We start from the raw sequence: 115,343 nt of genomic DNA on the forward strand, positions 1-115,343 counted from the left end.
GCCCAATGGCTTTTTCAAAAAACGAAATCGCTTTTTCAGGTTCTCCCACAGCTGCAAGCAGATTTCCGAAATTCACGTAGCAAACAGCATCATTCGGATTTTCTTCAATGGCTTCAGAAAAAAATCCTGCCGCCTTTTCAAAGTCGCCTTTTTGCATCGCTTCAATGCCCATTTTGTTTTTATCACTCATCTTTGGCACTTCCTTTCCCTTTAAAAGAAAAACCTCAACCGTTGCTGTTGAGGTTTTCATAAGTCTGCATTATCCGACATACCAGATTTTATCATCTTTTTTAAACACTTCGTCTATGGTTCCGCCGCCAAGACACTCGTCTCCGTTATAAAAAACGACCGCCTGTCCTGGTGTAATGGCTCTTACCGGCTTATCAAAGATAACCTGTGCTGTTTCAGCATCCGTCATTTTAACTTGAACGGCATGATCTTCCTGACGGTATCTGAATTTCGCCGTGCATGTAACCGTGCCCTCAGGCATCTTTCCCGACACCCAGCTGATGCTTGTGGCAGTCAGAGAATCAGAATAAAGCAGATCATTGTCAAAGCCCTGATCAACGTAAAGAACATTTTTTTCGAGGTCTTTGCCGATGACAAACCACGGATCTCCGCTTCCGCCGATTCCAAGGCCGTGGCGCTGGCCGATTGTATAATACATCAGCCCGTCATGCTTGCCTTTTACCTCTCCTGAAAGAGTCTGCATCAGGCCTGGCTGTGCAGGAAGGTATCCGCTCAGGAATTCCTTGAAGTTCCGTTCGCCGATAAAGCAGATTCCTGTGCTGTCTTTTTTGGACGCTGTCGCAAGGCCCGCTTCTTTTGCAATCTCGCGGACTTTGGATTTTGGAATATTTCCGATCGGGAACATCACTTTGGAAAGCTGATCCTGCGATAGCTGATTGAGGAAATACGTTTGATCTTTGTTTGCATCCGCGCCTCTCAGCATTTTATATTCGCCGTCCCGGAATTCAACCTGTGCGTAGTGTCCTGTTGCAAGATAATCTGCTCCAAGAGAGATCGCATGCTCAAGAAACGCTTTGAATTTGATTTCCTTGTTGCACATGACATCAGGATTTGGCGTTCTTCCCGCTTTGTATTCATCGAGGAAATAGGTAAATACTTTGTCCCAATATTGCTTTTCAAAATTGACGGCATAATACGGAATACCGATCTGATTGCAGACCTGAATGACATCATCATAGTCTTCAGTTGCCGTGCAGACGCCGTTTTCATCCGTATCATCCCAGTTTTTCATAAAGATGCCGATCACATCGTATCCCTGTTGTTTTAAAAGCAATGCCGCAACGGAGGAATCAACTCCGCCTGACATCCCGACAACGACACGTGTGTCTTTAGGTGCTTTTTGCATCTTTTTCACCTCCATAGTTCCTTCTAAGCTGTAAGCCGCTTCACAATTCCTGCTGTAACGCGGGCCGTTTTTTCGATTTGATCAAGCGTATTCCCGTAACCGAAGCTGAACCTGATCGATGCTTTCGTCCGCTCATGATCGCCGTACATCGCAGTCAGCACATGAGAGGGTTCAATGGATCCTGCTGTGCAGGCAGAGCCGCTGGAAACGGCGATACCCGCAAGATCCATATTTACAAGCATTGCCTCTACATTTGTTCCCGGGAAATAAAGGTTCAGCACATGAGGAAGACTGCCTTCAAGTGTTCCGTTCACTTCAAACGAAACCTCTTCTTCCTTCAGTACTTCCATTAATTTCATTTTAAACTCTCTATATTGGGCAACTTTTTCCTCTTTTGTTTTCAGAGCAAGTTCAGCTGCTGCCTTTAGTCCGTAAATGCCTGGAACATTTTCTGTTCCTGCGCGTCTTTTCAGTTCCTGCTCACCGCCGTAAGACTGCTGTTTAAGGGATATTCCTTCCCTCAGGTACAGAAATCCCGTGCCTTTCGGGCCGTTGATTTTGTGGCCGGAAGCAGAGAGCATATCAATTCCGCACTCTTTCACATCGAGGTCAAGAAGACCGTAAGCCTGAACAGCATCTGTGTGGAAAAGAGCAGGATGGTTTTTTAAAGCCATGCCAATCTCCTGAACCGGCTGAACCGATCCTGTCTCATTGTTTCCGTACATGATCGTCACTAGGATGGTTTCAGGCTTCAGTGCTTTTTTCAGTGCTTCGACAGATATGCTGCCGTCTGTGTCAACAGGCAGATAGGTAACCTCAAACCCCTGCTTCTCAAGGTTCTTGCATGTATTTAAAACGGCATGATGCTCAATCTGTGTCGTAATAATATGATTCCCTTTATGGCGGTAAGCTGATGCAGTACCGAGGATTGCCATATTATCAGCTTCCGTGCCGCCGCTTGTGAAAATGATTTCTTTCGGTCTGGCATGAATACTTGCTGCAATAACCGATCTTGCTTCATCAAGCAGCCTTCTGCTTTCACGCCCGAACCCGTGGATGCTTGATGGATTTCCAAATACATTCTGCATATGCGGAATCATTTGCTCAATCACAGCGGGATGCATGGGTGATGTTGCAGCATGATCCAAATAAATTCTATCCACAGTAAACCCACCTTTTAAATATAAAACATGTAAGATTCCTGCTCATCATCCGTATAATTTGCAAGATCTTCAAGTGTTGTGCTGTCCAGTACATCTTTGACGGCATCTCGTATCCTGACCCACAGATGACGCTTGGCAGGTTCTTCATCTTCAAGAACTTCAACAGGGCTTATAGGCCCTTCAAGCACGCGGATAATATCCCCTGACGTAATGGCTGCCGGTTCATTGCCGAGCACATATCCCCCGTAGGCACCGCGGATGCTTTTAACCAGTCCCGCATTGCGCAGTGGTGCAATCAGCTGCTCAAGATAGTGCTCAGACAAATCATGCGTCTGGGCAATGCTCTTTAATGAAGTCGGCCCTTCGCCGTGTTTTTTCGCAAGCTCAATCATAATAGTAAGACCGTAGCGGCCTTTCGTTGAAATCTTCATTCTTCCACCCCTATTTATCTAACTGACTTGTTGAACCCTTTGTCTTTTTTCTTCTGTTCTCAAAAGCAGGGCATCGGTTGCCTTCTGGCAATACGGCAGAGTAAAGCCGATAATATAGCCGATTGACAGCGTACAGACGATTGTGCCGAAAAAGACAGGACCCCCAAGTGACCAGCCTATAAGCAAAACAATCACTTCAATGCCGCTTCTGATCCTTGATACCTTCATTCCCGTTTTTTCAACCAGGGCAAGCATGAGTGTATCACGCGGCCCCGCCCCGCAGCCTGCTGATATATATAACCCGATGCCATACCCCATGACCAGAATGCCGAGAAGCAGCATTCCGATTTTCCCTGCATAGCCGGCAGGCGTCTGCAAAAACGGAATCATCATATATAAATCGATAAAAAGGCCAACTGTAAGCATATTCACAAACGCACCGGCCTGCGGCATCTTCTTTGTAAAGATGGATGCCAGAAGAAGAATGCCTCCTCCTACAATAATTGCCCAAGATCCGATCGTTAAACCAAGCTGATAATACAATCCTATATGAAGTACATCCCACGGCGATGTGCCGAGGTCTGCTTTAATGGTCAGCACAATGCCGAAAGCCATGATGAGGAGTCCCGTAAAATAAATACTCCATCTCACTCTCAGCTCAGCAAGTGATTTCCCTGGACGCATACGTTCCAACGCCGCCTTTCAGTCAACACCTTTTTCATTAAAATGAACCTAAGCCATTATAGCATATTTCCTATTACCCAAGCATTCAAATTGACTTATTAAGCATTTGGGAAGACAAATTGGTATACTGGGAGTGAAAGAGCTTGAACCACCCGGGAGTGATGGAAATGAAACCACTGGCATTCAGAATGAGGCCGGAATCAATTGATGAAATCATCGGACAGGAGCACCTGGTCGGAAAAGGCAAAATGATTGAGCGGATGGTTAAAGCACGGCACCTGAGCTCCATGATTTTGTACGGACCGCCCGGAATCGGCAAAACGTCCATAGCAACAGCCATAGCAGGAAGCACAAATACAGCTTTCAGAAAACTGAATGCTGTTGTAAACAATAAAAAAGACATGGAAATCGTTGCAGAAGAAGCCAAAATGTCAGGCAAAGTCATTTTGATTCTTGACGAGGTCCACCGCCTCGACAAAGCCAAACAGGATTTTCTCCTTCCCTATCTTGAGGACGGAAAAATCATTCTAATAGGAGCAACAACGAGCAACCCTTATCACGCCATTAATCCAGCAATCAGAAGCAGATGCCAAATCTTTGAGCTGAAGCCGCTTGAAGCGGACGACATCAAAAAAGCGCTGAACCGGGCCCTGCAGGATGATAAAAAGGGACTTGCCAAGTACAGGGCAGAAGTGGCAGACGACGCGCTCGATCATTTCGCCTCAAGCTGTGCAGGCGATGTAAGATCGGCATTGAATGCACTTGAACTGGCCGTCATTTCATCTGAACCGGACGATGAGGGCATCATCCGCATTGACCTGCAAACCGCTGAAGAATGCCTTCAGAAAAAGAGCTTTGTGCACGACAAGGACGGAGATGCCCACTACGACGTGCTCTCTGCTTTTCAAAAATCGATCAGAGGGTCTGATGTGAATGCAGCTCTTCATTATCTCGGAAGACTGATTGAAGCGGGCGACCTGATCAGCATTAACCGAAGACTGCTCGTCATTGCCTATGAAGATATCGGCCTTGCAAGCCCACAGGCCGGAGCAAGGACACTTGCAGCCATTGAAGCAACAGAGCGCCTGGGACTGCCTGAAGCAAGAATACCTCTTGCGAACGCCGTCATTGAACTGTGTCTGTCGCCAAAGTCAAACTCTGCCTATAAAGCGCTCGATGCAGCCCTTGCAGATATCAGGGCAGGCAAAAGCGGAGAAGTGCCTGACCATTTAAAAGATGCACACTATAAAGGTGCCGGTAAGCTGGGCCGGGGCATCGACTACAAATATCCGCATGACTATGAAAACGGGTGGGTCAAACAGCAGTATCTCCCCGACTCCTTAAAAAAGAAAAAATACTACGAGCCTAAACAGACAGGGAAATTTGAACTGTCACTTGCCCAGATTTACGAAAAGCTGATGAGGAACTAAAAAAGCAGGCAGGAAAACAATGGTTTTCCTGCCTGCTTTCTTTTTGTCTATTTATCGTTTACACGAGAAATTTTAATATCTTTCAGAAGGTCCATGATGACATGACCGCCCATGATCAATCCTGCTACGGATGGTACCCATGCATTGGATGAAGGCGGCATTTTAGCCTTGCGGATCTCCGCAGCGTCATTTCCTACCTTTACCCGTACATCTTCGCGGATCACAATCGGACTTTCATCAGAAAACACCACTTTAATTCCTTTTCGGATGCCTTCTTTGCGGAGACGGGTGCGGATGACCTTCGCAATCGGGTCTGTGTGGGTTTTTGAAATGTCTTCAATTTTAAACCTTGTTGGATCGGTCTTATTTGCAGCGCCCATGCTTGAGATAATCGGAATCTCTCTTCTCAGGCACTCTTTCATTAGATGGATCTTGTACGAAATCGTATCAGAAGCATCAATCACATAATCCAGTCCGTGGCTGAAAAACTCTTCATACGTTTCTTCCGTATAAAACATCTTCAGTGCGATGACGTCACAATCAGGATTGATTTCTTTAATTCTGTCTCTCATCAGATCCGCTTTTGGCTTCCCTACAGTCGACACAAGCGCATGGATCTGGCGGTTTACATTCGTGATATCCACATCATCTTTATCAACAAGCACAATACGTCCCACTCCCGAACGCGCAAGAGCCTCTGCCGAAAACGATCCGACTCCGCCGATCCCAAGAACAGCAACTGTGCTGTTTTTTAAAATTTCAATACCTTCTTTTCCAATCGCAAGTTCATTGCGTGAAAATTGATTCAGCAATCCTCTCAACTCCATTTATAGAATCCATGTCAGTATTTTTCCTGAAAATGAATATATCATACTTTCGGTGAAAAACAAGAGGGAATTCTTGATTGGGCAATGATCAGCAGCAGCTCGCACATGGATATTGGTGTCATTAATGCACCGATCTCCTATTTGGATGACACTATCATGTTTTTCAGTGCCACCAATACGATCTTTTCCTTCCTTGGTGGTACTTATCTCGTTTTTGAGTTCCACCAAGTCGCTCTCTTCCTTCTTTGATGGCACTTATCTCGTTTTTCATTACCACTAATTCGGTCTTCTCCTTCGTTGGTGGCACTTATCTCGTTTTTCAGTACCACCAATTCATTCTTCCCCTTCCTTGATGGCACTTATCTCGTTTTTCAGTACCACCAATTCGGTCTTCCCCTTCCTTGATGGCACTTATCTCGTTTTTCAGTACCACCAATTCGGTCTTCCCCTTCCTTGATGGCACTTATCTCGTTTTTCAGTACCACCAATTCGTTCTCCCCCTACCTTGATGGCACTTATCTCGATTTTCAGTACCACCAAATCGGTCTTCTCCTTCGTTGGTGGCATTTATCTCGTCTATAAGTTCCACCAAATCGACCTTCCCCATCCTTGGTGGCACTTATCTCGTTTTTCAAGTGCTACAGTGCCCTCAAGTCCTTCGCAGAAAAATAAAAAGCCCCCACAAGCAAAAGCTCATGAAGGCTGTATGTTCTTATTCGGCAGAAGTCCCAATTGTGCCGTCGCGGCTATCTTGGTTTTGAACCCGCTCACAGCAGGTGGGTGTCCTGTTCCACGGGTGATAAGTCCTCTGATCGAATGATGAGGCATTTACACCGCAATGGAAACTTGAACTCCCGGATCAAGTAATGTTGGATCAAAACTAAGTGTACGACGTACACATCAGGACTTCTTTTTATCTTGTAAAAAGATTACCACATTGGAACGGCCTTTTCAAGCAATTCCAAGTAGGCATTATTCACCCTTTTTAAGCTTCAGGGCAAGGTTAAGGTCGTTCAGCTGGGCTGTGCTGACTTCACTTGGCGCATGTGTGAGAAGGTCGCTTGCGCTTGCTGTTTTAGGGAATGCAATGGTGTCGCGAAGGTTCGTTCTGCCTGCAAGCAGCATGACGAGACGGTCAAGGCCAAGCGCGATTCCGCCATGCGGCGGCGTTCCGTATTCAAATGCTTCAAGCAGGAATCCGAATTGCTCCGTCGCTTCCTCTTCTGAGAAGCCGAGCATTTTGAACATTTTCTGCTGAACATCTCTTTCAAAAATACGGATGCTTCCTCCGCCAAGCTCATAGCCGTTTAGTACAAGGTCATAAGCCTGTGCTTTCATTGCGGCCGGATTCGTTTCAAACAGCTCCAGATCCTCGCGTGCAGGCATTGTGAACGGATGATGGGCTGCGAAATAGCGCTGTGCTTCCTCGTCGTACTCAAGCAGCGGCCAGTCAATGACCCACAGGAAGTTATATTTGCTTTCATCAATCAGGCCAAGTTCTTTTCCAAGTTTGAGGCGGAGGGCGCCAAGCGCATCTGCCACAACTGATTTTTTGTCGGCAACAAACAGCAGCAAATCTCCAGCTTCAGCTTCTGTTACCGTTCTAAGTGCAGCCTGCTCTTCTTCCCCGAAGAATTTTGAAATCGGGCCTTTCAGCTCCTGTTCCTCTGCTTTCAGCCATGCAAGTCCTTTTGCTCCGTACTGGGAAACGAACTCTGTTAAAGCATCAATGTCTTTGCGGGAATAAGAAGCTGCCGCGCCTTTTACATTGATGACCTTCACTTCTCCGCCGTTTTCGACAGCGCCGCTGAACACTTTAAAGCCGCTGTCTTTTACAAGCTCAGAAACATTTATGAGTTCAAGGCCGAAACGCGTATCCGGTTTATCTGAACCATAGCGGCCCATCGCCTCGTCGTATGTCATGCGTGGCAGAGGAAGTTCAAGTTCCACGCCCTTTGTTTCTTTCATGATGCGGGACATCATTTTTTCCATCAGACCCATGATCTCATCCTGGCTCATAAAGGACATTTCAATATCCACCTGAGTGAATTCAGGCTGGCGGTCTGCACGCAGGTCTTCATCGCGGAAGCAGCGGGCAATCTGATAATAACGGTCGAAGCCGGATACCATCAACAGCTGTTTGAAAATCTGCGGTGACTGTGGAAGTGCGTAAAACTCTCCTTCATGTACACGGCTTGGAACAAGATAGTCACGCGCTCCTTCAGGCGTGCTCTTAGTCAGAATCGGTGTTTCAACGTCAAGGAAGCCGTTCTCATCCAGGAAATTGCGGATTGATTTGGACACATTGTGGCGCATTTTAAACGTATCAAGCAAGGCCGGTCTTCTAAGGTCCAGATAACGGTATTTCAAACGCACATCCTCTGAAACCTCTTCAGACTTATCTTCAATCAGGAATGGCGGGTTTTTTGCTGCATTGATGATTGCCGCTTTCTCAACCATAATTTCGATTTTGCCTGTAGCAAGGTTTGGATTAACCGTTCCTTCAGAACGCGCTGCGACAGTTCCTTCGATGTCAAGGACGTATTCGCTGCGGGCTTTTTCTGCAATTTTCAGCGCTTCCTCTGATACTTCAGGATTCACGACAATCTGCACGATACCCGTTCTGTCTCTCAGATCAATAAAGATCAGGCCGCCAAGGTCGCGTCGTTTTTGCACCCAGCCTTTAAGTGTTACTTTTTCTCCGATTGCTGCTTCTGTTACTTCGCCGCAATAATATGTTCGTCCAAACATTATTTCTCTCTCCTTTTGACTATCCTTTTATATACGCTGCAAGGTCCTGCAGGGAAATTTCTTTCTGTTCGCCTGATTCCATGTTTTTAACAGAAATCATGTTCTTTTCAAGCTCATCTTCGCCAAGAACGGCAACATACCTTGCATTAAACCGGTCTGCCGCTTTAAATTGAGCCTTCATTTTTTTATCATCATAATCCTTTTCAGCTGTCAGTCCCGCTTTGCGCAGCTCATAAACAAGAGATACAGAACGGTCTTTCGGCTTGTCGCCAAGCGTTACGACATAGCAGTCGATCGACTGGTCTACAGGCAGTTCTACGCCTTCTGCATCAAGAGCAGCGAGCAGGCGTTCAATACTTAGTGCAAAGCCGATGCCGGGGGTTTCCGGTCCGCCGATTTCCTGAACGAGGCCGTTGTATCGTCCGCCGCCGCAAAGGGTCGTAATGGCGCCGAACCCTTCTGCATCGCTCATGATTTCAAACGCAGTGTGATTATAATAATCAAGGCCGCGCACAAGATTCGGATCGACTGTAAAATCGATTCCAAGGTCTGTTAAGTATGCCTGAACCTTTTCAAAATAAGCGCGGGACTCATCGTTCAGATAATCCATAATGGATGGAGCAGTTTTCATCAGTTCATGATCACGGTCTGTTTTGCAGTCAAGGATGCGAAGCGGATTTTGCCTCAGTCTTTTTTGGCAGTCTGAGCAAAACTCCCCGATTCTAGGCTCAAAGTGGGCAATTAATGCTTCCTTATGAGCTTTTCTGCTGTCTGCATCTCCAAGGCTGTTGATGATGAGCTTCAGTTTCTTCAGTCCAACAGAGCGGTAAAGCTCCATTGCAAGGGAAATGACTTCTGCATCCATTGCGGGATTGCTGCTGCCGAGAGCCTCCACCCCGAATTGCACAAACTGGCGGAAACGGCCTGTCTGAGGACGTTCGTATCTGAACATTGGTCCAATATAATAGAGCTTTGTCGGCTGTGCAGGCTGTGCATACAGCTTTTTCTCAACGAATGCACGGACTGTTGAAGCCGTTCCTTCAGGACGAAGCGTGATGTTTCTTCCTTTGCGGTCCTGGAACGTATACATCTCCTTTTGAACGATGTCCGTTGATTCGCCTACCCCCCTCTGGAACAGCTCAGTGTGTTCAAAAACGGGTGTGCGGATTTCCTTATATTGATACAATTTGCATATTTCACGTGCTGTATTTTCAATATACTGCCAGCGTTCAACTTCTCCAGGCAGAATATCCTGCGTGCCTCTCGGTATTTGAAATGCCATGTTAGATTCCTCCGATTTTTTCAAAAAATAAAAAAACTCCCGCCCCTACATAAAAATGTAGGGACGAGAGTTTGTATCCCGTGGTGCCACCCTAGTTGAAGCAAAAAGACTGCTCCCGCTCAAAGACAGTTAACGCCTGTCACGTTCTCCTCCTACTAGATGCAAGTCCGTTCAGAGGGAAACCTAGAGAGTGTTCTCTTCATCAAGTCATCATGGGAAAGCTTACAGCCAAGGCTTTCCTTCTCTGGTCATGTGTCATCCTGATTACTCTTCTCCGTCATCGGTTCTGATTATGTAATTCCAGTTAAGATTTATATACTATCATACGAATGTTCCGTGACTTGTGTCAAGAGCGATTTACCCGTTTTTTCAATTTCTTTGCTTCTTTTGCGTTCATTCCGTACTCTCCAGCAAGTTCATACAGGTTGGAATGCTGATCCTTCGTCAGTTCCCGTGAATTCACTCCGAAAATATCAAGATTATTATAATGCGATCCTTCGCTTTTTTCACTGTGCCTCATTTTTTTCTCCTTTACAGCAACTGTCTTTTCTCTAGTCTTTCCTGTTTAGCGAAAAAATATATCAAATGTCACAAGGGATATCCGATATAATAAAAGAATCTTTATAAGGTTAATCAAAAAAAGGAGGACCGGTCATTGTTTCGAAAAATTCTATATCCCGTCATTTGTGCACTGCTGCTTTTCAGCCAGCTGCCAATGATGCCGGGAACTGCGTCAGCTGAGCCGCAAAAAGCTGTAATCGCAGCGGACGGCCTCAACATCAGGAGCGGTCCGGGTTTAAGCTATCCGGTCATCGCAAGTGTAAAAAAAGGGACTGTCTACAGCATTACGGACGAGAGCAAAGGCTGGTATGAACTGCAATTATCAGGCGGAAACAAAGGATGGGTTGCCTCATGGCTTGTTACCCTTCAGAATAAATCCGCAGCTTCAAAAGAAAGCAATTCAGACGGCACGGTCACATCGAATGCTGAGGATCTCAGAATCAGAAGCGGCCCCGGGACAAGCTTTCAAGTGACCGGCACCTTCGACAAAGGAAAAAAAGCATCATTCGTTCAGCAAAACGCCAATTGGGTTGAAATTTCCTTTAATGGAAAGCGCGGCTGGGTTTCAAGCCAGTTTGTCACCATCAGCAAGAAAACACAAACAGCTTCCCCGTCTCCATCAGGAACAAAATCAGGCAAGGTAAAGGCCACCTCACTCAACGTGCGGAATAAACCATCCACCTCAGCTTCTACTATTGGAAGCCTGAAGAAACATGCATCTGTTTCGATAACGGGAAATGATGGCGAGTGGCTGGAAATCCGTTTTAATGGCCAAAGAGGATGGGTACATAGCGATTTCATTTCAACTGAAACAGAAAAACAGACAGAAAAAACCGGACAGACAGGAAAAGTTACGGCAAGCTCCCTGAATGTCAGAAGCAGCGGGAGCCTGAACGGAAAAGTGATCGGGTCTGTTGCAAAAAACACACAGGTCACCATTCTTGAATCAGCAAACAGCTGGCTTCATATTCAATATTCAGGCAGTAAAAAAGGATGGGTTTCAAGCTCCTACGTTTCCCTCTCGTCAAAGGGAAAAACGGAAGAGAACAAAAGCGGCACATCAAAAGTCAGCATTCTGCAAAACGGCACAAACATCCGCAAAGGACCATCCACAAATGAAAAAATTGTAAGACGGGCAAATGCAGGCGAGCAATTTACTGTTGTCAGTAAAGTTGGCGACTGGTACAAAATCCAGCTTTCCGGCAGCACAACAGGATATGTAGCAGGCTGGGTGGTGTCTTCATCAGGAAGCTCCGTATCAAGGCCTGGCGGAGATGTAACGTCTTATCTGAAAAACAAAACAGTCGTTCTTGACCCGGGTCACGGCGGACGTGATGGCGGGGCTATCGGAACGAGGGGTACCCTTGAGAAAGATTTAACAATGTCTACTGCAAAACTTGTGTACGATAAACTGAAAGCATCAGGTGCCGATGTTCATCTGACACGCAGCAGCGACAGCTACATCAGCCTCAGCTCACGGGTCAGCACCGCTCACTACCGGGATGCAGATGCATTCATCAGCCTTCATTTTGACAGCATCGAAAACCGGAGCGTACACGGAATGACAACTTATTATTACAGCTCATCAAAAGACAAGCCTCTTGCCTCTCCCGTTCATGATGAACTGCTGAAGCAGGCCCGGCTTAAAGACCGCGGCACCAAATTCGGAGACTATCACGTCATCCGTGAAAACAGACAGCCGGCAGTCCTGCTTGAACTTGGCTATGTGAGCAACAGCGCTGAAGAACTCACAGTCAGCTCAGGCTCCTACCAGGAACGGGTTGCACAGGGCATCTATTACGGATTGGCCCAGTACTTCAAATAACAGCAAAACACCACCCAGGCGTCCTGGGTGGTGTTTTTTTTATTAGCAAATAAAATGCCGGGTCTCCCCGGCGTTCAGCTTTTTGATTCTAATATTAGCGTGACCGGACCGACATTTGTAAATGCCACGTCCATCATGGCGCCAAACTCTCCGGTTTGAACGCTGATGCCCTTGTCGCGCAGCTTCTGGTTGAAATAATCATAGAGCGGCTGTGCGTGATCGGGTTTTGCTGCAGCCATAAAGTTCGGCCTTCTCCCTTTTCTGCAGTCACCGTAAAGCGTAAACTGCGAAATCGACAGGACCTCTCCGCCAACGTCAAGCAAAGAAAGATTCATTTTATCATCGTCATCTTCAAACACTCTGAGATTGGCTACTTTTTCTGCAAGGTAATCTGCATCCTGCTCATCATCGTCGTGTGTGACGCCGACAAGAAGCATAAACCCCTGTCCAATTTTTCCCACTGTTTCATTTTTGACTTTCACTTCTGCATCTTTAGCACGCTGTAAAACAATTTTCAAACCGAACGAACCCTTTCTAGTTCATGATTCTTCTTACAGAATAGATATCTGAGATCTGCTTGATTCTCTCAACCACTTTATGAAGGTGGCTGATATTGGAGATGGCAATCGCCATATTGATCGTCGCCACTTTGTTGCGGTCAGACTTTCCTGCAACAGATGAAATGTTTGTTTTCGTTTCGTTGACAGCCTGGAGCACCTCGTTCAACAGGCCTCTTCTGTCGTAGCCGAGTATTTCGATTTCCACGTTGTACTCTTTCCGTGCATCAAGCTGTGTTTCCCATTCGACCGGAATTAAACGTGCCTGTGCCTCGTCCGTGTGTACATTCGGACAATCATCCCTGTGAACGGAAACTCCCCGGCCCTTCGTGATGAAGCCGACAATTTCGTCACCCGGAACCGGGTTGCAGCACTTGGAAAGACGGATCAGAAGGTTGTCAATTCCTTTGACTCTTACCCCGCTGTCCCGCTTTTTGGACGGATATGGACGCACCTCGGAAATAACCTCTGAGATATCTTTTTCCTGTTCCATATCCCGCTTTTTGCGGAGCTTTTCCGTCAGTCTGTTCGCTACCTGGGCTGCAGTAATGCCGTTGTATCCAACAGCAGCATACATATCTTCCTCATTTGAGAAATTGAATTTCTCAGAAACGCGCTTAAGATTCTCCGTTGTCAGGATGTCCTTCAGTTCAAAGTCGAGATTTTTAATCTCTTTTTCAACCATTTCTTTTCCCTTATCAACGTTCTCTTCGCGGCGCTGCTTTTTGAAAAACTGGCGGATTTTATTTTTAGCCTGTGACGTCTGAGCAAGCTTGAGCCAGTCCTGGCTTGGGCCATATGAATGCTTGGACGTCATAATCTCGATAATATCGCCTGTTTTGAGTTTATAATCAAGGGTTACAATCTTTCCGTTCACTTTTGCCCCAATTGTTTTATTGCCTATTTCTGAGTGAATGCGGTAGGCAAAATCGATCGGCACTGAGCCTGAAGGCATTTCAATAACATCACCTTTTGGCGTAAAAATGAACACCATATCAGAGAACAGATCGATTTTAAGAGATTCCATAAACTCCTCGGCATTTGTCGTATCATCCTGAAACTCCAGAATTTCACGGAACCAGGTCAGCTTCTGCTCAAGTGTAGATTGCTCCTCTGTCTCTTTGCCTTCTTTATACGCCCAGTGTGCAGCAATCCCGTATTCTGCAATCGTGTGCATATCCTTTGTGCGGATCTGCACTTCAAGAGGATCGCCTTTTGGACCCATGACAGTCGTATGAAGGGACTGATACATATTTGCCTTCGGCATGGCAATATAATCCTTAAATCTGCCGGGCATCGGCTTCCAGCACGTATGGATAATTCCAAGAACGGCATAGCAGTCTTTAATGCTGTTTACGATGATTCTGACGGCTAATAAATCATAAATTTCATTAAACTGCTTGTTCTGCAGGGCCATTTTGCGGTAAATGCTGTAAATGTGTTTCGGACGTCCCGAAAAATCCGCCTTAATGTTGACTTCCCCAACGCGGTTTTTCACTTCATCAATGACTTCGTCCAAGTAGGCCTCGCGTTCTGCCCGCTTTTTCTTCATCAGATTGACAATCCTGTAGTACTGCTGCGGATTCAAATAGCGCAGAGCCGTGTCTTCAAGCTCCCACTTAATTTTTGAAATCCCCAGACGATGAGCGAGCGGCGCAAAAATTTCCAGTGTTTCATTTGAGATCCTGCGCTGCTTTTCCTGCGGCAGATGCTTCAGTGTGCGCATGTTGTGGAGGCGGTCGGCGAGTTTAATCAAGATCACACGAATGTCCTGTGCCATTGCGACAAACATTTTACGATGATTTTCAGCCTGCTGTTCTTCGTGTGATTTATATTTAATTTTTCCGAGCTTTGTCACTCCATCCACGAGCATGGCGACTTCATCATTAAATGTTTGTTTCAAGTCATCAAGTGTTACATCTGTATCTTCTACGACATCATGTAAAAATCCACCCGCGATTGTTGACGGATCCATGTCCAGGTCAACCAGTATCCCTGCGACCTGTATTGGATGAATGATATATGGTTCACCCGATTTCCGGTATTGTTCACGATGCGCCTCTTCTGCATAATCATAGGCTTTCTGGATAAAGACGAGGTCTTCTCCGGTTAAATAGCGCTTCGCCTTTTCTATGACCTGCTCGGCAGTCAGTACTTGTTCATTAGCCATGGAATCACCTTTACAATGAGAACTTTATTGTACCTATTATCAATAAAAACACAGAAGATGTAAAGAGGGAGACCGTCTTTTCTGTGCCAAGCTTTTGGCCGGTACTTTGCCTGCAGTTAAATAAGAGAAAAAGCACCCATTCCCGAGTGCTTTTTTCTATGTGATTAAAACGTCATTAATGTTAAGATATCGTATTTATCGAGCTTGCTGCGACCGTCAAGATAGCTGAGCTCAATCAGGAAAGCAATCCCTGCAACAACTCCGCCAAGCTCCTCAACCAATTGGATCGTAGCTTCGATTGTGCCGCCTGTAGCAAGAAGATCATCTGTGATGAGTACTCGCTGACCCGGCTTGATTGCATCCTTGTGCATAGTCAGTACGTCTTTTCCGTACTCAAGTCCGTATTCAACACGGACTACTTCGCGCGGAAGCTTGCCTTCTTTGCGGACTGGTGCAAAACCTACTCCAAGAGAATAAGCAACCGGACATCCGATAATAAATCCGCGTGCTTCCGGTCCTACAATTATATCAACGTTTTGTTTGCGTGCATAGTCAACAATTTGATCTGTTGCATAGCGGTATGCATCACCATTGTCCATCAACGTTGTAATATCTTTAAACTGGATTCCCGGCTTCGGGTAATCCGGAACGACTGTCACGTATTTCTTTAAATCCATATTAAGTTTGTCCTCCTCATGCATTGACAAGCGCCTTCGATTGTTTCATCCGATCATCAAACCACTTCTTCAAGTCCTGGTACGACGAATACAGCAGCGTATTCTCAAGCTCCAGCTGACTGAGTTTGGCAGAATACGATGAAGATTCGGAGAGGTCTCTTTTAGGCGGCTGATGATTGACAGAAATAATGCCATTGTCTATTGTAGCAAATTCTAAGTCAAAAAACACCTGTGACATGAAATTGATTGTTTCACTTGACCATCCTTTGTGGCGTGCAAGGGCTTCTGCGTGCTTTTTCAAGTCGAAATTTTCTTTTTGCTTCAGGAAGCCATAGTACCATTTAAAGTGGTCTCTTGTCGGGATGGTAGCAAAAAAATGATCGGTATGCTGATGAAAAACCGCATAGATGCGTTCAGGAAACACGTTCTCAAAGAGAGCGTCAAGACGTTCGATAGATGTTGGAGTATCAACAAAGGTGATGTACTTGCCTTGGATTTTTTCAGCCGAACCCTCATCTTCGAGATAGACGATATCCTGTCCAGAATCCTTCAGCATAGACAATGTCTCTTTTTGAAAAACAACATAAACGTTTTCTTTATCCTTCATCTTATCTAGCGTTTTATTCAAATCACGCGATCCTCTTGCATCAAACAGCTGCCACTCATTTACAGCAAGATCCTGAATCATCAGCTGCGGTTTTCTGAAATTGTTCCATTCATTTATGGACAATTCCCCGACAAGTGACACTTTTGCGAGCGGCGCCATGTGATCATGCAAATGCCCGAACCCGAACCCGATGCAGTCAAGCTGCTTTTGATCCTGCTCCACCGCAAGCTTTAAGTGGGTCTGGTCAGAACCGATTTTTCTCATGGACCCCACTTGTACAGACTCCAGCAAAAACAGCGGTTTTGGATTTCCCATGCCAAACGGGGCGAGCTTCGCTATTTTCTCAATCGACTCCACAGAAACGTCAGCAAGACTGCATGCGGCATCAATGGTTTTTATCGGAATAAAATCCTCTTCTTTCAGCGTAGCGGAGGCAAGATTATTCAATCTGTCTCTCAGCTGATCGACATGCTGGAGCTCAAGCGTCATGCCTGCTGCCATTGGGTGACCGCCAAAGTGCGGTAGAATATCACGGCATTCTGAAAGATTGGCAAACAGATCAAACCCTGCGATGCTTCGGGCAGAACCTTTTGCCGTTCCTTTTTCAGGATCAATGCACAGAATAATGGTCGGTCTGTAGTATTTTTCCACTATTCTTGACGCTACAATTCCTACGACACCCGGATTCCAGCCCTCTTTCGCAAGAACAAGCACAGAATGCTGATCTGCTGGGTACAGGGTCTCAACCTGTTCGATCGCTTCGTCTGTAATCTGCGAAACAATTTTCTGTCTCTCTTTGTTTAAGCCGTCGATGTAAACGGCAAGCTCTGCCGCTTCCTCACTGTCCGCAGACATCAGGAGGCGGACAGCGGGATCTGCTGTTTCAAGGCGTCCGACTGCATTGATGCGGGGTCCGACCGCAAAACCGATGGTCTCCTCATTGACTTCTTTCCCGTCAGCCCCTGCTGCTTTTAGAAGTGCCTTTAATCCTGTCCGTTCTGTCCGATTCATCTGCTGGATACCCAATCTTGCAATAAGACGGTTTTCCCCGTGAAGGGGCACAAGGTCAGCAATTGTACCGATGGCTGCTATCTCAAGCAGGTGTTCCGGAACAGTTCCTGAAAGCGCATGGGCAAGCTTAAAAGCAACCCCTACACCAGCAAGCTCCTTAAATGCATACGTGCAGCCAGGCTGCTTCGGATGGATGATGGCATACGCATCCGGAAGTACCGGCCCTGGTTCGTGATGATCGGTAATAATCAGATCGACTCCAAGCTCTTTTGCAAAAGCCGCTTCGTTAACAGCAGAAATTCCTGTATCTACCGTAATAATCAGCCCGTAGCCATTTTCACGGGCTTTGCGGAAAGCAGGTTCATTCGGACCGTAGCCCTCGGTGAACCGGTTTGGAATATAAAAATCGGCATTGGCTCCAAGTGAATGAAGCGTCTCAAGCATGACGACCGTCGAGCTTACGCCGTCCGCGTCATAATCTCCGAAAATCAGAATTTTTTCCCCATGCTCAATGGCGCTGTGAATACGCTGCACAGCTTTATCCATGCCGAGCAGTGTAAATGGATCGTGAAAGCCGTGCTTTTCTATGTGAAGAAACTGATCGGCCGCATCAGCCGATTCAATTCCCCGGTTAAGCAAAAGTGAAGCTACCAGAGGCGTAAGATTCAATGTACTCATCAATTCGTTCATTTTTTCGGGATGGTGTTCGTGAACATCCCATCTGTTCTTTGCTTTCAGCAAAAAAATCACCCCTCAACCACCCTATTATACTAGAGGCGGCATGGGGTGACAAACGAATATAAATGCCAGGTGCCGTGATTGGATTCTAATGAAGGATGCAGCTTTGCCGTGAAAGAGGAAGGGAGTTTTTTTATTTGCTTACCCTTCGGTTCCTGTTTTTCGGCTTTGCTGGGTAGAATTCAGTGCTTTGCTTACCCTCCACCACCTGGTTTTCGGCTTTGCTGGGTACGATTCGCTCCTTTGCTTACCCTACAACTCCTGTTTTCCTGCTTTGCCGGGTACGATTTTACCACTTAATTTGTTACGGCGTTCTGCACAAAAAAACAGGCCCATCCGCCATAATAGCGAACAAGCCTGCCGTTTTCCCTAAGGTTTATGAACAGCTCTACATCTCATCAGATGTCTGGCCAATTTGTTTTGCGCCATGAGAACTGCTTTTTGTTTCATCTGGAATGTGTTCCATTTTGAGCTTTTCATTTTCACTCAGCAGCTCGGCATTCTCTTTTTCAAGAGCCTTCACTCTCCGCTGCAGGGAAAAAATTCTGGTCAGTCCGGCAGAAGCAATCATCAGGCCGCCAAGCAGAACAGAGCCTAAAATAATCAGAATCAGAGGCCATCTGGCTTCTCCGAACAGATAATCCACTTCAACCGAATCCACGTTGATGACTGCAAAAACCGCTACAATAAGTGCAAATAGGATGGCAAAAAGAAAACTCCACTGTCTTTTCATCCTGTACTCCCCCTTTCTTTCGATTCTCTTTTATACCCGGATTTTCCAAACCGCAAAACATGGGGGCATAGAGAATCATTTTCCCATTCTACTATGATGTCCTTTTGTATGGAAAGCATGAATGTGTTCATCGGGTAAGGGGGAGCCTTCTGAAACTTGCAGCTTCAGCATCAATAACTGCTGTAAGCTTTAGTAAACACTCGCACATGTTCCTGCTTTAGGTTCATAATAACAATGTTTTTTGAATTGCCCGGAATGAGGCTGGCCGTACCACGTCGGCGGGCATGGCGCATATGGATTGAAATACCACAGAGCATATTTCGCCGGATGATCTCTCCAGGATTCCAAAGTTCTTCTGGCAAGCTTCTGTTCGGAGGATCTTGCTCTGTTGTAAAAGAGATTGCCTTTTTGAACCGCTTCAAACGAATAATTACCGCCCTGAACCTGGTAAATGACCTGCCTGATCGTTCTGACATCTTTAAAATCCAGACAATCCGCCACCGCCCGGTTGACAATGACATTGCCTACATACAGCATTCCCTGCTTTCCTTCCCCCTCTGCTTCTGCTCTCATCATTCTCGCCACTAAATCAACGTCTGCACTTGTGTATTTCACCCTTGGCATTTATATCACCCCATAATTAGTGTATGAGCAGGAGCCGCATTGATGCTATTTGGGGCCTTTTCTGAAGCTGCCGCATAAAACAAAAACCGCGGAATAGTTTCCGCGGTTCCCGTTAAACAATCGGTTCTTCCTGATCCTGTACTTTTTTCGCTTTGCTTTTCTTTTGGATCTCTCTCCACTTCCACATCATCCACAGCTGTGATGCGATGAACAGGGACGAATAGGTTCCTGAAATCAAGCCGATCAGAAGAGCAATGGAGAAGTTCCGGATTGAATCGCTTCCGAAAACAAGTAATGCGATGACACAGAAAACAACGGTCAGGACCGTGTTGACGGATCGCGTAAACGTCTGCTGAAGGCTTCGGTTTACAATGCTTTTCAAATCATCGTATGTTTTAACCTTGGTTTTCTTATAAAGCTCTCTGATCCGGTCAAATGTAACAATTGTATCGTTAATGGAATACCCCACGATCGTGAGTACAGCCGCGATAAACGTGATGTCCACTTCAAGCCTTGTAATGCTGAAAACTGCAATGATAAAGAAGGCATCATACAGCAGGGCAAGAACAGCAGCCACGGCCATTTTGTATTCGAATCTCAAGGATACATAGATAATGATTCCCAAAGAGGCGATAAGCACGCCGTACATCGCGTTTCTCGCCAGTTCTTTTCCTACTTCAGGAGATACCGTGCTGATGCTCGGTTCTTTGCCGTACTTTTCATTAAAGAAGTCTTTAACTTCAGCAATTTCCCCTTTATCAAGCACGCCTACGAACCTCGCAACCGCCGTCTGATTCTGACTGCCTGCAAACACGATATCTTTTGCTTCCAGATCAAGTGTTTCAAGATCTTTCTCTACTTCCTCGGCTGTCAGTGTCTTATCGGCTCCGATTTCAATGCGGGTACCGCTTGAAAAATCGATGCCAAGGTTCAGCCTGAAGATGATCAGCAGGACAAGACCCGCTGCAAGCAGGATGCCTGAAGCAGCAAAGAATTTTTTGCGGTGCTTAACAAAATCGACTTTATCAAATTTAGTCGGAGCATCCACATCTTCTGTTGATTTGCTCAGATCGATAATATCTTTTTTGTTCACGCCGAAATATCCTGGTTTTTTATCAAGCCATCTGCTTTCCACCAACAATCCAAGCAGCAGTCTGCTCAGGAAAACGGACGTCAGGAAACTCATTAAGATACTGAGAATAAGACTTGTTGCGAAGCCCTTGACAGCACTTGTTCCGAAGAAGAACAGCACACCGCCTGCAAGCATCGTCGTAATGTTGGCATCGAAGATTGTCGCAAACGATCTTCTGCTGCCCGCTCTGTAGGCTGACCGGATTGATTTTCCGAGTTTGATTTCTTCTTTTATCCGTTCATATGTAATGATGTTGGCATCAACAGCCATACCTACCCCAAGTATTAAAGCCGCAATACCCGGCAGTGTTAGAACAGCATTCATCCAGTCAAATACCTGCAGGACAAAAAACAGATAGGTTGAAAGAGTGACTACTGCGATAATCCCCGGCAAACGGTAGAAATACATCATGAACAGGAAAATAAACCCGATTCCAATGATGCCTGCAAGAACCGTTGTCTGAAGCGCTTCTTCTCCGAACTGTGCCCCTACTGAAGTCGAGTAGGTTTCAACCAGTTTAACCGGCAGTGATCCCGCATTAAGAAGGTTGGCAAGGTCTTTTGCCTCTTCAACAGAAAATTGCCCGGTAATCGTTACATCTGTCGTATCAAATACTTTATTGACGTTCGGATTTGAAATGAACTTCGGCGACTCTTTTGATACTTCCTCTTTATAGGAATCCCCTTCAGCATAATCAAGCCAGATAACAAGCTGATTTTCAGGGGCCATCGCAGATATTTGTTCTGTGACTTTCTTGAATTTATCAGCGTCTTTCAGCTTTACAGCTACAATCGGCTCCTGTGTATCGGGGTCAAACGTCTGTTTAGACGCTCCCTCTACAAGGTCAGATCCATTCATCATCACCTTGTCATTCACGTCACGGAACGTCAGCTCAGCCTGTGTCGACAGAATCTCCCTCGCCTGATTCTGATCCTTTACACCCGCAAGCTGCACCCGGATCCGGTTTTCGCCTTCAATTTGAATGTTAGGCTCGCTTACACCCAGAACATTCGCTCTTTTTTGGAGGGCATTGACCGTACTGACAAGCGCGCTCCGGTCTATTTTATCCCCGTCATTAGCAGGCTCTACGTCATACAGGATTTCAAAGCCTCCCTGCAGATCAAGACCAAGGAGTATGTTCCCTGTTGCCTTGTTTCCAAAAGCACCAATTAAGCTTCCTACGCAAAGGACGAGTAAGAAAAAAACAATGATGCGTCCCTTTTTAACCATGTTGCATCCTCCTTAGAAAAAAACCGTTCAATATGTATTATTCTTTTGCCGTGCCTAGTTGTCTGCCTTCTTCACTGTCAAACCAGCTGCCCGATTTAAACGACTCGATCGTTGCAAACGTCATGAATTCGCTTGGTTTTACAGCCATAATATCAGCCACCATTTCGTGAACCATCAGCTCGGTCTTCTTTTTCCACTTTTTATTTCTCAGGTAGTTCCATATCTCTGATTCTGTCACATCACCGTAGTCAAGAATTTTAAACTCTTCTGCTTTGCTGACAAGAGCCGGTTTCACGTGATGGCGGTATTTTTCAATTTCATCCTTTTGGGTCATGGCACGCTCCTCCATTCATTATGTATGCGTGATCGGGATTTTTACAGCGGCCATGCGCGAACATCTTGTCATGCTTGGCCAATCATAGCGCATATAGTTAATTGTATATGATTAGATGCTATTTGAGAAGGCGGGGAACGTGATGTCAAAGCAAACATTTTTACAGGGGACGCTCATTTTAATAGCCGCCGGCCTGATTACGCGTGTTCTAGGATTTATGAACCGGATTGTAGTCGCCCGATTTATAGGAGAAGAAGGCGTCGGACTTTATATGATGGCTATGCCGACACTTGTGCTGATCATCACCATTACTCAGTTTGGCCTGCCAGTGGCCATTTCCAAGCTTGTGGCAGAAGCAGAAGCGGAAGGAAATCAGAGGAAAATAAAAAAAATCCTGATTGTTTCTCTTGCAGTTACAGGCACTTTAAGCCTTTTATTTACGCCGGCCATCCTTTTTCTGGCCCCGTATTTATCAAATTCGCTGCTGACCGATCCTAGAACGCTCTACCCGCTGCTTGCCATTACACCGGTTGTCCCGATCATTGCAGTATCTTCTGTCCTCAGAGGATATTTTCAGGGCAAGCAGAATATGCGGCCGGCTGCGATTTCACAAGTGCTTGAGCAGGTTGTGCGGATTTCTTTAATTGCCGTCTGCACGAAAACCTTTTTGCCTTACGGAATTGAATATGCTGCTGCAGGGGCGATGGCATCTGCTGTGGCAGGAGAGCTCATTTCCCTCTTGTATATGTTCTCCATGTTTAAAATGAAAAAGAAGTTCCGGGTACGCCGCAAGTTTTTCACTTCCCTGAAAGAAGGGAAAACAACCTTTCAGAACTTAATGAGCATCGCCCTTCCGACTACAGGAAGCCGCATGATCGGTTCGATTGCCTGGTTTTTCGAGCCGATCGTTGTGGCGCAGAGCCTTGCCATTGCAGGATTTACCGCCACAATGGCAACAAAGCAGTACGGAGAGCTGACAGGATATGCCCTGCCCCTTTTGATGCTCCCGTCATTTATTACGTATTCTCTCTCAACGGCTTTAGTTCCCGCGATAAGCGAAGCAATGGCCAAAAAAAAGCTGCACGTCGTTCAGCACAGGCTCCAGCAGGCCTTCAGGCTCTCTCTAGTAACCGGAGGATTTGCCGTCGTCATTCTGTACATCTATGCAGAACCGCTCATGAAAGCTATGTACGGGAGCAGCCATGCCGCTATTTTTGTTCAGGTCATGGCCCCGTTTTTTATCTTTTACTATTTCCAGGGTCCTCTCCAGGCAGTCCTGCAGGCGCTTAACCTGGCAAAGGCGGCCATGATCAACAGCTTCGTCGGCTCTGCGGTGAAAACCGCCCTGATCTTTCTGCTGGCGACAAGACCGTCTCTCGGCATTATGGGAGCAGCGCTTGCCATTGTGGCAGGCATCATGCTTGTCACGCTTCTTCATTTGGCAACAGTGATGAAAGTGATTTCCCTGACCATTAAAGTGAGTGAATATATCAGATGCTTTTTAACGATGATCTTATCCGGCATTGCAGGCTATTTCTTTTTCAAGATTCTGCCGCTCGGTTTGGGAATGAACCTGATTTTATCGGTTTGCTTCACTTTTTCGGTATACTGCATCCTGCTTGTTGCCTTCAGGCTTGTAATGAAAGACGATGTCGGCAGACTGCCGTTTATCGGCGGTCATCTTTCAAAATTTGTGCCGCGGTAATGCCTACTTGTCATCAATCAGATCTATAAAAAAAGTTTGTTTGTTGTGGGTGCAAAGTGAGATATTCTTCACATCAAAGTACCCGAGCTTTCTCAGCTGCTGTCTCAGCCATAAGTTCGTTTTTCCGATCCGGTACAGGTTTTCCTCCTGAATCAGTCCGTCCACAATAAGCGGCAGCTGCAGCTCCTGATGCTCGCTGCCATTCTCTTTTTTTATTACAGAGAGCTTGCCGGACGGTTCAAGAATGGCAAAATCAACCTCGCTTATATCATTCACGTCCTTTTCTCTAAGCTGGGTCATGAGGTCATCGAAATTATAGCGCTGGGTTTTCATGGCATGCTCATTGATTTTCCCTCTGTCAATGATGATGGTCGGCTTGCCGTCGATCCATGCACGCACCTTTTGATTTTTCAGCGAAAAGTAGGCAAGGCTGATTTGAATGCCGAGAAGAAGAAACATTGGAATGATGGTATGTATCAGCGGATCATTCGTGTCTTCTATCGCCATGACCGCCATTTCTGCAATCATTAGAAAGACCACAAGATCCAATATACTGAGTTCCCCGATCTCCCGTTTGCCCATCAGTCTGAAAATAATCAGAATGAGCACGTACAGGAAAATGGTGCGTCCGATGATAATGAAATGCACTTCCATTTTTAAAGTCCTCCTTGCTGCATCGATACCTTTATTTTGAACGGATAAACCTTTTTCATGTAGAACAATTTCGATTCTATTTTTGCTTCATGTGAATAGGATGGTAGTAAGACGAGCGAAAACAAGCTAAGGAACAGAGGGGGAGATTAAAATGAATACACGCAGATGGGGAAAAGCCATCATGTATGGCTTATCAAGTATTTTAATCGCAGCGCTGGCTGTAAGCTTATTATTTTCTCTGCTGCTTAAATTCACTTCATTAACAGAGGATTCCATTAAGTGGGTTATTTTAGGCCTCTCATTTCTGGCTGTCTTTATAGGAGGATTTATAGCGGGCGGAAAAGGGAAAGAACGGGGATGGCTCGTTGGAGGCACAACAGCGCTTCTTTACACGCTGATCATTTTTTTCTTTCAGTTTTTGGGCTACGGCAAGACGTTTACAATGGAGCAGACGATGTACCACGGGGGATTTCTTGCGATCGCCATGCTTGGCGGCGTGATGGGAGTCAACTTGTCAGGTTCCAAATAGGCATAAAAAAAGAAGCGCCCGCGGGCGCTTCTTTTCTTTTTGCCGTATGTATTAGGCTTTTTCCATTGAGATGCCTTTTTGTTCAACAACGTCGCGGACTGCGCGGCGGTCAAATGTCAGACGGGATCCGTCTCCTGCTTTGATGACAACTTTCTCTTCATCGATTGAATCAACGATGCCATGCATTCCGCCGATTGTAACGACTTTGTCGCCTTTAGACAGACTGTCCTGCATTTCACGCACTTTTTTCTGCTGCTTCTGCTGAGGACGAATCAGCAAAAAGTAAAAAATCGCAAACATCAGTATCAGCGGTCCAACTGTAGTCAATAGTTCCATTTTTTTCACCCCTTTCAAGTCTCTCATCTGCAGTGCAGACACCGTATCTATGAAGCCGCCTGCATAGCAGGCAGCCGAACTAACTAGAAGTTTTTCGCGTTTGGTTTATTAAACCCGTACTGCTCGAAGAATTCATCTCTGAAATCCCCGAGGCGGTCTTCGCGGATTGCCTGTCTCACCTGCTCCATTAAGTTTAACAGAAAATGAAGGTTATGGTAAGAAGTTAATCGGATGCCGAATGTTTCATCACATTTCATGAGATGGCGGATATAGGCGCGGCTGTAATTGCGGCATGTATAGCAATCGCAATTCTCGTCAATCGGACCGTAGTCACGGGCAAATGCTGCGTTTTTGACGACCAGGCGGCCTTTGCTTGTCATAAGGGTTCCATTGCGCGCAATGCGTGTAGGAAGCACACAGTCAAACATATCAATGCCTCTTACCGCCCCGTCAATCAGTGAATCAGGCGAACCTACGCCCATCAAATAGCGCGGCTTATCAGAAGGCAATAGCGGTGTTGTAAACTCAAGCACGCGGTTCATCACATCTTTCGGCTCTCCGACTGACAGCCCTCCGACTGCGTAACCAGGGAAATCCATCGAAATCAGGTCTCTTGCGCTCTGTTTTCTGAGCTCCTCATATTCTCCGCCCTGAACGATTCCGAAAAGACCCTGATCGTTTGGACGTTCATGTGCAGTCAGACAGCGCTCTGCCCATCTGCTTGTCCGCTCAACAGATTTTTTCATGTAATCATACTCAGCCGGGAACGGAGGGCATTCATCAAATGCCATCATTATATCTGATCCCAGGTCATTTTGGATCTGCATCGCCTTTTCAGGAGACAGGAAAAGCTTGTCTCCATTCAGATGGTTTCTGAAGTGGACGCCCTCTTCTTCGATCTTTCGGAATTCACTTAAACTGAAGACCTGGAAACCGCCTGAATCTGTCAAAATGGCGCGGTCCCAGTTCATAAACTTATGAAGGCCGCCCGCTTCTTTGACAATTTCATTTCCTGGACGAAGCCATAAATGATACGTATTGCTTAAAATAATGCCTGCTCCCATTTGAACAAGCTCTTCCGGAGACATCGTTTTAACCGTCGCAAGCGTTCCCACCGGCATAAAAACAGGCGTTTCAAATGACCCGTGCGGTGTATGGACCCGTCCGAGCCTAGCTCCTGTCTGCTTGCACGTTTTAATTAATTCATAGCGAATTGGTGGATATGACACCTTTTTTCCTCCTTCAAGGCAGTATTTCTAGATGATCAGCATGGCATCGCCAAAGCTGAAGAAGCGGTATTTTTCCTTAACAGCCGTTTCGTAGGCATGCATGACGTGCTCTCTTGTTGCAAGAGCGCTGACGAGCATAATCAGGGATGACTTCGGCAAGTGGAAATTGGTCACCATGCCGTCGATTGCCTTGAATTCATAGCCGGGATAAATGAAAATGCTGGTCCAGCCGCTGTCTTCCTTAAATGTACCGTTATTTGCCGACGCGATTGTTTCAAGAGTGCGGGTCGACGTCGTTCCGACAGAGATGATCCGGCCGCCTTTTTCCCTGACCTGATTTAGCAGCTGGGCAGTGCCTGCGCTCATCTGATAGAACTCGGCATGCATTTCGTGCTCTTCCACAACGTCAGCACTAACCGGACGGAATGTACCGAGGCCGACATGCAGCGTAATAAACGCAAGATGGACTCCTTTTTCTTTCAGAGCTTCAAGAATCTCTTCGGTAAAATGAAGACCGGCCGTAGGGGCTGCAGCAGACCCGACCTCTCTTGAGAATACCGTCTGATAACGTTCCTGATCATCAAGCTGTTCTTTAATGTACGGCGGCAATGGCATTTTACCGAGAGAGTCAAGCGCCTCATAAAAAATACCCTCGTACTTGAATTCAAGCATTCTGCCTCCGTGATCAGCCTCTCCTGTGCAGACCGCACGCAAAATGCCGTCGCCAAATACGATTTCAGTTCCGACTTTCACGCGTTTGGCAGGCTTTGCAAGAACTTCCCATACATCTCCCTGTTCCTGTTTTAACAAGAGCAGTTCAATTTTGGCGCCTGTATCTTTTTTCTCGCCAATGAGTCTTGCAGGCAGAACACGTGTATTGTTTAAAACAAGACAGTCGCCTTCATGAAAATAATCAATAATCGACTTAAACTTGCCATGTTCCACCGATCCGGATTCTTTATCAAGCACCATCAGTCTTGACGCGTCCCGCTCGAGCAGCGGAACCTGCGCGATCAATTCTTCAGGCAAATCAAAATCAAACAAATCTACTTTCATTATTTCTCACCTTTTCCGTTATGCAAATCTCTAGTGTTTTGGAACTTCCATTTGAAAGTGATGATAAACTGCATCTGTTACCATTCTTCCCCTAGGAGTCCGCTGTATAAAACCAATCTGCAAAAGATATGGTTCATATACATCTTCAATCGTGTGCGATTCTTCGCCTATTGTAGCAGAAATCGTGTCGAGTCCCACGGGTCCGCCTTTAAATTTTTCAATAATGCCCATCAGCAGCTTGTGATCGATATGATCAAGGCCAAGTCTGTCCACCTGCAGCCTTTCAAGCGCTTCATTTGCGAGGCTGCCTGTAATCGCCGGTTTTCCGAGAACCTGTGCAAAGTCTCTTACCCTCCTGAGCAGCCTGTTGGCTATCCTCGGAGTCCCGCGTGACCGGCGCGCCAGTTCAAGAGATGCTTCTTTTTCGAGGCCAATGCCAAGAATATCCCCTGTCCGTTCGGCAATCAGGGAGAGCTGCTCTTCATTGTAGTACTCAAGACGGCTCAATACACCGAAACGGTCCCTGAGGGGGGCAGTCAGCAGGCCGACTCTTGTTGTAGCTCCAATGAGCGTAAACGGGGGCAGATCAAGACGCACGGACCGGGCTTGCGGTCCTTTTCCAATGACAATATCAAGACAGAAATCTTCCATTGCAGGATACAGCACTTCTTCAATGGAACGCTGAAGGCGGTGAATTTCATCAATAAATAAAACATCACCGGGTTCAAGGGCGGTCAGAATGGCGGCAAGGTCGCCCGGCCTTTCAATGGCCGGTCCTGAAGTCGTTCTGATATTTACGCCCATTTCATTTGCTATGATGGTGGCAAGGGTCGTTTTGCCAAGCCCGGGAGGCCCGTAAAGAAGCACGTGATCCAGTGTTTCGCTTCTCATCTTTGCTGCTTCAATAAAAACCTTAAGATTATCCTTTACTTTATCCTGCCCAATGTACTGTGATAAAGTCCTCGGTCTCAGGGAGAGCTCAAGAGCTCCTTCATCAAGCTCCGCTTCGCCGGAAACAAGACGTTCGTCCATAAATGATCACCTTACTTTAATAGCTTTTGCAACGCTTTTTTCACATACTGGTCTGTGGAAAGCTCCTCTTCCATCAGAGCAGGAACAACTTTGCTGATTTCCCGTTCTGCATAACCTAGAACCTTCAGGGCTTCAAGTGCTTCACTCAGTGATTTGGAGGCTGTTTCTGTTGCAGCATGCTCTTCGTGGGTAAATAAGTCAGGAGCAAGCCCGCCTGCTATGTCTCCAAGCTTTCCTTTAAGATCGAGAATGATTTGTCTCGCCGTTTTTTTGCCTACGCCGGGAAATTTCACAAGGAATTTTTCATCCTCATTCTCTATGGCTCCGACTACTTGTGACGGATTCCCGGAAGCAAGTATCGCAAGAGCTCCTTTAGGACCAATGCCTGTCACATTTAAAAGCTTCATAAATAAGGCTTTTTCTTCTCTTGTATGAAAACCGTACAGCGCGAGGATATCTTCTCTGACATGCTGATACGTATAGATCGTCACTTCCGAGGAACGGCTGCGCTGGTAGCTGAATGGGTTAGGAGTGTGAACCTGATAGCCAATGCCCCCGCGGTCAATCACCACATACTCGGGAGTCACCAGATCAATGGTTCCTTTTATAAATTCGATCAAACTTTTCACCTCTTTATAACTGTACCTCATTGTAACATACTTTTTTTCTCTGACTGTAGTATTAAACAGCGGATTTTGACTAAAGAAAACAAAAAAATGCACCCGTTCAAAAGATCGGGCACACAAGACAGCTTCAGTTCACCTCTGCGGGTGACGAATAGGCTTTATAGGATTGTATGACTTTTAAGTAATGGTCTTTCGACTGGATGCGAATGCCGTGTCTCAGCTCGTCATGTTTCCGGGTCTCGAGCTTCCCTACATCAATCTGGAAGAAGGAATGGATGATCTCTGACGCATCATCAGGCTTGCCGTTGAAAATAGAAAATACCCCTTCTGATGAAAGGCCGAAATACCCGTTTGCTTTTAACAATGGGGAGATATCATCAACTTCTTTTTGAAAAATGATCTGATTATCATCCTGATCGACAAGCTGCCAGCCTTCATACTTAGCCCAGAAATCTTCCATCGCGAGGATGGTTTCTGTTTTAACCTCTTCGCTGATCTCCCCGTCCAGGTAGATCCGTTCAAGAACCACTGTCACAGTCAGGGGACCGCTGACTTCATAGGCCTGATTGTCATTGCCGGCTGCATCGTACGGTTCATGAACAGCAGGAAAAGAAAGAAAAAAGATTCCAATGAACGCAACTGCAGCTGTAAACAGGAAACGATGAGATGACATCATCTCTTACCCCCCCCAATCCATTTACCGTTCTGGTAAAGAAATATTGATTCATTAATAGTTTGACCATAAATAGAAGGATTAACCATAGAAAAAGCCGAATCGCAGAGGTATAAAATCGGACAAATTAAAAAGAGGCGCACTGAGGCACCTCTTTTAAGGTTATCGGGCTTGCTGAACGGGCTTATTCATCATGTTCCCGATATCATCAAACAAATCGCGGATATCGGCATCGATGGACTTTTTATCCTGCCCATTTTCGATATTGTCGTTGATTGTTCTCACACGGGAAAATGTTCCTTCATCTGTGACAACCTGTACGTCTTTTCCTTTGGCTGCAGGTTTGACGGCATCCATTACGGCATTTTTCACGTTTTTGTCATTCTTGTCGTCTGTGTCAACAGCAACAAGGACCTGGTCTCCATTTACAAGGGTGCGGACGTCGTCAACGTTTTTCACATCTGCAGCCCGCTCAGAAACCTTTTTAGCCATAGCTTTCTCATTGTCATTGTAATAGCTGATCTGCTTTACCTGACCATGATAATTTTCATCGTTGCGGCTGAAACGATTATCTCTCTCGAGCATGCCGTCTTCATTTGAAAGCGGCGCAGTGGGATTATCCATTCTTCCATTATGAAAAGCAGTATCCCGATTGTTTACTTTTGTAAAGTAATTATCGTTCATATCGCCTTCCATCATTTCAGTCAGAGGTCCATCATTATCTACGTTGTCTGCATTGCCATTATTGCCTCGGTGCTCATTTGAATAATAGCCGATCGGTCTGGCATTATCATTGTAGCGCGTATCGAGCGCGCCTTCGTTGTTGTTGTTACATGCAGCGAGACCTGATGCAGCGACAGCAATTGCAGCAAAAGCAGTAAGTTTATGCCTCAATATAAAAACCCCCTGATTTTTCTGATGCGAGCAAATCCGCTCTTGTATAGGTTGCTCGTTCAGGAGGGGATTAACCTGTTAGTTAAAGGTAAGTTCTTTAAATAATGGAGAGGAATTTTCACTTGTACCAGCTGCTGATTTTATTTTATATACGCAGTTAAAAAGCATAAAAAAAAGAGACGAACAGATCCGTCTCTTCAGGCGACATTAGTCTTCTTCTTCTTCGTCAAATCTTGGCATGGCAAACTGATCACTCTGCCCGAACTGGCCAGGCATCCCGCCAAATTGCCCCTGACCGCCCGGCATTCCTCCGAATTGGCCCGGCATTCCGCCAAATTGTCCTTGACCAAACTGACCTGGCATTCCGCCAAATTGACCCGGCATGCCCATTCCGTACCCCGGCTGGCCTCCGAACCCCGGTCCAGGTCCTCCGCATCCGCAATCCTCTTTATCCATTGCAGGACTGACTTGAGGCGGCTGGTTGTTATCCGGCGCTCCGCCGTATGCCCCCATCACTTGACCAGGCATGTTTGGCGCTCCGCCATATGCACCCATTACTTGACCAGGCATGTTTGGCGCTCCGCCATATGCACCCATTACTTGACCAGGCATGTTTGGCGCTCCGCCGTATGCCCCCATTACCTGACCAGGCATAGGTCCGCCGCCATATCCTCCCTGTTGAGGATATCCGAAACCCGGTCCAGGCATGACTGGGGATACTGGTACACATCCAGGCGGATATCCATAGCCCGGTCCGCCGAATCCAGGTCCGCCAAATCCTGGTCCGCCTCCATACCCTGGGGCTCCTCCAAATCCTGGACCCCCAAATCCTGGTCCTCCGAATCCAGGTCCGCCAAATCCAGGCTGCTGCGGGCTGTATGCACCCATTACATCATCATCGTCATCGTCATCAAACGGCATTTGCTGCGGCATTCCCTGAGGCATTCCCTGCATTCCGCCATAAGGCTGCATTTGCGGGTATCCTCCAAATCCAGGGCCGCCGCCGAAACCAGGTCCGCCGAATCCCGGTCCGCCGAATCCCGGTCCGCCACCGAATCCCGGACCTCCAAACCCTGGTCCGCCAAATCCAGGTCCAGGCATGACCGGTGATACTGGATAACAGTCATCTCCTCCTGGGCCCTGATCCATCGCTCCGGCAACCATGCCCGGATTCTGGAACGGCGCTCCCTGCTGGCCGGGAAATCCTTGACCCTGACCCGGGAATCCCTGAGGGCTTTGCTGGCCGGGACCGCCCTGATAGGCACCCATTACCCCTTGCTGAGGCATGCTTGGTTTGTTTTCCATGTCTTTATCAGCCTCCTCTTTGCTTGCCGGCGATACATATTTCGGTTTTTCTTTTTCGGCAGGTTTCTCAGCCGGTTTTTCAGCCGGCTTCATCATTTCCGGCATGACATTTGACGGCTTAGGCGGCAGCTGTGGCTGAGGCGCCTGAGGCATCATCGCCATATTCAGCATGTAATAGTTGTTAATATCAAGCTCCGGATAAGCCGGCTGCTTCATATTAGGTACTGGCGGTACATAAGGGACAGATGGTTTTTCTTTAGGAACTTCTTTTGGTTTCGTATCTGCCTCACCCATGACTTGCTTCGGTTTTTCCTTTGAAAAAGGATGTTCTGATTTCGGCATTTCTTTTTTGCCTGAAAAATTAAGCTTCGTTTCGTTTTTCACAGGCACGCCGCCGGTTGGAACCTTTATTTTCATTCCCGGCATAATTAAATCAGGATTGCTGAGCTGAGAATTCATTTTTTTCACTTCTTCAAAGTCTACACCATATTTTTTGGCAATCTTCCAAAGGGTATCGCCTTTTTGAACAATGTGGATTTTCAACCTTTCCCCCTCCTATGCTTGAAACTTTATCGCATATGATTAGCAGGCAATGATGCCATTCTTCTTCATCACAACTTATGCTTGTGAAGACAAATATATGTTCAGGGGAAAAGAAAAAACTGACAAACACTGGGCCTGGGCAAGCATGTCGCTTACACGGCCGAGTGTCTGCCAGTTATGGATTAAACGTGCTCGAGCATCCTTTCAAGAGCAAGGACCGCATCCTTTGATGTCTGTTCATCAACGCGAATCTGATTGACCGGTTTCCCTTCATCAATTCCCTCAAGAGACCAAAGCAGGTGCGGCAGATCAATTCGGTTCATTGTCAAACAAGGACACATGAACGGATTCAGCGAAACAATCTCTTTGTCAGGATGCTGATCAATGATCCTCTTAACAAGGTTCATCTCTGTTCCGACTGCCCATTTGCTTCCAGGCTCTGATGCCTCGATGACATCGATAATGTACTTGGTAGAGCCTGCAAGATCGCTTGCCGCCACAACTTCCCTGCTGCATTCAGGGTGAACAATAATGTTCATATCGGGCTTCGTACTTCTGATATGCTCAATGTTCTGCACGGTGAATTTCTCATGGACAGAGCAGTGGCCCTTCCATAGAATCACAATAACATCTTCGGGATTGCCGTCACATTCAAGCTCATTTGTATGAGGGTTCCAGACAGCCATTTTCTCAAGAGGAATGCCAAGGTTATAAGCTGTGTTTCTTCCAAGATGCTGATCAGGCAAAAAGAGAATCCTTTCCTTCTGACCAAAAGCCCAGCTCAGCATTTTTTCCGCATTTGAGGATGTGACCGTTGCACCGCCATTTCGTCCGACAAACGCTTTAATGGCAGCCGTTGAATTCACATATGTCAGCGGAAGGATGGTGTCGCCAAACAATTCCTGAAGCTTGATCCATGCCTGCTCTGTCTGGCTGATATCCGCCATATCGGCCATCGAGCAGCCGGCCCTCATATCCGGCAAAAAGACCTTCTGCTGTTCAGTTGTCAGCATATCGGCTGTTTCAGCCATAAAATGCACGCCGCAAAAGACGATGTACTCTGCTTCTTTGTTGGCAGCTGCCGCCTGTGCAAGCTGCAGGGAATCACCCGTTATATCCGCAAACTGAATCACTTCATCTTTTTGATAATGATGGCCGGGAATCAGCAGTTTTTTCCCGTACCTTTCTTTAATTGCTTTCACTCGTTCAATCATTTCGTTTTCGCTTAGCTCTTTATAGTGCGGCGGCATTTTTTCATTTGTTTCAAATTGAAGCATATCCAAAACGTTCATGTCACGTTCCCCCTTCTATTCTACATTCATGCTCAAATCAAGCGCTTTTGCGGAATGAGTCAGCATACCGAGTGAAACATAATCCACTCCTGTGCGCCCGTAATCTGCTAAATTTTCAAGCGTTATGCCCCCTGATGCTTCTGTAATGATGGATTCAGGTGTGATGGCTGCAAATGCTGCCGCTTCATCCGGGGTCCGGTTATCAAACATAATGATATCTGCGCGTGCCGAGATGGCCTCGTGCAGCTGCTGTTCCGTTTCAATCTCAACCTCAATTTTGATCATATGACCGGCATGCGCTCTTGCTTTTTGAACCGCTTCAGCTATTGAACCCGCGCTTGCAATATGGTTATCTTTCAGCATGATGCCGTCATACAGTCCAAATCTGTGGTTGTACCCTCCTCCGCACCTGACTGCATATTTTTCAATCATTCTGAGGCCCGGGGTCGTTTTTCTTGTATCGCAGATTTTCGTATGATCTGAATTCAGCAGCTTTACCGCCTGATTGGTCAGCGTCGCAATTCCGCTCATCCGCTGCAGGAGATTCAGCACGACTCGCTCTCCTGTCAATATGGATGCAATCGGTCCGGTCAGGACAGCCGCCTTTTCGCCCCTGGAAATGGCCTCTCCGTCCCGCTTCAGAACCTGGACTGTAACCCGCGGGTCTAACACGGCATATCCGGCTTTCACCACGTCTGCACCGGCGAAAATGCCATCTTCCTTCGCACGGATAACGGCAGAACCTGTCTGGCCTTCCGAAAAAATAAACGTGCTCGTTGCATCAAAATCTCCGATGTCTTCTGCAAAAAAACCTTCCAGCTGCTTTTTTAATTTAAGTAAATTCAATGATCTTCACCTCTGAATGTTGTTGATAGCTGCACCCTTTTTTCGAAAGAAGAATTTGTTTTTTCAGCCAGAATGCATCATTTGAATCTGGAAAATCCAATCTGCAGTGACCCCCTCTGCTTTCGGTCCTCTGCAGAGCAGCCGATACAATCAGCCAGCCTGATGTCATCATGTTAAGACGTTCTGCACTATCATTTGTGAGGTCTTTCACATTAATAGCCCAATACGGCCTCAGCCATTTTTCAAACCAGTGCAAAGCTTTTGCAAGTTCTTCCTCCGTCCGTTCAATTCCCGCATATGCGGTCATAACCTGCTGAATGTCTTCCCGTTCCGGCAATTCGATGTCTGCAGGATGTGAGATTGCTTGTGTATCCGTTTTTAGATCAACTGTTTCCTGGATGCTCTGAATCTTGTTTGCGAGACGCTTTCCGAAGACCAGACCTTCAAGCAGGGAGTTGCTCGCCAGCCTGTTTGCCCCATGAACCCCCGTGCACGCCGTTTCTCCTGCAGCATAAAGCCTGCTGACAGATGTCCGGCCATGCAGATCGGTCTTGATGCCGCCCATTAAAAAATGCATGCCCGGCGCCACCGGGAGCAGTCCGTTTTCAATTACTATGTTATATTTCCGGCACATCGCCGTAATGGTCGGAAACCGTTCTTCAAAGTTTAAAACCGGCAGGATGTTCAGATAAACGCTGCGCCCTTTTTTGATCTGCGAAAAGATAACGCGTGCAACGATGTCTCTCGGCGCAAGGTCTTTAAGAGGATGGATGCCTTCCATGATCCGTTCGCCCAAATCATTTTGAAGAAAGGCCCCTTCCCCTCTTACTGCTTCAGAGATCAGTCCGGCACACCCTCCGCCTGCAAGCAGCATCGTCGGGTGAAACTGGGTAAATTCCATATCCGCAAGCACCGCGCCTGCTCTATATCCAAGCGCTAAACCGTCTCCTGTTATGCCGTCCGCATTGGACGAGTGCAGATACAGCTTTCCGCATCCGCCTGTCGCAAGAATTGTATGCTGTGCGGTGTGCCTGTTTACAAGTCCGTTCTGAGATCTTGAAACAGCACCGAGACATACTCCGTTTTCCACAATCAATTCAAGCACCATTTCATTTTCATGGATGACCGTGTTTTCATTCAGGCAAGACAAAAGAAACCGCATCATCGCTCTTCCTGTGGCATCTCCTCCTGCATGGAGAATTCGGCTGAAGCTGTGAGCGCCTTCCATGCCGAGAAGGAGCTCGCCTCTGCTGTCCCTGTCAAAAGGAAGCCCTTTTTCCGCCAGTGAAAGAACGTCTTTTGCTCCCTCCCTGACAAGCAGCTCAACTGCCTCTTCATCATTATGAAAATGGCCGGCATTAAGCGTATCCTCGGAATGGCTCTTGTAACTGTCATTCGCACGAATGGCTGCAGCAATCCCGCCTTGAGCAAGCATTGAATTGCTGCTGACTTTCGCCCCTTTGGTCAGGATGGTCACATGTTTCGTTTTTTGCAGCTGACAGGCTGCAGATATAGCTGCGATGCCGCTTCCAATGATTAATACGTCCGTTTGAGGCAAAAAAATAACCCCCATTCTTTACAAGTGTCTTGACACCTATATTTACACAAAACTAAACTAATGACAAGAGATTTTTTTGGAGGAGAGAATGGGATGATCTATCTTGATTACGCAGCAGCAGCTCCGCTCAGCGAAGAGGCTCTTCATGTTTTTTCTGAAGCGTCCAGGAAGGCGTTTGCCAACAGCAACAGTCTTCATGATGAGGGAGATCTGGCCGGTTCATTGCTTGAGGCATGCCGCAGCAAGCTCGCAGGACTTATCGGCGGTACGGCTAAGGGAATTTGCTTTACATCAGGCGGCAGCGAGTCAAATGTCCTTGCTGTTGACACTCTTTTAGCGAATGCGGAGGGAAAAAATCACATCATTGCATCCGCATTAGAGCATTCGTCGATCTATAACTATTTGATGTTTTTACAGGGGAAAGGCTATGAGGTAACATTTTTAATGCCGGACAATCATGGTAAACTACATGTGGACAGCATTAGAGAAGCACTGCGCGAGAACACCGCCCTAGTGACCGTTCAGCACGTAAATTCGGAAATAGGATGTATTCAGAATCTGCAGGAGATTGGTGAGTGGCTTTTAAAACAGCCGGTTTATTTTCACAGTGACTGTGTTCAGTCTTTCGGGAAGGTCTCTCTTAAGGCTGATGAATGGGGGCTTGATGCAGTGTCCCTTTCAAGCCATAAAATATACGGGCCAAAAGGGGTCGGCTGTTTATATTTAAATCCGAAACATGTTTTAAAACCGTACATTCACGGGGGAACACACGAAAATGGGTTCAGGGCAGGCACCGTAAACGTTCCCGGTATCGCAGCTTTTGCAGCTGCAGCTGAACAGGCATGTTCGGGTATGGAATCTGAATCTTTAAGGCTCAGCGAATTGCGGGACGTTTTTTTCGAGATGCTGAAGCCCTTTAGAGATCATGTGCACATCATCAATGAGCACAGCCCAGATCAGGTGCCGTCGATTATCGGCCTTCACATAAAAGGAATCGAAGGGCAGTACATGCTGCTTGAGAGCAACCGGAGAGGCGTGGCCATTTCAACAGGAACGGCCTGTCAAATCGGCATGCAGGAGCCTTCCAGAGCTCTTCTTTCCACCGGCTTGCCGCCTCAGGCTGCCCTGCAGTACATCAGGATCTCAACAGGTAAATACACCACGGCTGATGATCTGAAAAAAATGGCCGGCATTATCGGCCGGACGCTCAGTGAAAGACAGGCAGAAAGGACGTAAGAAAGAATGAAAATTCCGGGTAATGAAAGAAGAAATGTGATCCTTAACTGGCTGAAGGAAGCGGATGAACCGCTGAAGGGGAGTGAGATTGCGCAGCGGACCAATGTGAGCAGACAGGTCATTGTGCAGGATATCTCTCTTCTGAAAGCTCAAAATGAACCGATTCTTGCCACAAGTCAGGGCTATGTGTATGTCATGCAGGACAAAGAAGAGCTGCCTGTTTACAAGCGGATCATCGCAAGCAGCCACGGCCCTGAAGCAACAGAAGAAGAGCTGAACCTGATTGTGGACCACGGGGTAACAGTCAGGGATGTGATCATTGAACATCCTGTCTACGGGGAACTGACGGCCTCGATCATGGTCAGCAACCGCAAGGAAGTCAAAGATTTCATCAAAAAAATTGAAGACCGCAACGCCGCCTATTTGTCACAGCTGACAGAAGGTCTCCACCTTCACACCCTGGCAGCGGACAGGCAGGAAAAAATAGATGAAGCGTGCGCTGCACTGAAAGTGGAAGGATTTTTAGTGGATGAAGACGATTAAAAGTAAAAAACCGGCCTGAAGCACAGGCCGGTTTTTTAAATGGCATAAGCCGAATATGTCCCTAAAATCCTGACTCCGCAGCCAAGGGCTTCAAGCTCTGCCGTTGCACCCGGGATAAGGACTTCATCTAATTGCATATCAATGTCCACGATAAAAAAGTAATTGCCTAGGCCTGTTTTCATCGGCCGTGACTCAATCTTTGAGAGATTGAGCTTTCTCCATGAAAAGGCTGAGAGCACCTGATGCAGGGCTCCTGACTGATCGGACGGAAGGGTGATCATCAGGGTTGTTCGGTCAGTTACTTTCCTTAAATTTGTTCTGAAGGATGCTGCCTTGTCGGGATGAAGCACGGCAAAGCGCGTATGGTTATGAGGATAATCGTGTATATCCTTCCTGACCATTTTCAGTCCGTATTCCTCTGCTGCCAGCTCATTTGCAATGGCCGCAACTTTTTCTTCAGGATGTTCCTGTATGTATTTTGCAGCAGCACCTGTAGAGGTCGCATTTTCGTAGGCTGCATCCGGAAGCTCCCGGTGCAGGAATTTATGGCACTGGGCAATGGCGTGGGAGTGGGAGTATACTTTCTCCGTCTCTTCCCAGCAATGTTCTCTTTCAGGATGCACCAATAAATGCTGCTGGATCGGGGCAACAATCTCCCCTACAATCGGCAGCGGCTGTTCGTGCACGAGGTAATCCACTGTTAAATTAACAGATCCTTCAAGAGCATTCTCAAGCGGAACTACCGCCACATCGATTTCACCAGCCGCAACGGCATCTATGCATTTTGGTATATTCAAAAACGGAATCTGCTCTGCTTCATCTTCAAAATATTTCGTCACTGCAAGATGAGTAAACGTAGCTGCAGGCCCTAAATAGCCAACCTTAAAAGACATACTTGTAATCCTCTCCTCTAAGCTCCAGATCCTAATATCTCTACTTTCTCAACAAATTCAAGCCGTTTAAGCTTTGCCATGACACTGTTTATATCTTCTCTCATTCCATTTGTGTTCAGGGACAGCGTGACGTTAGCCCTCCCCTGAAGAGGAATGGTCTGGTGAATCGTCAGAACATTGCACCCTGCCGATGCGACAACTGCAAGCAGCTGGGACAATGTGCCGGAACGGTCCTCAAGATGGAAGAAAAGGGTAATAATCCGTTCATTCACCATGGTGTGAAACGGAAAAACGGCATCACGGTATTTATAATAGGCGCTTCTGCTCATATCCACACGCTGAACAGCTTCTGCAACCGATTCCGCTTTTTTCCGCTCAATGAGCTGCTTCACTTCTAGTGTTTTTCTCATGGCTTCCGGCAGAACATCTTCTCTTACTAAAAAAAAGGTTTCTTCTTTCATGACCTTCTCCTTTATGAAAACTGCACTTTTTTTCTTTTGAAAAAAGAAGAGCAGGCAATCGCTCTTCTTTCATGACTATTCAACAAATTCAAATTCAAAATCAAGCAGGCGCACAATATCGCCGTCTTTCGCTCCGCGCTGACGCAGGGCTTCATCGACACCAAGTCCGCGAAGCTGTCTTGCAAAGCGGCGGATGGATTCCTCGCGCTGGAAGTTTGTCATTTTGAAGAGATATTCAACTTTCTCCCCTGTAACATTAAACGTGCCGTCGCTGTCACGATTAATTTCAAACTCCGCTGCCTCTTTATCAAATTTATAAAGGACACGGTGATCAGACAGATCCTCTTCCTCATAAAGAGGGAACTCAGGCGTCTTCTCAATCGTATTCATCACTTCATAAAGCAGTTCGCGAACACCTTCGCGGGTAATGGCTGAAACAGGGAAAATCGGAAGGTCGTCCTCGAGCTTCTCTTTGAAGATCTTCAGATTTTCTTCTGACTCAGGCATGTCCATTTTGTTGGCGACAATAATCTGCGGTCTTTCAGTCAGGCGCAGGTTGTATTCTTTCAGCTCCGCATTGATCGTCAGATAATCCTCATAAGGATCACGGCCTTCGCCGCTCGACATGTCAATCACATGCACAATGACGCGTGTGCGCTCAATGTGGCGGAGGAACTGGTGACCAAGTCCAACACCTTCATGCGCCCCTTCGATCAGACCAGGAAGATCTGCCATAACGAAGCTGCGGCCATCGCCCGTTTCCACCACTCCAAGGTTTGGAACTAGCGTTGTAAAGTGGTATTCTGCAATTTTCGGCTTTGCCGAACTAACAACAGAAAGAAGCGTTGATTTTCCTACGCTCGGAAAACCGACCAGACCTACATCTGCAAGAAGCTTAAGCTCCATGATGATGTTGCGCTCCTGACCAGGCTCACCGTTTTCAGAAAGCTCCGGTGCCGGGTTGGCAGGAGTGGCAAAACGGCTGTTTCCGCGTCCTCCGCGTCCGCCTTTTGCAATAACAGCCTGCTGGCCGTGCTCTGTTAAATCAGCAATAACCGTTCTTGTTTCTTCTTCCATCACAACGGTGCCAGGCGGAACTTTGACAATCATCGCCTCCGCATTTCGCCCGTGCTGGTTTTTGGACATGCCGTGCTGTCCGCGGTCTGCTTTAAAGTGGCGCTGATAGCGGAAATCCATCAGTGTGCGCAGTCCTTCTTCCACCTGGAAAATGACATCTGCGCCTTTACCGCCGTCTCCGCCTGCAGGTCCGCCTTTCGGCACGTATTTTTCTCTGCGGAACGCGACAAGGCCATTGCCCCCGTCTCCGCCTTTCACATATATTTTCACCTGATCTATAAACATGGTAATCCTCCGTCCAAGCCAATTATGCAAGTTCAACCGCAACGGTCAATTCATTCGGGGAAAGCTCATAGTGCTTCACTTCAACCCCGCTTTGCTCATTTGCTTTCAGCCAGTTTAATAACAGTGCTTTATCTGTTATTATGCCGTTAAAGTCAAAAAAGAACCGGGCTTGTCTTTGATTGGCTTCTGTTTCTATTGTAATGCTCATATGATTTTCAGCGCAGCGGTCCGCAGCATCATCAAGAATCTGAAAGAAATGTCCGCACCAATCTGTAGCTGTCTGATCGAGTTCAGACAGATCACACGCAGTGCCGAGCACCTCGTATTCGAGGGCATACTGATGCCTGTGCCAGTTGAACGTCATCAGCATACTCGCAAACGAAAGCATCTTCAGATTGCAGAGCTTTGATTCATTCTGGGATTCAATCACAATTTCTTCGATAATCTGCTGTACGCGGTCATATTTATTCAGCGTTATGTTTCCTTTTAGTAACTGAAGTTTATTCATCCAGTCGTGGCGGGAATGACTCAGCACCTCGACAATATTCCACTCTTCATTTGTTTTTTTCATGTCGGCACTCCTGCTCCCTTATCTTTCTCTATTCATTTCTCTAGGAGTTTCAACTTGGAAACTGAATGTCGTACTAAATTATAACAAACAATCCAGGGGAAAATAAGGGCAATTTGAAAAAAGCAGAAGGAATCAGCTAGATGGGGGGTATTGAATGAGGCTGCCATCGTTTGCATTTAATAAACAAAAGAAAAACTCTAACCAGGGGCTAGAGTTTTCCTAAAGAAATTATGCTTCTTGTGCTACAGGATATACGCTAACTTTTTTGCGGTCACGTCCGAAACGCTCGAAACGCACAACTCCGTCCACTTTCGCGAAAAGAGTGTCGTCGCCGCCGCGGCCAACGTTTTCACCTGGATAAATTTTCGTACCGCGCTGACGGAAAAGGATAGAACCACCGCTTACGAATTCGCCATCTGCACTCTTAGCGCCAAGACGCTTAGAGATTGAATCACGTCCGTTCTTAGTAGAACCTACTCCTTTTTTAGAAGCGAAGAACTGAAGATCTAAAGTTAAAAACATTCTAGTCCACCTCCTGCTGGTTGTTATTTATAACAATGTGTATGAAATGCCCGTAGCTAAGTTCAATTGACTGCAGAGAAACAAGCATTCCCTCAAGCAGAAGCTGTGCCTTGCCGGCTGCTTCCTGCTCAAGTTCCTGCGGCAGCTGAAACGAAAGATATCCTCCGTCGCCGCCCTGATCGACAATCGGCGTTATGCCTGTTAATTTATGTACTGCATTAACAGCGCCGAATACGACAGCAGATGCTCCAGCACAGACAATGTCCTTGCCGTGAACATCGAAATCGGCATGTCCAGATAATGTAAACGATTCAATTAAGCCGCTGCTGGAGCGGTTAATGACTGCTTTTATCATCTTAAAAAGCCTTATGCGTTGATTGCATCAATAACAAGTTTCGTGTATGGCTGACGATGACCTTGCTTTTTGCGGTAGTTTTTCTTAGCCTTGTATTTGAATACAGTGATCTTTTTAGCGCGGCCCTGTTTTTCAACTTTCGCTGTAACAGTCGCACCAGCAACGATCGGGCTTCCAACTTTCACGTCATCTCCGCCGATGAATAATACTCGGTCAAAAGTAACAGTGTCGCCTTGCTCACCAGCAAGCTTTTCAACGTAGATCGCCTGACCAGCTTCTACCTTGATTTGTTTGCCACCAGTTTCAATAATTGCGTACATTCCTATGCACCTCCTAATTAGACTCAGACTCGCCAGCAGACAGGTGTTCCGGATGAACCGAAAGGCTTAAAACCTGCATCTGAGCGGTTGTAGCACGGGTGCTACAATCAATAACATAACAATACTATCAAAAGCAGGCTATCTGTGTCAATCACATTTTCTCTTTCTTTTTCAGCAGGCGGATAATTTCTTCCGCGTCTCCCTGGTGAATAATTCTGTATGTGCGTGATTCAGATGAAGGATTTAGGAAGATGCGAAAGCGCAAAACGCTCTCAAGGCGCTTAATATGTTCGTCCTGTTCTCCCCTGAAAATCCGCGCCGCGTCTGCCGGAAGCTCGACTAAAACAGCTTCATGCTCCATATACTGACGCTCCCACAGCTCCCGCTCAAGCCTGAACGCTGTCGTTTCCGCTGAAACGACCGTACCGGTGCCGCTGCAGTGCGGGCAGGGGCTCATCAGCAGGGAGGCAAGATCCGGCCGCACTCTTTTTCTTGTCATCTGAAAGATATTCATCTGGGTAAACCCGATAATCCTTGACTGCACCTTATCACGCTTAGCCTCTTTCAGCATTTGTGAGAGCACAGCCTGCCTGTCCTCCTGCCTGTCCATATCAATAAAATCAATGATGATCATTCCGCTCAGATTGCGGAGCCTGATCTGGCGGGCGGCTTCCTTTGCAGCTGCAAGATTTGTCTTCAGCACTGTATCCTGAAGAGAGCTCTTGCCGGAAAATTTCCCTGTATTAACATCAATGACTGCCATGGCTTCAGTCTTGTCGATCACAAGGTACGAGCCATTAGACAGCCAAACAATCCTCTTGAGAGCTTTCTCTATTTCCTGTTCAACATCATACGCTTCAAAAATCGGCTGCTTAGACTGGTGAAAGATAACCTCCGTCCCGCTGCACCACGCTTTAAGATCCAGAGCAAGCTCACTCTCATCACAGACGATCCGGTCAATTTCCCCAAGGTCATACTCCCGCAGCATCCGGTCAAAAAACGGCGTGCCCTCGGCAAGCAGACATGGCACTTTATCCGGTTTCTTACTATTTGCTTCTTCGTATTTCCCTTTCAAATAATCAAATTCACGCCTGAGTTCCTCTTTCTCTCTTCCGTTTGCCGCGGTTCTGAATACAAGGCCTTCACCTTCCTTGCAAAGAGAGGCTCCGATGGCAAGCAGCCTCTCTCTTTCAGCGGAGTCTTCAATTTTTTTCGAGACGGCTGTATATCCAGAATCAGGCATATAAACAAGATACTGTCCGCCAAACTCCAATTTTGCTGTTAGTTTTGGCCCCTTATGATCTGTCGCCTCTTTTACCACCTGAACGATGATCTGCTGTCCTTCTCTTATTCTTTTTTCCATAGAGGAAGGAAGGTCGTGGACAGACAGATAGCCGTTTTTCTCGGACCCAATATCAACAAACGCAGCCGCCATTCCCTTCAGAACATTTAAAACACGGCCCGCGTAAATGGCGCCGGCCGTTTCATGTATATGATGAATGTGTATCTCCTGGATCTGGCTGTCTTCAAGCAGCGCGCAGCGGTTCTCGCTGCCCTTTGCATTGAAAAGTAACGTACGCAATGAAACATCCTCATTTCTATAAGTGCTTTCTCTTATTTACTCATTTTATGAGGCCAGCGTCAATAGAGGTAGTTCAGCTCACCGACTGTCGACTGCACGCGTTTATCGGCAAAATAAGCATGCAGCAGCTCATTCTCATCAAGCTCAAACAGTTTTTTTCCGTCACGTTCAACAATAATTGGATGCTTGCATCCCCGCCTGAACTTCAGGAGGGTCTGATAGATCATCTCATCCTCATCTACTACAATCGGCTCAAGGATTCCCGGGTCCTGTTTATTGCCGTAATACCTCTCAAGCAAAAAACGCATGCTTACAAAGCTTCGGTGTTTGTATTCAGTATATAAGGAATAGATGAGAAATCCTGCAATGATCCAGACATTCAGCTGCTGCGGAGAGAACAGGAGAAAAAACAGCAAATACACTGCAAGAAAGACAGCTGACACAAGCAGCATCAATTTGTGGGCCTCCTGATAGGACCGCCTCACGGAAACAAACAAAAACAGCAGCTTTCCGCCATCCAGCGGCCAGATCGGCAGCAGATTAAACAGAAAGATCATTCCGTTGTAAAACGTAAAAAGCTGAAATGTTTCCGGGCTCATATAGCCTGCTGAAAACAAAAGAAAGGCAGCTCCCTGCAGAGGAAGATGCTGAAACGGTCCCGCAGCAATCGTAATAAGCTCTTCCTTCAGCGGCCTGTTCCCATGCTCCTCAACTTCTGCAACCCCTCCAAATGGAAGGAGGACAATTGATTTCAGCCTCCAGTCAAAATGTCTTGCAGCCATCGCGTGCCCAAGCTCATGCACAAGAATGATCACAAGCAGAATCAGCAGTGACTGAAAGTGGGCAGTCATGACTGAGATTCCCATGATCAGCCATAGAATGGGGTGAATATGAATGTGAAGAAACACAGACAAATATTTATTCAAAGGAGATCACCTGTATTGGGTCTATAAATTGCTCACCCTTTTTAATAGCAAAATAATACGTTCCCTTCTGATCTTCTGCTGCTTTGATTTTACCGATTTCCTTTCCGTTTTCAACGAAGTCATATAGGGAGACCTGCACTTCTTCGAGGTTTCCGTACCAGCTTTCTGTTGAATCGTCATGCTGGACGACAACCGTCAGACCTGACTCTTCCTTCTTTCCAATTTCAATGACAACCCCTTCATTCATCGCTTCAACAAGCGTGCTGCTTGTTTCAACCATGACACCCTGGCCGTTATCTTCAAACGTTTCAAGCACCTTGCCTGACGCAGGAGCGGTATACTGGTCTGAAGCAGGCTGTTTGTCAGCAGCAGGCTTGATCAGAGCCAGCGGGTCTCCGAACTGTTCCCCGTACCATTTCGATAGTCTCGCAAACTGGAACTCTTCTTCAAACGTGCCTGTTACAACATGCTGAACTTTTTCAAACGGAGGCGAATCATTTTTAAACACAATCGCTGATACCAGCACAAGACAGGCGCCGATCAGCAGCTTGAACATGAACACATCCGGCTTAAACAGCGGATGCTGTCCTCCCCCGCCGCCACTGCCGGGATCGTACGAATGATACGCAGCGCCGCTGTATTTCTCCTCATCATCCGTGTAAGGAAGAGCTGAAAACGGTTTGGGATCCCGTTTAGAAGCGTCTCCCAAACGGAGCTCCCGTTTTCTCTTCGCCATTTTTTTCCGCAGATCATCCGCACGATTTCCCATTGCAGCTCCCATCCCCTCATAGCACATTTACTGCATCATATGCCTTGTCCGACGGGTTTATGACAAGCTGTGATACAAAAGCGCAAGCACCTTTTTCAGATCCGATAGGCAGATAAGAATCCGGCAGAAAAGTCCGATTTTGACTTTTTTGCCGGATTTGTTCTGACAGAGGATCTAGGCGCTTCCGCTTGCCGATGATGACTTTGTTATGTTAGCCCCTATTATTCTTTATAATTTACTTAACAACGAAAAAAACAGCCTCCCTGAATTAAGGAGACTGCCTGTTTATACTCTTACACCGAAAAAGCGTTTGATTTTTGTAAACATGCCCGGATTTGCATCCTCAAGCGACTGAAGAGGAACGGCTTCGCCAAGGATCCGGCGCGCGATGTTCCGGTAGGCAATAGATGCGCGGTTTGAAGCGTCCATTGCGATCGGTTCGCCTTTATTGGAAGCTTTAATGACATCATCATCATCCGCTACAATCCCAATGAGGTCAATCGACAGATGAGCAACAATATCATCTATATCAAGCATATCGCCGTCTTTCACAAGATGATTCCGTATACGGTTAATCACAAGTTTTGGAGGTTCAATGCCTTCTTCACGTTCAAGCAGTCCGATAATGCGGTCTGCATCCCGCACAGCAGACGTTTCCGGAGTTGTTACGACAATTGCCTTGTCCGCCCCTGCGACTGCGTTTTTAAAGCCCTGCTCAATGCCTGCCGGACAGTCAATGACGATATAATCATAGTCCTGTTTCAGCTCATCAACAAGCTTTTTCATCTGGTCAGGATTCACAGCCGACTTGTCGCTCGTCTGAGCAGCAGGAAGCAGGTAAAGCCTGTCTTCAAAGCGTTTATCTTTAACCAGGGCCTGATGAATTTTGCAACGCCCTTCGACAACATCCACCAGATCATAAATGATCCGGTTTTCAAGTCCCATTACAACATCCAGGTTGCGAAGACCGATGTCTGTATCAATGAGACATACCCGTTTTCCTAAAATCGCCAATGATGTTCCTAGATTGGCAGAAGTCGTTGTTTTTCCAACTCCGCCTTTGCCAGAGGTAATAACGATTGCCTCACCCACGGTTAAATTCCTCCCTCAAACCTTGTCAATTCAGGTCGTAAATGAGTTAACTGCTGCAGCCGGTCAATGACGATCGACTCGCTTTCATCTATGTACGCACATTCCATCTCATGCGTTTCTTCCCGGTCATAATCAGGCGCTCTGCCGACTGTCGAGCCAATCCGGATTTGCGACGGCATCATCACGGATGCGGCAATGACAGCTGAGCTCTTCCCGTTATATCCGGCATGAGCAATTCCTCTGAGTGTTCCCATAATGAAGATGTTGCCCCCGGCAATCACTGTGCCGCCGGGATTCACATCTCCTATCAAAAGAAGATCACCGTCAACCTTCAGAACCTGGCCTGAGCGGATGACCTTTGCCGCAGAAACGATTTCCGCTTCTTTTTTCATGCGTGCGGCATGTTCTTTTGTAACCACATTGCTTTCAAATGTTTCAACAACCAGATTCCGCTTTTTCTGGATCACAGCCTCAATTTGTTCCTGATGGTTTCTGTGAAGCAGACGGTTGCCCGCTTTAACGTTAACGGTGATCGTTGGCCCATCTTCATGTATATACTGTTTTAGAGACAGCATCTGATCAAGATCATTCAGCAGTTCTTCAAACGAACACGAATCATCAAGATGCAGGGTTAGGCCGTCTTTCGTGCCTTTTATCGTGACATAATGCTGTTTTTGAGCCTTCATGACGTTCACCTCAACGACTATACAATTTCGACAGATCGATGCCTTCTTCCTCTTTTTAAAACGCAATTTCTGAAACTTTGTCCGTTTCCTGATTCAGGAAGAATGGATCACAAGCAGTACTCATTTCACCCGGCCATCTGTTTGCACAGGCCGTAATCTGCTGTCAGATTACAGTCTACAAATCGTCCATATAGTCCCTTTTCACTTTTGAAATAAAACGGCTCATCGGATAGATCAGGACGATGGCGCCAACTGAGTTTGCAAGAATCGTCGGAAGAAGCCTCAGATTTGTAAAATCATAGAATGGCAGATTCGAATAGCCGATCAGCATCTGAATGCCGTAAGAATAAAATTCCAGAAGAGTCACTGCCAGCAGAGACAGGAAAAGCACAACAAGCATGTTCCCCTGAAGAGCCTTCAGCGCTTTTGAGATCAGGTAGGCAAACAGCGGATAGGCAAACAAATAGATGCCGAGGATTTCGGTATACACAATATCATGCAGCAGACCGAAAACCATCCCGTAGATAATCCCCATCTTCTGGCTGTAGTAAGCCGTAATAAAAACGATGGAAAGCATCACAAATCTCGGGATAATCACTTGATCTTCAGATGTAAACGGAAGCTCAATCAGATCGGTAAACGTGCTTTCCGATATAAAAACGAACAAAATGAAAAGAGGAAGGAGGATACGGTTCATGATTCCTCCTCCTCCTCTGGATCCATATTGGTAATATCGATCGTTTCTTTAACTCTGTCTGTTACAAATACCCGGTCAATATCATAAAGATCTGCTTCCGGCTTAATGTAGGCCATTTGCGAAAGGCCGTATGAATCGGGTTCTACTTCAAGCACTTCACCGATGACAAGACCTTCAGGGAAGATCCCGCTGCTTCCGGACGTTACAACTTTCTGGCCTTTTTCGATTTTGACGTCCGATTCAATCTTCTTAAGCAGAAGAGCTTTTTTCTTCTCGTCATATCCTTCGATCAGACCGAAAATATTTGGCTGTCCGTCTTTGCCCTGAATTTCAGCCGCGATCCGGTTTTTTCGGTCCGGGGAACTTAAAAGCTGAACGGTGGAATTGAATTTAGAGGTGCTTTTCACTTTCCCGATCAGGCCTTTATTTGTAATAACGGCCATATCCTTTTCAACGCCGTGCTGTGACCCCTTATCAATGGTAATCAGATCAAACCATCTGCCCGGGTCCGGGTTTCTCGCAATCAGCGCTGCCGGAATCGGATTGTATTCTCTAAGTGATTCCTGTGCACCCAGCTCTTCGCGCAGCTTTTCATTGTCGCGTCTGAGAGCCTGCAGCTCTGTTTCGATTTTCATATGCTCATCAATCTTGCTTTTGAGGAGCTTGTTTTCTTCATACGTATTTTTAAGATCGCCGACATTCTCAAAGAAGCCCGCTACATATTGTGCGGGCTTATGAAAGACTGTTTGAAATAATCCTGTTGAATCTTTGACAAATTGCTCCGGCCAAGTAAGCTCTCTGTCTTCTTTTAGCGAATAGCCGATCAATGCCACTAAAAAGATAATACTGACCAGGAGCAGGATAAGACGTTTATTCAAGAAAAACTGCGGCATGTGACTTTACACCCTCTAACTATTTGCTGTGTTCGCAGGAATCAGTCCGTGCAAATGCAGCTGTTTTAAAACGAACCTTCAGAAGGCACGTGTATTATCTGCTGTCTTTTGCTTTTGTTTTGAAAAGATGAATATGCTCAAGAGCTTTGCCGGTGCCGACTGCTACACAGTCAAGAGGATTCTCGGCAATGAGGACAGGCATGTTCGTTTCTTCACTAATCACTTTATCAATATTGCGAAGCAAAGCGCCGCCGCCAGTAAGGACGATGCCGCGGTCCATAATGTCCGCTGCAAGCTCAGGCGGAGTCTTTTCAAGTGTATTTTTAACAGAATCGACAATTGAATTAACCGTATCGCGAAGAGCCTCCGCAATTTCTTTCGCCGTAATTTCAATTGTTTTCGGTAGACCTGTCAGAAGATCGCGGCCGCGGATGTCCATGTTCTCAACGCCCTCAGGAGATCCTGCTGAACCGATTTCCATTTTGATGGATTCAGACGTACGGTCACCGATCATTAAATTGTACGTTTTGCGGATGTAGTTGACGATCGCATCATCCATTTCATCGCCTGCTACGCGGATTGACTGCGACGTTACAATCCCGCCAAGAGAGATGATGGCTACTTCAGTCGTACCGCCACCAATATCAACAACCATGCTTCCAGTCGGTTCCCAGACAGGAAGATTTGCACCGATCGCAGCTGCAAACGGCTCTTCTATCGTATAAGCATCACGTGCACCAGCCTGTCTGGTTGCATCGATCACTGCACGTTCTTCTACTGCTGTAATGCCGGAAGGAACACAGACCATAACGTAAGGCTTGCTTGAGAAAATGCCTTTTCCTTTTGTTGCTTGTTTTATGTAATACTTCATCATTGCTGCCGTTGTTTCATAGTCGGCGATAACCCCGTCTTTCATCGGGCGGAGCGCCACTACATTGCCGGGTGTACGTCCGATCATATTTTTCGCGTCGTTTCCTACTGCCACGATCGACTTCGTGTCCGTCTGCATCGCAACCACAGAAGGCTCGCGCACAACAATTCCTTTTCCTTTAACAAATACCAGTGTATTGGCCGTACCCAAATCTATACCAAGGTCTCTTGTCCCAATTCCAAACATTACATGTATCTCCCTTTCTAAAAACCGAATTACTTATTTTAAAAGCAGTCAAATGCGACGGCGAAAAAAACTCATAAACATTATTATAGCGTAATTACACAAAAATAAAAGTGTTACAAATATCCTTTTTCTTTTAAACTCACATATTTTTGCTCGCCAATAATAAGATGGTCCAAAAGCTCTATCCCTATCATTTTACCACACTCTGTTAATCTTTTAGTAACTTCAATATCTTCTCTGCTCGGGGAAGGGTCGCCTGACGGGTGGTTATGGATGCAGATAATTGAAGCGGCAGAACGTTTCAGCGCTTCTTTAAATACTTCGCGGGGATGAACAATGGAGGCATTCAGGCTTCCGATAAAAACGGTTTGTTTATGAAGCACCTGATTTTTCGTATTTAAATAGAGACAGACAAAATGCTCCTGTGACAAAAAGCGCATTTCTTCCATTACATAATTGGCGCCGTCCTGAGGAGATTTAATGACATATCTGTCTTCATAGGCAAGACGGTTGATCCGTCTGCCGAGCTCAAGCGCTGCCAGAACCTGAACGGCCTTTGCCTCTCCAATTCCGGAAATGCTCGTCAGCTCGGCGACTGATGCTTCTTTTAAAAACCTCAAGCCTTCAAAGTGGTTGAGCAGACGGTTGGCAAGCTGCAGAACAGACTCTTTTTTTGAACCTGTCCGAAGCAGGATGGCCAGCAGCTCATGGTTGGCAAGACTTTCAGGACCGTCATGAATCAGCCTTTCACGCGGCCTGTCTTCCAGCGGGAAATCATGGATTTTCAGCACTTCCAATCTGTTTCTCCTCCTGAGTCCCTCTCTGCCTTTCTCTTAACGGATGTAGCCCGCTTTTTTAAGCTCTCTCGCTGTCCTCGACAAAGGAAGTCCTACGACAGAAAAATAATCGCCGCGGATTTCTTTTACAAACAGCGATCCAAGACCCTGTATGCCGTAGGATCCTGCCTTGTCCATCGGCTCTCCGGACAGCACATACTCTTCAATGTCTTCATCTGTGAGCGGCCAGAATGTCACATCTGTCTGCTCGTAAAAAACGATTTTCTTCTCTTGATGCAAAATGGCAACACCTGTGAGCACCTGATGTGTCCTGCCTGAAAGCTTGGCAAGCGTTGTTTTTGCATCCTCTTCATCTGCAGGTTTCCCTAGAATTTCGCCGCCGTACACAACTACTGTATCCGATCCAAGAACAACGGAGTCTCTGAAGCGCTCTGCAACGGCAGCGGCCTTCTGCTTAGCGAGCGACATGACAATGTCAGAGGGCGAAAGCGCCGGGTCCACTTTCTCTTCCACATCACTGACAACAACTGTAAACTGGATGCTGACTTTTTCAAGAAGCTCTTTTCTGCGCGGAGATCCTGACGCTAAAATAAGATGATGTTCCATTCTTCAACATCCTTTCATTCGGTTTAAAGGGAGATACACTCGTATCTTAGCAAACACAGGCAGGATGCACAAACGGCCAAAATGGAATTTTGCACGGAAAACAGCAGCTTTTTCTGCAATAAAAAAAGCATCTCTTTTCATCGAGATGCCCCGGGAAATTTAATTTAGCGAAACGAGCAGGTCCATCAGCTTCTGCTGGGCGGCCCATCCTGTCTTTTCATCCGCGCCTTTCGAAAGCATTGACGACACATCCGTTAACTCTTTTTTCATCGAAACAAGACTTTCATCCTTCGGTTTAAGCTTTCCAAGCTCTGTGAGAACAGCTTCAGATTTCGATGTTACCTCTTTGCTGTTCCCTTCCACTGCGGCAGATGACAGGGTAACAAGTGTTTTGAAATGGCCGATGAATGCCGACGCATCTTCATTTGATTTCACAGAGAAGTCAGCTGTTTTTCCGCTCCATGTATCAATGGAGCTGGATTTATAGACATTGCTCAGCCCATCTGCCTCCTGTTTTTCATTGCCGACTCCCCCGTAAACGAAGTAGGAGCCGTCTTCCTCAACTGCTGCAGCGGGAAATCCTTTGGCTTTTAAGTCGGCAGCCGTGGCATCGGCACCCTCTTTAGAAGAGAACTTTCCGATTTGTGCGAAATAAAGCTGCATCGTTTGCTCTGCAGCTCCGGCGCCTGTGCCCGGTGCCTCAGGAGCCGCCGCCACGTCCTCAGCCTGTCCTGCACCTGTCTGAAGAGCGGCAGGCAGATCCTCATCTGACATGAAATTCAGGGCAAGAAATCCGAAGCTTACGCCAAGCACAATCGCAAGCACAATGGTGATGGCATATTGCTTAAAAGGATAGGCACTTAGATGAACCTTCTTCCCTGTACTGAAATATGGAGAATGCTTTGATTTTGAGGATACCTTTTTAACGGCGACAACCTTGGGATCATCCTGGAAAACCTCCCCGTCATCCTCCGGGAGAACCCATGTGAACTCATCCTCTTTTTCAGCATCGGACGCGGCGGCCTCCTGTTCAGCCATCGCTTTCTCATTCCAGCTCGTTACAGGAATGTCAGGCTTTTCTGCCTCCTCCCCTTTCTTTCCTTTCTTCCGGCTGTTCTTGTCTTTCCAATTCCGTTCCTCCCCGTTGATCTTCACCTTCATTGCATGTGCACGCTTGTCCACCTCTACACCGCCTATCTGTACGATTCAAGTATTTGGTATTCATGCTAGCACAGCAAAAATAAAAAAGAACAAGACATTTGTCGTCTTGTTCAGAAAGGTTTTCGTCAAATACCCGCTCTATTCGCCATCTTCTTCCTTTACAAGCGAAGGATTAAGAGGATTGAGCTTGCCCACCGGCTCCGGGGCTGCCACTTTTGGAGTCTCATCCTTAAGGTCCTGAAGGGTATCCATATAAAAGGCAGAGACCTGCAGCGAATACTTAAGCGGCTCCGCTTCCTGATCAAGCGAAGTCAGCTCTTTCACCCCGTTGAATGTCAGCAGATCCACTTTCGCGACGCGCTGCTGATTTTCTAGCTCCGAGATAAACGCCTCCATATCAAAATAGCGGCTGGACGTCACTTCAAGGGAAATGAGGATTCGCTTTAGTCCCTCAGGTGCTGCAGGCAGCCCAGCGCTCTCCTGAGCACTTACAGGCTGTGCAGGCGGTGCGTCCGCTGATTCTGACGGCACCTCTGCAGTTCCAGATTGATCCGCAGGAGCCTCTGAGCTTTCAGCCCCGTCAGCCGGAGCTTCACTTGGGACAGCTTCCGGTTCGGCCGGCGGCAGGAATGCATCTTCGCTTTCAGCGAATGTGACGCTTTCTATTTTACTGTTTGAAACCGTTTCAGCCTTTTCAAGATCCAGCACAAGCTGTTCCACCATCGGGGAAACCGGGACTTTTCGCTGTAATTCTACAGAATGAACAGGCGCCTTTGTTTCTGTCGAAGGATTTTCACCTAACGTTCCGATTTGGGTCAAATACATGTCCCTTGAATTCTCAAGCGAGCTGATTTCTGCCTTAACAGGCTTTATAAAGAGGTGGTACGAACCGAAATAGAGCAAACCGAGAGTGAAGGCTGCTGCAAGCAGGAGGAAAAAATGTTTTTTATGAAGATGAATCGTCATCAGTTTGTTCCCCGCTCTCTGCTTGTAAATAATCCGGATTCAATGTAAGAATATACTGCGCTTCCGACCGAGGGAGCCCGCCTGATTCTTCTCCCTCAGGAGCCTCTGTCCCCTCTTCTTTGACAGCGGTGATGCTGATTAAATCGGCTTTGGTGAAGTAGGCAGATTCTTTTAATCTTGCAAGATAGTACGCTGCCTCTCGGTTTGTGTCAAATTGAACGGAAAGCGTCAGCTCTCCAGCATCATTATAGGAGAAGGTTTTAAAGAACCCCCGTTCAGGAAGCTTGCCTGCGAGTTCTTTCACAACCGGAACAGAATCGAGCGATACGCCGTCAGCGTATTCAACAGCGCTTTGAAGAGAGGAAACCGAAGAGCTTGTATTGCTTTTTGTTCCTTTTTCAGCTGCGAGCCGCTCATACTCTGATTGGAGTGCCCCAGCCTGACTCTTCAGCTCTGCTTTTTCTCCATTGGCAGAAGTCAGCTGAATGATAAAAAGCCCCGCAAAAATAACGGCGATAAAAGCAAGAAGAATATAAAGCGTGGCATTGGCCACATTCCTGGGATCTTTTTTCGGCAGCAAATTAATATCAGCCAGCATTTAACGCACCTCTTTTAATGCCAGACCGGCAGTCAGATAAAACGAAGCAGGCAGCGGAGTTTTATTCAACGTTTCAGCTTGCGCATTCTTTAATGAATCAACAGGATAGTCATACCGTTCAGCCAGAAGCCGCTCTGCTTCATGGAGCAGCGGGTGATCTCCCGTCAGGATGAAGGATGAAACTTCATCATTCCCCTGATTCAGTGAAAATCTGTAGAAATTGAGGACATGGTCGATTTCTTTCATAATTTCGTTTGCCTGAAACCGAAATTCTTCAACTGTCATGGTCCCGCTCATGCTGTCCAATTCACGGACATTCTTCTCAACCTCTATGTTCCGCATAAATACAGGCTGCTCCTGCTGAAAGATGCTCAGGTTTACACCTGACAGATCATACTGGATAAGCATGACAGAGGCTGCATAATCCACTTTTGGTTTTTGATTCAAATAAAAACGGTACTGACAAAGGGGAGAGATATCGGCGGCATCCGGTTTCAGGCCCGCAGTGTCAAACAGGTCGGAATAGCTCCTGACAAGCTCTTCACTCGACGCAAACAGCAGCAGATGAAGCTCCTTGTCCGTCCGGCCTGTCACGATATAATCAAAAACAGCCTCATCAAAAGGCAGATGGATCGACGAACCGATTTCCACATAGAGATGTCCGCGAATCTCATCATCAATTAAATCGCCGGGTACGTTCACCTTCCGGATCACTACATGGGAATCAGGAACTGTGAATCGGACTTTCCTGCCCTTAATACCCCACTCTCTCACACACTCATCCAGTATGAGTGAAAGAGTGTCAAAATCCTGGATGACCCCTCCGCGGATGAGCCCTTCAGGAAGCGGGCGCTCTTCGCACATTCCCATCATCAATGGTTCTGCCTGCTTTAGTTCTGCGTAGCGAATGGCATCATCTTTAATCGTAAAATTTCCTGTCTTTTTGCTGAAACGAAATCCGGAAAGCCCCAATATGCTCCCTCCTTTCCTAATAACCGATCAAACGAATATACCAGTCTATTAAATGTTCCCCAAAAAAGTAGGCTGCAAGAGTCCCCGCCATGATGGCAGGTCCGAACGGTATCGGCTCCTTCCGCTTTGCTTTTCCAAGAAGCATCGCTATCCCTCCGGAAAGCGAGCCGGCGAGACATGAGAGAAAGAAGGCAAGCAGAACAAGCTTCCATCCAAGAGCAAGTCCAAGAACGCCAAAAAGCTTGATATCCCCGCCGCCCATTCCTTTGCCCCTCGTCACGAAAGCAATCGCATAAAGCAGCGAAAATCCGGCTGCAGCGCCTGCAAGCGGATCCCACCAAGGCGAAAGCGGAATTAAGATTCTTTCAAAAGCCAATAGTCCGCCGAAAAACAGCAGCACTTTATCAGGGATCACCATGTATTTCACATCAGACACAAAAATAATCATAAACATCGAAATAAGCGTCAGCGCAACAGCCAGTTCCCCTGTCCACCCCAAAAGCAAAGCCGCCGCTGCAAAAAGCAGCGCCGTCATTCCTTCCACAAACGGATACAGCGGAGAGATGAGGGCTTTGCATTTTTTGCACTTACCGCCCTGTAAAACATAAGAAACAACAGGAATAAGCTCGCCTGCTGTTAATGTATGTCCGCACCCCGGACACGCGGAACGGGGTGCGACTATGGATTGTTTCATTGGAACACGGAGGCCGACTACGTTGTAGAAGGAGCCTAGTAGGAGGCCGTAGATAATTATTATGATTAAAGTCATGCTTATGGTGTAGATGTTTTACTACGCAAATTCGATTCAGTTGTATATGTTTTAGTAATATTATTTTTTGTTACAGTGATATTTGTATAAGTATATTTACCATTTGCAACGTTCATCGTAATACTGTAATTCCCCACTCCATCTAAGTATTCATTCAGTGCGGTGTTTGGATTGGTACCATTATTAGAAAAAGTAGCATTAGCTGTAGGGCTATTACTTGATACGTATAGCTTTGCTGCTTCAAGAACTGATACAGCTTCAGCATGAACAGCATCTTCTTTTGAATTTTTAATCACATTACCAATACTCGGCACAGCAATAGCCGCAATAATCCCCAAAATAACAACAACAGCAAGCAATTCAATGAGTGTTAATCCCCGTTCGTTCTTAAGCATTTTTTTAAACATGTCTCTTTCTCCTCATCTAGTAATTTAGAAGTATAGGTCTTTGTGTTTAGTCTATCGTCATTATAGCATATAAAATTGGATTTTACTGCTAATTTTTTCTCGAAAATTAATTTATTTTGTTGAAAATATCAAACATAGGAACTAGGATGGAAGTCACTACCACACCGACAATTCCTGCAAGAAAGACAATCATCAGCGGCTCGATCAGGGACTTCAGTCTGTCTGTAGCCTGCTCGACTTCATCTTCGTAAAAATCCGCAACTTTCGAGAGCATTTCATCGAGTGATCCCGTCTCCTCCCCAATCGCAATCATCTGTGTAACGAGCGGCGGAAACACCCAGTGATCTCTCATTGGCTCTGTAAGAGAATGCCCTTTTTCAAGTGCATTTCTCGACTCTTTCAGTACCCGGCTGATGACTTCATTTTCAACGATGCTTTCTACTATGGAAATCGCCTGCAGGATTGGAACAGAGCTCGAAAAAAGCGAGCTGAGTGTTCTCGTCATTCTGGCGAGCGCCGCCTTCTGCAGCATTTTTCCAAATATCGGCATTCTCAAGGCAGCCGCATCCAGATAATACTTTGTTGAAGGCTGCGATTTCATGGCTGCAATCCCCGCGATAATCAGCAGGATAAAGATGATTACAAGCCACCAAAACGACTGCATCCATTCACTTGCACCAAGCACAAACTTCGTGATGAGGGGAAGCTCGGCTCCGAAGTCCTGGAACATATCCACAAACGTCGGCACAACGGCCACTAAAAGAAAAATGACGACCGCTATGGCAACAATCCCGACAACGGCCGGATAGGCAAGAGCGGAAATGATTTTCTGCTTTGTTTTATGCTGCTTTTCATAGTGCAGCGCCAGCCTGTCGAGCGTTTCATCCATATTCCCTGCAGCTTCTCCGGCTTTAACCATGTTCGTAAACATATTGGAGAAGATTTTCTTATGCTTTGCCGCTGCGGCAGACAGCGGATTTCCAGACCTGAGCTCTTCTTCTACGTCAAATAGCGCTTTTCCGAGTGCTTTGCTTTCTGTTTGTCTGGCAAGAATATTTGTCGCATCAACAACAGATATACCTGCCTTCAGCAGCGTGGAAAATTGTCGCAGATAAATGACAAAATCCTGCAGCTTAACAGGATTGCCTATGCTGATTTCTTTTGTCAGCAGGGTTTCCTGAAGCTCTTCAATTTTTGTAATTCTTAGGCCTTTTTCCTGCAGTTTCACTATGACGTCACGTTTTGAAGTGCCGGCGATCACGCCGCTTGTCTGACCCGCTTTTCCCCGGCCTTCATATTTGAACCGCGCCATTACCGTATTGTCTCCTGCAAGAAGGGGTCTGCCATTTCCCTCAAGATTACGCCTGATTGAACAAGTTCTCTTATTGACCCTTCAAGCGTCATCATTCCCTGATCACGGCTTGTCTGCAAAATGTTATGAATCTGGTGGATTTTCTCATTTCGAATCAAATTCGCAATGGCAGGGTTGTTCACTAAAATTTCCGTGGCCGCTCTTCTTCCTCTGAAGTCCGAAGTCTGAAAAAGGCGCTGAGACAGAATGCCGGTCAGCACGGATGCAAGCTGAATCCTTACCTGCGCCTGCTGGTTAGGAGGAAAAACATCTATGATTCTGTCAATCGTTGAAGGCGCACTGGATGTGTGCAGCGTCCCAAGGACCAGATGCCCTGTTTCAGCAGCGGTAATCGCTGTATGAACCGTCTCCAAATCTCTCATTTCCCCGACCAGTATGACATCCGGGTCCTGCCTGAGCGCCGCCCTTAATCCGTTGGCAAAGTTCAGCGTATCAAATCCCACTTCCCGCTGATCAATGATGCACGAGCCATGCTTATGAAGATATTCAATCGGATCTTCTAGAGTAATAATGTGCTTTCTCGCCGACTGGTTCATATGATGGATCATTGCTGCAAGGGTGGTCGATTTGCCGCTGCCTGTCGGGCCTGTCACTAAAATAAGCCCCTGAGGTTTATGGGACAGTGATTTCAGGACTTCCGGAAGATGCAGGTCCTCAAGTGTCGGGATGGACGTTGGAATAATCCGGATGGCAAGCGCAGTACAAGAACGCTGCTTATAGGCGTTCACTCTGAATCTCGAAACGCCGGATATGCCGTATGAGAAATCCAGTTCCCCTTTTTCCTGAAACTTTTCCCACATCGCCTGGGGAAGGATGGATTTCGCCATTTCTTCCGTATCCTCTGGCAGCAGAGCGACACCGCTATAGCTTCTCAACTCACCGTTGATTCTCAGCATAGGCGCTATCCCTACGGTAAGGTGAATATCTGATGCCTTTAGTTCAAAGGCATCTCTCATAATTCCTTCAAGTTTCATTTTCATCATCATCACTCCGATAGGGCGACGCGCAGTATTTCTTCCGTCGTCGTCAATCCCTGCTTTACTTTCAGCAATCCGTCGTCTATCAGGAAAAGCGTTTTATTTTTAATGGCAAGCTCACGTATTCCCGAGAAGGATTCGCCATTCATAATCACTTTTTTCATATCATCTGTGACAACAAGCAGTTCATGGATTGCAAGGCGGCCTTTGTACCCTGTCATATTGCATGTTCCGCAGCCTCTTCCCCGTACAATGGATTCAACTGTCAAGCCCCGCTTGGCGAAAATCTCCTTTTCCCGGACAGTTGGCTGAACGGTTTCCGCGCAATCGCGGCATACTTTTCTGACAAGCCTCTGGGCGACGACTCCGGAAAGAGAAGTAGCAACGAGAAACGGCTCTACGCCCATATCAATCAGACGGGTGATTGTACCGACCGAATCATTTGTATGGAGAGTACTGAGTACAAGGTGACCTGTCAAAGACGCACGTATGGCAACTTCAGCGGTTTCTTTATCTCTTATTTCTCCGACCATGATGATGTTCGGGTCCTGTCTCAAAATGGATCTTAGCCCTTTTGCAAACGTCATGCCGACAGTCTGGTTGACCTGGATCTGATTGATTCCTTCAAGCTGGTACTCGACCGGATCCTCAATGGTGATGATGTTAACATCCTCAGAGTTCAATTTGTTCAAAGCCGCATACAGCGTCGAAGATTTCCCTGAACCGGTCGGGCCGGTAATCAGCACAATTCCCGACGGCCGTTCAATCAGCTGCGAGAATCGCTCAAGATTTCTTGGATGGAAGCCGAGCTGCGTCATGTCATTTAACGCACTGCTGAGATCGAGCACCCTGAGAACAATTTTTTCCCCGTAAATGGTGGGCAAGGTGGCGACACGCAGATCAATCGGATGAAAATCAAGCGTCAGTTTAATTCTTCCGTCCTGGGGAACCCGCTGCTCCGTTATATCGAGGTTGGACATAATTTTGATCCGGGCGGTAAGAACGCTCTGCATGTGTTTCGGAAGAACACGCTCCGTTTTCAGGACGCCGTCTATTCTGTAGCGAACAGCAATCTTTGTTTCCTGCGGATCGATATGAATATCGCTTGCCCGCTGCTGGACGGCATTTTGAAGCAGCTGATTGACAAGCCTGACAATCGGCGAGTCCGCTTCAGTTGCTTTCTCATCCTGCACCGTCTCCTGAGGCATCCCGATCAGCTGGTCAATGTCTTCTTCCATATCAAAATACTTTGTGATCGTTCTTAATATATCGTCCTTTGTGGCAATCGCCGGTTCTACCTGAAAGCCTGTGGAAAGTCTGAGATCTTCAATTGCGTAGTAATCCATCGGATCCGCCATTGCGACATACAGCTTGTCCCCCTCTTTTTTCAGGGGAATCATGTAATTGCGTTTAGCCGTTTCCTTTGGAATCAAGGTGAAAAGCTTCGTATCAAAGGGATATCTGAACAGGCTCACATGCGGAATGCCCAGCTGAAATTCAAGCACTTCAATCAGCTGCTGCTCCGTTATATAGCCTCTCTGAAGGAGCGCATCCCCAAGCTTCTGCCGCTCACTTTTCTCTTTTAACGTGACCTTCAGCTGTTCATCCGTTATCAGGCCTGTTTCCACAAGAAGATCTCCAAGCCTTTTTCGCGTCTGCTTCAAAGTGTTATTCATCTCCTTTTTCAACTGCAGGTTCTTCCCACAGCTCCTGATCACTGCCGGTTTTAGGACTGTTCTCAGGAAGGTTTTCTAGTGCAGGGTTCTCCGCATTGGCCGGAGCTTCAGTTTGACCGGATTCAACGCCCGGCTGAACTCCTTCACCTGGAGCAGCCGGAACGGACTCCTGCTGTTCTTTCTTGAGCGGCTTCACTTCCACTCTGTGAACAGGTGCATAATAGTCATCAGAGATCAGGGTGCTTGAAAGAAGCTTTCCTTCACGGTTCAATTCATTTCTGTAGACCGCAGCTGACTGACCGTTTCTGCCTTCTTCTATGACTCTCGTTGTATTGTCATTAAGAGCCGAGTCGTATTGGATGATTTTTTTCGGCTTGTAGCTTTTCTCATTTTCCATCGTCAAACTGTACGTGTTTTCAAATGCGGCACCTTCAATGCTGATGGTTAAAGAAGCGCCGTCCTGAGCAAGCTTCAGCTCGTATGCAGCATCGTTGGGATTGTAGAAAACAAGGTCCCGTTTTCCTTTCGCAAATGCCGCTTCTTTCCCGAGTTCTGCATAAGACGGTAGCTCCGCACTAATGTGCCGCTCAAGAATTTCAAAGTTGATCAGCAGAATGGTCTGATAGATTCCGGTGGCCAGCTGGCTCAGAGCGTCATCCTCCATCTCAAGGGCAACCTCTTCCACATAAGCTTCTAACGAGAACGATCCGAAGGGTGCAATTTCTATAACAGCAGGCTGCTCTAAAACAGCTGAGCCGGCAGGAATCACCGTACCTGCAAGCAGCGTTTTTGGCAGCTTTTCTTTCACAAGGTAGTCTTCAATAGACAGGGTGAAGATCCCCTCCGTTAATTCGGACGCTGCAAGCTCAATTTCTGATGCAAGTGCTTTTTGATCAACAGCCGGTAATATTTCCGGACTAAGCTCGTTTTCCAGAAAAACGCCAAGAGCTTCTGCATCAACAGCGGCAATCAGCTTGTTCGTTTTATTTTCAAGTGAAAGCTCTGCCGTTTTCTTCACATCAAATGTGACAAAGTTGGAATCAAGACCAAGCTCCCGGTCTGCCTGGAGAAAATAAAAGCTGTTTTCTTTCCATACGGCAACTCCCTGATTCAGCTTCTCTTCCGCTTCTTCCAGCGTTAAACCCGCTAATACAATTCCGCCGACCTCCACACCTTCAGGAACCGTCTTTACATTAAAAAGCGCCCCATACGCTTTCACACCGAAAAAAGAAAATCCAAAGAGAATAAAAACACATCCGAACAAAACAAGTAACACTTTTCCTTTTGATGATGTACCCACTTCATGCCCCCCCTTTTGTCACAATACGCTTTCTACTAGTTAAATAAACCTAAGTCATTCGAATTATTATTTTCCAAATACTAGACAAAAATCGACTAGTTTTATTGTATAATAGCTCTATTCAGATGGAAAGAAAGATTTTCCTTCAAATCCATAAATTATAATAGAAAGTACGGGGATGCCTATGAAAAAGGCTTTACAAAAGGAACAGGGGTTCACACTGATTGAAGTTTTAGCCTCCATCGTCATTTTGACCATCATGTTTTCTGTATTAAGCAGTTTTTTCGTGAATAGTGCTTCTTACTCAAATTCTTTCGACAAAAACATTACATCCCAGCAGTTAAGCAAAAGTCTTCTCGAGGCCTATCAGGCGGAAGGATTTATTGAAGCAAAAAGAAAAATAAACACAGGAGAGAATCTTGCCCCTGATGTCATAAAGCAGAAACTCGCGCTTCATGAAGATGCTTTTTCTCTGAACGGATATTCTGCCAATGTCTCCTTCAGAGAACCGTCTCAGGCAAATTTGCGAGGAAAGCTTGTAGAGATTTCTGTCACAGTGACAAACCGTGACGGGATATCCTCCTCTTCAACACTCGAGGGGTATGTGCGCAAATGAAGAAACTTCATTTAAATCAAAAGGGAATAACACTGATCGAGCTGCTTTTGGTGCTTGTCCTCTCATCTATCATTCTCACAATGAGCACGGGATTTTTACTATCTATGATGAAAGCAGGGGAATCTACGCTTTCTAAAACCAATCTCAGAAATGAGGCGGTCCTGATTATTGACTCTTTAAATAAGGCGCTTGAGAACGCGGATGAGTTTGGACTTGGAGATATAAAAGGACAAGAGCTTACAAAAGTTACTCCCATTAAAATCACTAAAAGGGTCAATGCTTCAAATGTATTGGAAGAAACAAGAATGCCTATTCCGGTCATTTTTTCAGGCGGAAATTTAAGCATTGACGGAAAACCCGTCAACAATGAAAACATTTCTTTAGAAGGCAGCCATTTTTTTATTGCAGAGGATTCCTCGCAATTGATCTGCAAGCTTGTCCTGAAAGAAAAAAACACAGATTCAAAACCGTATGAAATCCTGAAAGTATATAACCTGGCAGATTGAGGTGATTGGTTTGAAAAAGTTAAATCAGAATGGCTATGCCCTGCTTAACGTGCTGATGGTTTTTACATTGGTCACCATTTGGGGAATCTCACTCCTCAGCATAACAATCAGTTCTCAAGCATATGTAAAGCATTCTAAAACGTACCTTGAGGATATGACGAAAGCAGAAAAACGCCTTGACGAAGCGTCCGCAGAATATGAAGTTCTTTTAGAAGGCATCAACAATGAAGTGCTGAATTCTCAAACACTGCTCACTAAATTGGGCAGTTTGGAGGCAAGAATTGAACAGCGGTCAGGTATTGAGGTAATCGCAAAAACACTTAAGCAGATCACTGCAACCAACAATCTGTTTGTGCAGACTGTCGATATTACTGCTCCGGTCGGGCCTGAACATGCCGGAAAAAAATTAAAGCGAACTCTAAAGGTGTCTACAATTGCAGATATCTTTAATTACGGGGTAGTAACGAATGGAGATTTAACATTAAACGGTGCAGTAGATATTAAGGGGAACATCTTTGTACAGAAAAGGCTTTATTTAAGCAATAGAGGAAAGTTCATTCAATCTGGTACAACGTATTATCCTGGAACCGTTTATCCGTCGATACAGGGTGATATGACAGTAAAAGGGCTGGATGCTTCGGGTCAGCCCTATTCATCTGCCTATTTTTACAACAGTTCTTCTTCCAGCACCACCGCTCAAAATTTCCGGCCGATAACGAATACAGGCAGCCTGTCGAGTTATTTTGTGTCATCTCCAAGAATAAGAGATGCAATTGTTTCAACAAACCAGATTAACATTCTGGGCCGGATTAATGAAAAACATGCAGCTTACACAGCAAGAAAAGGACAAATAGCAAACGGTTTAAACAACAGCCTCCTTTCCGGCACCACCGTTTACAATACCAGCAAAAAGTTTCTTCAAAATCTTGAATTGACCGGTGTTCTCAACGTAGCAGGCGATGTTTTGATGGAAGGCAATTTCACTATGGGGGAAGCAGGCAGGCTCATTACAAGCGGCAATGTCTTTATTAATGGACAGGCGGATCTAAAAGGCACCATCGAATTAACAAACCCGAACAGCTATGTCTATATTAACGGAAAAGCTGCGATATCAAATCTGAATCTCGATGGACAAATGTATATCTCGGATGCAGCAGATATCCGATCAGATTTTAATACGAACGGAACGGTTTATGTGGAAAAGAATACATCAATCGAAAATCTCAACAATGTAAGCGGCGGAACAGCGGTTATCTTGAGCAACGGCAGCATGCTTGTCGCAAACAATAATGAGTACAGCAGTACACCGAAGATTATTGATGCTTTTCTTTATTCCAATGAAACGCTTGAAATGTACGGAGTAGGTTCCAACATTAAAATTAAAGGAGGCGTTTATGGATCGAATATTATCTTGAACGCCACCAAGGGAGAAACAAGAAATAGCCTAGGTGGACGATATGTCTGGGTTGGCCCTAAATGGTATCATTATGAATGGCGCTATGATTTAGATCCTGAACTTTATAACAACGTCGGCGGACTGTATTTTGAAAAAAATCAGCAAAAGCCGGGATTGCCCTCAAGGCTGCAAATAGAATTCAAAGAGGACCTGATCCTTAATCCCCCTACAGGCATTCCGACAGTAGAAAAACTGAAAGTCGAGACCATTGATACCGAAGTTAAATAACAAAAAAAGCCGGCATTTTTTATGCCGGCTTTTCCTATTTCACATATTCCGCAACCCTGTTCCGTCCCGCCTGCTTTGCACCGATGTACATGGCGCGGTCTGCGTGGCGGATGAGGTCGAGCGGTCCTTCTGCATCTTCAGGGGCTGTTGCATAGCCGATGCTTGCTGTGATGGAGACAGGCTGCCTCTTTCCGTGATGCTGGATGCTTTGTTCGACGATAAAGGGACGGTTTGCAATGCTTTGGCGGATGCCCTCAGCGGTTGCAAAGCACGCAGGCTTGTCCATATTTGGAAGAAGGATCACAAATTCTTCCCCGCCGTACCTTGCAACCGTACCTCTGTCACCTATGAATCTCGTAAGCCGCTCAGCAAGCGAGATCAAAATTTCATTCCCTGCCTGGTGCCCGTATGTATCATTCACCTTTTTAAAGTGATCAATGTCGAGCAGGATCAGCGAAAGCTTCTGCCCTTTGAGCTGAACCAGTTCAGTGTATTCATATTCAAGAAGCTTTTCCATATAGCGGTAATTGTAAAGGCCCGTTAATGGACAGCGTTCACTTTGTTTTTTCGTTTCTTCGTAGCTCTTTGCATTTTCAATTGCCACACCAAGATAGGCGGTCAATAGATCCGTAATCATCAGCTGCGCCCGGTCATAAAACCGTTTCTTGTTAGACGCCAGAATGACAATCCCGACGACCTTCTGGTTTCTGACAATCGGAACGGCAATCACGCTTTCTATGCTTTCCGGCAGGAGTGTTCTCTCAAGCTTTGCCCAGTGGTCCCTCTTTTTGTAGAGCACGCTTTTTTTGGTTGCATAGACGAGGCCGCTTACGCCCTGGTGAACGGAAATGGACTCTTTTGCGTGTTTCACAATCTTTCCGTTGTCGAGCTTTCGGATGACCTTCAGTTCATTGTCGCTGATGACATCAATGATATAAGCATAGTCCGCTTTGATCATGGACGTCAGTTTGTCCAGATACACTTCAACGACTTCCTTCACTTCAAGCCTTTCAGTAAGCTGATGGCCGATTTCGCTCGCTTGCTGAAGATAGGTATTCAGCCGCTGGCTCTGTGAGAGAAGCAGGAGGATAAACGAGATTCCCACAAAAGGAATTCCTACAAAGAAGAGAGCCTGCGGTCCAAGGTCAAGATAGAGCAGGTAGAGCAGAATGCCAACCGGCAAAAACATGAGCGTTGTGAAGATCTCCCACAGAAAATCCCTGGAAAAAAACTTTTCTTTCTTTTTGTAGAAGATTCCTCTGATGACATGCTGCAGAAAGAAATGATTCACAAGACAGATGGTAAACGAATAGGCAATGACCTTCAGGATGAACGGCAGCGTTAGAGCCTCATGATCATGTGTGCCGCCAATCGCATAATAGACGGCTGCCCCTGCTGCTGATACGATCAAAAACATCAGCGAGTTTGTTGGATACCGGTAAATTTCCCGTTTTCCGATTCTGAGCTTCAGCAGGAGCACGGTGAGCGCTGCCTGCATAAGAATCATTTCAACAAAAGGCCCAAAAAGGAGAAAAACGGATATGGAAACACCCTGTGCGAAAAAGACAGGGGTTTCGTTGACAATGATCGGGAAAATCGAAACAATGCACATGAAAACCAGAAAAGCGGCAATCGTCCATTCATTTCCTGAAATCTTTACCGGCCAGAGAGTGTAAGCTGCAAATAGTGCTGAAGGAAATACAAAAGCCCAGACGGCCCATAAAATGGACTTCAGCTTTGTTTCCATGGATTGTCCTCCTCTCCCGCCGTGCTGTTTTTTATATTTTAACAAAAATTCAGATTTCTGTCATTTATTTCGGGACTATCAGCCTAATTTTCATGTGATATTTTTCGACAATAAGGCCTAACCTCAGAAATGAAGTAGAGAGAACCTGTGACTAAATAGATGTCCCCGCTCTCACCTGCTGTCATCATTTCATCAATCGCCCCTTTCCAGTCTTCATGGAACGATTTTACCGGATGCGTGCATGCTTCATACAGCTCTGATGCGCAAGCAGCTCTCGGAAAATCAAAAGTTGTGAAATGCATGGTATCTGCAATAGCGGAAAGAGTTGAAATCATCGGGCTGTATTCCTTGTCCTTCAGGGCAGAGAAAAGAACATGGATCCGCTTGCCGGCATAGTGCCTTCTCATCACTGCCGCAAGACTTTCCGCTCCCTCTTTATTATGAGCACCGTCAAGAATGATGGCAGGAAACTCGGAAACCTGTTCAAACCTTCCGCTCCAATTTGTCTGATGAAGGCCTTTTCGAATGTGCTCATCCCCAGCAGCAAACAAGTCATGAACCCTTAAATAATCCAGAGCCATAACAGCAAGCGCGGCATTTTGCACCTGATGCTCTCCCCTCATGGAGATCTCAAGCCCTTCGAATGAGTGATATGGTGTTTTCATATCGAACCTCTCCCCGCCTCTTAGCGGTTCGTGTTTCAGAACAGGAAAAGAATCGTGGAAAAGATCAGCGTTTTTTTCTGCCGCTCTTCTTTTTATAACGTTCAAAGCACGCTCATCCGTTACTGCCGTAAGCATCGGTACACTCTGTTTAATAATGCCCGCTTTTTCACCGGCAATTTCCTCTATGGTGTTCCCCAGAATATGCATGTGATCATAGCCGATGCTTGTAATCATGGTCAGGACCGGCTCTGAAATATTCGTTGAATCTAATGTGCCTCCAAGCCCTGTTTCAAGCAGCAGCACATCTGTTTTTTCATGGTTTCCGAAATAATAGAAAGCCATGGCGGTGATGATTTCAAACTCGGTCGGCCCTCCAAGCTCTGTTTGCTCAAGCTCGTCTGACAGCGGTTTTATCGTATTTGCCAAAAACAGCATCTCCGCATCCGGAATAGGAATTCCGTTCATGCTGATCCGCTCGTTGAAGGTTTCAAGGAACGGGGATGTGAAAGTGCCGGTTTTATAACCTGCTTCTGTAAGCACGTTTCTCATGTAGGCAATGGTCGATCCTTTTCCGTTTGTGCCTGCCACATGGACGGTTTTCACTTTTTTATGCGGATTACCGAGTCTGTCAATCAGCCATTCCATACGCTTCAGGCCGGGTTTGATGCCGAATCTGAGGCGGGAATGTATCCACCCGACAGCTTCTTCGTACGTTTGAAACATATCATCTGCCCCTTCTTTTTATGTACATGAAAACTCGGGCATGATCATCAATCACACCCGAGCCTTTGTCATTCAGCCTTTCAGCTCTCCGATTCTTGAAAGAACGGCTTCTCTTTTTTCTGTATAATCTTTTTCTTTCGCGCGTTCTTCTTCTATAACCTTCTCAGGCGCTTTTTTAACGAAGCCTTCATTGCTCAACTTTTTCTGAACACGTTCAACTTCTTTATTTAATTTATCAAGCTCTTTCTCAAGGCGTGCAATTTCTTCATCGAGGTTGATCAAGCCTTCAAGAGGGAAGATCAATTCCGCTCCTGTTACAACAGATGTCATCGCTTTGTCGCCTGTTTCAGCATCTATGCCGATCGAAAGGCTTGACGTGTTGCAGAAACGCTCGATATAGGCGCGGTTCTGCTCGAGCTGATTTTGGATGTCTGCTGATTTTGCCTTGATCATCATTGGAATTTGCTTGCTCATCGGCGTGTTCACTTCTGCTCTTACATTTCGAACCGACCGGATTACTTCAACTAGAAGCTTCATATCTGCCGCCGCAGCTTCATCCGTAAGTGAAGGATCAGCAACCGGCCATTTGGCGGTTGTAATGGATTCCCCTTCGTGAGGGAGGTTCTGCCAAATTTCCTCGGTAATAAACGGCATGAACGGATGAAGAAGTCTCATCGTGTTATCTAGTACATATGCAAGAATTGAACGGGTTGTCTTTTTCGCCGCTTCGTCTTCGCCATAAAGCGGAAGCTTCGCCATTTCAATGTACCAGTCACAGAAATCATCCCAGATAAAGTTGTACAGATGACGGCCGATTTCACCAAATTCGTATTTATCGGCAAGCTTTGTCACGTGCTCGATTGTTTCATTGAGGCGTGTAAGAATCCACTTGTCAGCCACTGATTTTTCACCGGTCAAATCGATTTCATCATATTTCAGGCCGTCCATGTTCATCAGCGCAAAGCGTGAAGCGTTCCAGATCTTATTGGCAAAGTTCCATGTTGCTTCTACTTTTTCGTAGCTGAAACGCAGATCCTGGCCAGGCGAGCTTCCTGTTGAAAGGAAGTAACGAAGAGAATCCGCTCCGTACTTATCGATTACATCCATCGGGTCTACGCCGTTTCCAAGTGATTTACTCATTTTGCGTCCCTGCTCATCGCGGACAAGTCCGTGAATCAGCACGTCTTTGAATGGACGCTTGCCGGTAAATTCAAGACCCTGGAAAATCATGCGGGAAACCCAGAAGAAAATGATGTCATAGCCTGTTACAAGCACATCTGTCGGATAGTAGCGCTGATAGTCAACTGAATCCTCATCCGGCCAGCCCATTGTAGAAAACGGCCACAGTGCCGAACTGAACCACGTATCAAGCACGTCTGTATCCTGTTCCCAGTTTTCAAGGTCTGCAGGCGGTGCGTGATCAACATGCACTTCGCCTGTTTCTTTATGATACCAGGCAGGTATGCGGTGTCCCCACCAAAGCTGTCTTGAAATACACCAGTCGCGGATATTTTCCATCCAGCGCATATAGGTATTCTCAAAACGGTTTGGAACAAAGTTCACTTTGTCTTCTTTGTCCTGAAGCTCAATCGCTGCATCTGCAAGTGGCTGCATCTTAACGAACCACTGCGTAGAAAGGTACGGCTCAACAACCGCTCCGCTCCGTTCGCTGTGCCCGACTGAATGCATGTGCTCTTCAATTTTGAACAGAACATCCATTTCCTGAAGATCCTTCACGATCTGCTTTCTGCACTCAAAACGGTCAAGTCCGCTGTAGATTCCCGCTTTCGCATTCATCGTTCCGTCCTCGTTCATCACAAGAACACGTTCAAGGCTGTGGCGGTTTCCGATTTCAAAGTCATTCGGATCGTGCGCCGGAGTAATCTTAACCGCTCCGGAACCGAATTCCATATCTACATAGTCATCTCCGACAATCGGAATTTCGCGTCCTACGATAGGGAGAACAACGGTTTTGCCGATCAAATGCTTGTAGCGCTCATCTTCCGGGTGAACAGCAACCGCTGTATCGCCAAGCATCGTTTCAGGACGTGTCGTGGCAACTTCAATGGCACCGGAACCGTCTGACAGCGGGTAGCGCATGTGGTAAAATGCGCCCTGAACATCTTTATAGATAACTTCTATATCAGAAAGAGCCGTTTTTGTCTGCGGATCCCAGTTGATAATATATTCGCCGCGGTAAATGAGTCCTTTTTTATAAAGAGAGACAAATACCTCATTAACCGCTTTTGAAAGGCCTTCATCAAGCGTAAACCGCTCTCTTGAATAATCTAGGCCAAGGCCAAGCTTAGACCACTGCGCGCGGATATGGGATGCGTATTCTTCTTTCCATTTCCATGTTTCCTCAACAAACTTTTCGCGACCAAGGTCATAGCGGGACTTGCCTTCCTCGCGAAGCTTTCCTTCAACTTTTGCCTGAGTAGCAATTCCTGCATGGTCCATTCCAGGCAGCCAGAGAACGTCATAGCCCTGCATGCGTTTCATGCGCGTCACGATATCCTGAAGCGTCGTGTCCCAGGCATGGCCAAGGTGTAGCTTTCCTGTTACGTTCGGCGGGGGGATGACAACCGTGTACGGCTGCTTTTCCTGGTCGTTTGAAGCTTCAAAAAACTTTCCCTTCAGCCAGTAGTCGTAGCGATCGCGCTCAATTGCCTGCGGATCATATTTTGTAGAGAGTGTCTGCTCCTTGTTCTCCATGTTTCTTCCTCCTTAAAATCTTCAAATCAGTTCATTTCCGCACTTTTCGGAAAATAAAAAACTCCCCTCGTCCGGTAAAAGGACGAAAGGAGTTGATTTCGCGGTGCCACCTTTTTTCACAGGCAAAAAAGAACCTGTGCTCTCAAATGGGATAACGGCGTTCATGCCGATTCTCTCTACTTCATGGTTCAAGAGAATTACTCCAGGGCGACCTTCAAGCACGCTTGTTTAAGAAATCTCTCAGCAGGCGATTTCTCTCTCTGAAAACAGCTTTCCGCTTTACTCTTCCCTATCACGGTATGTGTTCGATTATGAAAACATGATATATGTTGTATTGTATACAATCCAGTCATTTCACGTCAATCATCTTCTCCATTTTTCACAGTCTTTATTCCCGAAAAGGCACAAAACTGGGTAAATGCACATATTCTTTATACAAGAAGGATTCAGTGAGGAGAGTTTTAGGATGCGCAGAAAAATAAACGATTATAACCTGTCGCCGTATGTAAAGCAGTTTAAGCTCATTGCCGGACAGTTCATCGTGCCGATTACCATCTTTCAGACCGTCCGGACCCTGATTTTCCCGTCGCCCGTCGACCTTGTCCTGCTGGCGCTGCTGATATTGCTTGGGGTGGCGCTTTATATGGAATGGATTTAAAAAACCCAATCACTGATTGGGTTTTGTTTATGTCGACTGCTCTGCGGCCAGTTTTTTGTTTTCTTCGATCTGCGTCACCTTCATGACGAAGTACTCGATGTTTTTAAAGGTCCAGTAAGATTTGATCAGGTCCTGATTTTTCTGAAGCTGCGACGCGCTTCTGTCATTCAGGTTCATGTGCTTTTTCACTTGTTTGTAGACAAAATCCGGATAGGCAAGATAGCAGATGAACAGCTGCATTTCCTCTTCTCTGTATGGAAACGTCTGCTGATAGGTGTAAAACCAGTCGGCACAGTTATCATCTGCAAACGGGTACGTATGGAACGTCCTGTGGTAAAAGAGAAGCGCATCATCAATGGGCGATGAATACCTGGCATGTTCAAAATTGGTGAAATACCCCGTTCCCTGTTCATCATACAAGTAGTGATGAATGGACGCTCTGCCGTGGATCATGACTTGCCGCACATCCTCTTTTTCCTTCATCATCTCATACCACTCATCAAGTTTTTTGCGGGCAAATTCTGTCGCACGGGCGGTTTCAAAGTAATACGTGACGGCCTGCAGTTCAAACGGGGAGAGATACCACTTCTTCTCGCATTCCTCCACGTATTTTTCATACTGGGCTTTGTTGTCGTCCCATTGCTTGGCAAGGGTATCGTAGTGAATTTTCAGGGCATTCTGATTCAGCTTTTCCTCAGCAGCCGTTCTCTGGTGAAGCGCTGCAAGCTCCCTGAACATATTTTTATGCCGCTCATCCCGCTCTTCTTCTGTTTCGTTGGTGAGCCAGGGCATAATGTAGTACCAGTTTTCTCCGTCAGAGGTGAAAAACTGCCGGTGCCTGTTTCTGAAGATGGGTACATACCCTGAATAGCCTTTCTGATGAGCACCGTGAAGCGTTTCAATGAATTGGCCATTCCGGTTCGATGACATCTTTTTCAAGGCGTAGGAGGCACCTGAACTGGCATAGACCTTCGTCAGTTTATCTGTAACAGACTCCGCATATTCCGCTTTCAGCTCATACTCTTTTAAAACCTCCGCAAGTTTATCCATATTTTCTCTCATCATTTTTTGTCCCACTTCCTTTTAGCCGGGTCTCATTTAAAGAGACTTACAAAAAAAACAGCTGAGGAACTCTCCTCCCCAAGCTGCTTTCTTTTCTTAATGAGTATTTGCGTAAACAGGAATGTAAAGTGTCTGGCCTTCGTGCACATCTGCGCTTGAATTCAGCTGATTGACTCTGTGCAGCTGCTGGACCGTAATCCCGTAGCGGTCGCAAATGCTGTCAATAGTGTCACCCTGCTGGACAAGGCAGATCTTAAGCTTTGTAAACTCCTCTTCTTCATCCCGTTCAAAAAGCTTCGTCAAGTAGAGGGAGTTTTCCGTCTGCTTTGGTTCCTCCTGCTTTCTTGCCTGTTCTTCTTTTCTTGCTTTCGGACTTTGCTTTTGAGGCGCCTTATACGGTTCCTCATACTGCGGCCTGCTTGCAAAATAAGAAATGTCCGGTGCAGCCGCTTCTTCCTCTGCAGCCTCTTTTTTCACTTCTACATGAAACGGTTCATACAGATCGTCATGATTTTGGCTGCCTGCATGCGCAAAAGCATCATATTCTTCTACTTGCGTTTCCTCTTCATACAGTGCCTGAGGTGAGCGGAACAGCGGCTGGAGCTCTGGTTCCTGCTCCTGCTCAAACACATATTCCTGCTCCTGCTCCTGTTCTTCTTCCGCCTCAGCAGCCGCATCCCCGCTTGCAATACCACTGATTTCAAGGTCAGCTACGAGCCTAAGGTTTCTGCTTTCTGACAGATCATAATCAAAAGACTCAATCGTTACATACACTTCTTCCAAGTTTCCAATGCGGTTTCTCGGAATCGTGATATCTACAGGAAAACCGTGAACAAGCTGCGATATGCCGTCTTCTCTTGTTTCTACACTGCTGATAAACCGGAGATTGGCATATTCAAATTCCTCTTCGCTATAATCCTCATCTATTTTGTACTCACCCGTAAGCTTAAGCGCACCCCGAATCGAGATGTACTGGTCAAACTCCTGGATGGTGATGTCTGGATCTAATGAGATGGATAACAGCTCACCCACTTCCTGTCCCTTTTGAAACCAAACGGATTCCTCAACAGAGAACCGCAATGATGATTGTTGATCCTGTGACAACTTGAACTCCTCCTTTCAGGTGTCCTTACGAAAATACCTGTGACATTAAAGGAATATGCCGCACGGTGAAGGTTTATGATTTTTTTGATCAAATGCCTGGTTTAAGCTCAGGAAATGCAGGGAACATGAAGGATACAAGAAAGGAGTGTTTGATGATGTCAAAAGATCACGGCATGAGCGACAAAGTAAAAGGCAAGGTAAACCAGGCTAAAGGCGAAGTGAAAGATCAGGTGGGCAATGCAGCAAACAATCCTGAGCTTCAGCGTGAAGGAAAGAAAGACAAACTGAAAGGGAACCTTCAGGAAGACGCCGGAAAAGCAAAAGAAGGTTCAGCTAAATATTGAGTACATAGAGAACCTGCCGTCTGCAGGTTCTCTTTTTTCCGCCCCATTTGCTATACTAAAAGAAAAACATTCAGGAGATTAGTATGAGACCCCTATTCTTTGTTATCATCGGCGCAATTTTTCTGCTTCAGATTCCGTTATGGATCACGATTGTATCTGATTTGCTTATGATTGCCGTCGCCATTATCGGACTGACCATTATCCTTGCCAGCAAATGGCTGAGCCGGAAATCAGGATATACGCCCAAATAATAAAACCCCCTGCACATTGACTCGCAGGGGGTCTTCACTTTATTTAAGGGCAGCGAATGCTTTCTCTGCCGCTGCAATCGTTTTTTCAAGATCCTCATCACTGTGGGCAGTGGAAAGGAACAGACCTTCGAACTGTGACGGCGGAAGGAACACACCTTCGTTTGCCATTTCGCGATAGAACTTTGAGAAGTACTCGAGATTGGATGTTTTCGCTTTTTCGAAATTGATGACGTTCTCGTCTGTAAAGAAAAAGCCAATCATAGATCCCGCGCGATTCACTGTAATCGGAATGCCGTGTTTTTCAGCAGCCGCTGTTAATCCTTCTTCAAGGATGTCCGCTTTTCTGCCGAACTCTTTGTAGGTATCCGGAGTAAGCTGGCTGAGCGTTGCATAGCCTGCTGTCATCGCAAGAGGGTTTCCGGACAGGGTGCCTGCCTGGTAAATCGGTCCGCTTGGGGCAACCTGTTTCATAATGTCGGCACGGCCGCCATATGCTCCGACAGGAAGTCCGCCGCCAATCACTTTCCCGAGACATGTCAGGTCAGGCGTCACGCCGAAGTACCCTTGAGCACAGCCGTAATCAACGCGGAAGCCCGTCATCACTTCATCAAAGATAAGCAGTGAGCCGTACTCCTCTGTGATGCTGCGCAGGCTTTCGAGGAAGCCTGGAAGCGGAGGGACAACTCCCATGTTACCAGCCACCGGCTCAACAATCACACCGGCAATGTCATCACCGAACTGTTCAAAGGCATATTTCACGCTTTCCATGTCGTTGTATGGAACAGTGATCGTGTTCTTTGCTACTCCTTCAGGAACTCCCGGGCTGTCAGGCAGTCCAAGTGTTGCAACACCTGAACCTGCTTTGATCAGCAGGGAATCCCCGTGGCCGTGATAGCAGCCTTCAAATTTCAAAATCTTATTTCTTCCGGTAAAACCGCGTGCAAGTCTCAGGGCACTCATCGTTGCTTCTGTTCCCGAACTCACCATCCGGATGATTTCAATAGATGGCACGCGGTCAATCACAAGCTTGGCCAGCTCATTTTCAATCAGCGTCGGAGCCCCGAAGCTTGTACCGGATTCTGTCACCTTTTTAATGGCTTCAACAACCGCGTCATTTGTATGGCCTAAAATAAGTGGTCCCCATGAAAGCACATAATCAATATATTCATTACCGTCAATATCGTAAATTTTAGAGCCTTTTCCCCGCTCCATGAATATGGGATCCATAGCGACGGATTTAAAGGCGCGAACAGGACTGTTCACTCCGCCCGGCATCAGCCCTTGAGCTTCTGCGAAGGCCTTGCCTGATTTTTCATAACTGCGCATTTGACTTCTCCTCCTGCGATTAGTGTTGTTCCTTCAGCCAGCGTGCACAATCCTTGGCATGATATGTCAATATCATATCCACGCCTGCGCGCTTCATGCTGATCATCATTTCCATCACGATTGCCTTTTCATCGACCCAGCCGTTTTGTGCGGCTGCCTTGATCATGGCAAATTCGCCGCTTACGTTATATGCAACAATCGGCACGTTAAAGTTATTTTTCACATCGCGGATGATATCAAGGTAAGACAGGGCAGGTTTCACAATCAGGAAGTCCGCCCCTTCCATCATATCCGATTCTGCTTCTCTGAGCGCTTCAAGGCGGTTTGCAGGATCCATCTGATACGTTTTGCGGTCTCCAAACTGCGGAGTGCTGTGGGCAGCATCCCTGAACGGACCGTAAAAGGCGCTTGAGTATTTAATTCCGTATGACATAATCGGCACATCTTCAAATCCCGCTTCATCCAGGCCATGGCGGATAGCAGCCACAAACCCGTCCATCATATTTGAAGGAGCGATGACATCCGCACCCGCTCTTGCCTGGCTGATCGCAGTGCGCGCCAGCAGATCAAGGGTCGGGTCATTGAGGACTTTTCCCTCTTTCACAATTCCGCAGTGGCCGTGGTCTGTATACTGGCAAAGACACGTGTCGGCAATCACAACAAGCTCAGGGAAATTTTCTTTAATCTGTGCAATCGCACGCTGAACGATGCCGTGGTCATGGTAAGCCTGTGTGCCAAGCTCATCCTTTTGATCAGGCACTCCAAAGACGATGACAGACTTGATTCCGAGATCGCTTACCTCCTGCATTTCTGCATTCAGGTAATCAAGCGAAATCTGTTCAACGCCGGGCATTGATTTTACCTCATTGCGTTTTTGCTCGCCTTCAACAACGAAGATCGGATAAATAAAGTCTTCTGCGTGCAGATGTGTTTCGCGGACGAGTGACCTCATGCTGCCTGTGCTCCGGAGTCTGCGGTGTCTGTTAAATTGAATGTCCATAGCTTATTCCTGCCTTTCAGCGTGTGTTTGGATACGGTCAATCATGGCATCGATGGTGTACGGATCTGACACAATGCCGTCATAGCCGTACTTCTTAAGCGTTTTATGTGTGATCGGTCCAATGCTCACAAGCGTAACGCCCTTGAGCAGAGTATCCAGATTTTTGTTTTTCATGACCTTCATAAAGGCATCAACAGTGGATGAGGAGGTAAAGGTAATGTAATCGAGTTTTTGCTCCTCAAGCAGCTGCTCAATCCTGTTTCCATCCTCTGTATTATGTATTGTTTCATATAGCGTAAGGTCTGTCACGGAGAAGCCCTTGAGAGTCAATTCTTTCATGAGAATTTCCCTGGCAAGATTCCCCCTGAAGAGATAAATATGCTGGGACGGCCTGATGCTCCCCGCGATTTCTTCAGCAAGCCTTTCAGCTACATACTCCTTCGGCATGATTCTGACCGTATAGCCCCTGTCTTCAATCAGCTGCCTTGTTTTCCGCCCCACGGCGGCAAATGTGCAGTGCGACAGGAAATCAGAAGGGAAGCCGTGCTCTTTCAGAAAATCAAAAAAGAAAAGCACCCCGTTCATGCTCGTAAAGACGAGGCAGTCTTCAGCCTTAATACCTCGAACTGCCTCTTTAAGTTTATGTATATCCTTCGCTTTTTCAAAGGAAATCAGCGGAGCAGCAACAGGAACTCCGCCGGCTTTTTTAATTTTCGCTGCAAAAGTGGTTGCCTGTGTTTCTTCTCTCGTAATCAGAATGGTCTTTCCTGAGAGACCGCCGGCCATTAAAGGTCTAGCTCCTCTTTTACCTTGTCGATCAGCTGCTTTGCTCCCTGCGCAATCAGTCTTTCAGACACTTCTTTTCCCATGGCTACGGGATCTTTGCCTGTGATTCTTTCTTTATAAATCTCTTTTCCGTCAGGAGAGGCAATCAGTGCGGTAAGCGAAATTTCTTTGTCAAAAGCGACTTCTGCATACCCTGCAATCGGTACCTGGCATCCTCCCTCCATCACATGAAGGAAGGTGCGCTCCGCCTGAACGGCAAGCTGTGTCGCTTCATCCGTAAAATGGGACAAAAGAGTAAGCAGTTCTTGATCGTCTGCACGGCATTCGATGGAAAGCGCTCCCTGGCCGACTGCCGGAACGCAGTCTTTCGCATCAAGAAACTCTGTCACAACGTCCTGGCTCCAGCCCATTCTCGCAAGACCCGCTGCAGCTAGGATGATCGCATCGTAATCTTCGTGCTGAAGCTTTGCCAGGCGCGTGTCGATATTGCCTCTGATCCACTTAATATCAAGATCAGGCCTCATGGCAAGGAGCTGTGCGCTTCTTCTTAAACTGCTTGTTCCCACCACTGCACCCGCAGGCAGATCAGCAAGACTGACGTGATTTTTAGAAATAAAAGCATCCCGCGGATCTTCTCGGTGCGGAATGCAGCCAATTGTCAGCCCTTCCGGCAGAACAGCAGGCATATCCTTCATGCTGTGAACAGCCATATCAATCTCGCCGTCAAGCATGGCCTGTTCAATCTCTTTTACAAAAAGGCCTTTTCCTCCCACTTTCGAGAGGGTGACATCAAGAATCTGATCGCCCTTTGTCACGATTTCCCGGACTTCAAAGTCAAAAGGCAGCCCGATTTTTTTAAGCTGGTCAATCACCCAATTCGTCTGGGTCAAAGCCAGTTTGCTACGTCTGGATCCTACAATGATTTTGCGCATAATGAGTTCCTCCAACTAGGATGTATCTTGCATTAAGAGTCCCAAATATGAAACCTTGAAAGGCTTCCGAATAAAAAGAAATTAATTAATAAAATTAAAAAGGCTGCTGCGTTATAATAAGCAACCTGTTTTCCATGCCATTCCTTCACGATCCGGCTGTATAAATAATAGCCGTACACAAGGAGCATCATGAACGAACCGGTTACCTTCGCGTCGTACCAGTGGAAGTTCGGGATTTTTAAGTATGCCCAGATCATCCCGAGTATTAAGCTCAGTAACAGCATCGGTACACCAATCACATTTAATACATAGGACATGTGATCAAGCTTGGCCAGGTCGTCAATCCGGATAAGCTGCTTTCCCCATTTTTTCTTCTTCAGCAAATTATACTGAATCAAATACAGAATGGAAAAAACGAAAGACAGGGTAAAAGCCCCGTAAGACAGGATGGCCATTGTGATGTGTATAAACAAAAGCTCAGAAATCAGCTGTCCGGAAACCGCTGCCGATTCATATTGTGATGGCGCGAATGTGTGGATGCTGAGCATGATAAATCCGAGTACATTTGTAAAAAAGATGATAAAATCCGCTTTCAAAAAACGGTTTAAGACGACTGACAGCGTCACAAGCACCCACGAATAAAAATAAAGCCCTTCTGATATGTTCAGGACTGGAAATCTGCCGGTCTCAAACATTTGATAAAACAAAAAAATTGTTTGCAGCAGCCAAACAATAGAAAGCAACCAGAAGGCAATTTTGTTAGCCTTCCGGTTGTTATGAATAAAATCTATGAAAAAAAAGAGAACACTGAATGCATAAAGAATAATAATCAGTTCATTAATTCTAGGTAAACTCATTTCTGGCATACATCAAATTCCTCTCACTTACGTTTGAAGTGAAGCTCTTGCCTGCCCAGGCACTGCCTGAGAGCTGCTTAAAGAAACCGAGTTTTCTCTGCGTTTTTGCTCTTCAACTGCTTCTTCAATATCAAAGATCTTCATGAAAAGCTCCAGATTCTGTTCTGCGTCCGAATCAGCAGCAAGCTCTTTCACCTTAAGAATCGGATCGCGGAGCATTTGGTTAATGATGCTTTTGGTGTGCTTGTTCAGAAGCTTCAGTTCACGGTCAGTCAGATTAGGCATTTTGCGCTCGAGGCTTTGCATCGTTTCCGCCTGAATGCCAAGAGCTTTTTCGCGAAGCGCCGAAATGACAGGAACAACTCCGAGTGTGCCAAGCCATTGCTTGAAGGCGACAATCTCCGCCTCTAGCATTAATCCGATTTCCTCAGCTGCTTTTTGGCGCTCCTGAAGGTTTGCGTCCACAATTCCCTGAAGATCGTCAATATCATACAGAAACACACTTTCAAGTTCATCAAGAGCAGGGTCAAGGTCGCGGGGAACCGCAATATCCACCATAAACAGCGGCTTGCCCTTTCTCATTTTTTCAGCAGGAGCCATCATCTCTTTTGTGATGACAAAATCGCTTGAACCGGTTGAGCTGATCAGAATATCAGCTTCAACAAGCGCGCACTGAAGCTCATTTATCCCTTTTGCATGGCCGCTGAATTTCCTTGCCAGAACCTCTGCTTTTTCAAACGTGCGGTTAACAACCGTCACTTTGCGCACTCCGCTGCCATGAAGGTTCTGTGCAGCAAGCTCGCCCATTTTGCCGGCACCGAGAATAAGCACATGCTTGTTCGTCAGGTCGCCGAATATTTTCTTCGCAAGTTCAACAGCCGCATAGCTGACAGAAACTGCGTTAGCTCCGATATCAGTCTCAGAGTGTGCTTTTTTGGCAAGAGTCACTGCCTGCTTAAACAGATGGTTAAATACCGTTCCGATCGTACCTTCTGTTTGTCCGAGCATGAAGCTTGTACGCACCTGGCCGAGAATCTGTGTTTCTCCGAGGACCATTGAATCCAGTCCGCATGAAACACTGAAAAGATGCTCAATGGCACCATCATTTTCATACATAGTTAAAAAAGGAGAAAAGGAATCCTTATCAAGGCCGAACCACTCGGCTAAAAATGCTTTAATATAATAACGGCCAGTATGAAGCTGGTCCACAACCGTATAAATCTCTGTCCGGTTACATGTCGAAACAATGATGTTTTCAAGAATGCTCTTCTGCTCTTTCAGTGCTTTCATGGCATCTCCGAGTTCATTCGGCTGAAAGGTCAGTTTTTCACGGATTTCGACAGGGGCAGTTTTATAATTTAAGCCTACAGCTAAGATATGCATAATGTCATACACCCCACATACAAGAATTCTATTACTATTATACCATGTCTCTGTTTTTTCTCTTTTTACAAATGTGAACAGTTCTTGAAAGCTTGCCGGACTGTGATATCATACTAGTTAAACAGCCGGCATGATTCCGCATGACAATGCGGATTCGTGCTGATTTGTATTTTAAACAGCAAAAGCTGCAGCAAATTCGTCCACCTTGAACAATACCAAAAAAAGTGCTTACAATCAAGGTAATCGTCTTAATTCAGAGGTGACTGAAATGAAAAAATCGACAAACTTTTCTGCCTATGCCCTGCTTGCGATCGGTTTTTACTATGCGCTGGAAACCTTTCAGATCAAGCTTTTTGACCAGCAGCAGTCATGGCAGACACTGCTCATTCTTTTTGGGCTCGCTTTTCTGATCGGAGGCCATTTTGATCAGGATGAAAATGCCATACTTCCAGGCATTTTGCTTGGAGGACTCGGCGTGCACTTTCTTTGCTTCGGGCAGTTCCCCGACTGGCCTGAACACGCGCCTGCCATCACCTTTATCATCGGACTCGGCATCATACTCCGGTCGGCCAAAACAAAAACAGGATCCATACAAGGAATCATTCTACTCCTGCTCGCCGCATTTCTCCACTTTTTCGACTCGATCATTAACGGTCTCGGGTGGGTCGAACAAGGCGTTCAGGTCGTCCAGAAATTCTGGCCTGTTCTGTTAATTCTTGGCGGTTTTTACTTATTGTTTCTGAAAAAGAAGTAAATATGTAAGAAAATCCTCATAAAAGGGAAAGGAGTTTCATCTCCTTTCCCTTTTGTGTGTTTTCCAAACAAGTTCACACTGCACGCATCCAGAACATATACTAAGGTATTACAGCAGGAGAAATGGAGGATTGGATTGTGCCGGTATCTGTCGTATTCAATATGATCAATGTTGTAAGCATGGCTGCAAATTCCATCATTTCTTCGGGGCAGAACAGCCAGCCGGACTGGAATGCCCAGGGGAAATTCAATTCAGGAAACGGGAACTTCATCAATTCGGGTGCAATTGGCTGCACAAATATTATCAACGATCAGGATCTGGCCGATATGGCGATTGCCCAGCCTGAAAATATCAACCCTCAGCCTGTTTCACAGATTTAGATGAAAAGTTTATCTATTCAGTTCACCAATATAAATGTGACCTCCCTTTCTGGAAACTCCGGAATTTTCACGGGGACGAATACTCAATATGACTGGACAGTGAGCATGAAGAGCAATTATGGATTCGGGAAAATCATGGGTGCGAATAATCTGGCGGTAGATACAGTGAATATTATTCATGATGATGATTTTATGGATTCGGATTTTACCCAGAATCAGGGTTCCAATGATCAGCCTGTCTATCAGAGCTGACTGAAAACCACCGCAAACGGTGGTTTTCTTTTTGCCGCGGTCATACTTCACCGGAGATTCTATATACATGTAATAGGGGAAAATCGTGTGCAGAGTTTGAGAGAGGGGCCTGGAATTGGCAAACATCCATTTTCATTCAATAAATGTCTACCAGATAAAGCATAGCTCAGGCATGTTTTATGGAGAGAACTTTCAGTACAAATGGACAAATCGCTCAGGCGTCCATGAGGGATTTGGACGAGTACGCGGAAATTCCAATACCATTCATCATACATTCACATTGGCAAACGTTCAGAAAAAGAAAACAGACGGCGAACAGAATTAGGGTTCCCCACTTCCTTTGTCCGTCTGCTGAGACCCTTTTTCTTTTTTTACATGCTCATGCAGGACAAGATGTATCGTATGGGCGATTTCATTTTCATTGCCGGAGATTCTGCCGAAACCGGAGTGACTGCCTGCCGCAGTATTCCACTTGACCTGCCTGTTTCTTCCAATAAAAACCCCAGAGTTGTCAGCTATTTCAAGAACGTTAAGGTCCGAAAAAGATATTTTAGAGGATCTGATTTTCATTGCATCTGCCTCCAATCAAAATTCCGGTTTGCCTCCTATTTTATTCACCAGTCAGGCGAACGTGCTAAAGGGGTGAAACGGTATGACGCTTGAGGATGAGTCTTTCCTGACACTTCTTCGCAAAATTGAAAAAAGGCTGTATGCATTAGAGGAAGCGGTTAACGCTCAAAACCTCAGCCGCCAAACCTTTCACATAGACCGGGTACAAACTATGAATGTCCATGAACTTGTTTACAGGCTTGAAAATATAGATGTAAAGCAAGTGAACGGAACGATGAATATAGGAAATACATTTCATTCAAAATCACGTCAGCAGCCAAAGCGCGAAAATGATATTTCCATTATCGTTAATGGAAAACACATTCCTTACGAAATAAACGAAAAGAAATACAGTCAGCCTCTGCCTGATCATGATCAGGTCCTGTCCTCATCTTTTAGAATCGGAGATATACACATCGGCACAGTGGAAGGTGCCTCAGCCGTGAACTTCGGCAATAACTTTCCTTCCAATTTCAAAAACAGCAGCAAGCTGAATCAGGGGTTTGGCAACATCCTTGGAAACGGAAATGATATCCACGATATTTTTTCGCATCAGGATGAAAGGGATACAATTAAAGTTTTCAGCGAGGGGCCCGATCAGCCTCAGCCCGAATGGCTGAAATCGCTGAAAGAGGTGCAGAACGATGACACCGATGATGAGAAAGAGGCAGAAAAATAAAAAAACCTGTGCAGATTGTTCTGCACAGGTTTTTGCGTTTAGACTCCAGTGTACTGTCTGATGACAGCCCAGGATTCTTCTTTGCCAAGCCCTGTTTCGGATGAGAAGCAGATCATCGGGTCTTCAGGGTCCTTATTCAGCGTTTCTCTTACGACTTTCATGTGTTTTTGCCATTTGCCTTTAGGGATTTTATCTGCCTTTGTGGCAACGACCATGACAGGAATATCATAATGCTTCAAAAACTCATACATCATGACATCGTCTTTTGACGGTGCGTGGCGCAGGTCGACAAGAAGGACGGCTGCACGGAGCTGTCTTCTTTTCGTAAAATATGTTTCGATCATTTTTCCCCAGGCTTCGCGCTCGGTTTTTGAAACCTTTGCATACCCGTAGCCGGGCACATCCACAAAATGCATGATTTCATTGATGATGTAGAAGTTCAGGGTCTGGGTTTTGCCGGGCTTTGATGACGTTCTGGCAAGGTTCTTCCTGTTAAGCAATTTGTTGATAAACGATGATTTTCCTACGTTTGAGCGTCCTGCCAGTGCAATTTCAGGCAAATCAAGATCAGGGTACTGATCCGGCTTTACTGCACTGATGACGATCTCGGAACTTGTGACTTTCATTTACTCTCTCCCGTTAATGCATGCTGCAGCACTTCATCAAGATGTGATACAGGCACAAAAGTTAATTCACTCCGTACACTTTCCGGAATATCTTCAATATCCCGTTCATTGTCTTTTGGCAGGATGATTTTCGTCAGCCCTGCACGGTGAGCGCTTAGCGTTTTTTCTTTTAATCCGCCGATTGGTAGCACTCTGCCTCTAAGGGTAATCTCCCCTGTCATGCCTACTTCTTTTCTGACCGGCCGTCCGGTAAGAGCTGAAATTAAGGCAGTTGCCATGGTAATCCCTGCAGAAGGCCCATCCTTCGGCACAGCGCCCTCCGGAACATGAATATGAATATCATTTTTCTCGTGAAAATTCTCATCAATGTTCATTTCTTTAGCGCGCGAACGGATAAAGCTGAAGGCAGCTTGTGCAGACTCTTTCATCACATCGCCAAGCTTTCCGGTCAAAATCAGCTTTCCTTTGCCCGGTGAAAGCGACACTTCTATCGAAAGGGTATCTCCGCCGACTGTCGTATAGGCAAGGCCTGTCGCTACTCCAACTTGATCCTCAAGCTCTGCCTGGCCATACCTGAATTTATTCTTCCCAAGATAATCGGACAGGTTTTTATCTGTGATAATCAATTTCTTTTTCTCTTCGGATACAATTTGCTTCGCAGCTTTTCTGCAGATCGATGCAAGCTGGCGTTCAAGGCTGCGGACTCCTGCCTCGCGCGTATGGTAGCGCACGATGTTCCGGATCGCAGACTCTCTTATTTGAAGGTGGGACTTTTTCAATCCGTGATCTTTCAGCTGCTTTGGCAGCAAATGATCTTTGGCAATATGAATTTTCTCAAGCTCTGTGTATCCGGCGATTGTGATAATTTCCATCCGGTCACGAAGAGGCCCCGGGATCGTGGCCAGATTATTGGCTGTTGCAATGAACATGACCTTTGACAGATCATACGTCTCTTCAATGTAATGATCGCTGAACGTATGATTTTGTTCAGGGTCAAGCACTTCGAGCAGGGCTGAAGAAGGGTCCCCCCTGAAATCGTTGGACATTTTATCGATTTCATCAAGCAAAAAGACCGGATTAATCGTTCCTGCTTTTTTCATGCCCTGAATAATGCGTCCCGGCATTGCGCCCACATATGTTCTTCTGTGTCCTCGGATTTCTGATTCGTCTCTCACTCCACCGAGCGAAATACGGACAAAATGACGGTCAAGGGATTTTGCCACTGATTTTGCAAGGGACGTTTTCCCTACACCGGGAGGTCCTGACAGACAAAGGATCGGGCCTTTAAGCGAATTGGTCAGCTTCTGAACGGCAAGGTATTCAAGCACGCGGTCTTTTACTTTTTCAAGGCCGTAATGGTCTTCATCAAGAATTTTCTCGGCGCGCTTTAAATCAAGTCGGTCCTCTGTCGCATTTGACCAGGGCAGGGAAATGAGCCAGTCTAGATAATTGCGGATAACCGAGCTCTCAGCAGAAGTTGAAGGTACTTTTTCGTACCTCTCAAGCTCTTTAAGTGCTGTAAGCTTAACATGGTCAGGCATTCCAGCTTCTTCAATCCTGCTGCTTAGAATGTCCACTTCTCCGGTTTTGCCTTCTTTATCGCCAAGCTCTTTTTGGATGGCTTTCATTTGTTCGCGGAGATAGTATTCCTTTTGCGTCCGTTCCATTGACCTTTTAACACGCTGGCCGATTTTCTTTTCAAGCTGAAGAACTTCTTTTTCATTGTGAATAATCTCAATGACCTTGTTCAGCCGCTCTTTAATGTCAAGGGTTTCAAGCACTTCCTGCTTTTCTTTGAGCTTAAGCGGCAGGTGAGAAGCAATGATGTCAGCCATTCTGCCTGGTTCATCAATGTCAGAGACGGTTGAGAGCGTTTCACCGGAGATTTTTTTTGACAGCTTTATGTACTGATCAAAATGATCAAGCAGCGTTCTCATCAGCGCTTCATCTTCAGCATCCTTGCCGTCTCTTTCATCCAAAGGAAGAGCGCTTACCGAAAAATAGTCGCCTTCGTCTGTGTATTTGGTCATTTCTCCGCGCTGCATGCCTTCGACCAGAACTCTGATTGTTCCATTTGGAAGCTTCAGCATCTGTTTTATTTTTGTGAGCGTACCTACTTTGAAGATATCCTCTTCAGCAGGTTCATCAATTGAAATATCCCGTTGTGTCGTTAAAAAGATTATGTGATCATCCATCATCGCTTTCTCAAGCGCCTGTACGGATTTTTCGCGTCCTACATCAAGGTGAAGTACCATTGTCGGGTACACTAACAATCCTCTAAGAGGTAGGAGGGGGACGATTTTCTCTTCTTTTTTCGCCAACTTTAAAAGCACCTCCATGACTAAGTATCAATCATTATAATATAAGAGCTTCGTTCTTGTACAATCCTATTCTGCAGGCAGAGTCATCTGTAAAGCATATAGGTTTACCTTATGTAGTATACCCTTTCCGTGACCAGAAGACTAAAGAAATTACTTCTTAACTTCAAGCAAAATGCTTTTCCCCATTAAAAAAACCCCGAGATATTACCCGAGGTCCTGTTTTATAAGTGTAACCGGGTTTTCCAACTCAGTTGGCGGGTTGACGAATGCAAGGTCAAAGACTTCCTGCAAGTGAGCGACCGGTATGATGCTGATGCCTTCAATGGTCTTTAAAATAGACTGCATGTTTTCAGCAGGAATAATTACGGTTTTTGCGCCTGCAAGCTTGGCTGCTTTAATCTTAGGCACTACTCCGCCAATCGGCTTTACACTTCCGTGAATGCTGATTTCCCCTGTCATGGCTACTGTGTGATCGACCGGTATTTTATGAATGGCTGAGAAAATTCCCGTAGCCATCGCTATGCCGGCTGATGGACCGTCAACAGGAATGCCGCCTGGGAAATTGACATGAATGTCATAGTCATTTGCGTTGATGCCCATTGAGCGAAGGACCGTTATGACATTTTCAATCGATCCTTTTGCCATACTTTTTCTTCTGACGGATTTTCCTCTGTCGCCGATGCTTTCTTCTTCAACAATGCCTGTAATGTTTATTGTGCCTTTATCCTTTGCATAAATAACGGTTACCTCGATTTCAAGCAGTGAGCCTGAATTTGGACCGTGCACAGCAAGTCCGTTTACAAGACCGACCCTGGCGTCTTCATAGATTTTTTTATCATGCCGCGGCGTCAGCTGGCTTGAACTGACAACCCATTCAATATCCTGCATGGTGATTTCGCTGCGGTCTTCCGTCATGGCCATCCCGGCTGCAATCTGCATCATATTGACAACTTCGCGGCCGTTCCGCACATAAGACGTCAATGTGGCAATGCTCTTGTCGCTGACGTTCATATTCACTTTTACTGCTGCTTTTTTGGCAACAATGGCCAGTTCCTCTGACTCCAAATCCCTGAAAAAGACCTCAAGACATCTTGAGCGGATAGCCGGCGGAATTTCGTTCGGTGTTCTTGTTGTCGCACCGATCAGCCGGAAATCAGCAGGCAGTCCATTTTGAAAAATGTCATGAATATGGTTTGGAATTTGTGTGTTTTCTTCGCTGTAATAAGCACTCTCCAAAAAGACTTTTCTGTCTTCAAGCACTTTTAGAAGTTTGTTCATCTGTATAGGATGAAGCTCTCCGATTTCATCAATGAACAGCACACCGCCATGTGCATTCGTGACGGCTCCTTGCTTCGGCTGGGGAATCCCCGCTTGTCCCATGGCTCCTGCTCCCTGATAAATAGGATCATGAACAGAACCGATTAAAGGATCTGCAATGCCCCTTTCATCAAATCTCGCCGTTGTGGCATCAAGTTCAATAAAGACGGCCGAAGGCTTAAATGGGGACTTGGCATTGCGTCTTGCCTCTTCAAGAACCAATCTCGCAGCCGCGGTTTTCCCCACTCCGGGCGGACCATATATAATCACGTGCTGCGGGTTGGGTCCGCACAGGGCGGCTTTAAGGGCCTTAATGCCGTCCTCCTGCCCCACGATATCTGTAAAGCTTTTAGGACGCACTCTCTCAGATAAAGGCTCTGATAACTTAATTGATCTCATTTTCTTCAGCTGTTCCATTTCTTTTCGTGATTCGCGGTCAATTGAAACTTTCTGCGTACGCTGATTTTTTAATAAGTTCCAAAAGTACAAGCCAATGATGACCCCGAAAAAAAGTTGTACAAACAAGGCAATGCCAGTCCAGCTCATAGTGGTCCCTCCTACTGCGATGTCATTTTATCCCGCATAAACGTGCAGTAATCACCCGCCGGCTTTCCTGTCCGCACATGCCCGGTCTGTTCCACTCGTCATCTATTGATGAAAGTTTCACTGTACAAGCTAGTATCTCCGAGGGGTAATTTTAATAAACGTAAATATGCCAACTATAATTGCTCCGTTTATGTATAAAAACAATTGAAAACGAGAAAGGAAATAACAGCAAAAACCCCTGGAATACAAATTCCAGGGGTGTAAAATACAGGTTATGCAGATGTTTTGGTATCTTCGACGATAACCGTTCCATCTGTCAGCACTAGCTTAGGAGGAACTTTGTCTGTTACCGTTTCTGCCGTAATGACACACTTCGTAATATCGTCGCGGGACGGCAGCTCAAACATTACTTCAAGCATGATTCCCTCGATAATAGAACGGAGTCCGCGTGCGCCTGTTTTGCGTTCAATCGCCTTTTTGGATATTTCCATAAGGGCATTGTCTTCAAATTCAAGCTCTACGCCGTCAAGATCAAGCATTTTTTGATACTGCTTAACAAGCGCATTTTTAGGCTTTGTCAGAATTTCAACAAGGGCTTCCTCATCAAGAGGCTGGAGGCTTGCAATAACCGGCAGACGGCCAATGAACTCCGGAATAAGCCCGAAGCGGAGAAGATCCTCCGGAAGTACTTTAGACAGAAGCATTTTTTGGTCCAGATCATCATCCTTCTTATCGGATCCAAAGCCGATGACCTTCTGGCCAAGACGGCGTTTTACGATTTGCTCGATGCCGTCAAACGCTCCGCCGCAGATAAAGAGAATGTTTGTTGTATCGATCTGGATGAATTCCTGATGCGGATGCTTGCGTCCGCCCTGCGGCGGAACACTTGCAACGGTTCCTTCAAGAATTTTAAGAAGGGCCTGCTGCACACCTTCACCTGACACATCGCGAGTGATGGACGGGTTTTCGGATTTGCGGGCCACTTTATCGATTTCATCGATATAGATGATCCCTTTTTCAGCCTTTTCTACATCGTAATCAGCAGCCTGGATCAGTTTTAGAAGGATGTTTTCAACATCTTCCCCGACATATCCGGCTTCTGTAAGCGACGTTGCGTCGGCAATCGCAAACGGTACATTCAGGATGCGCGCCAGCGTCTGGGCAAGAAGGGTTTTACCGCTTCCCGTAGGCCCGATCATGGCGATGTTGCTTTTTGAAAGCTCAACTTCATCAATTTTGCTGTTGGAGTTGATGCGTTTATAGTGATTATAAACCGCAACTGCCAGGCTTTTCTTTGCCTGTTCCTGACCGATGACATATTCGTCAAGAATTTCACGAATCTCCTTCGGCTTTGGAACATCCTTAAATTCTACTTCTTCCTCTGTTCCAAGTTCCTCTTCAACGATCTCTGTGCACAGCTCTATGCACTCGTCACATATATAGACACCCGGTCCAGCAACTAATTTACGGACTTGGTCTTGTGTTTTACCGCAAAACGAACACTTAAGCTGACCTTTTTCGTCGTTAAATTTAAACATGTCTTCACCCCTTATTTCTTTGTATCATCAGCGGGCCACACCTTTACCGGACGGGACAGCAGCATCATGCATGCTTATCCTCAGGCAGAAAGGAAATGGGGATGACGATTGCGCAACTGACTTGCCGCAAGAAGCGGAAAAAGTCTGAAAAAATTGGTATGTATTGCATTGTACCATAAGTATGTAGACTACTGGAAATAAAACAGCTTTACCTAAAAGAGGAGTATATTATAGTATTCGCTCTTCCCGGCCAAAATCCTTGCTGGGGTAAAAAATGAGTTCATTTCTTACCTCTATATGTATGTAGCATGCAGTAATTATATAGTACCCAAAGAGCGGAAAAATAAATCCGGACGGGCACATCGATTTGCGCCGAATCGCCTCATAGCTCTTTATTTTGCAAAACAAGGCACGAATGAACTCGCGCCTTGTTTCATTTTATCATTATTAAGCTGCTTCTTTGCTGTTTTCAACAAGGAAGTCGATTGCTTTGCGTACTTTAAGATCTTCTTTCAGTCCTTCAAGAGATCCAAGAGCCTGCTTGATGTTTTCAACCGGCATGTTGTACATTTCTGCCATTTTAGCAATTTCAGCTTCCACTTCTTCATCAGTAGCTTCGATGTTTTCAGCTTTTGCGATTGCTTCAAGAGTCAGATTGTACTTCACGCGTTTAGATGCATCTTCTTTCATTTGCTCTTTAAGTGCATCTTCGTCCTGACCTGAGAACTGGAAGTAAAGTTCAAGGTTCATGCCCTGAGCTTGAAGACGCTGCTCAAACTCCTGCATCATGCGGTTTACTTCATTGTCGATAAGCACTTGTGGGATGTCAACTTCTGCATTGTCAGAAGCTTTGTCAACAAGTGTGTCGCGAAGTGTATTTTCAGCTTCTGCTTTTTTAGCTTCTTCTAAGCGAGTTCTTGTTTTAGCTTTAAGAGCTTCAAGGCTTTCAACTTCTTCGTCCACATCTTTAGCGAACTCATCGTCAAGAGCTGGAAGTTCTTTGGCTTTGATTTCGTGAAGCTTCACTTTGAATGTTGCAGGCTTTCCTGCAAGGTTTTCAGCGTGATATTCTTCAGGGAATGTTACTTCAACATCCTTTTCGCCGCCAGCTTCCAAACCTACAAGCTGATCTTCAAAGCCAGGGATGAATGAACCTGAGCCGATTTCAAGCGTGTAGTTTTCAGCAGTGCCGCCTTCGAATGCTTCGCCGTCAGCGAATCCTTCGAAATCAATAACAACTGTGTCGCCGTTTTCAACAGTGCCTTCTTCTTTCACAACAAGCTCTGCGTGACGCTCCTGAAGTGTTTTAAGTTCTGCATCAACATCTTCATCAGATACAGATGCGTCCATTTTTTCAACTTCAAGGCCTTTGTATTCGCCAAGTTTCACTTCAGGCTTTACAACCACTTTTGCAGTGAAAATAAGGTTTTTGCCTTTTTCGATTTGCTCAACGTCGATCTCCGGACGGTCGATCGGATCGATTCCCGCTTCTTCAACCGCTTGAGGATAAACCTCAGGAAGAAGGATATCAAGCGCATCCTGGTATAGTGATTCGATGCCAAAGCGCTGTTCGAACATTGCGCGAGGCACTTTCCCTTTACGGAATCCAGGTATATTTACTTGCTTTGATACTTTTTTGAATGCTTCGTCAAGGGCTTGGCCGAACTTTTCAGCTTCAACTTCTACTGTAAGAACGCCTTGGTTGCCCTCAAGCTTTTCCCATTTTGCAGACATTAGTTTCCCTCCAAAAAATCTATTTGAAATAGTGACATAATCTAGGTTAGGTTTTGACAGAGGATACCTGTCCATTGTTGACAAACAGCTTCTCTGCTATACCCCTATGTAGATGACTTACTAAATCGTCCAGTGTATGGCTGATGTCTGCACGCACAGGGATGTGTTCCCTCTTGTACGGCTGATCATCAATTTACAACCATTTCATTATAACATAGAAAAAATTCCTTTCAACATATACGTTAGATTTGCAAATAAGAAATTTCTTCTATCTCGTAGATTTTTTTCACAGCCTGCACTAGCTCATCCTGCGCGATATCATATGAATCACATACCTCTTCTGCAGGTGCCGAGATCCCGTGCATCTCATAGCCCGTATAATGAAGGGCTGCGGCCCAGAGCCTTGCTTCCGGCGGTTCCGGCAAAAATGGAAACAGCACATACAGGTGCCTGATCCAGATTTCTTTCACCGCTTCATAAAGCGACGGGTTTTCCTGTCCGAGGATATCATCAAGGGCATTCAGCACTTTTTTCGTAAAAGGCATCTCGGATAAGTCCTCGAGCTCTGACGGAACAACCGCCATCATATGGCCGAATTTTGCAACTTTCACTTCTTTTGCAGTCTCATTTTCCATGAGGAGATGCAGAATCATGGACTGTACGACAGGATGGCTTTCAGGATTCTTCAGAATCGTCTGCAGCTTCTGCATGTGCCTTGAAACATTCCGGTCCTTCAGCGACTGTACATAAGCTACCTGCTGATTAATCGTATCCAGAAGCAGTTTAGGTTCACCGGGTTCGCCTTCCTCATCATCCTCTTCAAAAATAGATCCTTCATCTTCATTCATTTTCCTGCTGAAATCAAGAAGCTTGTAAAAATGCTCCGCCTGATCGTGGGGAAGATGATTCTCCTGAAGGACAGCCTCGATTGTCTGCTGCACTTCCTCGTACTGTCTCAGCTGAATTAAGATCGTCAAGTAGACCTGCAGGACCGTAAAATAGTCTCCGATATCTTCATGAAGCATTTTTTTGCAGACCGTCTTTGCTTCATCCAGATCGCCAAGCTCCATCAGACAGAGCGCAATGCCAAGATGAATTTCCGCTCTGTCCTCGCCAAGCTCAAGCACTTCATAAAAGAGTGGCAGCGCCTCTTTGAACCGTTTATTTTTTAAAGCGTCCAGTCCTTTATCAACCAAGCGCTCACTTAAGTTAGGGAATGGAATGACTTTTCTCTGTTTCTTCTCGCTCATTCAATCATCTCCGCTGTGCATTTGCCTTCAAGTTTACCAATGGAGTTTGAAGAACACAAGAAAAGCCTGGATTATATTAACCAGGCTTTTCTTGTGTTTTCGTAATTTGAAATCTGCTCTTCATACATAAAGGTGAGGGAAATTTCATCATGGCCGTTTAAAAGCATATCCTTCCAGTATGGATCAATGTCAAAATGGTAAAGAACATCTTCACCTTCGCGGATTTCCTGCTTTTCCAGATCGACCGTACACTCGAAAGCTCCCTTTTCAACCAGCTGCTGATGAATCTTTTCTTCTACTTTAATAGGAAGAAGACCGTTCTTCAGGCAGTTCTGATGGAAGATATCGGCGAAAGAAGGAGCAATGATCACTCTGAAGCCGAAGTCTGAAAGCGCCCACGGGGCATGCTCTCTTGAAGATCCGCACCCAAAGTTCTCCCCTGCAATCAGAACGCTTGCCCCCTTTGCCTCAGGCTTATTCAGTTCAAACTCAGGATTTTCAGTATGATCGCTTGTATAGCGCCAGTCAAAAAAAGCGAAGCGTCCGTATCCAGTGCGTTCTATTCGTTTCAGAAACTGTTTGGGGATAATCTGATCGGTGTCCACATTTGATCTGTTCAGTACCGCTGTTTTACCCTTGTGCACTTGAAATGCTTCCACTTGCAGCCCCTCCTATCCATTCTCTTACATCAACAAATTTCCCGTTAAGCGCCGCTGCTGCAGCCATTGCAGGACTGACAAGGTGCGTTCTTGCTCCTTTTCCCTGACGGCCTTCAAAGTTCCGGTTGGAGGTGGAAGCACAGCGCTTTCCTTCCGGCACGACATCATCATTCATGCTCAGGCACATGCTGCACCCTGATTCCCGCCACTCAAAGCCCGCTTCTTTAAACGTATGGTGGAGCCCTTCAGCTTCCGCCTGAAGCTTTACATTTTGCGAACCGGGAACAACGATTGCCCTTACGGAAGGATTCACTTTATGGCCTCTGATTACTTCTGCCGCCTGACGCAGGTCTGTGAGTCTCGAGTTTGTGCAGGAGCCAATAAAGACATAGTCTATTTCTATCTCTTTTATCGCGGTATCCGGCTCCAGGCCCATATAAAAATAAGCCCGCTCTGCCTCCTGTTTTTCCTCCTGTTTTGAGAACATGCCTGTGTTCGGCACTCTCTCATCTATTGACACAGCCATTCCGGGATTTGTTCCCCATGTGACCATCGGTGCAATGTCAGATGCCAAAACGATAATCTGATCATCATATTCCGCACCCGGGTCGCTGTGGAGTGTGCGCCAGTATGCAACAGCTTCTTCAAATTCCTCTCCCTTTGGAGCGTAAGGTCTTCCCTCAATATACTTGAACGTTGTTTCATCAGGTGCAATCAGTCCAGCTCTGGCGCCTGCTTCAATTGACATGTTGCAGACCGTCATTCTCTCATCCATCGACATATTTTCAATGGCTTCACCTGTAAATTCGATCACATACCCTGTGCCGAATCTCACTCCGAAGGAACCGATAATGGAGAGAATGACATCTTTAGCCGTCACGCCTTTTTTCAGGGATCCCTTTATGTGAACATTTAATGTTTTCGGCTTCTGCTGCCAAAGCGTTTGAGTGGCGAGGACATGTTCTACTTCACTTGTTCCGATGCCGAATGCCAGAGCTCCGAACGCTCCGTGTGTCGATGTATGGCTGTCTCCGCATACGATGGTTTTGCCCGGCTGTGTCAGGCCAAGTTCCGGTCCGATGACGTGAACAATTCCCTGATCTGAGCTGTTAAGGTCAGCAAGCCTGATGCCGAATTCTCCGCAGTTTGTTTCAAGGGCGCTTACCTGGAGCCGCGCTGTTTCGTCTTTAATATCAAACCGGTTGACGGTCGGAATGTTATGATCCATTGTGGCAAAAGTGTTTTCAGGCTTTCTCACCTTTCTCCCATTTTGTCTTAAGCCCTCAAACGCCTGGGGAGACGTTACTTCATGAATCAGGTGCAAATCAATATATAATAGGTCCGGCTGATGATCTTTTCTGTATACTACATGATCATCCCAAATTTTTTCGACGATTGTTCTTGCTTTCAAGACTGATACCTCCCTGCACGTATTTATATAGAAGGAAAAGAGGGGCGCTTTTCATCGAAATGAAAAGCGCCGGTTTTTTATGCGTAAGCTTCCATAATGTTAAAGATGGCGTGGTCGTCAGCCAAAGCAGCTTTCACTTCTTCAACCAGAGCCGTTGTAGAAAGAGGAGCTTCTCCTTTTTTCGCAAGGTCTGCTGTGCGCTTCCCTGAATCAAGCACATGTTTTACGGCATTTTCAACAGCTTCTGCCTCTTCATTCATACCAAAGGAATGTCTGAGCATCATCGCGGCGGATAAAATCATCGCCACTGGATTTGCTTTATCTTCTCCTGCAATGTCAGGTGCAGAACCATGGACCGGTTCATACAGATGGAGACCGGTTGAGCTCAGGCTTGCCGATGGCAGCATGCCGAGCGAGCCCGTCAGCATTGAAGCTTCGTCACTTAAAATGTCGCCGAACATGTTCTCAGTTACGATGACATCAAACTGTTTTGGATTATGAATGAGGGCCATGGCTGCATGGTCGACAAGCATGTGCTGCAGTTCAACATCCGGATACCTTGCAGCTACCTCTTCAGCGACTTCCCTCCACATTCGGCTCGATTCTAAAACATTGGCCTTATCAACTGACGTGACTTTTTTCTGCCTGCCCTGGGCAAGCTCAAATGCCTGTTCAATGATCCGCACCATCTCATCACGCTTATAAAAAAGGGTATCGACAACCGTCTCTTCACCGCCGTAAACCTTGCGCTCGCTCGGTTTTCCAAAGTAAAGGCCACCCGTAAGTTCTCTTACAATCATGAAGTCGACGCCTTCCACAAACTCCCGCTTCAAAGGGGAAGAATCAAGGAGACTTTCCACTGTCTCCACAGGACGAAGATTTGCATACAGATCAAGCTCCTTCCTGAGAGCCAGAAGCCCCCTTTCAGGCCTTAAATGCGAAGGATTCTGGTCCCATTTCGGGCCTCCTACAGATCCGAGCAGGACTGCATCAGCCTCTTTGCACATGTTCAGCGTTTGTTCAGGAAGCGGAGAATTGGTTTCATCAATTGCCGCCCCGCCGATCAGTCCATACTGAAAGTGAAAACGATGGTAGTAATGCTCTTCAATGGCCTTCAGAATCTCTACAGCACCGTTCATTACTTCTAATCCGATGCCGTCTCCCGGCAATAATGCAATTTTCTTCTCCATTTTTTCTGCCTCCTTCATGATTTTTAATCTGGTTTTTCTTCTATTAGACAGTCGCCTTTAATTGTTCCTGTGCCTGTGCATTCAGAATGAGAATCCGGTTGACAGCGTTCAGGTAGGCTTTCGCTGATGCTTCAAGAACATCCTGCGCCATACCCCTTCCGCTTGATTCCACCCCGCCAACAGTGACTCTGACAAAAACCTGTGCAAGAGCATCCCGGCCGCTTGAATTAGACTGGATCCGGTAGTCAAGAAGTTTAATAGTAAAGCCGGTACAGCGCTCAAGCGTATTGTAGATCGCCTCTACACTTCCTCCTCCGGTAGCAGCCTCCTGTACAAGGACCTGCTCCTGGTTTTTTAGAGTTACAGTAGCAGTCGGCACTTGTGAGGTTCCGTACTGAACTTGAAGCGATAAAAGTTCAAACATATCCTCGCTCTTTTCCACTTTTTCCTCTATGACAAGTGCTGCAATATCCTCATCCGTAAATTCTTTCTTTCTCTCAGAAAGGGTTTTGAATGTTTTAAAGATTTTATGTGTCTCTTCTTCAGTTACATTGAAGCCAAGCTCAGCCACTTTGCTCTTGAAAGCATGGCGGCCTGAATGTTTGCCGAGCACCATCGCATTGGATCCGACCCCGACCAGTTCTGGAGAAATAATTTCATAGGTTGTTTTTTCTTTCAAAACGCCGTCCTGGTGAATGCCTGATTCGTGCGCGAATGCATTTTTCCCTACAACCGCTTTGTTTGGAGGAATCATCATGCCGGTCAGTTTGCTGACCAGATCACTCGTTTTTTTGATTTCATCAAGCTTCATGTTTGTTTTGGCCCCAAAATAATCTGAACGGATGTGAAGCGCAACGCCGATTTCTTCAAGTGAAGCATTTCCTGCCCGCTCTCCGATTCCGTTGATCGTTCCCTCAATCTGTCCCGCCCCGTTTTCAATGGCAGCAAGAGAATTGGCTGTTGCCATTCCAAGGTCATCGTGGCAATGGGCGGATAGAATGACATTTTCTATCCCTTTTACATTTGATTTTAAGTACTGAAAGATCTCCCCGTATTCCTTCGGGTTAATATAGCCGACCGTGTCGGGAATGTTGATGACATTTGCTCCAGCTGCTATGACCCGCTCAACAATCTTGGCCAGAAACGGCAATTCGCTCCTGCAGGCATCCTCTGCAGACCACTGAATAAGCGGAAAGAATTTAGATGCGTATTTGACTGATTCGACCGCTGTCTCAATGACCTGGTCCGGAGTCTGTTTCAATTTGTATTGCATGTGAATCGGAGATGTTGCCAAAAACACATGCAGCCTTGGATTTGCACCGTCTTTCAAAGCTTCCCACGCTGCATCAATATCTGTTTTGACCGAACGCGCAAGACCTGTGACGGAGCAGTTTTTAATGGTTCGTGCAATCTCCTGCACGGCTGAAAAATCACCCTTTGAGGAAGCCGGGAAACCGGCCTCCATAATATCAACGCCAAGACGTTCAAGCTGAAGGGCAATCTGCAGTTTTTCCTTTGCATTCAAATTCACTCCGGCTGATTGTTCCCCGTCTCTCAGTGTTGTATCAAAAAGGTTAATTTTTCGCACTGGCGACCACTTCTTTCCGTTTTGGTTTTACAAATGGCATCATTTCGCGCAGCTTTCTGCCGACTGTTTCAATCTGATGCTCACTTTCTCTGTTGTTGATTGCGTTGAACTGCGGGCGGTTCACCTGATTTTCTACGATCCAGTCTTTAGCGAATTTTCCTGATTGAATGTCATTGAGCACTTCTTTCATGGATTCTTTTACTCTTGCATCTACTACTCTAGGTCCTGACACAAAGTCTCCCCACTGGGCTGTATCAGAGATGGAGTATCTCATGCCCGCCATGCCGTCTTCATACATAAGGTCTACGATGAGCTTCAGTTCGTGCAGACATTCGAAGTAGGCAAGTTCCGGCTGATATCCCGCTTCCACCAGTGTTTCAAACCCTGCTTTCACAAGGGAAGTAAGTCCACCGCACAGAACAGCCTGTTCTCCAAATAGATCTGTTTCGGTTTCTTCTTTAAATGTTGTTTCAAGAACTCCCGCACGCGCTCCTCCGATTGCCTTTGCGTATGCAAGAGCAAGATCTTTCGCCTGGCCAGTAACATCCTGATAGACCGCAAACAATGCTGGAACACCGGCACCGTCTTCGAAGGTTCTTCTTACAAGGTGACCCGGTCCTTTAGGAGCTACAAGAAATACGTCAACAAATTCCGGAGGAACGATCTGGTTAAAGTGAACATTAAATCCGTGTGCAAAAACCAGCGCATTACCCGGCTGAAGCTGATCTTTGATTTCTTCTTCGTATACCTTCTGCTGCTGTTCATCCGGCAGAAGCACCATCACGACATCAGCCTGTGCTGCAGCTTCTTTAACTGTTGTTACCTCTACTCCGTCTGATGCTGCTTTATTGAAGGATTTTCCTTTGCGGACACCTACTACAACATCTGCTCCGCTTTCTTTTAAGTTCAGTGCATGTGCATGGCCCTGTGAGCCGTAGCCGATTACTGCGATCTTTTTGCCTGATAGTACTTCCTCATTTACATCACCGTTATAATAAACTTTTACCATGTTCATTCTCTCCTTTTATTTTCCATTTTTTATTTGATTTGTAATTGTATACGTTCCATCCGTTCCCTTTCGCTCCACTGAAGGCTGTTAACATTCATTGCCGTCTTTTCTTTATACAATTGAATATGTTTTCGAGCTTGACGGCCGCTGTGTTCCTCTTGGGAACGCTGTTGTGCCGGTTCTGGCTATTTCTTTGATGCCATAGGGTCTGAGGAGATCGATGATGGCTTCTATTTTGTCTGATTCCCCCGTTACTTGAACGACCAGGCTGTCCCGGCTGACATCTATGATGGCAGCCCGGAATGGTTCAATGACGCCCTGCACTTCCATTCTGACTGCCGGTGCAGCGATCACTTTGATCAGCGCGAGTTCTCTTGCAACGATTGATTGATTGGTAATGTCCTGAACCTTCAGCACGTCGATTTGCTTGTTAAGCTGTTTTGTAATTTGTTCTACTTCTTTTTCGTCCTCAACATGGATGACGAATGTCATGCGGGATATGCCTTCAATTTCTGCATGCCCGACTGTGATGCTTTCAATGTTATAGTGTCTTTTCGTAAAAAGTCCGGTAATTCGGTTGAGTACGCCGGACCGGTTGTTTACGGTTAATGTCAATATTCGCTTCATTCCTTAACACCCACCATTTCATGCAGTCCTTTTCCTGGCGCAATCATTGGATACACATTTTCCATCTGGCTTACATTTACGGAAATCAGGACTGGCTCTCTGGATCTAAGCGCTTCTTTAAAGGCAGGGAAATCACTTTCAGTCTGAATATTCAGTCCTTTCATGCCATACGCTTCCGCAAGTTTCACGAAATCAGGCTGTGATTGAAAGACCGACTGGGAATATCTTTCTTCATAGAAGATTTCCTGCCACTGCCTTACCATTCCAAGCACGCCGTTGTTTAAAATAATGACCTTAACAGGAAGGTTAAGTTCGTGAATAACAGAAAGCTCCTGAAGGGTCATTTGGAATCCGCCATCACCAAGGATCGCCGCAACAGTCGCGTCTTTTTCAGCAAGCTGCGCCCCAATCGCCGCCGGAAGTCCAAAGCCCATTGTTCCAAGCCCGCCGGATGTGACCCATCTGTTCGGCCGCTGCATCCGGTAATACTGAGCCGCCCACATTTGATGCTGTCCGACATCAGTAGTTACGATCGCTTCTCCATCTGTCCATTCATGAATCAATTCAACCATGTGCTGCGGCTTCAGCTCTTCATTTGAAGGCTTATACCAGAGAGGCAGCGTCTTTTTGTTTGTTTGAAGAGCTCCATACCACTCATCATGCTCGCTTCTTTTCCCGTTTTGATGAATGAGCTGTTCAAGAACCAGCTTCGCATCCCCGACAACCGGAATCTGCGTTTCGACCACCTTGCCGATTTCGGCTGGATCAATGTCGATATGAGCAATGACAGCCTTCTTAGCAAAGTGATTTAAGTTCCCTGTCACCCTGTCGTCAAACCGCGCTCCCACGCTGATCAGCAAATCGCAGTCATAAAGCGCCATATTGGCGGTATACGTACCGTGCATCCCTGCCATTCCGAGGAACAGCGGATGATCTGCCGGGAAACTGCCAAGTCCGAGAAGGGTGCTTGCAACCGGAATTTGCTGCTGTTCTGCATATTCTTTCAGCTTGTCGCTTCCTTTAGCGTGAATAACACCTGCACCAGCGAGAATCACTGGTTTTTTAGCACGGCTTACAGCTTCTACAAGCTTTCTGATCTGGAGGTAATTCGGCTCTGTCTTCGGCTGATATCCGGGAAGGTGTACAGGTTCGTCATAGTTGAAAATCCCTTCAGCTACAGCGATATCCTTCGGCACATCTATCAGTACTGGTCCCGGTCTGCCGGTTGTTGCAATATGGAATGCTTCTTTGATGATGCGCGGAAAGTCGTTGACATCCCTTACTTGATAGTTGTGCTTTGTAATCGGCATTGTAATTCCGAGTATATCCGCTTCCTGAAAAGCATCGGTTCCAATTACAGAAGTCGCAACCTGTCCGGTAAAGACAACGAGCGGAAGGGAATCAATCATCGCGTCTGTGAGTCCGGTAATTAAGTTTGTAGCTCCCGGTCCAGAGGTGGCGATTACGACTCCGGGTTTGCCTGAAACCCTTGCATAGCCTTCTGCTGCGTGAATGCCTCCCTGTTCGTGTCTTGTCAGAACGTGAAACATGCCTGAACTGTACAGCTTGTCGTAAATCGGAAGGACAGCTCCTCCGGGATAGCCGAAAATCACCTCTGTGTTTTCCCGTCTAAGAGCTTCAATCATCATCATGGCACCGGACATCGTTTCCGTACACTTGGCAGAATCAGCGTCCAATTGTACCTTCATATTCATCGATTTTTGCCTCCTTTTTTCCCGCTATCATCTAAAAAGCCCTGCTTCTCTAGTTACTATTGAAGCTTTATCCAGCGCAAGACTGGTCTTTTTGCCTTAAAATCCACATAAAAAACCTTCCCGCCCCAATATTGCCCACTAGTTGTGAGTCAAAGGGGCGAAAAGGTTTGAAAACACTTTTCGCGGTACCACCCTTGTTCATGGCCTGAAATCAGGCCACCTTATGAAAGCTTAAAGCTTTCTTTTGGTAACGGGTGGTGTGAAAAATAGCACCCGGCTGATCCTACTCTATTTCAAATCAGCACTCAGAGGCGAGTTCACGCTGGAAGGGAACACCGGCTTTCAGCAGCCGCCGGCTCTCTGTGGATCCTTGTTTCCATTGCTACTTATCCTCTTCAAAGTTTTCACTTATTAACTTACACTTAAGCTTGAATTGCCTGTTTCAACTTTCACGCCGTCTTCAATGACTTTTTTCCTGAATTGCTCAAGCAGGCGGTTTGTGTGCTCGCCCGGCTTGCCGTCACCGATTTCCCTGCCGTCTACCTTTACAACGGCAATGACTTCTGCTGCTGTTCCTGTCAGGAAAACCTCATCAGCTGTATACACATCGTGGCGGGTAAATGGTTCTTCCCGCACATCATAGCCAAGTTCTGCCGCGATTTCGATGATGACGTTTCGCGTCACTCCTTCAAGAGCGCCAAGATATCCCGGCGGAGTCAGGAGTTTGTTATTTTTATAGATAAAGACGTTGTCTGCAGATCCTTCTGCGACATAGCCCTGATCATTCAGCATGAGCGCTTCGCTTACATTTGCCAGATGAGCTTCAATTTTTACAAGAACGTTATTTAAATAGTTGAGTGATTTTACTTTCGGACTGAGAACATCCGGACGGTTCCGTCTTGTAGGGACTGTCACAATATCAATTCCTGTTTCATAAAGATGTTTAGGAAAGATTGAGAGCGGCTCTACTATAATGACGACATTTGCCTCTTTGCATTTATATGGATCAAGCCCAAGATCTCCTACTCCTCTTGAGACTACCAGTCTGATATAAGCATCATCCAGTCCGTTTTTCTCGACCGTTTTCACTGTCAGGTCTGTAAGCTCTTCCTGGGTGTACGGCATCGTGAGCAAAATGGATCTCGCTGATTCATACAGTCTTTTCATGTGCTCTTTTAAACGGAAGATGTTGCCGCTGTAGACTCTGATTCCTTCGAAAATCCCGTCTCCATACAAGAATCCGTGATCATACACCGAAATCTTCGCATCTTCTTTTCTTACAAATTCCTTGTTCAAAAAAATCCATTGGTCACCCATAAAGAGCACACCTTTCTTTTAAAGTCTAAACGCGTTAATCAGCTGAATTCCAGTGTGTAAAAAAAATCCTTATAACGTTAGTTATGGACTCTTTTAAAAGATATAAAGTGATCTTGCTGCCGCAGCTAAACGGCCTGTTATGTTTTTCTTTTAATGAACCTCACATGTTCATGTAACTTATATTTGAGCCTATCTTACGCCCATTAAAAAGCGGTGTCAACCGTCTTTTTTGGAATTGTTAGATAATTTAGATTTGTTTAATAATTTGTATACGCTTACATGCCTGTCATTATAGGAATTGTGTTTTTGAAAAATTTTTTTGAAGTTTTTTTCTGTGAGATTGTCTGACAGGGTTTTGGGTGATTTCAGCTGGGGAAAAGGAACTTTTTGAGGGTGAATCCGGAAAGGGATTCTTGATGAAAACGCGTAAGGTGCTGAGGGAAAATTATGAACATTTTTTGAACAAATGGGAGATGGCACATTTACCCGTTCCCTTTCGCTCCAGGAACTTGCTTTCCGCGGGGAGGGCCGGGAGCTTCCTCGCTGCGCTTGCGGGATCTTCAGTGCCCTCTTTATCCCCCAGAAAAGCGGAAGCGCCCGTTTTGCTCCGGCAGTCAGATAAGAAATCACCCGAAAAGTCCGGGTTTGACTTTTTGGGGGATTTTGTTCTGACAGAGGAGTTGGGCGCTGCAGCTGGACATGGAGTCAAGTGCCTTCCGCTTCAGTCCACTGTTGTTTTACGCATAAGTCAGCGAAATACAGAAAACAACAAAATCAAACAAAAAAACTTCTTTCATTTTCAGAAAGAAGTTTGTATGTATAAAGTATGGCGTCCCAGGAGAGATTCGAACTCCCGACCAACGGCTTAGAAGGCCGTTGCTCTATCCACTGAGCTACTGGGACATGTTTTTTGTGACAATCGCGATTATGTATCAGCGACATTTCTTATTATATGTGCGATCAGCTATAAAGTCAATAACTTTTTCTAAAAAGTTTTGAAAGAGGGAAGAAATTCCCCCTTTCCTTTTTAAGACAGCTCAAACCTCTGCGCCATGCCTTTTACAGGCGTTCCGTCCTGCTGATAAAATGTTACAGCTGCCGACCCGTTTTGTATTTCTAATATAACATATGTTTTTTCGATGCGCATCCTCGGCAGCCTGATGCTGCCAGGATTAATGAAGAGGATGCCGCCGGCAGATTCTGCGCCTGCAACATGGGAATGCCCGAAACAGACAATCTTTGCACCGTGGTCCTCTGCGGCATATTTCAAGTTCATCAGTGTGGACTTCACATTATGCATATGGCCATGCGCAATGAAAAAACGGAACCCGCCTGCTTCTTCAATCAGTTCCTCCGCATATTTCTGTTCATAATCGCAGTTTCCCCGGACTGAAACAAAGCCCTGCATAGAAGGGTGATCGGCAGGCAGCTCTGAATCGCCGCAGTGAAACATCGCTTCTGTTTCAGATTCATGCCTTTTTCTGATCTCCTGAAGCTCGTCTGTCAGCCCGTGGCTGTCGCTGATAATAAGAACCTTCATCACTCATAACTCCCTGTAATCAGGCTTGGAGCAGCTCTGACAGCTTCTTTAGAGCCGCTGCCCTGTGACTGATTTTGTTTTTCTCTTCTTTTGTCAGCTCGGCCATTGTTTTTGCTTTATCCTTGACGAGGAAAATCGGGTCATATCCGAACCCATTTTCTCCAGCCGGCTCTTCTGTTATATACCCTTCGACAGATCCTTCAACCGTCACCGTTTCCCGTCCGGGCTCAGCAAGTGCAAGTGCACAGCGGAATCTTGCGGTGCGCTCTTCCTTATCTGCGTCCTTGAGCTCAGCCAGCACCTTTTGGATATTGGCAGCATCATCTTTTTCCGGACCTGCATATCTTGCCGAAAAAATACCCGGCTCTCCGTTCAGGTAGTCAATCGACAATCCTGAGTCGTCAGCAATCGCCATTTTTCCGTAAAGTCTCGAGATTGCCTCAGCTTTTAAAATGGCATTCTCTTCAAAAGTCGAACCCGTTTCCTCTACATCAGGTGCATCATCAAAATCAAGCAGCGAGATGCAAGTCAAATCGTATGCAGAAAGAATCGTCTGAAATTCAAGAAGCTTTCCTGCATTTTTTGTGGCAATAATGACTTCCTTCATCAGGTTCATTCCTTTCCGTTCTTTTGATCCGCAATTTTAAGGGCTAAATCACCCAGCGCTTCCATTTGGATCGTAACCAAAGACTGAATTCCTTTTTCTGCTAGGTTTAAAAGTTCATTCAGCTCTTCGCGAGAGAACGTTGCCTCTTCGCCTGTTCCCTGCAGCTCTACAAATCGTCCTGACCCTGTCATGATGACATTCATGTCCACTTCTGCAGATGAATCTTCAATATAGTTTAGATCGAGAATCTCGCCAAGCTTTGAATCCATGCCGACAGACGTTGCAGCAAGAAAATCTGTGATTGGCAGCGAACTGATTTTCTTTTCTGACAGAAGCTTTCCAAGAGCAATCGTCATGGCCACAAATGCACCTGTAATGGATGCTGTTCTTGTACCGCCGTCCGCCTGAATCACATCACAGTCGATCCAGATTGTACGCTCGCCAAGCTTGTCCAGGTCTACCACTGCGCGGAGAGCTCGTCCAATCAGGCGCTGAATTTCCATTGTTCTGCCGGTAATTTTCCCTTTTGAAGATTCTCTGATCGTTCTTTGTTCAGTTGCCCGGGGCAGCATCGAGTATTCTGCTGTAATCCAGCCTTTACCTTCTCCACGCATAAACGGGGGCACACGGTCTTCAATGCTGGCATTGCAGATGACCTTTGTATCTCCCACACAGATCAGAACAGATCCTTCCGGGTGTTTCACATAATCTGTAACTATTTCTACTCGTCTGATTTCATCTTGCTTTCGTCCGTCATGTCTCATTATGATTCCTCCGATCATTCCTGATCCTGATTGATTTGCTTTTTCGTTATATGTATAGGGCTTGTCCCGGCTTTATTCAAAAAAGATATAAGGTCCGGAGGCAATAAAGAAGAGGCAGTGCTAAAGACTACCTCTTCGTTTCACTTTATAGTATATCAAAAATCACCGATTAAAAACTACCTGTGTTGACATTCACTGGACGCGCAACAGGTTCTGTCATCTTTTTGCCGTCCTCGTTTACAAGGTCTGCCTTGCCGTCCACTGTCAGCACAACGTTTTCAATTCCCGCCTGCTCAGTCAGAGACAGAACAAGTGAATTTACGACGTGGGAGGATACCATCTTTTTCTCTTCATCCGCACTTCCGTAAATGGATTCGTTAAAATTAAGCGTGACCGTTCCGTCTTCAAGCTTAGGCTCTTCCAGCAGCTTCACATCTTGTGAAAAATCACTGAGGAGCGCAGTATTTGCGGACGGCCCTTCTGTCAGTTTTTTTACAACAGCGGCAATCGGATCTTCTTCATCATTGCTCACGCGTGTTGTAACAGGCACATAATACGTCTTGTCGTCGTGCTGCGCTGTATAATAAACCGTAAGCGGTTTTGTATCTGTAATATCCATGACGCCTGCAGTATCCAGGTTGATGCCGTCAGCTCTGCTCAGCTCGCTGCTGATCGGCGTGCCCCCTACAGGCATTTCGTTTTGCTCATGGCCGTTAATCATGATTTTGACGGTTTTGACAGAATCAAACTGAGTAAGCGTCCATGTGATTGACTGAAGAATCTTCAGCTCATCTTCTTTTTGATAATTTTTAAATTCTTTTGAAAAATCAACAACGGCAACGCCGTCTTTCACATTGACGCTGACCTGTGTATCCTGCGGAATAACCGCTCTGAATCCGTCAGGCAGCATATTTGTCACAGGCCCGCCTTCAACAAGGTAGTCAAGCACCTGCTTTGCTACGCCTTCCTGCTTTGGCAGATCAAATGTCTGGGCGACGACAAGTCCATTGCTGTCAATTAAATATAACTGCCTGGAGTATGTTTGTGCCGCCTCTTCCCCTTTTTTCCCTTCTGCTGTTGTTTTCTCCTCTTTTACTGTTTCTTCAGCAGCTTTATCTCCTTCATCCACATACGATACGTCTTGTGGAGGATCGATTTCCTTGGCCTTCTCCCCGCCGAACAATCCGCAGCCGGACAATAACAGCGCCGAAGTCATTACAGTAGCAGCAATCTTCACGTTTCTCTTTTGAGACATACATTTCCCTCCTAAGGCAGTTTGTACTACTATGTATACGAGCTGTTGATTGAATTAGACCGAAATCAGGAAGAAATTTTTAATAGAGCGTGAGAGGAAAGAAATTGACTGCTGTAAAACAAGTTCTTGATGAAATGAATGTAAAACAAAGAGTCTGGGAAAAAACATGTTAGTAAGGTGAGAGTCGGAAGATTAATAAAAAACATTTTTTGATGTCATTTCTTGAGACAACGCCACAAATATGGATTCAGCCCTCATAAAAGTGGCACCACTCTGGCGAATGACACCACTAATGTGGATCCACTTCCGATAAAAGTGGTACCACTCTGGCGAATGATGCCACAAATGTGGATCAACTTCCGATTAAAGTGGCACCACTCTGGTGAATGGCGCCACAAATGTAGATCAACTTCTGATAAAAGTGGTACCACTCTGGCGAATGACGCCACTAATGTAGATCAACTTCCGATTAAAGTGGCACCACTCTGGCGAATGACACCACTAATGTGGATCCACTTCCGATAAAAGTGGTACCACTCTGGCGAATGATGCCACAAATGTGGACTTACCTCTTATAAAAGTGGCAGCACTCCGTCTGTATCAGCAAAATTAAGTATCTATTTCTAATTCCAGTTGTATGGTCCAACACCATAAAAAAAACCGAACTAGTTATACCCTAGTTCGGTTTTAGATGGCTAACATATTTATGTCACAGCCTCTGCCTTAATTAAAGCGCAATAGACTGAACATTTTTCACCGGCTCTTCAAACAGCTGCGAAGCGATGCGCTGGAAGAGATCCTTCGATCCGGTTGTCAGGAAGAGGTGATGATTTTCCTCCTGCGATTCATTCAATGCTTTCTTATATGACAGGATCGTACTTACCTCACGGGCAGTTTCGTCTCCTGAACTGATAATCTTTACTTTTGGTCCCATATAGTTCTCGATCAGGTCTTTAAGAACCGGATAATGCGTGCAGCCGAGAATCAGTGTATCGATCGGATGGTCCTTCAGCGGAAAAAGGGAATCCTCTACAATTGAAACCGCATAGTCATTATCAAAGTCCCCGCTTTCAACAAGCGGAACAAATGCCGGACAGGCAAGGCTTTCAACCGTCACTGACTTCTTGATGGTCTTCAGAGCCTTTTCGTACGCGCCGCTTGAGACCGTGTTTACCGTTCCAATGACGCCGATGCGGTTGTTTCTTGTCACTTTAATGGCTGTGCGGGCACCCGGGAACACAACGCCGACAACAGGAATATCAAGCTCATCCTGAATTTCCTGAAGGGCAATGGCTGTTGCCGTATTGCACGCAATCACAAGCATTTTAATATGATGGTTAGAGACGAGGTAATTCGTCATCTGCCATGTAAAAGCCCGAACCTCTTCAATCGGTCTTGGACCATAGGGACATCTTGCTGTATCACCTAAATAGATGATGTCTTCATTTGGTAGCTGCCTCATAATTTCCCGTGCAACGGTCAGGCCGCCGACACCGGAATCAATGACGCCGATTGCTCTGTTCAAAAAATCGCCTCATTCTTCTCTCATTTCTAGGTGCAGTTTCGTCAATGAGCTTTCAAGCTGAATTATTTCCTGCATATCATAATTTCTGATTACGTTTTTTAAGTATTCTTGCCGCTTATGAATGACTTCTTCAATAATGCGCTGCCCTTCTGCCAGAAGGTGCACTCTTACCACTCTGCGGTCATTTGGATCTTTCACGCGCACGACAAGTTTGTTTTTCTCCATCCGGTCAACCAGATCAGTCGTAGTGCTGCATGCTAGGTACAATTTGTTGGATAATTCACCGACTGTCATGTCGCCGTGTTCAGAAAGCCATTGCAGCGCCACAAACTGGGGCGGTGTAATCGGGAATTGACTCAGGATCTCCCGGCCTCTCTGCTTCACCATCACAGAAATATGCCTCAAGGATTTTTCCAGGTCAGCCACCATTTTATCACTTAATACATCATTATGAACTGTCATCAGCAACCCTCACTCATTCAATCTGACCGCACGGAGCAGAATGTACACTAGTATTGTGCGTATCATATCCATTTTCTATGTTTTCACACAAAAATGCAAGTTTGATATTTTAGCTGACAGTCATTTCAGGAAAAAATCCCGGCAGAAATAATAACCGGCCAGCCTAGAATAAGGTCAGCCGGTACGTATTAGAGCTCAAGTTCACCCATACGAAGAAGCTCAACAACTGCCTGTGATCTTCCTTTTACTCCAAGCTTTTGCATCGCATTGGAAATATGGTTCCGAACTGTTTTTTCACTAATGAAGAGCTCGCCCGCTATTTCTTTCGTCGTTTTATCCTGTACTAATAATTCGAAAACTTCTCTCTCTCTTTTCGTGAGTAGTGGCTTTGATTGAAACTCTTTCTCTTTCAAGAATGGTAACCCTCCTTGCTAGGTGCGAGCCGGTCTAACGAATGGGTATAAGATTAGTCAACATATAGTATGTGCACTCTGTATTGGCGGTGACTGTTACTTTAGCTGATTCGTGAAATTCGGTGTCTATTTTTTTATGTGGCAAAGACCTCAGAACCTATGAGCATTTTCTTTTCCGCATTCAGAAATGGTACACTTTTTCCATTGTATTTCGATATCTGCACAACGGTTCCTCGTCCTGTAAAGCAGACTTCCCTTTTTTTATTTACCGCGCAGTAATGGAGCTCGGCAGACGAATTTCCAACAGATGCAGCTTTGACAAACAGCAATAGTTCCTCATCAAAAAACACCTGCCTGATGTAATCGCACTGGATGTCGGCGACAACAGGAATCAGTTCCCCGTCCTTCTTCAGCCAGTTCTCCATCAGACCTGCATGTTTAAAAAACTCGATCCTAGCTTCTTCAAAATATGCAATTGGAGCTGTGTTGTTCATATGCCCGAACATATCTGTTTCGGAAAAGCGAACCTTTAAAGGATGATGAAAAGCAAATGTATCCTTCCACTCCTGAAGAGGCATTGTGATATATGGAATTTTGTTCATGGCTGTTCCTCTTTTCTTTGATGATATGTAAAAAACACCTCTTATTTAAAGAGGTGTTTTTCTTCTTACTGCTTAGACTTGATCGCTTCCGAAGAAATTGCGGAAGGCCTGGAACGTTGTATCTCTGTTCAGTGCAGCAATAGAAGTCGTTAAAGGAATTCCTTTAGGACATGATTGCACGCAGTTTTGAGAGTTTCCGCAGTTTGCAAGTCCTCCGTCACCCATAATCGCTTCAAGACGCTCGGCTTTGTTCAATGAACCTGTTGGATGAGCGTTAAACAAGCGAACCTGTGAAAGAGGAGCCGGTCCGATGAAATCAGAATTACTGTTAACGTTCGGGCATGCCTCAAGGCAAACTCCGCACGTCATGCATTTTGAAAGCTCATATGCCCATTGGCGTTTTTTCTCAGGCATACGGGGGCCAGGTCCAAGGTCGTATGTTCCGTCAATCGGAATCCACGCTTTTACCTTCTTAAGGGAATCAAACATTCTGCTGCGGTCAACCTGAAGGTCGCGCACAACAGGGAATGTCTTCATCGGCTGAAGGCGGATCGGCTGTTCAAGCTGGTCGACAAGTGCTGTACATGACTGGCGCGGCTTGCCGTTAATCACCATAGAACAGGCTCCGCATACCTCTTCAAGACAGTTCATATCCCAAGTGATCGGCGTTGTTTCTCTACCCTCAGAATTCACAGGATTCCTTCTGATCTCCATCAGCGCGGAGATCACGTTCATATTCGGACGGTAAGGAATTTCAAATGTTTCATCATAAGGGGCGGCACCGGGCTCATCTTGGCGAGTAATAATAAAACGAACTACTTTCTTTTCACTGTTCATTTCTTATTCCCCCTTTTTCTTCTTCGAGTAGTCGCGTTTGCGCGGTTCGATTAAGCTGACGTCCACTTCTTCGTAGTGGAACTTAGGAGCAGCAGTCAGACCGGCAAACGTAGCCATCGTCGTTTTAAGGAAGTCTTCATCATTTCGTTCAGGGAATTCAGGCTTGTAATGCGCTCCGCGGCTTTCGTTGCGGTTATAGGCGCCCAATGTCACGACGCGGGACATTTGAAGCATGTTCTGAAGCTGGCGGGTAAACGTAGCACCCTGGTTGCTCCATTTCGCCGTATCATTAATATTGATATTCTGATAGCGTTCAATCAGCTCTTGGATTTTCTCATCGGTTTTCAGAAGCTTGTCGTTGTAGCGGACAACCGTTACATTGTCAGTCATCCATTCGCCAAGCTCTTTATGAAGCACGTAGGCATTTTCAGTTCCGTCAAGGTTCATGATGTTCTGCCATTTTTCTTCTTCCTGCTTCACATGAGCGTCATATACAGCAGATGAAAGATCTTCAGCAGAAGCATCTAAGCCGCTGATATAGTCAACCGCTTTCGGACCTGCCACCATTCCGCCGTAGATGGCTGAAAGAAGGGAGTTCGCACCAAGACGGTTTGCGCCGTGCATGGAGTAATCACATTCTCCCGCAGCAAATAAGCCGGGAATATTCGTCATCTGATTATAGTCAACCCACAGACCGCCCATTGAGTAATGAACAGCAGGGAAGATTTTCATTGGAAGCTTGCGCGGGTCATCACCCATGAATTTTTCATAAATTTCGATGATGCCTCCAAGCTTAATGTCAAGCTCTTTCGGATCTTTATGAGACAGATCAAGATAGACCATGTTCTCGCCATTGATGCCGAGCTTTTGAGAGACGCACACGTCGAAAATTTCGCGTGTTGCGATATCACGCGGAACAAGGTTTCCGTATGCCGGATATTTTTCCTCAAGGAAATACCATGGCTTCCCGTCTTTATACGTCCAGACGCGTCCGCCTTCTCCGCGGGCTGATTCACTCATCAGGCGAAGCTTGTCATCTCCCGGAATAGCTGTCGGGTGAATCTGAATGAACTCGCCATTTGCATAGTGAACGCCCTGCTGATAGACGATGGAAGCTGCTGATCCCGTGTTGATGACAGAGTTTGTTGATTTTCCGAAGATGATTCCAGGTCCGCCCGTTGCCATGATGACAGCGTCGGAACGGAATGACTTGATTTCCATGCTTGTTAAATCCTGACCGGTGATACCTCTGCATACACCATCGTCATCGACAACGGCTCCAAGGAATTCCCAGCCCTCGTACTTTGTAACAAGACCTGCCACTTCATAGCGGCGGACCTGCTCATCAAGCGCATACAGAAGCTGCTGACCTGTTGTTGCACCGGCAAATGCCGTGCGGTGATGCTGCGTTCCTCCAAAACGGCGGAAGTCAAGAAGCCCTTCCGGTGTACGGTTGAACATGACACCCATGCGGTCAAGCAAGTGAATGATTGACGGAGCTGCCTCGCACATCGCTTTTACAGGAGGCTGGTTGGCAAGGAAATCCCCGCCGTAAACTGTATCATCAAAATGCTCCCAAGGAGAATCGCCTTCTCCTTTTGTATTTACAGCGCCGTTGATTCCGCCTTGTGCACAAACGGAATGAGAGCGCTTAACTGGTACTAACGAAAATAAATCTACATGAACGCCGGATTCTGCTGCTTTGATGGTTGCCATCAGGCCTGCCAAACCGCCTCCGACGACAATAATTCTACCTTTACTCATCTGGCCCACTCCCTTTGATTCTAGTACTCATCAAACAAATGCAAAAATAGTGCTGACTCCAACGTAGGACAGTGCAAGGAAAAGTGCGATTGTCACGTAAGTGGAGATCAATTGTGATCTAGGAGTGACTGTAATTCCCCAGCTCACAGCAAATGACCACAGGCCGTTTGCAAAGTGGAAGATTGTTGATACTACACCAACTACGTAAAAAACAATCATGAATGGATTGCTGAAAATAGAGGCCATCATATCAAAATTCACTTCTGCTCCAAAGGCAGCTGCAATTCTTGTTTCCCACACGTGCCATGAAACGAAAATCAGTGTAATAACACCTGAGATTCTCTGAAGCATGAACATCCAGTTGCGGAAGTATCCGAACTTGCTGACGTTGTTTTTCGCTGTAAACGCAATGTAAATTCCGTAGATTGCATGGTATAAAAGCGGGAGGAATATAATAAATGTCTCCAGAACAATTCTAAACGGCAAGCTTTCCATAAAATGTGCAGCATTGTTAAATGCTTCTTCTCCTCTTGTTGCAAAGTTATTTACAACAAGATGCTGAATTAAGAAGACGCCAACCGGAATCACTCCAAGCAAGGAATGAAGTCTTCGGTTCAAATACTCTCTGTTTCCAGCCATCTCAACATAACCCCCTAGTAATCTTAAAATCTTTTTTTTAATGTTTCTCCTATTCCCCGGCAATCTTTTAAAAAAATAAACATTGTATGATAAAATGTGACAAATTTATTGTACTCCTCACGCGGTACAGCGTCAAGAAAACGTGTTCATAAATTTTAATTTTGTGACAAATCTCTTTTTCAAACAATTTTTATTTTCTTAAAATACTAATCTGGCGCTGATCGGTCAGATAATTTACTTTTATTGCATGTGCCTCATGCCGCATCTTGATATATAATAAAAATCAGAAAGAGGGGAAGAATGTGAAAAAAACGAAAGAACAAATTGACACGGCACAGCTCAGAGATATGCAGGTGCCTGCGTTTGCATATGAACTCCTTAGAGAAGTGCTTATTCCTGACATTTTGGGGAACGAGTCCGCTTCCATGATGTACTGGGCAGGCAAGAGCCTTGCGCGGAAGTATCCGGCAGAATCCATCGACGAGCTGATCGCTTTCTTTTCGCTCGCAGGCTTTGGAAACCTTTCACTTGTACATAAGAAAAAAGACGAAATGGAATTTCAGCTGCAAAGCGAACTGATCCAGGCAAGATTTAAAACGATGAAAGAACCTTCGTTCCAGCTTGAAGCAGGTTTCATCGCCCAGCAGGTGCAGCGCATGAACAAGCAGATCACCGAAACATATGAGCATGTTAAAAAACGTGCGGACAAAGTTCACTTTACTGTGAAATGGGACTACAAAGACATGGAGTTTGAAAACGAATAAAGGACGGGTACTCATGATACCCGCCCTTTTTTTATTTTCATCAAAGCTCTCAGTTGGCGCCAAGGACGCCTGCCGGCTGCTCTGAAAGTTCAAATGCGTCGTGCAGCGCTTCTACCGCTTTCACCATATCAGCATGGCCGACTACCGTTGAAACTTTTATTTCTGACGTGCTGACCATTTTCACCTCAATCTGTTCCTTCGCAAGAACATGGAACATTTCCGCGGCAACTCCCGGGTTTGAGACCATTCCGGATCCTACGATCGAGACTTTGGCCAGGCCGTTTTCAAATTCGATCCGTTCAAATCCGAGTTCCTCCTTATACGTTTCAAGAACGTGCACGGTCTCTTCGACCTCACCTGTTTTAACAGAGAATGAAAGAGAAGCAATCTGTGCGTTTGCTGTACTTTGAATAATAATATCCACATTGATTCCGTGGCTTGCGAGTGTTTTGAAAATGGTGGAAAGAGCCATCAATCCGTTTTGCAGCCCGCAAACCGTCACTTTTGACACCTGATCTTCAAATGCAATGCCTCTTACAATTAAATTCTGTTCCATATCTGTTTCCTCCTCAATAAGCGTGCCCCGTTCGGCTTCTGTGCTGGATCTGACTTCAAGCGGTACTCCGTAATTTTTGGCAAATTCAACTGCACGCGGATGCAGGACACCCGCTCCCAGGTTAGCGAGCTCAAGCATTTCATCATAGGAAATTCCCTCAAGCTTTCTTGCCCCTTTTACAAAGCGCGGATCGGTTGTGTAAACACCCGTCACATCTGTATAAATATCGCATTTGTCCGCTTTCAGCGCCGCTGCTAAGGCAACTGCTGTTGTATCGGATCCTCCGCGTCCAAGAGTCGTAATCTCGCTGCCGTCTGCAAAGCCCTGAAATCCGGCAACAACGACGATTTTCCCTTCAGAAAGCCGTTTTTCTATTTTCTCTGTATCAATTCCGGAAATTCTCGCATTTCCATGGACGTGCTCTGTGCTGATGCCGGCCTGCCAGCCTGTATAGGAAACAGCGTCATAGCCTTTCGCCTGCAAAGCCATTGTCAGTAGAGAGATGGTCACTTGCTCTCCTGTTGAAAGCAGCATGTCCATTTCGCGCTTGCTTGGTTTTTGTGTGATTTCAGCTGCAAGTGATACTAAATGATCCGTTGTTTTCCCCATTGCCGATACAACGACAACAACACTGTTGCCCTTTTGGCTTTCTTCAGCTGCACGGTTGGCAGCATTCATGATTTTCTCCGGAGAACCAACTGATGTGCCCCCAAATTTTTGTACAATTAAACCCATATCGCCTCTCGCCTTTCAAGTCTTATTTGATCGTCAGCAAGTAAAAGGGAGAATCCCGGAAAACGCAAAAAAAGCAATGAGATTCTCTATCTCATTGCTTGCATAAACGAATAATGGAACTTCATTCATACAATGAGATAGCGCTCCAAGAAAAACATCTTCTTGACAATCCTGCGTCTCTTAAACGCAAAACCAGCAAAGAGAAGAAATGGCTCTTTCTTTGCTTCGGCGGCGCTCCCCTTTCACGCGTCTTCAAAGGAATCCATTTTCCTCTGACGCGCTACTCTTGAAGTCCGCACCTCTACCGTCATTTAACGAACTAAACGATCTGATTTATGAAATTAGTTAAAATTTTAGCAAACCTTACTGCTTAAAGCAAGAACATTTTATGCTTCTTCTTTTTCCTGCAGTTTTTCATAGATTAATTCTGCGGTATTTGAAGGCATGCCTGCAGCGATAATGTCCTCAATACTTGCCTCTTTCATTTTTTTCACAGACCCGAAATGTTTCAGCAGGACCTTCCTGCGCTTTTCGCCAACGCCGGGTATGTCATCCAGAATCGATTGAAAAGCGGTCTTTCCGCGCGTCTGCCTGTGGAAAGTAATCGCAAACCGGTGAACCTCATCCTGAATGCGCTGGAGGAGATAGAACTCCTGGCTGTTTCGTTCAAGCTCCACAATTTCAGGCGGACTGCCGACCATGAGGTTGGATGTTCTATGTTTGTCGTCCTTTACAAGGCCTGCTACAGGTATGGTCAAGCCAAGCTCATTTTCAAGCACATCCTGAGCTGCTGCAAGGTGGCCTTTTCCCCCGTCAATAATAATCAAGTCAGGAAGCGGTAGTTCTTCTTTCAGGACGCGCGTATATCGTCTGCGGACAACTTCCCGCATCGACTCATAATCATCAGGGCCTTTAACGGTTTTAATTTTATACTTTCTGTATTCCTTTTTAGC

The 115,343-nt window shown here is 46.1% G+C and carries 113 protein-coding genes, 1 tRNA gene, 1 other RNA gene, 1 riboswitch and 4 other annotated features (2 of these 120 cut by a window edge); of the genes, 18 read left to right on the forward strand and 97 right to left on the reverse strand.

Annotated features, from left to right (window positions below):
- From AZ46_RS10325 to AZ46_RS10345, 5 genes are all read right to left on the reverse strand, one after another.
- Positions 1-190 carry the start of a tetratricopeptide repeat protein gene (locus AZ46_RS10325; protein WP_029279459.1) on the reverse strand. Its footprint begins 464 nt before the window's first position, so the window shows 190 of its 654 coding nt (coding positions 1-190); its start codon is at positions 188-190; its stop codon lies off the left edge, out of view.
- Between the two features lie 69 nt (positions 191-259).
- A complete protein-coding gene (mnmA, locus tag AZ46_RS10330; RefSeq protein WP_029279457.1) occupies positions 260-1,375 on the reverse strand; it encodes a tRNA 2-thiouridine(34) synthase MnmA in 1,116 nt (371 codons plus the stop codon).
- Positions 1,376-1,398: 23 nt separating this feature from the next.
- A complete protein-coding gene (locus AZ46_RS10335) occupies positions 1,399-2,538 on the reverse strand; it encodes a cysteine desulfurase family protein (RefSeq protein WP_029279455.1) in 1,140 nt (379 codons plus the stop codon).
- Positions 2,539-2,552: 14 nt separating this feature from the next.
- Positions 2,553-2,969, reverse strand: a complete 417-nt coding sequence (gene cymR / locus AZ46_RS10340; protein ID WP_029279454.1) for a cysteine metabolism transcriptional regulator CymR — start codon at positions 2,967-2,969, stop codon at positions 2,553-2,555.
- Between the two features lie 18 nt (positions 2,970-2,987).
- On the reverse strand, positions 2,988-3,653 hold the full coding sequence (locus AZ46_RS10345; protein WP_029279453.1) for a YczE/YyaS/YitT family protein: 666 nt from the start codon (positions 3,651-3,653) through the stop codon (positions 2,988-2,990).
- Positions 3,654-3,820: 167 nt separating this feature from the next.
- Between AZ46_RS10345 and AZ46_RS10350 the strand changes: the two genes are divergently transcribed.
- The gene (locus AZ46_RS10350) at positions 3,821-5,083 is read left to right on the forward strand and encodes a replication-associated recombination protein A (protein WP_081870191.1); all 1,263 of its coding nucleotides are present in this window, start codon (positions 3,821-3,823) and stop codon (positions 5,081-5,083) included.
- Between the two features lie 47 nt (positions 5,084-5,130).
- Here the strand turns inward: AZ46_RS10350 and AZ46_RS10355 are convergent, their stop codons facing one another.
- From AZ46_RS10355 to AZ46_RS21940, 5 genes are all read right to left on the reverse strand, one after another.
- Positions 5,131-5,895 (reverse strand): tRNA threonylcarbamoyladenosine dehydratase, encoded by a 765-nt coding sequence (locus tag AZ46_RS10355; protein WP_029279449.1) that lies wholly within the window; start codon positions 5,893-5,895, stop codon positions 5,131-5,133.
- A gap of 736 nt (positions 5,896-6,631) precedes the next feature.
- Positions 6,632-6,820, reverse strand: a non-coding RNA gene (ssrS, locus tag AZ46_RS21530) — 6S RNA.
- 62 nt (positions 6,821-6,882) lie between these two features.
- The gene (gene aspS / locus AZ46_RS10365; RefSeq protein WP_029279445.1) at positions 6,883-8,661 is read right to left on the reverse strand and encodes an aspartate--tRNA ligase; all 1,779 of its coding nucleotides are present in this window, start codon (positions 8,659-8,661) and stop codon (positions 6,883-6,885) included.
- Positions 8,662-8,680: 19 nt separating this feature from the next.
- Positions 8,681-9,943 carry a histidine--tRNA ligase gene (gene hisS, locus AZ46_RS10370; protein ID WP_029279442.1) on the reverse strand — a complete coding sequence of 421 codons (1,263 nt, stop codon included), beginning with the start codon at positions 9,941-9,943 and terminating at the stop codon, positions 8,681-8,683.
- Positions 9,944-9,999: 56 nt separating this feature from the next.
- Positions 10,000-10,233: a binding site (T-box leader), on the reverse strand.
- A 56-nt stretch (positions 10,234-10,289) separates the two neighbouring features.
- Complete coding sequence (locus AZ46_RS21940; RefSeq protein WP_158001641.1) at positions 10,290-10,463, reverse strand: hypothetical protein; 174 nt, start codon at positions 10,461-10,463, stop codon at positions 10,290-10,292.
- Positions 10,464-10,598: 135 nt separating this feature from the next.
- Between AZ46_RS21940 and AZ46_RS10375 the strand changes: the two genes are divergently transcribed.
- The gene (locus AZ46_RS10375; protein WP_029279440.1) at positions 10,599-12,329 is read left to right on the forward strand and encodes an SH3 domain-containing protein; all 1,731 of its coding nucleotides are present in this window, start codon (positions 10,599-10,601) and stop codon (positions 12,327-12,329) included.
- A 74-nt stretch (positions 12,330-12,403) separates the two neighbouring features.
- On the opposite strand, the gene dtd is transcribed toward AZ46_RS10375, so the two are convergent.
- The 8 genes from dtd to AZ46_RS10415 all read right to left on the reverse strand — a co-directional run bounded on the left by dtd (position 12,404) and on the right by AZ46_RS10415 (position 22,142).
- Positions 12,404-12,847, reverse strand: coding sequence for a D-aminoacyl-tRNA deacylase (gene dtd, locus AZ46_RS10380; protein WP_029279438.1), 444 nt, complete (start codon positions 12,845-12,847; stop codon positions 12,404-12,406).
- A 16-nt stretch (positions 12,848-12,863) separates the two neighbouring features.
- Positions 12,864-15,056: a RelA/SpoT family protein gene (locus AZ46_RS10385; RefSeq protein WP_029279436.1), complete on the reverse strand. Its 2,193-nt coding sequence runs from the start codon at positions 15,054-15,056 to the stop codon at positions 12,864-12,866.
- Positions 15,057-15,220: 164 nt separating this feature from the next.
- On the reverse strand, positions 15,221-15,733 hold the full coding sequence (locus AZ46_RS10390; protein ID WP_029279434.1) for an adenine phosphoribosyltransferase: 513 nt from the start codon (positions 15,731-15,733) through the stop codon (positions 15,221-15,223).
- A 16-nt stretch (positions 15,734-15,749) separates the two neighbouring features.
- The gene (recJ, locus tag AZ46_RS10395) at positions 15,750-18,092 is read right to left on the reverse strand and encodes a single-stranded-DNA-specific exonuclease RecJ (RefSeq protein WP_029279432.1); all 2,343 of its coding nucleotides are present in this window, start codon (positions 18,090-18,092) and stop codon (positions 15,750-15,752) included.
- Positions 18,093-18,477: 385 nt separating this feature from the next.
- Entirely contained in the window at positions 18,478-18,822 is a 345-nt protein-coding gene (locus tag AZ46_RS10400; protein ID WP_051827303.1) for a LapA family protein, read from the reverse strand.
- Positions 18,823-19,011: 189 nt separating this feature from the next.
- Complete coding sequence (locus tag AZ46_RS10405) at positions 19,012-19,446, reverse strand: cell wall hydrolase (protein ID WP_029279428.1); 435 nt, start codon at positions 19,444-19,446, stop codon at positions 19,012-19,014.
- Positions 19,447-19,558: 112 nt separating this feature from the next.
- Positions 19,559-21,808 (reverse strand): protein translocase subunit SecDF, encoded by a 2,250-nt coding sequence (gene secDF, locus AZ46_RS10410; RefSeq protein ID WP_029279426.1) that lies wholly within the window; start codon positions 21,806-21,808, stop codon positions 19,559-19,561.
- 37 nt (positions 21,809-21,845) lie between these two features.
- Positions 21,846-22,142 (reverse strand): post-transcriptional regulator, encoded by a 297-nt coding sequence (locus AZ46_RS10415; protein WP_029279425.1) that lies wholly within the window; start codon positions 22,140-22,142, stop codon positions 21,846-21,848.
- Positions 22,143-22,284: 142 nt separating this feature from the next.
- Between AZ46_RS10415 and spoVB the strand changes: the two genes are divergently transcribed.
- A complete protein-coding gene (gene spoVB / locus AZ46_RS10420; protein WP_029279424.1) occupies positions 22,285-23,847 on the forward strand; it encodes a stage V sporulation protein B in 1,563 nt (520 codons plus the stop codon).
- A gap of 3 nt (positions 23,848-23,850) precedes the next feature.
- Here spoVB and AZ46_RS10425 read toward each other — a convergent pair whose 3' ends face one another.
- Positions 23,851-24,501: a DUF421 domain-containing protein gene (locus tag AZ46_RS10425; protein WP_029279423.1), complete on the reverse strand. Its 651-nt coding sequence runs from the start codon at positions 24,499-24,501 to the stop codon at positions 23,851-23,853.
- A gap of 151 nt (positions 24,502-24,652) precedes the next feature.
- On the opposite strand from AZ46_RS10425, the gene AZ46_RS10430 reads away from it, so the two are divergent.
- On the forward strand, positions 24,653-25,030 hold the full coding sequence (locus AZ46_RS10430; RefSeq protein WP_029279421.1) for a TIGR04086 family membrane protein: 378 nt from the start codon (positions 24,653-24,655) through the stop codon (positions 25,028-25,030).
- Between the two features lie 51 nt (positions 25,031-25,081).
- On the opposite strand, the gene yajC is transcribed toward AZ46_RS10430, so the two are convergent.
- From yajC to nadB, 11 genes are all read right to left on the reverse strand, one after another.
- A complete protein-coding gene (gene yajC, locus AZ46_RS10435) occupies positions 25,082-25,366 on the reverse strand; it encodes a preprotein translocase subunit YajC (protein ID WP_029279419.1) in 285 nt (94 codons plus the stop codon).
- An 83-nt stretch (positions 25,367-25,449) separates the two neighbouring features.
- Positions 25,450-26,595: a tRNA guanosine(34) transglycosylase Tgt gene (gene tgt / locus AZ46_RS10440; RefSeq protein WP_029279418.1), complete on the reverse strand. Its 1,146-nt coding sequence runs from the start codon at positions 26,593-26,595 to the stop codon at positions 25,450-25,452.
- 27 nt (positions 26,596-26,622) lie between these two features.
- On the reverse strand, positions 26,623-27,651 hold the full coding sequence (gene queA / locus AZ46_RS10445; RefSeq protein ID WP_029279416.1) for a tRNA preQ1(34) S-adenosylmethionine ribosyltransferase-isomerase QueA: 1,029 nt from the start codon (positions 27,649-27,651) through the stop codon (positions 26,623-26,625).
- Between the two features lie 30 nt (positions 27,652-27,681).
- Positions 27,682-28,683 (reverse strand): Holliday junction branch migration DNA helicase RuvB, encoded by a 1,002-nt coding sequence (gene ruvB / locus AZ46_RS10450; RefSeq protein ID WP_029279414.1) that lies wholly within the window; start codon positions 28,681-28,683, stop codon positions 27,682-27,684.
- Positions 28,684-28,694: 11 nt separating this feature from the next.
- Entirely contained in the window at positions 28,695-29,303 is a 609-nt protein-coding gene (gene ruvA / locus AZ46_RS10455) for a Holliday junction branch migration protein RuvA (RefSeq protein WP_029279412.1), read from the reverse strand.
- Positions 29,304-29,436: 133 nt separating this feature from the next.
- Entirely contained in the window at positions 29,437-29,985 is a 549-nt protein-coding gene (locus tag AZ46_RS10460; protein ID WP_051865408.1) for an intercompartmental signaling factor BofC, read from the reverse strand.
- Positions 29,986-30,144: 159 nt separating this feature from the next.
- Complete coding sequence (locus AZ46_RS10465) at positions 30,145-30,876, reverse strand: YhcN/YlaJ family sporulation lipoprotein (RefSeq protein ID WP_029279408.1); 732 nt, start codon at positions 30,874-30,876, stop codon at positions 30,145-30,147.
- 207 nt (positions 30,877-31,083) lie between these two features.
- The gene (safA, locus tag AZ46_RS22510; protein ID WP_051865411.1) at positions 31,084-32,724 is read right to left on the reverse strand and encodes a SafA/ExsA family spore coat assembly protein; all 1,641 of its coding nucleotides are present in this window, start codon (positions 32,722-32,724) and stop codon (positions 31,084-31,086) included.
- Positions 32,725-32,906: 182 nt separating this feature from the next.
- Positions 32,907-34,016, reverse strand: a complete 1,110-nt coding sequence (gene nadA / locus AZ46_RS10475; RefSeq protein ID WP_029279404.1) for a quinolinate synthase NadA — start codon at positions 34,014-34,016, stop codon at positions 32,907-32,909.
- Positions 34,017-34,031: 15 nt separating this feature from the next.
- Complete coding sequence (gene nadC, locus AZ46_RS10480) at positions 34,032-34,862, reverse strand: carboxylating nicotinate-nucleotide diphosphorylase (RefSeq protein WP_029279403.1); 831 nt, start codon at positions 34,860-34,862, stop codon at positions 34,032-34,034.
- Entirely contained in the window at positions 34,849-36,420 is a 1,572-nt protein-coding gene (nadB, locus tag AZ46_RS10485; RefSeq protein WP_174434972.1) for an L-aspartate oxidase, read from the reverse strand. Before nadB ends, nadC begins: the two co-directional genes overlap by 14 nt.
- Positions 36,421-36,513: 93 nt before the next feature.
- Here nadB and AZ46_RS10490 point away from each other — a divergent pair, with 93 nt between their 5' ends.
- Both AZ46_RS10490 and AZ46_RS10495 read left to right on the forward strand, forming a co-directional pair.
- Positions 36,514-37,656 (forward strand): IscS subfamily cysteine desulfurase, encoded by a 1,143-nt coding sequence (locus AZ46_RS10490; RefSeq protein ID WP_029279399.1) that lies wholly within the window; start codon positions 36,514-36,516, stop codon positions 37,654-37,656.
- A gap of 6 nt (positions 37,657-37,662) precedes the next feature.
- Positions 37,663-38,199 (forward strand): transcription repressor NadR, encoded by a 537-nt coding sequence (locus AZ46_RS10495; protein ID WP_029279396.1) that lies wholly within the window; start codon positions 37,663-37,665, stop codon positions 38,197-38,199.
- Between the two features lie 35 nt (positions 38,200-38,234).
- Here AZ46_RS10495 and pheA read toward each other — a convergent pair whose 3' ends face one another.
- The 27 genes from pheA to AZ46_RS10630 all read right to left on the reverse strand — a co-directional run bounded on the left by pheA (position 38,235) and on the right by AZ46_RS10630 (position 62,046).
- On the reverse strand, positions 38,235-39,092 hold the full coding sequence (gene pheA / locus AZ46_RS10500) for a prephenate dehydratase (RefSeq protein WP_029279395.1): 858 nt from the start codon (positions 39,090-39,092) through the stop codon (positions 38,235-38,237).
- A 17-nt stretch (positions 39,093-39,109) separates the two neighbouring features.
- Positions 39,110-39,553 (reverse strand): ACT domain-containing protein, encoded by a 444-nt coding sequence (locus tag AZ46_RS10505; protein ID WP_029279393.1) that lies wholly within the window; start codon positions 39,551-39,553, stop codon positions 39,110-39,112.
- Between the two features lie 75 nt (positions 39,554-39,628).
- Positions 39,629-40,915: a GTPase ObgE gene (gene obgE / locus AZ46_RS10510; protein ID WP_029279391.1), complete on the reverse strand. Its 1,287-nt coding sequence runs from the start codon at positions 40,913-40,915 to the stop codon at positions 39,629-39,631.
- 22 nt (positions 40,916-40,937) lie between these two features.
- Positions 40,938-41,486: a sporulation initiation phosphotransferase B gene (locus AZ46_RS10515; RefSeq protein ID WP_029279389.1), complete on the reverse strand. Its 549-nt coding sequence runs from the start codon at positions 41,484-41,486 to the stop codon at positions 40,938-40,940.
- A gap of 228 nt (positions 41,487-41,714) precedes the next feature.
- Entirely contained in the window at positions 41,715-42,008 is a 294-nt protein-coding gene (gene rpmA / locus AZ46_RS10520) for a 50S ribosomal protein L27 (RefSeq protein ID WP_029279387.1), read from the reverse strand.
- Position 42,009: 1 nt separating this feature from the next.
- Positions 42,010-42,363 (reverse strand): ribosomal-processing cysteine protease Prp, encoded by a 354-nt coding sequence (locus AZ46_RS10525; RefSeq protein WP_029279385.1) that lies wholly within the window; start codon positions 42,361-42,363, stop codon positions 42,010-42,012.
- Between the two features lie 11 nt (positions 42,364-42,374).
- Positions 42,375-42,683: a 50S ribosomal protein L21 gene (gene rplU, locus AZ46_RS10530; RefSeq protein WP_029279382.1), complete on the reverse strand. Its 309-nt coding sequence runs from the start codon at positions 42,681-42,683 to the stop codon at positions 42,375-42,377.
- A 15-nt stretch (positions 42,684-42,698) separates the two neighbouring features.
- Positions 42,699-42,782: a sequence feature (ribosomal protein L21 leader region), on the reverse strand.
- A gap of 52 nt (positions 42,783-42,834) precedes the next feature.
- Entirely contained in the window at positions 42,835-44,265 is a 1,431-nt protein-coding gene (locus AZ46_RS10535) for an Rne/Rng family ribonuclease (RefSeq protein ID WP_029279381.1), read from the reverse strand.
- Positions 44,266-44,324: 59 nt separating this feature from the next.
- On the reverse strand, positions 44,325-45,191 hold the full coding sequence (locus AZ46_RS10540) for a M50 family metallopeptidase (RefSeq protein WP_029279379.1): 867 nt from the start codon (positions 45,189-45,191) through the stop codon (positions 44,325-44,327).
- A complete protein-coding gene (locus tag AZ46_RS10545; protein ID WP_029279377.1) occupies positions 45,184-45,960 on the reverse strand; it encodes a M23 family metallopeptidase in 777 nt (258 codons plus the stop codon). Before AZ46_RS10545 ends, AZ46_RS10540 begins: the two co-directional genes overlap by 8 nt.
- A gap of 285 nt (positions 45,961-46,245) precedes the next feature.
- Positions 46,246-47,052 carry a septum site-determining protein MinD gene (gene minD, locus AZ46_RS10550; protein ID WP_029279375.1) on the reverse strand — a complete coding sequence of 269 codons (807 nt, stop codon included), beginning with the start codon at positions 47,050-47,052 and terminating at the stop codon, positions 46,246-46,248.
- A 2-nt stretch (positions 47,053-47,054) separates the two neighbouring features.
- Positions 47,055-47,738: a septum site-determining protein MinC gene (minC, locus tag AZ46_RS10555; protein ID WP_029279373.1), complete on the reverse strand. Its 684-nt coding sequence runs from the start codon at positions 47,736-47,738 to the stop codon at positions 47,055-47,057.
- A gap of 175 nt (positions 47,739-47,913) precedes the next feature.
- Complete coding sequence (mreD, locus tag AZ46_RS10560; RefSeq protein ID WP_029279371.1) at positions 47,914-48,435, reverse strand: rod shape-determining protein MreD; 522 nt, start codon at positions 48,433-48,435, stop codon at positions 47,914-47,916.
- On the reverse strand, positions 48,432-49,328 hold the full coding sequence (gene mreC / locus AZ46_RS10565) for a rod shape-determining protein MreC (protein WP_029279369.1): 897 nt from the start codon (positions 49,326-49,328) through the stop codon (positions 48,432-48,434). The genes mreD and mreC overlap by 4 nt, the downstream gene beginning before the upstream one ends.
- A gap of 94 nt (positions 49,329-49,422) precedes the next feature.
- Positions 49,423-50,445 (reverse strand): rod shape-determining protein, encoded by a 1,023-nt coding sequence (locus AZ46_RS10570; RefSeq protein ID WP_029279367.1) that lies wholly within the window; start codon positions 50,443-50,445, stop codon positions 49,423-49,425.
- Between the two features lie 113 nt (positions 50,446-50,558).
- Positions 50,559-51,242 (reverse strand): RadC family protein, encoded by a 684-nt coding sequence (gene radC, locus AZ46_RS10575; RefSeq protein WP_029279365.1) that lies wholly within the window; start codon positions 51,240-51,242, stop codon positions 50,559-50,561.
- Between the two features lie 36 nt (positions 51,243-51,278).
- Positions 51,279-51,848, reverse strand: coding sequence for a Maf family protein (locus AZ46_RS10580; RefSeq protein ID WP_029279363.1), 570 nt, complete (start codon positions 51,846-51,848; stop codon positions 51,279-51,281).
- Positions 51,849-52,007: 159 nt separating this feature from the next.
- Positions 52,008-53,030: an SPOR domain-containing protein gene (locus AZ46_RS10585; RefSeq protein ID WP_029279361.1), complete on the reverse strand. Its 1,023-nt coding sequence runs from the start codon at positions 53,028-53,030 to the stop codon at positions 52,008-52,010.
- Between the two features lie 117 nt (positions 53,031-53,147).
- A complete protein-coding gene (locus AZ46_RS10590) occupies positions 53,148-53,975 on the reverse strand; it encodes a hypothetical protein (protein ID WP_035319196.1) in 828 nt (275 codons plus the stop codon).
- Positions 53,956-54,573, reverse strand: a complete 618-nt coding sequence (locus AZ46_RS10595; RefSeq protein ID WP_051865417.1) for a PilN domain-containing protein — start codon at positions 54,571-54,573, stop codon at positions 53,956-53,958. Before AZ46_RS10595 ends, AZ46_RS10590 begins: the two co-directional genes overlap by 20 nt.
- Positions 54,574-55,545: a type IV pilus biogenesis protein PilM gene (pilM, locus tag AZ46_RS10600; RefSeq protein ID WP_029279354.1), complete on the reverse strand. Its 972-nt coding sequence runs from the start codon at positions 55,543-55,545 to the stop codon at positions 54,574-54,576.
- A gap of 16 nt (positions 55,546-55,561) precedes the next feature.
- Complete coding sequence (locus AZ46_RS10605) at positions 55,562-56,314, reverse strand: prepilin peptidase (protein ID WP_029279352.1); 753 nt, start codon at positions 56,312-56,314, stop codon at positions 55,562-55,564.
- 2 nt (positions 56,315-56,316) lie between these two features.
- On the reverse strand, positions 56,317-56,721 hold the full coding sequence (locus tag AZ46_RS10610) for a type IV pilin protein (RefSeq protein WP_035319198.1): 405 nt from the start codon (positions 56,719-56,721) through the stop codon (positions 56,317-56,319).
- Positions 56,722-56,827: 106 nt separating this feature from the next.
- Positions 56,828-58,033 carry a type II secretion system F family protein gene (locus AZ46_RS10615; protein ID WP_029279348.1) on the reverse strand — a complete coding sequence of 402 codons (1,206 nt, stop codon included), beginning with the start codon at positions 58,031-58,033 and terminating at the stop codon, positions 56,828-56,830.
- The gene (locus AZ46_RS10620) at positions 58,033-59,073 is read right to left on the reverse strand and encodes a type IV pilus twitching motility protein PilT (RefSeq protein WP_029279346.1); all 1,041 of its coding nucleotides are present in this window, start codon (positions 59,071-59,073) and stop codon (positions 58,033-58,035) included. The genes AZ46_RS10615 and AZ46_RS10620 overlap by 1 nt, the downstream gene beginning before the upstream one ends.
- 5 nt (positions 59,074-59,078) lie before the next feature.
- Positions 59,079-60,734, reverse strand: coding sequence for a GspE/PulE family protein (locus tag AZ46_RS10625; protein ID WP_035319313.1), 1,656 nt, complete (start codon positions 60,732-60,734; stop codon positions 59,079-59,081).
- 4 nt (positions 60,735-60,738) lie between these two features.
- The gene (locus AZ46_RS10630) at positions 60,739-62,046 is read right to left on the reverse strand and encodes a VanW family protein (RefSeq protein ID WP_029279344.1); all 1,308 of its coding nucleotides are present in this window, start codon (positions 62,044-62,046) and stop codon (positions 60,739-60,741) included.
- 184 nt (positions 62,047-62,230) lie between these two features.
- Here AZ46_RS10630 and AZ46_RS10635 point away from each other — a divergent pair, with 184 nt between their 5' ends.
- From AZ46_RS10635 to AZ46_RS10645, 3 genes are read left to right on the forward strand one after another with little or no spacing between them, the layout of a single operon-like run.
- Positions 62,231-62,662: a type IV pilus modification PilV family protein gene (locus AZ46_RS10635; RefSeq protein ID WP_035319200.1), complete on the forward strand. Its 432-nt coding sequence runs from the start codon at positions 62,231-62,233 to the stop codon at positions 62,660-62,662.
- On the forward strand, positions 62,659-63,168 hold the full coding sequence (locus AZ46_RS10640; RefSeq protein WP_029279342.1) for a prepilin-type N-terminal cleavage/methylation domain-containing protein: 510 nt from the start codon (positions 62,659-62,661) through the stop codon (positions 63,166-63,168). Before AZ46_RS10635 ends, AZ46_RS10640 begins: the two co-directional genes overlap by 4 nt.
- 10 nt (positions 63,169-63,178) lie before the next feature.
- Positions 63,179-64,852, forward strand: a complete 1,674-nt coding sequence (locus AZ46_RS10645; protein WP_029279340.1) for a hypothetical protein — start codon at positions 63,179-63,181, stop codon at positions 64,850-64,852.
- 34 nt (positions 64,853-64,886) lie between these two features.
- On the opposite strand, the gene AZ46_RS10650 is transcribed toward AZ46_RS10645, so the two are convergent.
- From AZ46_RS10650 to AZ46_RS10660, 3 genes are all read right to left on the reverse strand, one after another.
- Positions 64,887-66,599: a sensor domain-containing diguanylate cyclase gene (locus tag AZ46_RS10650; RefSeq protein ID WP_029279339.1), complete on the reverse strand. Its 1,713-nt coding sequence runs from the start codon at positions 66,597-66,599 to the stop codon at positions 64,887-64,889.
- Positions 66,600-66,682: 83 nt separating this feature from the next.
- Complete coding sequence (locus AZ46_RS10655; RefSeq protein WP_029279337.1) at positions 66,683-67,987, reverse strand: bifunctional folylpolyglutamate synthase/dihydrofolate synthase; 1,305 nt, start codon at positions 67,985-67,987, stop codon at positions 66,683-66,685.
- A 72-nt stretch (positions 67,988-68,059) separates the two neighbouring features.
- On the reverse strand, positions 68,060-70,702 hold the full coding sequence (locus AZ46_RS10660; protein ID WP_029279335.1) for a valine--tRNA ligase: 2,643 nt from the start codon (positions 70,700-70,702) through the stop codon (positions 68,060-68,062).
- 75 nt (positions 70,703-70,777) lie between these two features.
- Positions 70,778-71,007 (reverse strand) — a binding site (T-box leader).
- Between the two features lie 161 nt (positions 71,008-71,168).
- On the opposite strand from AZ46_RS10660, the gene AZ46_RS10665 reads away from it, so the two are divergent.
- Entirely contained in the window at positions 71,169-71,360 is a 192-nt protein-coding gene (locus tag AZ46_RS10665) for a hypothetical protein (protein ID WP_029279333.1), read from the forward strand.
- A gap of 27 nt (positions 71,361-71,387) precedes the next feature.
- On the opposite strand, the gene ysxE is transcribed toward AZ46_RS10665, so the two are convergent.
- Together ysxE and spoVID are read right to left on the reverse strand one after the other, a co-directional pair.
- Positions 71,388-72,425, reverse strand: coding sequence for a spore coat protein YsxE (gene ysxE, locus AZ46_RS10670; RefSeq protein WP_081414174.1), 1,038 nt, complete (start codon positions 72,423-72,425; stop codon positions 71,388-71,390).
- Between the two features lie 93 nt (positions 72,426-72,518).
- Positions 72,519-73,526, reverse strand: coding sequence for a stage VI sporulation protein D (spoVID, locus tag AZ46_RS10675; RefSeq protein WP_029279330.1), 1,008 nt, complete (start codon positions 73,524-73,526; stop codon positions 72,519-72,521).
- 155 nt (positions 73,527-73,681) lie between these two features.
- On the opposite strand from spoVID, the gene AZ46_RS10680 reads away from it, so the two are divergent.
- Both AZ46_RS10680 and AZ46_RS21950 read left to right on the forward strand, forming a co-directional pair.
- Positions 73,682-73,870, forward strand: coding sequence for a CsbD family protein (locus tag AZ46_RS10680; protein ID WP_029279327.1), 189 nt, complete (start codon positions 73,682-73,684; stop codon positions 73,868-73,870).
- 83 nt (positions 73,871-73,953) lie between these two features.
- On the forward strand, positions 73,954-74,121 hold the full coding sequence (locus tag AZ46_RS21950; RefSeq protein WP_139015502.1) for a SoxR reducing system RseC family protein: 168 nt from the start codon (positions 73,954-73,956) through the stop codon (positions 74,119-74,121).
- Positions 74,122-74,160: 39 nt separating this feature from the next.
- Here AZ46_RS21950 and hemL read toward each other — a convergent pair whose 3' ends face one another.
- From hemL to hemA, 6 genes are read right to left on the reverse strand one after another with little or no spacing between them, the layout of a single operon-like run.
- Entirely contained in the window at positions 74,161-75,447 is a 1,287-nt protein-coding gene (hemL, locus tag AZ46_RS10685) for a glutamate-1-semialdehyde 2,1-aminomutase (RefSeq protein ID WP_029279325.1), read from the reverse strand.
- Between the two features lie 19 nt (positions 75,448-75,466).
- Entirely contained in the window at positions 75,467-76,447 is a 981-nt protein-coding gene (gene hemB, locus AZ46_RS10690; RefSeq protein WP_029279323.1) for a porphobilinogen synthase, read from the reverse strand.
- A gap of 3 nt (positions 76,448-76,450) precedes the next feature.
- Complete coding sequence (locus tag AZ46_RS10695) at positions 76,451-77,233, reverse strand: uroporphyrinogen-III synthase (RefSeq protein ID WP_029279321.1); 783 nt, start codon at positions 77,231-77,233, stop codon at positions 76,451-76,453.
- Positions 77,233-78,165 carry a hydroxymethylbilane synthase gene (hemC, locus tag AZ46_RS10700; RefSeq protein ID WP_029279319.1) on the reverse strand — a complete coding sequence of 311 codons (933 nt, stop codon included), beginning with the start codon at positions 78,163-78,165 and terminating at the stop codon, positions 77,233-77,235. The genes AZ46_RS10695 and hemC overlap by 1 nt, the downstream gene beginning before the upstream one ends.
- 32 nt (positions 78,166-78,197) lie before the next feature.
- A complete protein-coding gene (locus AZ46_RS10705) occupies positions 78,198-79,031 on the reverse strand; it encodes a cytochrome C assembly family protein (RefSeq protein WP_029279318.1) in 834 nt (277 codons plus the stop codon).
- Between the two features lie 18 nt (positions 79,032-79,049).
- On the reverse strand, positions 79,050-80,405 hold the full coding sequence (hemA, locus tag AZ46_RS10710) for a glutamyl-tRNA reductase (RefSeq protein WP_029279317.1): 1,356 nt from the start codon (positions 80,403-80,405) through the stop codon (positions 79,050-79,052).
- 268 nt (positions 80,406-80,673) lie between these two features.
- On the opposite strand from hemA, the gene AZ46_RS10715 reads away from it, so the two are divergent.
- From AZ46_RS10715 to AZ46_RS10730, 4 genes are all read left to right on the forward strand, one after another.
- Positions 80,674-81,159: a LiaF transmembrane domain-containing protein gene (locus AZ46_RS10715; protein ID WP_029279315.1), complete on the forward strand. Its 486-nt coding sequence runs from the start codon at positions 80,674-80,676 to the stop codon at positions 81,157-81,159.
- 122 nt (positions 81,160-81,281) lie between these two features.
- A complete protein-coding gene (locus AZ46_RS10720) occupies positions 81,282-81,539 on the forward strand; it encodes a hypothetical protein (protein WP_234703411.1) in 258 nt (85 codons plus the stop codon).
- Between the two features lie 105 nt (positions 81,540-81,644).
- Complete coding sequence (locus AZ46_RS21955) at positions 81,645-81,791, forward strand: hypothetical protein (RefSeq protein WP_161781208.1); 147 nt, start codon at positions 81,645-81,647, stop codon at positions 81,789-81,791.
- A gap of 115 nt (positions 81,792-81,906) precedes the next feature.
- Complete coding sequence (locus AZ46_RS10730) at positions 81,907-82,116, forward strand: hypothetical protein (RefSeq protein WP_029279303.1); 210 nt, start codon at positions 81,907-81,909, stop codon at positions 82,114-82,116.
- On the opposite strand, the gene AZ46_RS10735 is transcribed toward AZ46_RS10730, so the two are convergent.
- Complete coding sequence (locus AZ46_RS10735) at positions 82,113-82,361, reverse strand: hypothetical protein (RefSeq protein WP_029279297.1); 249 nt, start codon at positions 82,359-82,361, stop codon at positions 82,113-82,115. The two genes, AZ46_RS10730 and AZ46_RS10735, sit on opposite strands and share 4 nt — an antisense overlap.
- Before the next feature lie 82 nt (positions 82,362-82,443).
- Between AZ46_RS10735 and AZ46_RS10740 the strand changes: the two genes are divergently transcribed.
- Positions 82,444-83,079, forward strand: coding sequence for a hypothetical protein (locus tag AZ46_RS10740; RefSeq protein ID WP_035319204.1), 636 nt, complete (start codon positions 82,444-82,446; stop codon positions 83,077-83,079).
- 38 nt (positions 83,080-83,117) lie between these two features.
- Here the strand turns inward: AZ46_RS10740 and yihA are convergent, their stop codons facing one another.
- The 26 genes from yihA to AZ46_RS10875 all read right to left on the reverse strand — a co-directional run bounded on the left by yihA (position 83,118) and on the right by AZ46_RS10875 (position 112,335).
- Positions 83,118-83,705, reverse strand: coding sequence for a ribosome biogenesis GTP-binding protein YihA/YsxC (gene yihA / locus AZ46_RS10745; protein ID WP_029279293.1), 588 nt, complete (start codon positions 83,703-83,705; stop codon positions 83,118-83,120).
- Positions 83,702-86,026, reverse strand: a complete 2,325-nt coding sequence (lon, locus tag AZ46_RS10750) for an endopeptidase La (protein WP_029279291.1) — start codon at positions 86,024-86,026, stop codon at positions 83,702-83,704. Before lon ends, yihA begins: the two co-directional genes overlap by 4 nt.
- A 204-nt stretch (positions 86,027-86,230) precedes the next feature.
- The gene (gene lonB / locus AZ46_RS10755) at positions 86,231-87,889 is read right to left on the reverse strand and encodes an ATP-dependent protease LonB (RefSeq protein WP_029279288.1); all 1,659 of its coding nucleotides are present in this window, start codon (positions 87,887-87,889) and stop codon (positions 86,231-86,233) included.
- Positions 87,890-88,161: 272 nt separating this feature from the next.
- Entirely contained in the window at positions 88,162-89,427 is a 1,266-nt protein-coding gene (gene clpX / locus AZ46_RS10760; RefSeq protein WP_029279286.1) for an ATP-dependent protease ATP-binding subunit ClpX, read from the reverse strand.
- Positions 89,428-89,874: 447 nt separating this feature from the next.
- A complete protein-coding gene (gene tig, locus AZ46_RS10765) occupies positions 89,875-91,161 on the reverse strand; it encodes a trigger factor (protein ID WP_029279285.1) in 1,287 nt (428 codons plus the stop codon).
- Positions 91,162-91,403: 242 nt separating this feature from the next.
- Entirely contained in the window at positions 91,404-92,411 is a 1,008-nt protein-coding gene (locus AZ46_RS10770) for a tetratricopeptide repeat protein (RefSeq protein WP_029279280.1), read from the reverse strand.
- A 71-nt stretch (positions 92,412-92,482) separates the two neighbouring features.
- Positions 92,483-93,070 carry a 3-isopropylmalate dehydratase small subunit gene (gene leuD / locus AZ46_RS10775; RefSeq protein WP_029279277.1) on the reverse strand — a complete coding sequence of 196 codons (588 nt, stop codon included), beginning with the start codon at positions 93,068-93,070 and terminating at the stop codon, positions 92,483-92,485.
- Positions 93,042-94,481: a 3-isopropylmalate dehydratase large subunit gene (gene leuC, locus AZ46_RS10780; RefSeq protein WP_051865419.1), complete on the reverse strand. Its 1,440-nt coding sequence runs from the start codon at positions 94,479-94,481 to the stop codon at positions 93,042-93,044. Before leuC ends, leuD begins: the two co-directional genes overlap by 29 nt.
- 77 nt (positions 94,482-94,558) lie before the next feature.
- A complete protein-coding gene (gene leuB, locus AZ46_RS10785; protein ID WP_029279274.1) occupies positions 94,559-95,671 on the reverse strand; it encodes a 3-isopropylmalate dehydrogenase in 1,113 nt (370 codons plus the stop codon).
- A 43-nt stretch (positions 95,672-95,714) separates the two neighbouring features.
- Positions 95,715-97,259: a 2-isopropylmalate synthase gene (locus AZ46_RS10790; RefSeq protein ID WP_029279272.1), complete on the reverse strand. Its 1,545-nt coding sequence runs from the start codon at positions 97,257-97,259 to the stop codon at positions 95,715-95,717.
- A complete protein-coding gene (gene ilvC, locus AZ46_RS10795) occupies positions 97,246-98,268 on the reverse strand; it encodes a ketol-acid reductoisomerase (RefSeq protein ID WP_029279270.1) in 1,023 nt (340 codons plus the stop codon). The genes AZ46_RS10790 and ilvC overlap by 14 nt, the downstream gene beginning before the upstream one ends.
- 111 nt (positions 98,269-98,379) lie before the next feature.
- A complete protein-coding gene (gene ilvN, locus AZ46_RS10800) occupies positions 98,380-98,895 on the reverse strand; it encodes an acetolactate synthase small subunit (RefSeq protein ID WP_029279266.1) in 516 nt (171 codons plus the stop codon).
- Complete coding sequence (gene ilvB, locus AZ46_RS10805; RefSeq protein WP_029279265.1) at positions 98,892-100,610, reverse strand: acetolactate synthase large subunit; 1,719 nt, start codon at positions 100,608-100,610, stop codon at positions 98,892-98,894. Before ilvB ends, ilvN begins: the two co-directional genes overlap by 4 nt.
- Positions 100,611-100,760: 150 nt before the next feature.
- Positions 100,761-101,018 (reverse strand) — a binding site (T-box leader).
- A gap of 3 nt (positions 101,019-101,021) precedes the next feature.
- Positions 101,022-101,927 (reverse strand): branched-chain-amino-acid transaminase, encoded by a 906-nt coding sequence (gene ilvE, locus AZ46_RS10810; RefSeq protein ID WP_029279264.1) that lies wholly within the window; start codon positions 101,925-101,927, stop codon positions 101,022-101,024.
- A gap of 827 nt (positions 101,928-102,754) precedes the next feature.
- Positions 102,755-102,830 (reverse strand) — tRNA-Arg (locus AZ46_RS10820).
- Between the two features lie 124 nt (positions 102,831-102,954).
- On the reverse strand, positions 102,955-103,467 hold the full coding sequence (locus AZ46_RS10825) for a metallophosphoesterase family protein (RefSeq protein WP_029279262.1): 513 nt from the start codon (positions 103,465-103,467) through the stop codon (positions 102,955-102,957).
- A gap of 19 nt (positions 103,468-103,486) precedes the next feature.
- Positions 103,487-104,074: an XTP/dITP diphosphatase gene (locus AZ46_RS10830; protein ID WP_029279261.1), complete on the reverse strand. Its 588-nt coding sequence runs from the start codon at positions 104,072-104,074 to the stop codon at positions 103,487-103,489.
- Positions 104,075-104,079: 5 nt separating this feature from the next.
- Positions 104,080-104,838, reverse strand: a complete 759-nt coding sequence (rph, locus tag AZ46_RS10835) for a ribonuclease PH (RefSeq protein ID WP_029279259.1) — start codon at positions 104,836-104,838, stop codon at positions 104,080-104,082.
- Between the two features lie 169 nt (positions 104,839-105,007).
- Entirely contained in the window at positions 105,008-106,093 is a 1,086-nt protein-coding gene (locus AZ46_RS10840; protein ID WP_029279257.1) for a GerMN domain-containing protein, read from the reverse strand.
- A 727-nt stretch (positions 106,094-106,820) separates the two neighbouring features.
- Complete coding sequence (gene racE, locus AZ46_RS10845; RefSeq protein ID WP_029279255.1) at positions 106,821-107,618, reverse strand: glutamate racemase; 798 nt, start codon at positions 107,616-107,618, stop codon at positions 106,821-106,823.
- Positions 107,619-107,627: 9 nt separating this feature from the next.
- The gene (locus AZ46_RS10850; protein ID WP_029279254.1) at positions 107,628-108,080 is read right to left on the reverse strand and encodes a MarR family winged helix-turn-helix transcriptional regulator; all 453 of its coding nucleotides are present in this window, start codon (positions 108,078-108,080) and stop codon (positions 107,628-107,630) included.
- Positions 108,081-108,268: 188 nt separating this feature from the next.
- The gene (gene gerE, locus AZ46_RS10855; protein ID WP_029279253.1) at positions 108,269-108,493 is read right to left on the reverse strand and encodes a spore germination transcription factor GerE; all 225 of its coding nucleotides are present in this window, start codon (positions 108,491-108,493) and stop codon (positions 108,269-108,271) included.
- A 134-nt stretch (positions 108,494-108,627) separates the two neighbouring features.
- Positions 108,628-109,095, reverse strand: a complete 468-nt coding sequence (locus tag AZ46_RS10860; protein ID WP_029279251.1) for an acyl-CoA thioesterase — start codon at positions 109,093-109,095, stop codon at positions 108,628-108,630.
- Positions 109,096-109,167: 72 nt separating this feature from the next.
- The gene (gene sdhB / locus AZ46_RS10865) at positions 109,168-109,932 is read right to left on the reverse strand and encodes a succinate dehydrogenase iron-sulfur subunit (RefSeq protein ID WP_029279249.1); all 765 of its coding nucleotides are present in this window, start codon (positions 109,930-109,932) and stop codon (positions 109,168-109,170) included.
- Between the two features lie 3 nt (positions 109,933-109,935).
- Positions 109,936-111,696: a succinate dehydrogenase flavoprotein subunit gene (gene sdhA, locus AZ46_RS10870; RefSeq protein ID WP_029279247.1), complete on the reverse strand. Its 1,761-nt coding sequence runs from the start codon at positions 111,694-111,696 to the stop codon at positions 109,936-109,938.
- Between the two features lie 30 nt (positions 111,697-111,726).
- A complete protein-coding gene (locus AZ46_RS10875) occupies positions 111,727-112,335 on the reverse strand; it encodes a succinate dehydrogenase cytochrome b558 subunit (RefSeq protein ID WP_029279245.1) in 609 nt (202 codons plus the stop codon).
- A 347-nt stretch (positions 112,336-112,682) separates the two neighbouring features.
- On the opposite strand from AZ46_RS10875, the gene AZ46_RS10880 reads away from it, so the two are divergent.
- Complete coding sequence (locus AZ46_RS10880) at positions 112,683-113,099, forward strand: YslB family protein (RefSeq protein ID WP_051827337.1); 417 nt, start codon at positions 112,683-112,685, stop codon at positions 113,097-113,099.
- A gap of 49 nt (positions 113,100-113,148) precedes the next feature.
- Here AZ46_RS10880 and AZ46_RS10885 read toward each other — a convergent pair whose 3' ends face one another.
- Together AZ46_RS10885 and uvrC are read right to left on the reverse strand one after the other, a co-directional pair.
- Positions 113,149-114,390, reverse strand: a complete 1,242-nt coding sequence (locus AZ46_RS10885) for an aspartate kinase (protein WP_029279241.1) — start codon at positions 114,388-114,390, stop codon at positions 113,149-113,151.
- A 130-nt stretch (positions 114,391-114,520) separates the two neighbouring features.
- Positions 114,521-114,702: riboswitch (Lysine riboswitch) on the reverse strand.
- Positions 114,703-114,776: 74 nt separating this feature from the next.
- A protein-coding gene (gene uvrC / locus AZ46_RS10890) for an excinuclease ABC subunit UvrC (RefSeq protein ID WP_029279239.1) crosses the window boundary here: on the reverse strand, positions 114,777-115,343 show its 3' end. The gene runs 1,218 nt beyond the window's last position; only the last 567 of its 1,785 coding nucleotides appear in the window; the start codon falls outside the window, past its right edge — the gene reads right to left on this strand; its stop codon occupies positions 114,777-114,779.

It is taken from the genome of Metabacillus indicus LMG 22858, from assembly GCF_000708755.2.
Lineage (GTDB): Bacteria > Bacillota > Bacilli > Bacillales > Bacillaceae > Bacillus_P > Bacillus_P indicus.

Bases quoted from the DNA above. Each gene is read 5' to 3' on its own strand.
- AZ46_RS10595 (WP_051865417.1), bottom strand. From the start codon at position 54,573: ATGCTGGCTGATATTAATTTGCTGCCGAAAAAAGATCCCAGGAATGTG.
- AZ46_RS10405 (WP_029279428.1), bottom strand. From the start codon at position 19,446: ATGCCAAGGGTGAAATACACAAGTGCAGACGTTGATTTAGTGGCGAGA.
- hemB (WP_029279323.1), bottom strand. From the start codon at position 76,447: ATGGACATTCAATTTAACAGACACCGCAGACTCCGGAGCACAGGCAGC.
- AZ46_RS10460 (WP_051865408.1), bottom strand. From the start codon at position 29,985: ATGATGTCATCTCATCGTTTCCTGTTTACAGCTGCAGTTGCGTTCATT.
- AZ46_RS10505 (WP_029279393.1), bottom strand. From the start codon at position 39,553: ATGAAAGAAGAAACCTTTTTTTTAGTAAGAGAAGATGTTCTGCCGGAA.
- AZ46_RS10650 (WP_029279339.1), bottom strand. From the start codon at position 66,599: ATGGAAACAAAGCTGAAGTCCATTTTATGGGCCGTCTGGGCTTTTGTA.
- nadA (WP_029279404.1), bottom strand. From the start codon at position 34,016: ATGAACGTTTTGGATATGCTTCAATTTGAAACAAATGAAAAAATGCCG.
- ilvB (WP_029279265.1), bottom strand. From the start codon at position 100,610: ATGAATATGAAGGTACAATTGGACGCTGATTCTGCCAAGTGTACGGAA.
- AZ46_RS10825 (WP_029279262.1), bottom strand. From the start codon at position 103,467: ATGAAGGTTCTTATTATCAGCGACAGCCACGGGCTGACAGACGAGCTT.
- tig (WP_029279285.1), bottom strand. From the start codon at position 91,161: ATGTCTGCAAAATGGGAAAAGCTTGAGGGCAACCAAGGCGTTCTTACA.
- cymR (WP_029279454.1), bottom strand. From the start codon at position 2,969: ATGAAGATTTCAACGAAAGGCCGCTACGGTCTTACTATTATGATTGAG.
- hemA (WP_029279317.1), bottom strand. From the start codon at position 80,405: ATGCATATCTTAGCTGTAGGCTTAAATTATAAAACTGCCCCTGTCGAA.
- AZ46_RS10665 (WP_029279333.1), top strand. From the start codon at position 71,169: ATGCGCAGAAAAATAAACGATTATAACCTGTCGCCGTATGTAAAGCAG.
- AZ46_RS10880 (WP_051827337.1), top strand. From the start codon at position 112,683: ATGCAGGTGCCTGCGTTTGCATATGAACTCCTTAGAGAAGTGCTTATT.
- AZ46_RS10885 (WP_029279241.1), bottom strand. From the start codon at position 114,390: ATGGGTTTAATTGTACAAAAATTTGGGGGCACATCAGTTGGTTCTCCG.
- ilvC (WP_029279270.1), bottom strand. From the start codon at position 98,268: ATGGTAAAAGTTTATTATAACGGTGATGTAAATGAGGAAGTACTATCA.
- obgE (WP_029279391.1), bottom strand. From the start codon at position 40,915: ATGTTTATAGATCAGGTGAAAATATATGTGAAAGGCGGAGACGGGGGC.
- clpX (WP_029279286.1), bottom strand. From the start codon at position 89,427: ATGTTTAAATTTAACGACGAAAAAGGTCAGCTTAAGTGTTCGTTTTGC.
- ilvE (WP_029279264.1), bottom strand. From the start codon at position 101,927: ATGGGTGACCAATGGATTTTTTTGAACAAGGAATTTGTAAGAAAAGAA.
- AZ46_RS10850 (WP_029279254.1), bottom strand. From the start codon at position 108,080: ATGACAGTTCATAATGATGTATTAAGTGATAAAATGGTGGCTGACCTG.
- AZ46_RS10875 (WP_029279245.1), bottom strand. From the start codon at position 112,335: ATGGCTGGAAACAGAGAGTATTTGAACCGAAGACTTCATTCCTTGCTT.
- AZ46_RS10660 (WP_029279335.1), bottom strand. From the start codon at position 70,702: ATGGAGAACAAGGAGCAGACACTCTCTACAAAATATGATCCGCAGGCA.
- AZ46_RS10385 (WP_029279436.1), bottom strand. From the start codon at position 15,056: ATGGCTAATGAACAAGTACTGACTGCCGAGCAGGTCATAGAAAAGGCG.
- AZ46_RS10695 (WP_029279321.1), bottom strand. From the start codon at position 77,233: ATGGCCGGCGGTCTCTCAGGAAAGACCATTCTGATTACGAGAGAAGAA.
- mreC (WP_029279369.1), bottom strand. From the start codon at position 49,328: ATGCCGCAGTTTTTCTTGAATAAACGTCTTATCCTGCTCCTGGTCAGT.
- AZ46_RS10400 (WP_051827303.1), bottom strand. From the start codon at position 18,822: ATGAAAAGACAGTGGAGTTTTCTTTTTGCCATCCTATTTGCACTTATT.
- mreD (WP_029279371.1), bottom strand. From the start codon at position 48,435: ATGAACCGTATCCTCCTTCCTCTTTTCATTTTGTTCGTTTTTATATCG.
- AZ46_RS10635 (WP_035319200.1), top strand. From the start codon at position 62,231: ATGAAAAAGGCTTTACAAAAGGAACAGGGGTTCACACTGATTGAAGTT.
- hemL (WP_029279325.1), bottom strand. From the start codon at position 75,447: ATGCGCAGTTATGAAAAATCAGGCAAGGCCTTCGCAGAAGCTCAAGGG.
- AZ46_RS10620 (WP_029279346.1), bottom strand. From the start codon at position 59,073: ATGAAAATGAAACTTGAAGGAATTATGAGAGATGCCTTTGAACTAAAG.
- aspS (WP_029279445.1), bottom strand. From the start codon at position 8,661: ATGTTTGGACGAACATATTATTGCGGCGAAGTAACAGAAGCAGCAATC.
- ruvB (WP_029279414.1), bottom strand. From the start codon at position 28,683: ATGGACGAACGTCTTGTTTCCGGCGAAGCGGAGCTTGATGAAGGAGCT.
- AZ46_RS10525 (WP_029279385.1), bottom strand. From the start codon at position 42,363: ATGATAAAAGCAGTCATTAACCGCTCCAGCAGCGGCTTAATTGAATCG.
- AZ46_RS10345 (WP_029279453.1), bottom strand. From the start codon at position 3,653: ATGCGTCCAGGGAAATCACTTGCTGAGCTGAGAGTGAGATGGAGTATT.
- AZ46_RS21940 (WP_158001641.1), bottom strand. From the start codon at position 10,463: ATGAGGCACAGTGAAAAAAGCGAAGGATCGCATTATAATAATCTTGAT.
- AZ46_RS10415 (WP_029279425.1), bottom strand. From the start codon at position 22,142: ATGACCCAAAAGGATGAAATTGAAAAATACCGCCATCACGTGAAACCG.
- AZ46_RS10515 (WP_029279389.1), bottom strand. From the start codon at position 41,486: ATGAAAAAAACAAATGAAGAGTGGAATATTGTCGAGGTGCTGAGTCAT.
- minC (WP_029279373.1), bottom strand. From the start codon at position 47,738: ATGAAGGCTCAAAAACAGCATTATGTCACGATAAAAGGCACGAAAGAC.
- AZ46_RS10430 (WP_029279421.1), top strand. From the start codon at position 24,653: ATGAATACACGCAGATGGGGAAAAGCCATCATGTATGGCTTATCAAGT.
- AZ46_RS21955 (WP_161781208.1), top strand. From the start codon at position 81,645: ATGAAGAGCAATTATGGATTCGGGAAAATCATGGGTGCGAATAATCTG.
- AZ46_RS10590 (WP_035319196.1), bottom strand. From the start codon at position 53,975: ATGACGATTCATCTTCATAAAAAACATTTTTTCCTCCTGCTTGCAGCA.
- sdhB (WP_029279249.1), bottom strand. From the start codon at position 109,932: ATGAACAGTGAAAAGAAAGTAGTTCGTTTTATTATTACTCGCCAAGAT.
- AZ46_RS10545 (WP_029279377.1), bottom strand. From the start codon at position 45,960: ATGGGAAATCGTGCGGATGATCTGCGGAAAAAAATGGCGAAGAGAAAA.
- AZ46_RS10735 (WP_029279297.1), bottom strand. From the start codon at position 82,361: ATGAAAATCAGATCCTCTAAAATATCTTTTTCGGACCTTAACGTTCTT.
- mnmA (WP_029279457.1), bottom strand. From the start codon at position 1,375: ATGCAAAAAGCACCTAAAGACACACGTGTCGTTGTCGGGATGTCAGGC.
- AZ46_RS10580 (WP_029279363.1), bottom strand. From the start codon at position 51,848: ATGGAACATCATCTTATTTTAGCGTCAGGATCTCCGCGCAGAAAAGAG.
- yajC (WP_029279419.1), bottom strand. From the start codon at position 25,366: ATGGAACTATTGACTACAGTTGGACCGCTGATACTGATGTTTGCGATT.
- AZ46_RS10350 (WP_081870191.1), top strand. From the start codon at position 3,821: ATGAAACCACTGGCATTCAGAATGAGGCCGGAATCAATTGATGAAATC.
- AZ46_RS10715 (WP_029279315.1), top strand. From the start codon at position 80,674: ATGAAAAAATCGACAAACTTTTCTGCCTATGCCCTGCTTGCGATCGGT.
- AZ46_RS10495 (WP_029279396.1), top strand. From the start codon at position 37,663: ATGAAAATTCCGGGTAATGAAAGAAGAAATGTGATCCTTAACTGGCTG.
- rpmA (WP_029279387.1), bottom strand. From the start codon at position 42,008: ATGTTTTTAACTTTAGATCTTCAGTTCTTCGCTTCTAAAAAAGGAGTA.
- lonB (WP_029279288.1), bottom strand. From the start codon at position 87,889: ATGAGCTGGACTGGCATTGCCTTGTTTGTACAACTTTTTTTCGGGGTC.
- ysxE (WP_081414174.1), bottom strand. From the start codon at position 72,425: ATGATGAGAGAAAATATGGATAAACTTGCGGAGGTTTTAAAAGAGTAT.
- AZ46_RS10615 (WP_029279348.1), bottom strand. From the start codon at position 58,033: ATGGCGCGGTTCAAATATGAAGGCCGGGGAAAAGCGGGTCAGACAAGC.
- AZ46_RS10390 (WP_029279434.1), bottom strand. From the start codon at position 15,733: ATGGATTTAAAGAAATACGTGACAGTCGTTCCGGATTACCCGAAGCCG.
- AZ46_RS10605 (WP_029279352.1), bottom strand. From the start codon at position 56,314: ATGACTTTAATCATAATAATTATCTACGGCCTCCTACTAGGCTCCTTC.
- leuB (WP_029279274.1), bottom strand. From the start codon at position 95,671: ATGGAGAAGAAAATTGCATTATTGCCGGGAGACGGCATCGGATTAGAA.
- AZ46_RS10680 (WP_029279327.1), top strand. From the start codon at position 73,682: ATGTCAAAAGATCACGGCATGAGCGACAAAGTAAAAGGCAAGGTAAAC.
- AZ46_RS10830 (WP_029279261.1), bottom strand. From the start codon at position 104,074: ATGAAGGAAGTCATTATTGCCACAAAAAATGCAGGAAAGCTTCTTGAA.
- yihA (WP_029279293.1), bottom strand. From the start codon at position 83,705: ATGAAAGTCACAAGTTCCGAGATCGTCATCAGTGCAGTAAAGCCGGAT.
- rplU (WP_029279382.1), bottom strand. From the start codon at position 42,683: ATGTACGCAATTATTGAAACTGGTGGCAAACAAATCAAGGTAGAAGCT.
- AZ46_RS10490 (WP_029279399.1), top strand. From the start codon at position 36,514: ATGATCTATCTTGATTACGCAGCAGCAGCTCCGCTCAGCGAAGAGGCT.
- AZ46_RS21950 (WP_139015502.1), top strand. From the start codon at position 73,954: ATGAGACCCCTATTCTTTGTTATCATCGGCGCAATTTTTCTGCTTCAG.
- hemC (WP_029279319.1), bottom strand. From the start codon at position 78,165: ATGCGCAAAATCATTGTAGGATCCAGACGTAGCAAACTGGCTTTGACC.
- secDF (WP_029279426.1), bottom strand. From the start codon at position 21,808: ATGGTTAAAAAGGGACGCATCATTGTTTTTTTCTTACTCGTCCTTTGC.
- AZ46_RS10705 (WP_029279318.1), bottom strand. From the start codon at position 79,031: ATGCCAGAAATGAGTTTACCTAGAATTAATGAACTGATTATTATTCTT.
- pheA (WP_029279395.1), bottom strand. From the start codon at position 39,092: ATGTCTTTTAAGGTTGGCTATTTAGGGCCTGCAGCTACGTTTACTCAT.
- hisS (WP_029279442.1), bottom strand. From the start codon at position 9,943: ATGGCATTTCAAATACCGAGAGGCACGCAGGATATTCTGCCTGGAGAA.
- AZ46_RS10720 (WP_234703411.1), top strand. From the start codon at position 81,282: ATGGAGGATTGGATTGTGCCGGTATCTGTCGTATTCAATATGATCAAT.
- spoVB (WP_029279424.1), top strand. From the start codon at position 22,285: ATGTCAAAGCAAACATTTTTACAGGGGACGCTCATTTTAATAGCCGCC.
- AZ46_RS10860 (WP_029279251.1), bottom strand. From the start codon at position 109,095: ATGAACAAAATTCCATATATCACAATGCCTCTTCAGGAGTGGAAGGAT.
- sdhA (WP_029279247.1), bottom strand. From the start codon at position 111,696: ATGAGTAAAGGTAGAATTATTGTCGTCGGAGGCGGTTTGGCAGGCCTG.
- rph (WP_029279259.1), bottom strand. From the start codon at position 104,838: ATGAGACATGACGGACGAAAGCAAGATGAAATCAGACGAGTAGAAATA.
- AZ46_RS10570 (WP_029279367.1), bottom strand. From the start codon at position 50,445: ATGTTTGGAATTGGGACAAGAGACCTTGGTATAGATTTGGGTACGGCC.
- queA (WP_029279416.1), bottom strand. From the start codon at position 27,651: ATGAAAGTAGATTTGTTTGATTTTGATTTGCCTGAAGAATTGATCGCG.
- AZ46_RS10425 (WP_029279423.1), bottom strand. From the start codon at position 24,501: ATGGAAGTGCATTTCATTATCATCGGACGCACCATTTTCCTGTACGTG.
- ilvN (WP_029279266.1), bottom strand. From the start codon at position 98,895: ATGAAGCGAATATTGACATTAACCGTAAACAACCGGTCCGGCGTACTC.
- AZ46_RS10770 (WP_029279280.1), bottom strand. From the start codon at position 92,411: ATGAGCGAGAAGAAACAGAGAAAAGTCATTCCATTCCCTAACTTAAGT.
- AZ46_RS10740 (WP_035319204.1), top strand. From the start codon at position 82,444: ATGACGCTTGAGGATGAGTCTTTCCTGACACTTCTTCGCAAAATTGAA.
- AZ46_RS10640 (WP_029279342.1), top strand. From the start codon at position 62,659: ATGAAGAAACTTCATTTAAATCAAAAGGGAATAACACTGATCGAGCTG.
- AZ46_RS10655 (WP_029279337.1), bottom strand. From the start codon at position 67,987: ATGTTTCAAACGTACGAAGAAGCTGTCGGGTGGATACATTCCCGCCTC.
- AZ46_RS10610 (WP_035319198.1), bottom strand. From the start codon at position 56,721: ATGTTTAAAAAAATGCTTAAGAACGAACGGGGATTAACACTCATTGAA.
- AZ46_RS10840 (WP_029279257.1), bottom strand. From the start codon at position 106,093: ATGTCTCAAAAGAGAAACGTGAAGATTGCTGCTACTGTAATGACTTCG.